The organism is Pseudomonas sp. PvP027 (genome assembly GCF_017833005.1).
GTDB lineage: Bacteria > Pseudomonadota > Gammaproteobacteria > Pseudomonadales > Pseudomonadaceae > Aquipseudomonas > Aquipseudomonas congelans.
Window position 1 is genome coordinate 5420001 of record NZ_JAFIBK010000001.1, and the last position, 114349, is coordinate 5534349.

101 protein-coding genes, 1 tRNA gene, 2 rRNA genes and 2 pseudogenes (2 of these 106 only partly in view) are annotated in these 114349 nt (G+C 59.1%); 51 read left to right on the plus strand and 55 right to left on the minus strand.

The window, feature by feature from the left end; translation table 11 throughout:
* Nucleotides 1–1650 (plus strand): 23S ribosomal RNA (locus tag JOE33_RS23630) (it extends 1244 nt beyond the left edge of the window).
* Between the two features lie 158 nt (nt 1651–1808).
* Nucleotides 1809–1924: ribosomal RNA gene (rrf, locus tag JOE33_RS23635) — 5S ribosomal RNA — on the plus strand.
* Between the two features lie 154 nt (nt 1925–2078).
* Here the strand turns inward: rrf and queD are convergent.
* Entirely contained in the window at nt 2079–2435 is a 357-nt protein-coding gene (gene queD / locus JOE33_RS23640; RefSeq protein WP_003317991.1) for a 6-carboxytetrahydropterin synthase QueD, read from the minus strand.
* A gap of 210 nt (nt 2436–2645) precedes the next feature.
* Between queD and JOE33_RS23645 the strand changes: the two genes are divergently transcribed.
* The 6 genes from JOE33_RS23645 (at nt 2646) to JOE33_RS23670 (ending at nt 8265) form a co-directional block, all read left to right on the plus strand.
* Nucleotides 2646–2954 carry a PepSY domain-containing protein gene (locus tag JOE33_RS23645; protein WP_187625942.1) on the plus strand — a complete coding sequence of 103 codons (309 nt, stop codon included), beginning with the start codon at nt 2646–2648 and terminating at the stop codon, nt 2952–2954.
* Complete coding sequence (locus JOE33_RS23650) at nt 2954–3262, plus strand: PepSY domain-containing protein (protein ID WP_010427037.1); 309 nt, start codon at nt 2954–2956, stop codon at nt 3260–3262. Before JOE33_RS23645 ends, JOE33_RS23650 begins: the two co-directional genes overlap by 1 nt.
* A complete protein-coding gene (locus JOE33_RS23655; protein WP_010427035.1) occupies nt 3262–3930 on the plus strand; it encodes a response regulator transcription factor in 669 nt (222 codons plus the stop codon). Before JOE33_RS23650 ends, JOE33_RS23655 begins: the two co-directional genes overlap by 1 nt.
* Complete coding sequence (locus JOE33_RS23660) at nt 3927–5246, plus strand: sensor histidine kinase (protein WP_010427033.1); 1320 nt, start codon at nt 3927–3929, stop codon at nt 5244–5246. Before JOE33_RS23655 ends, JOE33_RS23660 begins: the two co-directional genes overlap by 4 nt.
* A gap of 126 nt (nt 5247–5372) precedes the next feature.
* Nucleotides 5373–7052 (plus strand): methyl-accepting chemotaxis protein, encoded by a 1680-nt coding sequence (locus tag JOE33_RS23665; protein ID WP_096140611.1) that lies wholly within the window; start codon nt 5373–5375, stop codon nt 7050–7052.
* 148 nt (nt 7053–7200) lie between these two features.
* Nucleotides 7201–8265 (plus strand): AI-2E family transporter, encoded by a 1065-nt coding sequence (locus JOE33_RS23670; RefSeq protein ID WP_010427029.1) that lies wholly within the window; start codon nt 7201–7203, stop codon nt 8263–8265.
* A 107-nt stretch (nt 8266–8372) separates the two neighbouring features.
* Here the strand turns inward: JOE33_RS23670 and JOE33_RS23675 are convergent.
* Nucleotides 8373–9319, minus strand: a pseudogene (locus JOE33_RS23675) (alpha/beta hydrolase).
* Nucleotides 9320–9439: 120 nt separating this feature from the next.
* Between JOE33_RS23675 and JOE33_RS23680 the strand changes: the two are divergent.
* Entirely contained in the window at nt 9440–10393 is a 954-nt protein-coding gene (locus JOE33_RS23680; RefSeq protein ID WP_187625941.1) for an AraC family transcriptional regulator, read from the plus strand.
* A 65-nt stretch (nt 10394–10458) separates the two neighbouring features.
* Here JOE33_RS23680 and nuoN read toward each other — a convergent pair whose 3' ends face one another.
* The 23 genes from nuoN to JOE33_RS23795 form a co-directional block, all read right to left on the minus strand.
* Nucleotides 10459–11928 (minus strand): NADH-quinone oxidoreductase subunit NuoN, encoded by a 1470-nt coding sequence (nuoN, locus tag JOE33_RS23685; RefSeq protein WP_010427024.1) that lies wholly within the window; start codon nt 11926–11928, stop codon nt 10459–10461.
* Between the two features lie 7 nt (nt 11929–11935).
* Nucleotides 11936–13468: an NADH-quinone oxidoreductase subunit M gene (nuoM, locus tag JOE33_RS23690; protein ID WP_002554022.1), complete on the minus strand. Its 1533-nt coding sequence runs from the start codon at nt 13466–13468 to the stop codon at nt 11936–11938.
* 39 nt (nt 13469–13507) lie between these two features.
* Complete coding sequence (nuoL, locus tag JOE33_RS23695; RefSeq protein ID WP_010427021.1) at nt 13508–15361, minus strand: NADH-quinone oxidoreductase subunit L; 1854 nt, start codon at nt 15359–15361, stop codon at nt 13508–13510.
* Entirely contained in the window at nt 15358–15666 is a 309-nt protein-coding gene (gene nuoK, locus JOE33_RS23700) for an NADH-quinone oxidoreductase subunit NuoK (RefSeq protein WP_003317980.1), read from the minus strand. Before nuoK ends, nuoL begins: the two co-directional genes overlap by 4 nt.
* Entirely contained in the window at nt 15663–16172 is a 510-nt protein-coding gene (gene nuoJ / locus JOE33_RS23705) for an NADH-quinone oxidoreductase subunit J (protein ID WP_003317979.1), read from the minus strand. Before nuoJ ends, nuoK begins: the two co-directional genes overlap by 4 nt.
* 10 nt (nt 16173–16182) lie before the next feature.
* Nucleotides 16183–16731 carry an NADH-quinone oxidoreductase subunit NuoI gene (nuoI, locus tag JOE33_RS23710; protein WP_002554018.1) on the minus strand — a complete coding sequence of 183 codons (549 nt, stop codon included), beginning with the start codon at nt 16729–16731 and terminating at the stop codon, nt 16183–16185.
* An 11-nt stretch (nt 16732–16742) separates the two neighbouring features.
* Complete coding sequence (gene nuoH / locus JOE33_RS23715) at nt 16743–17750, minus strand: NADH-quinone oxidoreductase subunit NuoH (RefSeq protein WP_003371726.1); 1008 nt, start codon at nt 17748–17750, stop codon at nt 16743–16745.
* Nucleotides 17747–20464 carry an NADH-quinone oxidoreductase subunit NuoG gene (gene nuoG / locus JOE33_RS23720; protein WP_010427017.1) on the minus strand — a complete coding sequence of 906 codons (2718 nt, stop codon included), beginning with the start codon at nt 20462–20464 and terminating at the stop codon, nt 17747–17749. The genes nuoH and nuoG overlap by 4 nt, the downstream gene beginning before the upstream one ends.
* A gap of 135 nt (nt 20465–20599) precedes the next feature.
* Entirely contained in the window at nt 20600–21958 is a 1359-nt protein-coding gene (gene nuoF / locus JOE33_RS23725) for an NADH-quinone oxidoreductase subunit NuoF (RefSeq protein ID WP_010427015.1), read from the minus strand.
* Entirely contained in the window at nt 21955–22452 is a 498-nt protein-coding gene (gene nuoE / locus JOE33_RS23730) for an NADH-quinone oxidoreductase subunit NuoE (RefSeq protein WP_187625939.1), read from the minus strand. Before nuoE ends, nuoF begins: the two co-directional genes overlap by 4 nt.
* A gap of 2 nt (nt 22453–22454) precedes the next feature.
* On the minus strand, nt 22455–24236 hold the full coding sequence (gene nuoC, locus JOE33_RS23735) for an NADH-quinone oxidoreductase subunit C/D (protein WP_054993985.1): 1782 nt from the start codon (nt 24234–24236) through the stop codon (nt 22455–22457).
* Between the two features lie 74 nt (nt 24237–24310).
* Nucleotides 24311–24985, minus strand: a complete 675-nt coding sequence (locus JOE33_RS23740; protein WP_002554012.1) for an NADH-quinone oxidoreductase subunit B — start codon at nt 24983–24985, stop codon at nt 24311–24313.
* Nucleotides 24986–24995: 10 nt separating this feature from the next.
* On the minus strand, nt 24996–25409 hold the full coding sequence (locus JOE33_RS23745) for an NADH-quinone oxidoreductase subunit A (protein ID WP_002554011.1): 414 nt from the start codon (nt 25407–25409) through the stop codon (nt 24996–24998).
* A 463-nt stretch (nt 25410–25872) separates the two neighbouring features.
* Nucleotides 25873–27198 (minus strand): isocitrate lyase, encoded by a 1326-nt coding sequence (aceA, locus tag JOE33_RS23750; RefSeq protein WP_003411659.1) that lies wholly within the window; start codon nt 27196–27198, stop codon nt 25873–25875.
* 528 nt (nt 27199–27726) lie between these two features.
* Nucleotides 27727–28470: a secretin N-terminal domain-containing protein gene (locus JOE33_RS23755; protein WP_010427009.1), complete on the minus strand. Its 744-nt coding sequence runs from the start codon at nt 28468–28470 to the stop codon at nt 27727–27729.
* A 186-nt stretch (nt 28471–28656) separates the two neighbouring features.
* Nucleotides 28657–29079 (minus strand): GNAT family N-acetyltransferase, encoded by a 423-nt coding sequence (locus tag JOE33_RS23760; RefSeq protein ID WP_003317965.1) that lies wholly within the window; start codon nt 29077–29079, stop codon nt 28657–28659.
* A complete protein-coding gene (locus JOE33_RS23765; RefSeq protein WP_003405098.1) occupies nt 29072–30238 on the minus strand; it encodes a cupin domain-containing protein in 1167 nt (388 codons plus the stop codon). Before JOE33_RS23765 ends, JOE33_RS23760 begins: the two co-directional genes overlap by 8 nt.
* Nucleotides 30239–30298: 60 nt before the next feature.
* Complete coding sequence (gene purB, locus JOE33_RS23770; RefSeq protein WP_010427007.1) at nt 30299–31669, minus strand: adenylosuccinate lyase; 1371 nt, start codon at nt 31667–31669, stop codon at nt 30299–30301.
* 131 nt (nt 31670–31800) lie between these two features.
* On the minus strand, nt 31801–32421 hold the full coding sequence (gene hflD / locus JOE33_RS23775; protein ID WP_054993984.1) for a high frequency lysogenization protein HflD: 621 nt from the start codon (nt 32419–32421) through the stop codon (nt 31801–31803).
* Nucleotides 32421–33551 (minus strand): tRNA 2-thiouridine(34) synthase MnmA, encoded by a 1131-nt coding sequence (gene mnmA, locus JOE33_RS23780; protein WP_032612496.1) that lies wholly within the window; start codon nt 33549–33551, stop codon nt 32421–32423. Before mnmA ends, hflD begins: the two co-directional genes overlap by 1 nt.
* Nucleotides 33552–33611: 60 nt before the next feature.
* Complete coding sequence (locus tag JOE33_RS23785; protein ID WP_187625938.1) at nt 33612–34058, minus strand: NUDIX hydrolase; 447 nt, start codon at nt 34056–34058, stop codon at nt 33612–33614.
* 42 nt (nt 34059–34100) lie between these two features.
* Nucleotides 34101–35006, minus strand: coding sequence for a LysR family transcriptional regulator (locus tag JOE33_RS23790; RefSeq protein ID WP_054993782.1), 906 nt, complete (start codon nt 35004–35006; stop codon nt 34101–34103).
* A gap of 119 nt (nt 35007–35125) precedes the next feature.
* A complete protein-coding gene (locus JOE33_RS23795) occupies nt 35126–35317 on the minus strand; it encodes a hypothetical protein (protein WP_187625937.1) in 192 nt (63 codons plus the stop codon).
* Here JOE33_RS23795 and JOE33_RS23800 point away from each other — a divergent pair.
* Entirely contained in the window at nt 35310–36191 is an 882-nt protein-coding gene (locus JOE33_RS23800) for an alpha/beta hydrolase (RefSeq protein WP_187625936.1), read from the plus strand. The two genes, JOE33_RS23795 and JOE33_RS23800, sit on opposite strands and share 8 nt — an antisense overlap.
* Before the next feature lie 151 nt (nt 36192–36342).
* On the opposite strand, the gene JOE33_RS23805 is transcribed toward JOE33_RS23800, so the two are convergent.
* Nucleotides 36343–38565 carry an NADP-dependent isocitrate dehydrogenase gene (locus JOE33_RS23805; protein WP_187625935.1) on the minus strand — a complete coding sequence of 741 codons (2223 nt, stop codon included), beginning with the start codon at nt 38563–38565 and terminating at the stop codon, nt 36343–36345.
* A 613-nt stretch (nt 38566–39178) separates the two neighbouring features.
* Complete coding sequence (locus JOE33_RS23810; protein ID WP_025990784.1) at nt 39179–39463, minus strand: cold shock domain-containing protein; 285 nt, start codon at nt 39461–39463, stop codon at nt 39179–39181.
* Nucleotides 39464–39681: 218 nt separating this feature from the next.
* Between JOE33_RS23810 and clpS the strand changes: the two genes are divergently transcribed.
* Together clpS and clpA are read left to right on the plus strand one after the other, a co-directional pair.
* The gene (gene clpS, locus JOE33_RS23815; protein WP_003405085.1) at nt 39682–40044 is read left to right on the plus strand and encodes an ATP-dependent Clp protease adapter ClpS; all 363 of its coding nucleotides are present in this window, start codon (nt 39682–39684) and stop codon (nt 40042–40044) included.
* Between the two features lie 30 nt (nt 40045–40074).
* Entirely contained in the window at nt 40075–42348 is a 2274-nt protein-coding gene (gene clpA / locus JOE33_RS23820) for an ATP-dependent Clp protease ATP-binding subunit ClpA (RefSeq protein WP_003371759.1), read from the plus strand.
* 115 nt (nt 42349–42463) lie between these two features.
* Here the strand turns inward: clpA and infA are convergent, their stop codons facing one another.
* The 3 genes from infA to aat form a co-directional block, all read right to left on the minus strand.
* On the minus strand, nt 42464–42682 hold the full coding sequence (infA, locus tag JOE33_RS23825) for a translation initiation factor IF-1 (RefSeq protein WP_002553999.1): 219 nt from the start codon (nt 42680–42682) through the stop codon (nt 42464–42466).
* Nucleotides 42683–42783: 101 nt separating this feature from the next.
* The gene (locus JOE33_RS23830) at nt 42784–43491 is read right to left on the minus strand and encodes an arginyltransferase (protein WP_065349574.1); all 708 of its coding nucleotides are present in this window, start codon (nt 43489–43491) and stop codon (nt 42784–42786) included.
* Nucleotides 43492–43539: 48 nt separating this feature from the next.
* Nucleotides 43540–44229 (minus strand): leucyl/phenylalanyl-tRNA--protein transferase, encoded by a 690-nt coding sequence (gene aat, locus JOE33_RS23835; RefSeq protein ID WP_122694306.1) that lies wholly within the window; start codon nt 44227–44229, stop codon nt 43540–43542.
* A 468-nt stretch (nt 44230–44697) separates the two neighbouring features.
* On the opposite strand from aat, the gene ftsK reads away from it, so the two are divergent.
* From ftsK to cysG, 6 genes are all read left to right on the plus strand, one after another.
* A complete protein-coding gene (ftsK, locus tag JOE33_RS23840; RefSeq protein ID WP_010426991.1) occupies nt 44698–47103 on the plus strand; it encodes a DNA translocase FtsK in 2406 nt (801 codons plus the stop codon).
* A gap of 76 nt (nt 47104–47179) precedes the next feature.
* Complete coding sequence (lolA, locus tag JOE33_RS23845) at nt 47180–47803, plus strand: outer membrane lipoprotein chaperone LolA (protein ID WP_003371767.1); 624 nt, start codon at nt 47180–47182, stop codon at nt 47801–47803.
* Between the two features lie 18 nt (nt 47804–47821).
* Nucleotides 47822–49144 carry a replication-associated recombination protein A gene (locus tag JOE33_RS23850; RefSeq protein ID WP_010426987.1) on the plus strand — a complete coding sequence of 441 codons (1323 nt, stop codon included), beginning with the start codon at nt 47822–47824 and terminating at the stop codon, nt 49142–49144.
* Nucleotides 49144–49518: a fluoride efflux transporter CrcB gene (gene crcB, locus JOE33_RS23855; RefSeq protein WP_010426985.1), complete on the plus strand. Its 375-nt coding sequence runs from the start codon at nt 49144–49146 to the stop codon at nt 49516–49518. The genes JOE33_RS23850 and crcB overlap by 1 nt, the downstream gene beginning before the upstream one ends.
* 16 nt (nt 49519–49534) lie before the next feature.
* Nucleotides 49535–50815 (plus strand): serine--tRNA ligase, encoded by a 1281-nt coding sequence (gene serS / locus JOE33_RS23860; RefSeq protein ID WP_010426984.1) that lies wholly within the window; start codon nt 49535–49537, stop codon nt 50813–50815.
* On the plus strand, nt 50816–52210 hold the full coding sequence (cysG, locus tag JOE33_RS23865) for a siroheme synthase CysG (RefSeq protein ID WP_010426982.1): 1395 nt from the start codon (nt 50816–50818) through the stop codon (nt 52208–52210).
* Between the two features lie 50 nt (nt 52211–52260).
* Here cysG and JOE33_RS23870 read toward each other — a convergent pair whose 3' ends face one another.
* From JOE33_RS23870 to tusD, 6 genes are all read right to left on the minus strand, one after another.
* Nucleotides 52261–53259: a glutathione S-transferase family protein gene (locus JOE33_RS23870; RefSeq protein WP_187625934.1), complete on the minus strand. Its 999-nt coding sequence runs from the start codon at nt 53257–53259 to the stop codon at nt 52261–52263.
* Nucleotides 53260–53355: 96 nt separating this feature from the next.
* Nucleotides 53356–54357, minus strand: a complete 1002-nt coding sequence (locus JOE33_RS23875) for a glycosyl transferase family protein (RefSeq protein ID WP_122591417.1) — start codon at nt 54355–54357, stop codon at nt 53356–53358.
* A complete protein-coding gene (locus JOE33_RS23880; protein WP_003317943.1) occupies nt 54354–54689 on the minus strand; it encodes a TusE/DsrC/DsvC family sulfur relay protein in 336 nt (111 codons plus the stop codon). Before JOE33_RS23880 ends, JOE33_RS23875 begins: the two co-directional genes overlap by 4 nt.
* A complete protein-coding gene (gene tusB / locus JOE33_RS23885) occupies nt 54686–54985 on the minus strand; it encodes a sulfurtransferase complex subunit TusB (protein ID WP_096102652.1) in 300 nt (99 codons plus the stop codon). The genes JOE33_RS23880 and tusB overlap by 4 nt, the downstream gene beginning before the upstream one ends.
* On the minus strand, nt 54985–55347 hold the full coding sequence (gene tusC, locus JOE33_RS23890) for a sulfurtransferase complex subunit TusC (protein WP_096125484.1): 363 nt from the start codon (nt 55345–55347) through the stop codon (nt 54985–54987). The genes tusB and tusC overlap by 1 nt, the downstream gene beginning before the upstream one ends.
* A gap of 1 nt (nt 55348) precedes the next feature.
* Entirely contained in the window at nt 55349–55741 is a 393-nt protein-coding gene (gene tusD, locus JOE33_RS23895) for a sulfurtransferase complex subunit TusD (protein WP_010426971.1), read from the minus strand.
* A 234-nt stretch (nt 55742–55975) separates the two neighbouring features.
* Here tusD and JOE33_RS23900 point away from each other — a divergent pair, with 234 nt between their 5' ends.
* Nucleotides 55976–57277 (plus strand): MFS transporter, encoded by a 1302-nt coding sequence (locus JOE33_RS23900; protein WP_096102654.1) that lies wholly within the window; start codon nt 55976–55978, stop codon nt 57275–57277.
* A gap of 15 nt (nt 57278–57292) precedes the next feature.
* Nucleotides 57293–58072, plus strand: a complete 780-nt coding sequence (locus JOE33_RS23905; RefSeq protein ID WP_010426968.1) for a substrate-binding domain-containing protein — start codon at nt 57293–57295, stop codon at nt 58070–58072.
* Here the strand turns inward: JOE33_RS23905 and JOE33_RS23910 are convergent.
* Together JOE33_RS23910 and JOE33_RS23915 are read right to left on the minus strand one after the other, a co-directional pair.
* Nucleotides 58058–58966 (minus strand): LysR family transcriptional regulator, encoded by a 909-nt coding sequence (locus tag JOE33_RS23910; RefSeq protein WP_010426967.1) that lies wholly within the window; start codon nt 58964–58966, stop codon nt 58058–58060. The two genes, JOE33_RS23905 and JOE33_RS23910, sit on opposite strands and share 15 nt — an antisense overlap.
* Before the next feature lie 143 nt (nt 58967–59109).
* A tRNA-Ser gene (locus JOE33_RS23915) sits at nt 59110–59197 on the minus strand.
* 121 nt (nt 59198–59318) lie between these two features.
* On the opposite strand from JOE33_RS23915, the gene JOE33_RS23920 reads away from it, so the two are divergent.
* The 6 genes from JOE33_RS23920 (at nt 59319) to JOE33_RS23945 (ending at nt 66901) form a co-directional block, all read left to right on the plus strand.
* Nucleotides 59319–59990 (plus strand): Bax inhibitor-1/YccA family protein, encoded by a 672-nt coding sequence (locus JOE33_RS23920; RefSeq protein WP_002553978.1) that lies wholly within the window; start codon nt 59319–59321, stop codon nt 59988–59990.
* A gap of 479 nt (nt 59991–60469) precedes the next feature.
* The gene (locus tag JOE33_RS23925) at nt 60470–61900 is read left to right on the plus strand and encodes a serralysin family metalloprotease (RefSeq protein ID WP_032612522.1); all 1431 of its coding nucleotides are present in this window, start codon (nt 60470–60472) and stop codon (nt 61898–61900) included.
* A 57-nt stretch (nt 61901–61957) separates the two neighbouring features.
* The gene (locus JOE33_RS23930) at nt 61958–62341 is read left to right on the plus strand and encodes a protease inhibitor Inh/omp19 family protein (RefSeq protein ID WP_010426963.1); all 384 of its coding nucleotides are present in this window, start codon (nt 61958–61960) and stop codon (nt 62339–62341) included.
* Between the two features lie 81 nt (nt 62342–62422).
* Nucleotides 62423–64216, plus strand: a complete 1794-nt coding sequence (locus JOE33_RS23935; protein WP_010426961.1) for a type I secretion system permease/ATPase — start codon at nt 62423–62425, stop codon at nt 64214–64216.
* Nucleotides 64213–65550 (plus strand): HlyD family type I secretion periplasmic adaptor subunit, encoded by a 1338-nt coding sequence (locus tag JOE33_RS23940; RefSeq protein WP_003371807.1) that lies wholly within the window; start codon nt 64213–64215, stop codon nt 65548–65550. Before JOE33_RS23935 ends, JOE33_RS23940 begins: the two co-directional genes overlap by 4 nt.
* A 1-nt stretch (nt 65551) precedes the next feature.
* Entirely contained in the window at nt 65552–66901 is a 1350-nt protein-coding gene (locus JOE33_RS23945) for a TolC family outer membrane protein (RefSeq protein ID WP_187625933.1), read from the plus strand.
* Here JOE33_RS23945 and solA read toward each other — a convergent pair whose 3' ends face one another.
* The 3 genes from solA to JOE33_RS23960 form a co-directional block, all read right to left on the minus strand.
* Nucleotides 66902–68077, minus strand: a complete 1176-nt coding sequence (gene solA / locus JOE33_RS23950; RefSeq protein ID WP_187625932.1) for an N-methyl-L-tryptophan oxidase — start codon at nt 68075–68077, stop codon at nt 66902–66904.
* A gap of 429 nt (nt 68078–68506) precedes the next feature.
* The gene (locus JOE33_RS23955; RefSeq protein WP_010426953.1) at nt 68507–70090 is read right to left on the minus strand and encodes an aldehyde dehydrogenase (NADP(+)); all 1584 of its coding nucleotides are present in this window, start codon (nt 70088–70090) and stop codon (nt 68507–68509) included.
* Between the two features lie 262 nt (nt 70091–70352).
* Complete coding sequence (locus JOE33_RS23960; protein ID WP_187625931.1) at nt 70353–71243, minus strand: LysR family transcriptional regulator; 891 nt, start codon at nt 71241–71243, stop codon at nt 70353–70355.
* A 104-nt stretch (nt 71244–71347) separates the two neighbouring features.
* Here JOE33_RS23960 and JOE33_RS23965 point away from each other — a divergent pair, with 104 nt between their 5' ends.
* Entirely contained in the window at nt 71348–71887 is a 540-nt protein-coding gene (locus JOE33_RS23965; RefSeq protein WP_010426949.1) for a GNAT family N-acetyltransferase, read from the plus strand.
* 113 nt (nt 71888–72000) lie between these two features.
* Nucleotides 72001–72645 carry a TetR/AcrR family transcriptional regulator gene (locus JOE33_RS23970; protein WP_010426948.1) on the plus strand — a complete coding sequence of 215 codons (645 nt, stop codon included), beginning with the start codon at nt 72001–72003 and terminating at the stop codon, nt 72643–72645.
* Between the two features lie 38 nt (nt 72646–72683).
* Here JOE33_RS23970 and JOE33_RS23975 read toward each other — a convergent pair whose 3' ends face one another.
* Nucleotides 72684–75425 (minus strand): glycoside hydrolase family 3 C-terminal domain-containing protein, encoded by a 2742-nt coding sequence (locus tag JOE33_RS23975; RefSeq protein ID WP_010426946.1) that lies wholly within the window; start codon nt 75423–75425, stop codon nt 72684–72686.
* A 494-nt stretch (nt 75426–75919) separates the two neighbouring features.
* Between JOE33_RS23975 and JOE33_RS23980 the strand changes: the two genes are divergently transcribed.
* From JOE33_RS23980 to JOE33_RS24040, 13 genes are all read left to right on the plus strand, one after another.
* Nucleotides 75920–76144 (plus strand): hypothetical protein, encoded by a 225-nt coding sequence (locus JOE33_RS23980; protein ID WP_010426945.1) that lies wholly within the window; start codon nt 75920–75922, stop codon nt 76142–76144.
* Between the two features lie 83 nt (nt 76145–76227).
* Nucleotides 76228–77952: a type II secretion system ATPase GspE gene (gspE, locus tag JOE33_RS23985; RefSeq protein ID WP_025990782.1), complete on the plus strand. Its 1725-nt coding sequence runs from the start codon at nt 76228–76230 to the stop codon at nt 77950–77952.
* A complete protein-coding gene (gspF, locus tag JOE33_RS23990) occupies nt 77949–79151 on the plus strand; it encodes a type II secretion system inner membrane protein GspF (RefSeq protein ID WP_003417566.1) in 1203 nt (400 codons plus the stop codon). The genes gspE and gspF overlap by 4 nt, the downstream gene beginning before the upstream one ends.
* A gap of 25 nt (nt 79152–79176) precedes the next feature.
* Complete coding sequence (gspG, locus tag JOE33_RS23995; RefSeq protein WP_003317918.1) at nt 79177–79608, plus strand: type II secretion system major pseudopilin GspG; 432 nt, start codon at nt 79177–79179, stop codon at nt 79606–79608.
* Nucleotides 79609–79616: 8 nt separating this feature from the next.
* Complete coding sequence (locus JOE33_RS24000) at nt 79617–80051, plus strand: prepilin-type N-terminal cleavage/methylation domain-containing protein (protein WP_074594479.1); 435 nt, start codon at nt 79617–79619, stop codon at nt 80049–80051.
* Nucleotides 80051–80422: a type II secretion system protein gene (locus JOE33_RS24005; protein WP_096126354.1), complete on the plus strand. Its 372-nt coding sequence runs from the start codon at nt 80051–80053 to the stop codon at nt 80420–80422. Before JOE33_RS24000 ends, JOE33_RS24005 begins: the two co-directional genes overlap by 1 nt.
* Nucleotides 80419–81051, plus strand: a complete 633-nt coding sequence (locus tag JOE33_RS24010; RefSeq protein WP_010426934.1) for a prepilin-type N-terminal cleavage/methylation domain-containing protein — start codon at nt 80419–80421, stop codon at nt 81049–81051. The genes JOE33_RS24005 and JOE33_RS24010 overlap by 4 nt, the downstream gene beginning before the upstream one ends.
* The gene (locus JOE33_RS24015; protein ID WP_187625930.1) at nt 81048–81782 is read left to right on the plus strand and encodes a general secretion pathway protein GspK; all 735 of its coding nucleotides are present in this window, start codon (nt 81048–81050) and stop codon (nt 81780–81782) included. Before JOE33_RS24010 ends, JOE33_RS24015 begins: the two co-directional genes overlap by 4 nt.
* On the plus strand, nt 81779–82873 hold the full coding sequence (locus JOE33_RS24020; protein ID WP_187625929.1) for a type II secretion system protein GspL: 1095 nt from the start codon (nt 81779–81781) through the stop codon (nt 82871–82873). The genes JOE33_RS24015 and JOE33_RS24020 overlap by 4 nt, the downstream gene beginning before the upstream one ends.
* On the plus strand, nt 82848–83459 hold the full coding sequence (gene gspM / locus JOE33_RS24025) for a type II secretion system protein GspM (protein ID WP_003343405.1): 612 nt from the start codon (nt 82848–82850) through the stop codon (nt 83457–83459). Before JOE33_RS24020 ends, gspM begins: the two co-directional genes overlap by 26 nt.
* Nucleotides 83456–83986 (plus strand): general secretion pathway protein GspN, encoded by a 531-nt coding sequence (locus JOE33_RS24030; RefSeq protein ID WP_003417561.1) that lies wholly within the window; start codon nt 83456–83458, stop codon nt 83984–83986. Before gspM ends, JOE33_RS24030 begins: the two co-directional genes overlap by 4 nt.
* Nucleotides 83986–86313, plus strand: coding sequence for a type II secretion system secretin GspD (gspD, locus tag JOE33_RS24035; protein WP_187625928.1), 2328 nt, complete (start codon nt 83986–83988; stop codon nt 86311–86313). Before JOE33_RS24030 ends, gspD begins: the two co-directional genes overlap by 1 nt.
* Nucleotides 86314–86386: 73 nt before the next feature.
* Entirely contained in the window at nt 86387–87106 is a 720-nt protein-coding gene (locus JOE33_RS24040; RefSeq protein WP_025990781.1) for a dienelactone hydrolase family protein, read from the plus strand.
* A 7-nt stretch (nt 87107–87113) separates the two neighbouring features.
* Here JOE33_RS24040 and JOE33_RS24045 read toward each other — a convergent pair whose 3' ends face one another.
* On the minus strand, nt 87114–88313 hold the full coding sequence (locus JOE33_RS24045) for an MFS transporter (RefSeq protein ID WP_187625927.1): 1200 nt from the start codon (nt 88311–88313) through the stop codon (nt 87114–87116).
* Between the two features lie 244 nt (nt 88314–88557).
* Between JOE33_RS24045 and JOE33_RS24050 the strand changes: the two genes are divergently transcribed.
* The 5 genes from JOE33_RS24050 (at nt 88558) to JOE33_RS24070 (ending at nt 93649) form a co-directional block, all read left to right on the plus strand.
* Nucleotides 88558–89916: an AAA family ATPase gene (locus JOE33_RS24050; protein WP_187625926.1), complete on the plus strand. Its 1359-nt coding sequence runs from the start codon at nt 88558–88560 to the stop codon at nt 89914–89916.
* Nucleotides 89903–90553: a hypothetical protein gene (locus JOE33_RS24055; RefSeq protein WP_032612541.1), complete on the plus strand. Its 651-nt coding sequence runs from the start codon at nt 89903–89905 to the stop codon at nt 90551–90553. Before JOE33_RS24050 ends, JOE33_RS24055 begins: the two co-directional genes overlap by 14 nt.
* A 125-nt stretch (nt 90554–90678) precedes the next feature.
* Entirely contained in the window at nt 90679–91410 is a 732-nt protein-coding gene (locus JOE33_RS24060; RefSeq protein WP_096139431.1) for a GntR family transcriptional regulator, read from the plus strand.
* Nucleotides 91411–91461: 51 nt separating this feature from the next.
* The gene (locus JOE33_RS24065; RefSeq protein ID WP_010426917.1) at nt 91462–92748 is read left to right on the plus strand and encodes an MFS transporter; all 1287 of its coding nucleotides are present in this window, start codon (nt 91462–91464) and stop codon (nt 92746–92748) included.
* A 55-nt stretch (nt 92749–92803) separates the two neighbouring features.
* Nucleotides 92804–93649: an amidohydrolase family protein gene (locus tag JOE33_RS24070; protein WP_025990779.1), complete on the plus strand. Its 846-nt coding sequence runs from the start codon at nt 92804–92806 to the stop codon at nt 93647–93649.
* Nucleotides 93650–93653: 4 nt separating this feature from the next.
* Here JOE33_RS24070 and JOE33_RS24075 read toward each other — a convergent pair.
* From JOE33_RS24075 to pncA, 6 genes and pseudogenes are all read right to left on the minus strand, one after another.
* Nucleotides 93654–94046, minus strand: a pseudogene (locus JOE33_RS24075) (efflux RND transporter permease subunit); the annotation flags it as partial.
* Nucleotides 94047–94181: 135 nt separating this feature from the next.
* On the minus strand, nt 94182–95045 hold the full coding sequence (locus JOE33_RS24080) for an alpha/beta hydrolase (protein ID WP_096101718.1): 864 nt from the start codon (nt 95043–95045) through the stop codon (nt 94182–94184).
* Nucleotides 95046–95541: 496 nt separating this feature from the next.
* Nucleotides 95542–96939, minus strand: coding sequence for a HAMP domain-containing sensor histidine kinase (locus tag JOE33_RS24085; RefSeq protein WP_187625925.1), 1398 nt, complete (start codon nt 96937–96939; stop codon nt 95542–95544).
* Complete coding sequence (locus JOE33_RS24090) at nt 96917–97600, minus strand: response regulator transcription factor (protein ID WP_003371891.1); 684 nt, start codon at nt 97598–97600, stop codon at nt 96917–96919. Before JOE33_RS24090 ends, JOE33_RS24085 begins: the two co-directional genes overlap by 23 nt.
* 86 nt (nt 97601–97686) lie before the next feature.
* On the minus strand, nt 97687–98622 hold the full coding sequence (locus JOE33_RS24095; RefSeq protein WP_032612551.1) for a formate/nitrite transporter family protein: 936 nt from the start codon (nt 98620–98622) through the stop codon (nt 97687–97689).
* A 140-nt stretch (nt 98623–98762) separates the two neighbouring features.
* Nucleotides 98763–99407 (minus strand): bifunctional nicotinamidase/pyrazinamidase, encoded by a 645-nt coding sequence (gene pncA, locus JOE33_RS24100; protein ID WP_010426904.1) that lies wholly within the window; start codon nt 99405–99407, stop codon nt 98763–98765.
* Between the two features lie 192 nt (nt 99408–99599).
* On the opposite strand from pncA, the gene JOE33_RS24105 reads away from it, so the two are divergent.
* Complete coding sequence (locus JOE33_RS24105) at nt 99600–101726, plus strand: TonB-dependent receptor (protein ID WP_187626204.1); 2127 nt, start codon at nt 99600–99602, stop codon at nt 101724–101726.
* A gap of 105 nt (nt 101727–101831) precedes the next feature.
* Here the strand turns inward: JOE33_RS24105 and JOE33_RS24110 are convergent, their stop codons facing one another.
* From JOE33_RS24110 to JOE33_RS24130, 5 genes are all read right to left on the minus strand, one after another.
* Nucleotides 101832–103079: a cellulase family glycosylhydrolase gene (locus JOE33_RS24110; RefSeq protein WP_096130411.1), complete on the minus strand. Its 1248-nt coding sequence runs from the start codon at nt 103077–103079 to the stop codon at nt 101832–101834.
* Nucleotides 103080–103500: 421 nt separating this feature from the next.
* Nucleotides 103501–104457 (minus strand): D-2-hydroxyacid dehydrogenase family protein, encoded by a 957-nt coding sequence (locus tag JOE33_RS24115; RefSeq protein WP_096130410.1) that lies wholly within the window; start codon nt 104455–104457, stop codon nt 103501–103503.
* Between the two features lie 41 nt (nt 104458–104498).
* A complete protein-coding gene (locus JOE33_RS24120) occupies nt 104499–105152 on the minus strand; it encodes a DUF1345 domain-containing protein (protein WP_010426896.1) in 654 nt (217 codons plus the stop codon).
* A gap of 152 nt (nt 105153–105304) precedes the next feature.
* Nucleotides 105305–106657 (minus strand): glucarate dehydratase, encoded by a 1353-nt coding sequence (gudD, locus tag JOE33_RS24125; RefSeq protein ID WP_010426894.1) that lies wholly within the window; start codon nt 106655–106657, stop codon nt 105305–105307.
* 63 nt (nt 106658–106720) lie between these two features.
* Entirely contained in the window at nt 106721–108046 is a 1326-nt protein-coding gene (locus JOE33_RS24130) for an MFS transporter (protein WP_032612562.1), read from the minus strand.
* Nucleotides 108047–108506: 460 nt separating this feature from the next.
* On the opposite strand from JOE33_RS24130, the gene JOE33_RS24135 reads away from it, so the two are divergent.
* Nucleotides 108507–109220, plus strand: a complete 714-nt coding sequence (locus JOE33_RS24135) for a FadR/GntR family transcriptional regulator (protein ID WP_032612564.1) — start codon at nt 108507–108509, stop codon at nt 109218–109220.
* Between the two features lie 257 nt (nt 109221–109477).
* On the opposite strand, the gene JOE33_RS24140 is transcribed toward JOE33_RS24135, so the two are convergent.
* Nucleotides 109478–110569: an alpha/beta fold hydrolase gene (locus JOE33_RS24140; RefSeq protein ID WP_187626205.1), complete on the minus strand. Its 1092-nt coding sequence runs from the start codon at nt 110567–110569 to the stop codon at nt 109478–109480.
* A 230-nt stretch (nt 110570–110799) separates the two neighbouring features.
* Here JOE33_RS24140 and JOE33_RS24145 point away from each other — a divergent pair, with 230 nt between their 5' ends.
* The 3 genes from JOE33_RS24145 to JOE33_RS24155 all read left to right on the plus strand — a co-directional run.
* Entirely contained in the window at nt 110800–111891 is a 1092-nt protein-coding gene (locus JOE33_RS24145; RefSeq protein WP_187626203.1) for a sugar diacid recognition domain-containing protein, read from the plus strand.
* A gap of 111 nt (nt 111892–112002) precedes the next feature.
* Complete coding sequence (locus JOE33_RS24150; protein WP_187626202.1) at nt 112003–113142, plus strand: glycerate kinase; 1140 nt, start codon at nt 112003–112005, stop codon at nt 113140–113142.
* Nucleotides 113143–113314: 172 nt separating this feature from the next.
* Nucleotides 113315–114349: the 5' portion of a methyl-accepting chemotaxis protein gene (locus JOE33_RS24155; protein WP_122529569.1), read on the plus strand. Its footprint extends 591 nt past the window's final position; 1035 of the gene's 1626 nt are visible here — the first part of the coding sequence; the start codon lies at nt 113315–113317; its stop codon lies off the right edge, out of view.

Genomic DNA, 114349 nt, shown 5'->3' on the forward strand with positions numbered 1-114349 from the left:
TGCTGACATGAGTAACGACAATGGGTGTGAAAAACACCCACGCCGAAAGACCAAGGTTTCCTGCGCAACGTTAATCGACGCAGGGTTAGTCGGTCCCTAAGGCGAGGCTGAAAAGCGTAGTCGATGGAAAACAGGTTAATATTCCTGTACTTCTGGTTATTGCGATGGAGGGACGGAGAAGGCTAGGCCAGCCTGGCGTTGGTTGTCCAGGTTTAAGGTGGTAGGCTGAGATCTTAGGTAAATCCGGGATCTTAAGGCCGAGAGCTGATGACGAGTGTTCTTTTAGAACACGAAGTGGTTGATGCCATGCTTCCAAGAAAAGCTTCTAAGCTTCAGGTAACCAGGAACCGTACCCCAAACCGACACAGGTGGTTGGGTAGAGAATACCAAGGCGCTTGAGAGAACTCGGGTGAAGGAACTAGGCAAAATGGCACCGTAACTTCGGGAGAAGGTGCGCCGGTGGAGGTGAAGCATTTACTGCGTAAGCCCCTGCCGGTCGAAGATACCAGGCCGCTGCGACTGTTTATTAAAAACACAGCACTCTGCAAACACGAAAGTGGACGTATAGGGTGTGACGCCTGCCCGGTGCCGGAAGGTTAATTGATGGGGTTAGCGCAAGCGAAGCTCTTGATCGAAGCCCCGGTAAACGGCGGCCGTAACTATAACGGTCCTAAGGTAGCGAAATTCCTTGTCGGGTAAGTTCCGACCTGCACGAATGGCGTAACGATGGCGGCGCTGTCTCCACCCGAGACTCAGTGAAATTGAAATCGCTGTGAAGATGCAGTGTATCCGCGGCTAGACGGAAAGACCCCGTGAACCTTTACTATAGCTTTGCACTGGACTTTGAATTTGCTTGTGTAGGATAGGTGGGAGGCTTTGAAGCGTGGACGCCAGTCTGCGTGGAGCCAACCTTGAAATACCACCCTGGCAACTTTGAGGTTCTAACTCAGGTCCGTTATCCGGATCGAGGACAGTGTATGGTGGGTAGTTTGACTGGGGCGGTCTCCTCCTAAAGAGTAACGGAGGAGTACGAAGGTGCGCTCAGACCGGTCGGAAATCGGTCGTAGAGTATAAAGGCAAAAGCGCGCTTGACTGCGAGACAGACACGTCGAGCAGGTACGAAAGTAGGTCTTAGTGATCCGGTGGTTCTGTATGGAAGGGCCATCGCTCAACGGATAAAAGGTACTCCGGGGATAACAGGCTGATACCGCCCAAGAGTTCATATCGACGGCGGTGTTTGGCACCTCGATGTCGGCTCATCACATCCTGGGGCTGAAGCCGGTCCCAAGGGTATGGCTGTTCGCCATTTAAAGTGGTACGCGAGCTGGGTTTAGAACGTCGTGAGACAGTTCGGTCCCTATCTGCCGTGGACGTTTGAGATTTGAGAGGGGCTGCTCCTAGTACGAGAGGACCGGAGTGGACGAACCTCTGGTGTTCCGGTTGTCACGCCAGTGGCATTGCCGGGTAGCTATGTTCGGAAAAGATAACCGCTGAAAGCATCTAAGCGGGAAACTTGCCTCAAGATGAGATCTCACTGGAACCTTGAGTTCCCTGAAGGGCCGTCGAAGACTACGACGTTGATAGGTTGGGTGTGTAAGCGCTGTGAGGCGTTGAGCTAACCAATACTAATTGCCCGTGAGGCTTGACCATATAACACCCAAGCAATTTGCGTCGAATGACCAGATTGCGGTGACTGTGGAGACGACACGAACCGAAAGTTTGCGTCACGAACGACACCTGAAACAGCTTGATATCACATACCCGATTTGCTGAAGCGCGCCGCACGGCACGATTCGGTACCCGAATTTCTTGACGACCATAGAGCATTGGAACCACCTGATCCCATCCCGAACTCAGTAGTGAAACGATGTATCGCCGATGGTAGTGTGGGGTTTCCCCATGTGAGAGTAGGTCATCGTCAAGATTGAATTCCAGAAACCCTCTTCGCTCACGCGTCGAGGGTTTTTGTTTTTTCGGTTGGCAGAAATCCAGAATGTTGATTGCCTTGTTCAACACGTGCTGCCGATCGACAGGCACAAAAAAACCACCGTTAAGGTGGTTTTTTATTGTCAGGGCATTCAATCCCCGCGGTATTCACATCCGCTGGTGCACGTTTCGTGAATACGGACGGCCGACAGCTCCGGCAGCAGAGGCTTCAACTCATTCCAGATCCATTTCGCCAGGTTTTCGCTGGTTGGATTCTCAAGGCCCGGGATGTCATTCAAGTAGTTATGATCGAGGCGTTCATACAACGGTTTAAAGATCGCCTTGATTTCCGAAAAGTCCCGGATCCAGCCGGTATGGGGATCAACCTTTCCGGCCAGATGAATGCCGACACGAAACGAATGCCCATGCAGACGTCCACACTTGTGTCCCTCTGGAACGTGAGGGAGGCGGTGTGCTGACTCGAAGGTAAACTCTTTGAAAATTTCCACTGTGTATTGGCCCCGGAAAAATGGCGATCGCTGACGCGATAAATGCAATCGACGAGTTTAACAGCAATGGCCTGAAACTCCATGCAAGGGTTAGCCGCGATGACCCCACCAGTAACGTTTGATGGCACTCGGCCAGGTCTATTCAGTTTGAGTTAAGTTGTCCCGGTTAAGGTGGTCACCATAGAAGCACTGACCGCTATGGATACCCCTATGAAAACGCTGACTACCTTGCTGGCGGCCCTTACATTTGTTTTTACGTCCTGTTTCATTCAGGCGCGCGGCGTCGACCCGCAGGAAGTGCTGCGCCTCAGTGATGCAGGTACGCTTCAGTCGGCTGAAAAGCTCGATGCCAAAGCGCTGAGCAAGCACCCCGATGCCAGTATCATCGGCACGCAGTTCAAGAACATATACGGCAGGTACGTTTACAATGTCGAGCTGCGTGACAAACAGGGTATTGAGTGGGTTCTCGAATTAGACGCCGCCACAGGCCAGGTCTACAGGAATCATCAGGATAACTAATGAATGTCGACAAGCGTCTCTGTGTCATCCTTGGTTTGAGCCTGACCTGCTCCTTTGTGTATGCCAGAGATCTGAATCAGGATGAAGCGCTCAGTTTGCGGCAGCGCGGGGTCATTCTGCCGCTCGAACAGTTCATCGAGCGTGCGATGAGCCTTCATCCGGGCTCTCGCCTGCTGGAGGCCGAGCTTGAGGAGAAGAATAATGTGTACGTATATGAATTTGAATTGCTCACCCCTGAGGGCGTTGTCCGCGAGCTCAAGTTCGATGCGCGTGATAACCGATTGTTGAAAGACGAGGATGATGACTGATGCGCCTGCTACTGGTTGAAGACCATGTTCCCCTTGCCGATGAGCTGCTTGCTGCGCTGGGGCGTCAAGGTTATGCGGTCGACTGGCTGGCTGACGGGCGCGATGCGGTTCATCAAGGGGCAAGCGAGCCGTATGACTTGATTGTTCTGGATCTGGGGCTGCCCGGCATGCCAGGGCTCGAGGTTCTCCAGCAATGGCGTAGCAAAGGTCTGGCGACCCCCGTATTGATTCTGACAGCGCGGGGTTCCTGGTCTGAGCGTATAGAAGGCTTGAAGGCAGGTGCCGATGATTACCTGACCAAGCCTTTTCATCCTGAAGAGCTGCAGTTGCGTATTCAGGCGCTGTTGCGACGTTCGCACGGGCTGGCCAACCAGCCCACGCTGGAATCCGCCGGCCTTAATCTGGATGAAAGTCGTCAATGCGTCAGCCGGGATGGCGTGGATATCCAGCTAACTTCTGCAGAGTTTCGTCTGCTGCGTTATTTCATGCTTCATCCGGGACAGATTCTCTCTAAAAGCCATCTGTCAGAGCATTTGTACGATGGCGAAAACGAGCGTGATTCCAATGTCATCGAAGTCCATGTCAATCACCTGAGGCGCAAGCTGGGCCGTGCAGTCGTCGAGACACGCCGTGGCCAGGGTTATCTGTACGGCGGAGCCGGCGGTTGAAATCCATACAGCGACGTCTGAGTCTGGGTCTGATCGCCGTCATGGTCGTTGTCGGTCTGGTGATGGCGCAGACCAGTCTCTGGCTGTTCGAAGTGGGCTTGCAGCGCTACCTGGAGTCAGGTCTGCGCAACGAGAGTGAAAACCTGCTGGTAGCACTGGTGCGAGGTCCTGCCGGGCTACAGCTGGATGACCATCGCCTGTCAGGTGCCTACCAGCGCCCGTTGTCCGGCCATTATTTCCGCATGGACTTGCCGCAGGGGCACTGGCGCTCCCGCTCCTTGTGGGATTTCGAGCTGCCCCAGCCTGGGGTAGGTTTGCATGCCAATCTTGAACTCGGCAAAACCGGGCAATCACTGTTGATGCTGACCAGCGAATACCGCAAGTTCGGCAAGCAGGTATCAATCACCGTCGCACAGGATTACACACCGGTCCGGGCGAGTTTTCGCCTCATGCAGCAGATCGGCCTCGGGCTCGGGCTTGCCGCGCTGATTCTGGTGCTGGTGTTGCAACGCATCACCGTGCGCAGAGCGCTTCGCCCGCTAGAAACCGTGCGCGAGCAGATTTTTCAGCTCCAGCAGGGCCAGCGTTCACAACTGGACAATCAGGTTCCCCTCGAACTCGAGCCGCTGGTGGCGCAGATCAACCACTTGCTCGCGCATACCGAAGACAGTCTGAAACGCTCACGCAATGCACTGGGTAATCTGGGACATGCCTTGAAGACACCGCTTGCGGTCTTGCTCAGCCTGGCCCTCAGCGGACAACTGGACGCCAACCCGGCATTGCGCAGGACCCTGCAGGAGCAACTGGAAAATATCCGTCTGCGGCTGGAGCGCGAGCTCAATCGCGCACGCCTCTCCGGCGACGCTCTACCGGGAGCCCGCTTCGACTGTGACGCCGAACTGCCCGGGCTTTTCTCCACGCTGGGCATGATCCACGGTGCCCACCTGCAGTTGATCAACGATGTGGAGGCGGGTATGTATCTGCCGTGGGATCGAGAGGACATTCTCGAACTGCTCGGCAATCTGCTGGACAATGCCTGTAAGTGGGCCGACAGCGAAGTGCGTCTGAACATCCTGAGTCAGGCTCAGGGCTTCTGCCTGTTGGTGGATGACGATGGACCTGGTATTCCCGAGGCGCAACGCGCGGAAGTATTCAGTCGTGGCGCTCGTCTCGATGAGCAGATTACCGGTCATGGGCTGGGGCTGGGTATCGTGCGTGACATCGTCGAGGCGTGGGGCGGTCAACTGCAACTGCAGGAGAGCCCGGCAGGGGGATTGCGGGTACGCATCGATCTGCCAGAGCGGACTGCCCCTTAGGAAATCAACCAGCATCTTTCAGAGCATTCTTACAAAAAGGCAGGACAGGTCTTAATGTCCATCGGAGGGTGCCGATAACCTGATCGGGCACCTCTGACTTATAAAAATAACCATAAGGCCAATCCTATGCGTCTCAGTCTGAAAGCCAAGGTTCTGTCGCTGGCAGTCTTGCCGGTTCTGATATTTGCGCTGGTGATCAGCGCCACGACCGTATTCATGCTGCACCGGCAGGCCGAGCGAGAGGTCAGCGACACGCGAGAGCGCTTGCTCAACGAAGCCAAGGCCACGCTGCAAAATTACGTCGCGATCGCCATGACCGCCATCAAGCCACTCTACGATGCTGCCGCGCCCGGCGACGACGCTGCACGTGCCAACGCTATAAAGCTGCTTTCCTCGGTCAGTTACGGCAAGGATGGGTACATCTTTGGCTACGACTCTCAGGTGATCCGGATTTTCAGGAGCAACAGCCCTGACGGTGTGGGCAAGAGCTTCACTGACGCCCGTGATGCGAACGGCGTGTATATCAATCGCGAACTGGTGGCGGTCGGCAAGGCGGGTACTCACTATGTGATGTACTCGTCAGCCCTGCCTGGCAAGACCGAACCTGTCCCCAAGATCGGCTATACGGATTATCTGCCGAAATGGGATCTGGTCATCGGCTCTGCCGTCAATATCGATGGCATCGATGCTCAGGTTGCGGTGGTCAGGCAGAACGTCGAAGCACGCTTGAAGGAGATGCTCTACAGCATTCTCGGCATTACCGTTCTGGTACTGCTCGTGATAGGCATCATCGGAATAGTGCTGACAGGCACTCTGCTGCGCCCGCTCGGCCTGATGAAAAACAATCTGGATGACATCGCTGCAGGTGGAGGCGACCTGACTCGGCGTCTGGTCATTACCAGCAATGACGAGCTCGGTGATCTGGCGGGCTCGTTCAACCGGTTTGTCGACAAGATTCAGGGCATGGTTCGTCAGGTCAGTGAAATGACCGGACAGCTCAATGGCCTGGTCGGTGAAGTGAGCTCGCAGGCACAGCGCTCGGAAACGGCGATGGACCGTCAGCGCCACGAAACCGATCAGGTGGCTACTGCAATCAATCAGATGTCGGCTGCCGCTCAAGAGGTCGCCAAGAGTGCACAGGGTGCTTCCGTGGCTGCTCGGCAGACCGATGAACAAGGACGCGCCGCCAAGCGCGTGGTGGATGGCAGTATCCGGCAGATTCACACGCTGGTGGATGACATCCGCAAAAGTGGCTCGTCACTGGACGTCTTGCAGAAGGATGTTTCTTCGATCGTCAGCGTACTGGGCGTCATTCGCTCGATCGCAGAACAGACCAACCTGCTGGCACTCAATGCCGCCATCGAGGCCGCCAGGGCAGGGGAGGCAGGGCGCGGTTTTGCCGTGGTCGCCGACGAAGTCCGGGCACTGGCCAGCCGCACACAGCAGAGCACGCAGGAAATCCAGGGCATGATCGACCGCTTGCAGCAGGGCACTCAGGAGGCGGTGACAGCAATGCGCCGTTCCAGCGAAGCAGGCGACGGCACCTCGGCGCAGGCCAACGAAGCGGGTACATCGCTGGAGAGCATCGGCGAACTGATCGCGACCATCAATTCGATGAACGCGCAGATCGCCAGTGCCGCTGAGGAGCAGACGGCAGTTGCCGAAGAAATCAATCGCAGCGTTCATCAGATCGCGGGTGCAGTCGAGAGCGTCGCCGATGAAACCCGGCAAAGCGCCCAGACCTCACGCAGCCTGGCCGAACTGGGCGCGCGCCTGGACAGTCTGGTCGGTCAGTTTCGGGTCTGATGCCGCTCTGGCAGGGGCTTGAACCCCTGCCATCACCCGCGACTGGTGTCGCCGTCATATTGCCTTCATGGAGATGGCACTCGTGCGCTCGTGTGCTGACTAAGCTCTAGACCGGGCGCGATGCGCGGTCTAATGACATGGACAGGACATGAACGAAACCACGCTGCAATACAAAACCCTCATTCTGCTACTGGTACTGGTGACCATTGCCTTCATATGGATTCTGCTGCCGTTCTATGGCGCAGTGTTCTGGGCGGTCATCCTCGGAATCATCTTCGCGCCTGTGCAGCGCAAGTTGCAGATCAAGTTCAACTGGTCACGCAATCTCACCTCCCTGTGCACCCTGATGATCTGTCTGGTTATCGCGATTCTGCCGGTGATCGTGATCAGCGCCTTGCTGGTTCAGGAGGGGACCATGCTGTACAAGAACGTCGAGACCGGGCAACTGGATATCGCCGGCTACCTGGCCGAGTTCAAGGACCTGCTGCCGCACTCCGTGCAGGCGCTGCTCGATCGTCTGGGCATGGGAGACCTGGAAGGGTTGCGCGATAAGATCGCCAAGGGGGCGATGCAGGGCAGTCAGTACCTGGCGACGCAGGCATTCAGCTTTGGACAGGGCACGTTCGACTTTGTCGTGAGCGTCTTCATCATGCTCTACCTGCTGTACTTTTTCCTGCGCGACGGACAGGAACTGGTGCGCAAGATCCGCACAGCCTTCCCGTTGGGCGAACAGCAGAAGCGCCGTCTGCAGCTCAAGTTCACCCGTGTGGTACGTGCCACGGTCAAAGGCAACGTGGTGGTCGCGGTGACGCAAGGTGCGCTGGGCGGCTTCATCTTCTGGGTGCTGGACATCCCGAGTGCGCTGCTTTGGGCGGTGATCATGGCGTTCCTGTCGCTGTTGCCTGCGGTGGGAGCCGGGATTGTCTGGGCGCCGGTGGCCGTCTACTTCCTGCTCAGCGGCATGATCTGGCAAGGTGTGGTGCTGGGCTTGTTTGGCGTCTTCGTGATCGGTCTGGTGGATAACGTACTGCGCCCGATCCTGGTGGGCAAGGACACCAAGATGCCGGACTACCTGATCCTTATTTCCACGCTGGGCGGCATGTCGGTCTTTGGTCTGAACGGCTTTGTGATCGGGCCTCTGGTGGCGGCGCTGTTCATGTCCAGTTGGGGATTGTTCAGCGGCGCCAAGAAGCCCGTGAGGCTGCCAGGCTGACATTGCCAGGACGCTTAGCCGACACAGACCCGCGCATGCTCTCTGCCATTTATCAGGCAGAGGGCATGCGCCGGTTGTTCATCAGGACAAGATGTCTGGAGCAGGGCTCATTCTGAGCCCTTTGCCGCGATGGCCGCGATGGCCGCGATAGCCGCGGAGTCCATGAAGGCTGCCAGATCAGTATTGAAGCGCGATGCTTCTTCCAGAAATGGCGCGTGGCCTGAATTCTCGTACACCTTCGATTGAATCCGCGCATTGAGTTGCCGGGCGCGTGCGATGCTGGGCTGAACGTTGACCAGATCATCCTTGCCGCCATACAGCATCAATACCGGCACCTTTGCCTTGGGCAAGCCTTCGGCAACATCGACAGTCATTGCAGGCGTAGCGCGGGTCATCGTCCACGATGCCATCGCGGCGCTCGACAACAGTCGCTCGAAGGTCGGTGCATCCGGCTTTATCTGGAAGCACAGTCCGAGAAAAGTACGTAGTGCATCAAGGTGGGTCTTCAGGTCATCTGAGCTCAGGCCGGCATACACATGGGGATGGGCTGTAATCAGCGCTGCGTTAAGCTCGATCACAGCATCGACATACACAATCCCGCCGATCTTCGCGTCACCATAGGCGGCGAGGTAGTTGGACATGACCACGCCTCCCAATGACCAGCCGACCAGCCGACCAGCACTGGACGCTTGCCTGCCGTGGCTTCAAGTACAGTCGCCAGATCGTCCGCGTAACGACGTCCATTGCGGTACGCCTCGATATTCTCGGGCTTGTCGGAAAGACCATGACCGCGCAGGTCATAGGTGATCATCCGGTAGCGCTGCAGTTGAGGACTATTGATCTGCTTTTCCCAGTTCAGACGGCTGCCCAGCAGGCCGTGGATGAAAATTACCGCCTGGCCGTTCGGATCTCCTGATTCCTGCACAGCGAGTCTGACGCCGTCAGGGGCGGTGACGGTATAGCTTTTTTCTACTGCCAAGGCCATCGACGACAAGGTCAACAGCGCGACAAGCCAGGTATTACGCAGTCGGCGAACAAAGCGAGTGTGATTCATAAGGCTATTTCCATGCGGAAGACGTGATGGGCGAACTGTAGGTCGACGGCGCAGGACGGTCTATGACGTGAAATCCTGATAAATTGATTTATCGTCCTGAATTCGCGGTGGCCTCTCTCCATGCAATCCTCAAACGACCCCATCAGCGAACTGCTGCTCGGTATGCGTCTTTTCGGCGTCCAATTCCGCAGGCTGGAAGTCGCCCCGCCCCTTGGTGTTGGCTTCAGTAACGCAATCGGACGAGCACAATTTCATTTCGTCGGACGTGGGCCAGTGTGGCTACGCAGCGCCGAGAACGTTCTATACAGGCTGGATACCGGGGATGCGGTTCTGATTCCGCGCGGTGGGCACCACGTCATTTTGACGGCCGAAGACACGGCTGCAAGCGATGTACAGCTGTTTGACCCGTCTACCGGCATCATCGCTGGCGTTCACGATCCTGCAGGCGACGAGGAGGGCGGAGCTGTTGATCACGCGATCATCTTCAGCTGTTGCATGGCGTTGGAACTGGGCGGCATGCAGCCGCTTGTTGCCGCCATGCCGGATGTCATGCAGGTCAGTACTCTGCTGGATACATGTCCCGAGCTGCGGCCCATGCTCGTGGCGATGGAGCGTGAGGCCTTGATGCAGCAGGCTGGGCACGCAGGGATTCTGGCACGTCTTGCTGAAGTCGTTGCCGCGCTGCTGGTACGCGGCTGGGTCGCGGGCGGCTGTGGAAATGCCACGGGCTGGCTCGGCGCCTTGCAAGACCCTCGGCTGAGCCGCGCTATCGTCATGATGCACCAGCATCCAGGCAGAAACTGGACGGTGGCCACGCTTGCCCATGAGGCCAGGCATTCCCGCTCTGTGTTCGCACAGCGCTTTCTTGCAGCAACGGGTCTTCCGCCATTGCAATACCTGACTGAGCTGAGAATGCGCCTGGCATTGCACAGCCTGAGCCGCGACCACTGTTCTCTGGAGGCCGTCGCCAGTCAACTGGGTTACGGTTCATTGGCTGCCTTCAGCCGCGCATTCAAAAGATCGACGGGCGTATCCCCAGGCGCTGTGCGGGCCGCGAAAAGCGTAGCCGGGTAGCCTTGGACCGTTTCGGAGACAAAAAAAAACCCTGCTCGAGAGCAGGGCTTTTTGTTTATGCAGGATCAGCCTGCTACGTGCAGACCTGCGTTGACCACCAGATCGAGCAGCGGTTGTGGGTATACGCCCAGCACGAAGGTCAGGATCGCAACGGCCAGCAGCATCACGCCGCCCGTGCGCTGTGCCCAGTTGATGGCTGCGTCGTGGCGAGGGAGTTTGTTGTCGACCAGATACATGGTAACCATCACGCGCAGGTAATAGAACACGCCGATGGCGCTACCGATGACCAGAGCCCCGATCAGCCACCACAGCTGCGATTCGACACCGGTGGCGATGATATAGAACTTGCCGATGAAACCTGCGGTGAGCGGGATACCTGCCAGCGACAGCATCATCAGAGTCATGACTGCCGTCAGGTAAGGGCGACGCCAGAACAGACCACGGTATTCGAACATCGCGTCGGCATCACGTCCGCTGTAAGGCGAAGACATCATGGTGATCACACCGAAGCTGCCCAGCGAGGTGAGGACGTAAGTCGCCAGGTAGACGCCAATCGCCTCGACCGCCATGCCTTTGCTGGCCACCAGCGCAATCATCAGGTAACCGAAGTGGGCGATGGAGGAGTAGCCCAGCAGACGCTTGAGGTTGGTCTGAGTCAGCGCCAGCAGGTTGCCGACGAGGATCGACGCGACGGCGATGACTGCCAGTACGTCATGCAGGACACCGCTGCTGGCGGCCGGTGAAATCTGGAACAGACGCACCAGTACCGCAAACACCGCCACCTTGCTGGCGGTCGCCAGGAAAGCCGCGACCGGCGCAGGGGCGCCTTCGTAAACGTCCGGGGTCCACAGGTGGAAAGGCACCAGTGACAGTTTGAATGCCAGGCCGACGACCATCATGCCCAGACCGAGGCTGGCAATCGGGCTCGGCATGCCGGTCGCCGCGATCGCCTTGCCGATACCGTCGAAGCTCAGCGAGCCTGCCTCTGCGTACAGCAGCGCCATACCGAACAGCAGGAACGCCGAACCTGCGGCGGACAGGACCATGTACTTGATGCCACCTTCCAGCGAGCGCTTGTTGAAGAAAGCATAAGCCACCAGTCCGTAGACCGGCACCGAGAGCAGTTCCAGACCGATGAACAGGCCTGCCAGATGCTGGGCACTGACCAGAACCAGCCCGCCGGCAGCAGCCAGCAGGATCAGCAGGTAAAGCTCTTCGCGATTGCCCGGATAACCGGCCTTGCCGTCACCCAGATAGGCGTGCGCCATGGTCACGCAAGCGAGGGTAGAGGCGAGGATGATCGCCATGTACAGGCAGGCAAAGTTGTCGATATGCAGCAGTGGCGTCACGACCAGAGGGGCAACTTGCAATGCCGGATAGATCGACAGCAGGGCCAGGTTGAGGCCTGCTACCGAAAGCAGGAACGTTTGCGAGTGATTGCGGCGCCATGCGATCGCCAGCATCACCACGACAATGGTGAGGCTGGTAATCAGCAGTGGCGCAAGCGCAATAAAGTGTTGAATCGTCAGGTCCATAGCGCTCTTACCGGGCCGAAGCGAGTTGAGTGAAGGCAGTGCCTAGCCATTGCTGCACGCCGTGCATGGTCGCCGCCGATGTGTCGAGGAACGGCTGCGGGAACACCCCGAGCACGACCAGCAACACGGCAAGGCCCAGCACCATGATCATTTCCCGTCCGTCCATGCCCTTCAGAACCTCGTCGGACTTCGACGGGCCGAAGTAGGCGCGGTGGATCATGATCAGCGAGTAGACAGAACCGAATACCAGACCGGAGGTGGCGATCGCCGTGATCCAGGGTGAGCTGGCGAAGCTGCCCAGCAGAATCAGGAACTCGCCGACAAAGTTGCCGGTGCCCGGCAGACCCAGAGAGGCGGCGGCAAAGAACAGGCTGATGGCCGGGATGTAGGCGATGCGTGACCACAGACCGCCCATCTCACGCATGTCCCGAGTGTGCAGGCGCTCGTACAACTGGCCACTGAGAATGAACAGTGCCGCAGCCGACAGGCCGTGGGCGATCATCTGGATCAGTACGCCTTGCAGCGCTTGCTGACTGCCCGAGTAGATACCGATCAGTACGAAGCCCATGTGCGAAACACTGGAGAACGCGATCAGGCGCTTGATGTCGGTCTGGGCAAATGCCAGGAATGCGCCGTAGAAGATACCGACCAGGCCCAGCGTCATTGCAATCGGTGCGAACTCGGCCGATGCGTTGGGGAACAGCGGCAGGGCAAAGCGCAGCAGGCCGTAAGCCGCAGTCTTCAGCAGGATACCCGCCAGGTCGACGGAGCCTGCAGTCGGTGCCTGGGCGTGCGCATCCGGCAGCCAGGAGTGCAACGGCACCACCGGCAGCTTGACGGCGAAGGCAATGAAGAAGCCCAGCATCAGGATGTACTCGGTGCCCGGTGCCAGTTTGGTCTTCAGCAGGTCGGCGTAGGCAAAGGTGATCACGCCGGTCTGATTGAAATGCACCAGCACCAGGCCCAGGATCGCCACCAGCATGATCAGGCCACTGGCCTGAGTGAAGATGAAGAACTTGGTGGCCGCATAGATACGGGTTTTCTTGCCGTCCGAAGAGCTGTGACCCCAGAGCGCGATGAGGAAATACATCGGCACCAGCATCATTTCCCAGAAGAAGAAGAACATGAACAGGTCGATGGCCAGGAACACGCCGACGACACCGCCCAGGATCCACATCAGGTTAAGGTGGAAGAAACCGACCTTGCGCTGGATTTCCTTCCACGAGCACAGCACCGACAGCACACCCAGCAGGCCGGTCAGCAGGATCATCAGCAGCGACAGGCCATCGAGTGCCAGATGCACGTCGATGCCGAAGCGGGTGATCCACGGGTGGTGGAATTCCAGGGTCCAGGTTGGATCGGCACCCGGCACCGGCGCGTAGCCGAAGTTGCCGGTAGCCCACAGCCAGAGGCCGAGAACCAGTTCCAGGGTCATTGTCAGCAACGCAATCCAGCGCGGCAGGGTAGAGCCGAAGCGCTCACCCAGCCAGCACAGCAGGCCGCCGATGAAGGGGATCAGGATTAGCCAGGGCAGAATCATGACGGGCTCAATTCCTTTCGCAAATTCGCAAGGTTCATATCAGATCGCAACCAGAACGACGGCACCGAGTACCAGAACGGCACCCACGGCGATCGAGGCAGCATACCAACGCAACTGGCCGGTCTCGGTGCGGCTCATGGTGTCATGACCGCCTTTGACCAGACGTGGGATCAAGCCGATAGTGCGGTCGAACGGATCACTACGCAGTACATGGCTGATTGCCAGGTACGGCTTGACGAACAGCTTGTCGTAGATCCAGTCGAAGCCCCAGGCCGCGAACCACCAGGCTGAAAGGAAACGGCCCGGAGCGCTGTTGGCGATAGCCGTCGCCAAGCGGCGCTTGCCGAGGAACAGCAGCGCTGCCAGCAGGATACCGGCCAGCGCGATGGCGCCGGAAGCGATCTCCAGACTGTGCTTGGCTTCGCCACCGGCATGGCCGACGCTCTGCGGCAGCACACCGGCCAGGGGCGGAGTGATCAGCGCGCCGATGAATGTCGACAGCACGATCAGCACCGACAGTGGCAGCCAGTGAGCGATACCGTGACCTGCGTGTGCTTCGGTCTTGGCTTCACCGTGGAACGCGATGAAGATCAGACGGAAGGTGTACAATGACGTCATGAACGCGCCCACCAGACCGGCATACAGCAAGCCGTTGTTACCGCTGGCAAATGCTTCCCAGAGAATTTCGTCCTTGGAGTAGAAGCCCGCCGTCAGCAGCGGCAGGGCGGAAAGAGCAGCGCCACCGACGATGAAGCTGGCGTAGGCCAATGGCAGTTTCTTCCACAGGCCGCCCATCTTGAAGATGTTCTGCTCGTGGTGGCAGGCAACGATCACCGCACCGGAAGCAAGGAACAGCAGCGCCTTGAAGAAGGCGTGGGTCATCAGGTGGAAGATCGCGCCTTCCCAGGCGCCAACCCCCAGTGCCAGGAACATGTAGCCGATCTGGCTCATGGTCGAGTAGGCGAGGATACGCTTGATGTCGGTCTGTACCAGAGCGGCGAAACCCGCCAGAACCAGCGTGACGCCGCCGACAATGCCGACCAGATGCAGGATGTCAGGTGCCAGTGCGAACAGGCCGTGAGTCCGCGCAATCAGGTAGACGCCCGCCGTGACCATGGTCGCTGCGTGGATCAGCGCCGAAACCGGAGTAGGACCGGCCATAGCGTCAGCCAGCCAGGTTTGCAGTGGCAACTGGGCGGATTTACCGACCGCACCGCCCAGCAGCATCAACGTCGCCAGCACGATCCAGAAATCGCCGACCTTGAAGTGTTCCGGCGCCCTGACCAGCAGTTCCTGCACATTGAGCGTGCCCAATTGCTGGAACAGGATGAACAGACCGATAGCCATGAACACGTCACCGATACGGGTGACGATGAACGCTTTGAGCGCTGCGTTGCCATTGTTGCGGTTGCTGTAATAGAAACCGATCAACAGGTAACTGCACAGGCCCACACCTTCCCAACCAAAGTAGATGAACAGCAGGTTGTCGCCCAGGATCAGGAACAGCATGCTGGCGATGAACAGGTTGGTGTAGGAGAAGAAGCGCGAGTAGCCCGCTTCACCGCGCATGTACCAGGACGCGAACAGATGGATCAGGAAGCCGACGCCAACCACTACGCCCAGCATCGTGACGGACAGCCCGTCCAGATACAGTGCGAAGTTGGGCTGGAAGCCATCGACATCCATCCAGCGCCACAGCACCTGGGTGTAGTGACCGCCTTCGGGTGGTGCGACGTTGAACTGCCAGATGACCCAGGCCGTGACAATGGCTGAGAGGCCGATAGAGCCGACGCCGATCAGCGCAGCGAGGTTTTCCGAGATGCGTCCACGGGAGAACGACAGCAGCAGAAAGCCGATGAGGGGGAATACGAAAGTCAGAAAGAGAAGATTCATCCGCGCATCTCGCTGGCAGCATCGATATCGAGAGTGTGGAAGCGGCGATACAGTTGCATCAGGATCGCCAGGCCGATACTGGCCTCGGCTGCCGCAAGGCTGATCACCAGGATGAACATCACCTGCCCGTCCGGTTGCCCCCAACGGCTGCCGGCAACGACGAATGCCAGTGCAGCGGCATTCATCATGATTTCCAGGCTCATCAACACGAAGAGAATGTTACGGCGCACCATCAGGCCGACCAGACCCAGACAGAACAGAACCCCGGCGACCGCCAGGCCGTGCTCAAGAGGGATAGCATTCATTGGCTTGGCTCCTTGGCCTCGTTGCGGCCCAGATGGAAGGCCGTGATGGCTGCTGCAAGCAACAGCATCGAGGCGAGTTCCACCACCAGCAGATAGGGCCCGAACAGGCTGATGCCGACTGCCTTGGCGTCGACCGTGGTGTGACCGACACCAGCGCCGGTCGGATTGGCGAACAGCACGTACAGCAACTCGGCCAGCAACAGCGCGCCGAGGATGACCGGACCGATCCAGATGCCGGGTTTGAGCCAGGCACGTTCCTGCTGAACCGAGGCCGGGCCGAGGTTCAGCATCATCACCACAAACACGAACAGGACCATGATCGCGCCCGCATAGGCAATGACTTCCAGCACACCGGCGAACGGCGCGCCGAGGCTGAAGAACGTCATTGCTACAGCGATCAGCGAGATGATCAGGTAGAGCAGGGCGTGCACCGGATTCGTGTTGGTGATCACCCGCAGGGTGGACACAACAGCGATACCGGATGCGAAGTAGAAAGCGAATTCCATCTTTACTTCCTTAAGGCAGCAAGCTCTTGACGTTGATCGGCTCGGCTTCGTTCTGTGCGGAGCCCTTGGGCTTGCCGCCGATGGCCATACCGGCAACGCGATAGAAGTTGTAGTCAGGGTTCTTGCCGGGTCCGGAGATCAGCAGGTCTTCCTTCTCGTACACCAGATCCTGACGCTTGAAGTCGGCCATCTCGAAGTCCGGCGTAAGCTGGATCGCGGTCGTCGGGCAGGCTTCTTCGCACAGGCCGCAGAAGATGCAGCGCGAAAAGTTGATGCGGAAGAAGTCGGGATACCAGCGTCCGTCCTCTGTCTCGGCCTTCTGCAGAGAAATGCAACCGACCGGGCAGGCTACTGCACAAAGGTTGCACGCCACGCAGCGCTCTTCGCCATCGGGGTCGCGGGTCAGAACGATGCGGCCACGGTAGCGGGGCGGAAGATAAACCTGCTCTTCAGGGTATTGCAGGGTGTCGCGCTTGCGGAAGCCGTGGCCGAAGACCATGACCAGGCTGCGCAACTGGGTACCCGTACCCTTAACGATGTCACCAATATATTTGAACATGGGTCAAATCCTCACTGAACCGAGCCTGCCGGTGTGTTCAACAACACAATCGCAGCAGTCACCAGCAAATTGATCAGGGTCAGCGGCAGACAGAACTTCCAGCTGAAATCCATGACCTGGTCATAACGCGGGCGCGGAATGGAGGCGCGCAGCAGAATGAACAGCATGATGAAAAACGCGGTTTTCAAGGCGAACCAGAAGAATGCCAGCGATGGCAGAATGTCGAACGGGCCGTGCCAGCCACCGAAGAACAGCGTCACCAGCAGCGCCGAGATCAAAATGATCCCGATGTACTCGCCCACGAAGAACATGCCCCATTTCATGCCGGCATATTCAATGTGGTAGCCGTCAGCCAGTTCCTGCTCGGCTTCCGGTTGGTCGAACGGGTGGCGGTGAGTCACCGCGACGCCTGCAATGAAGAACGTACAGAAGCCGAAGAACTGCGGAATGATGAACCACAGGTTCTGCGCCTGATATTCAACGATGTCGCGCATGTTGAACGAGCCGACCTGAACCACGATGCCCATCAGCGCAAGGCCCATGAACACTTCGTAGGACACGGTCTGCGCCGAAGCACGCAGGCTGCCCAGCAGAGCGAACTTGTTGTTGCTCGACCAGCCGGCGAACAGCACCGCATACACGGATAGCCCCGCCATGGCGAAGAAGAACAACAGACCGATGTTCAGATCCGCGACGCCCCACGTCGGGGTGATCGGGATGACCGCAAAGGCGATCAGCAAGGCGCTCATGGCAACCACAGGTGCCAGGGTGAAGATCACCTTGTCGGCGAACGGCGGTGTCCAGTCTTCCTTGAAGAACATCTTCAACATGTCGGCTGCGATCTGGAACATGCCGAACGGTCCGACGCGGTTAGGACCATAACGGTCCTGCCACCAGCCCAGCAGACGACGCTCGATGAAGCTCAGCAGGGCACCACAAACCACGACCGCCAGCAACACCACAATGGCTTTGACCACTGCAATGATTGCGTCGATCACATCAGGGGTAAACCAGGTCATTGCGCTGCCTCCTGCAGACCGTCGACGGATTTGCCGAAGATTGCCGGCGGAATGCCAGGCAGTCCTGCCGGCAATGCCACAAGACCCGCGCCCAGTTCTTCGCTGATGCGCAACGGCAAGGTCAGCGATTCACCGCCGATGCTCAAGGAGAGCAGGGCGCCTTCGTTGACGCCAAGGCGATCGGCTTCGGATTTGGCCAGGGCGACGTAGGCCTGCGGGATGCGTTCCTGAACCGGCGCGGCCAGAGACGAGGTTTCATCGCTGCCGAACAGGTGAAAGAACGGCACGATCTGCCAGGTGCCGCGCTCTGGAGAGAACGCACGTGGCACGCTGGAGAACCATGACAGACCATCGCCCTGGCTTTCGATCAGGCGAGTGCCCGGGTCGCCAGCACGCAAGTGACCACCGACTTCGTCCTGAAACTTGTTCCAGGCCTGCGGCGAGTTCCAGCCCGGCGACCAGGCGAATGGCACTTGCTGACGAGGCTCGGCCGAGCCCGAGTAGCCTTCCATGGAGAAGGAGAAGGCTGTGTCGATGTCTTGCGAAGTGCGTGGCTCATGCACGCTGATGTTGGCTCGCATCGCGGTACGGCCGCTGTAACGCAGCGGTTCGCGAGCCAGTTTCAGGCCCTTGATGCGGAACGACGCAGAAGGCGCAGCGTTGACGATACCCGCCAGTTGCGGCGTGCTGCCGGCGCAGGCTTCGGTGACGTGGTCGAGTTGCGTCCAGTCAACCGGCTTGTTCAGCAAGGTGGCGCGCAGGGCGTGCAACCAGCGCCAGCCTTCGTGGACCAGAATGCTGGCATCCAGATAGGTCGGATCGAAGACCTGGAAGAAGCGCTGGGCGCGGCCTTCCTGGCTGACCAGTGTGCCGTCGCCTTCGGCGAAGCTGGCAGCTGGCAGGATCAGATGGGCACGGTCGCTGGTCGGGGTTTTCTGATGGTCAGCAACGATCACGACTTTCGCAGCGCTAAGCGCGGCGTCGACGATTTTAGCGTCCGCACGACGATACAAATCGTTTTCCAGCACCACGATGGCGTCGGCCTTGCCGGAGATCACGGCTTGTAGCGCGGCATCGACGGAGTCGCCGCCGAACATCGCCAGGCCCATGCTGTTGGCTTCGGGGACGATCAGGCTGATGGAGCCCTGCTTGTCGCGCAGCTTCAAGGCCTTGGCGATGTTCGCAGCAGCTTCGATCAGTGCTGTCGAACCCAGCGAACTGCCGGAAATGATCAGCGGTCGTTTGGCGGCCAGCAGTGCGTCGGCAATACGTTGCGCCAGCTCCAGCGCCTCGCTGTCCAGACCTTCGACGGCCGGTGCGCTGGCGTCCAGGGCATGGGCCACGGCAAAACCGATACGCGCCAGGTCGTCAGGCGCTGCATGTACGCATTCTTCTGCAACGTCGTCGAGACGGGTCTCGGCGAGGCTGGCGATGAACAGCGGATTCAGTTCGTGCTGACCGATGTTCTTCACGGCTGCGTCGAGCCACGGCTGGACTTTCATCGCCGCGGCCATGTCTTCAGCCTTGCCTTTGACGGCCTGGCGCAAGCCCAGGGCCATACGTGCCGCTGTCTGGGTCAGGTCTTCACCGAGGACGAAGATGGCATCGTGATCTTCGATGTCACGCAGGGTCGGGATCGGCAGCGGACTGTCGTTCAGGACCTTGAGGATAAGCCTGACACGCTCCAGTTCACCGGCTTCGATACCGCTGTAGAAATGCTCGGCACCCACCAGCTCACGCAGCGCGTAGTTGCTTTCGAGGCTGGCGCGAGGAGAGCCGATACCGACGATGTTACGGCCACGCAGCAGGTCTGCCGCCTTGTCCAGCGCCTCGTCCAGGCTCAGTTTGACCTGGCCGTCGACGAGCAATGGCTGACGCGGGCGATCCTTGCGATTGACGTAACCGTAGCCGAAACGTCCGCGGTCGCAGAGGAAGTACTGGTTGACCGAGCCGTTGTAACGGTTTTCGATGCGGCGCAATTCACCGTAGCGTTCGCCCGGGCTGATGTTGCAGCCGCTGGAGCAGCCGTGGCAGATGCTCGGAGAGAACTGCATGTCCCATTTGCGGTTGTAGCGCTCGGAGTGGGTCTTGTCCGTGAACACACCGGTCGGGCAAACCTCGGTGAGGTTGCCGGAGAACTCGCTTTCCAGCGTACCGTCTTCAACGCGACCGAAGTACACGTTGTCATGGGCGCCGTAGACGCCCAGGTCGGTGCCGCCCGCATAGTCTTTATAGAAGCGCACACAGCGATAACAGGCGATGCAGCGGTTCATCTCGTGCGCGATGAAGGGCCCCAGCTCCTGATTCTGGTGAGTACGCTTGGTGAAGCGATAACGGCGCTCGTTGTGACCGGTCATTACGGTCATGTCCTGCAGGTGGCAGTGACCGCCTTCCTCGCAGACCGGGCAGTCATGCGGGTGGTTGGTCATCAGCCATTCGACGACACTGGCCCGGAAGGCCTTGGATTCATCGTCTTCGATGGAGATCCAGGTGTTGTCGGTGGCTGGTGTCATGCAGGACATGACGATACGACCGCGAGTGTCGTTCTCGTCCGTGTACTGCTTGACCGCGCACTGGCGACAGGCGCCAACGCTGCCAAGGGCGGGGTGCCAGCAGAAATAAGGGATGTCGAGGCCCAGCGACAGACATGCCTGTAACAGGTTGTCTGCACCATCGACTTCGAGCGCTTTGCCGTCTACGTGAATAGTAGCCATGGTTCAAAGGTCTTCGTTGGCCCGTTGTCAGCGGGCGTGGCTAATGGAATCTCGGTAGTACCCGTATCGTTCAGCCCGGAGGCGTCAGCAGGTACGAGGACGGCAGCCCGAACAGCCGCCGACCGTTGTGTCTTGTTATGCGCCGACCACTGTCGGACTTTTGCCCGGAACGAGCGTGGTTGCGCTGGCTGGCGCGATACCGGCTTCGAACTCGGAACGGAAATACTTGATCGCACTGCCCAATGGTTCAACGGCGCCCGGTGCATGGGCACAGAAGGTCTTGCCTGGGCCGAGGAAATTGACCAGACCCAGCAGGGTTTCGATATCCCCCGGCTGCCCCTGACCGTTCTCGATGGCGCGAAGCATTTTCACGCTCCATGGCAGACCGTCGCGACATGGCGTGCAGAAGCCGCAGGACTCCTGAGCGAAAAACTCTTCCATGTTGCGCAGCAGCGAGACCATGTTGACCGAATCGTCGACCGCCATTGCCAGGCCTGTACCCATCCGCGTGCCGACCTTGGCGATACCGCCTGCATACATCTGGGCATCCAGATGCTCTGGCAGCAGGAAGCCCGTGCCGGCGCCTCCGGGTTGCCAGCACTTGAGCTTGAAGCCATCGCGCATGCCGCCGGCGTAGTCTTCGAACAGTTCGCGAGCCTGCACACCGAAGGGCAGTTCCCACAAACCTGGGTTTTTGACCTTGCCGGAGAAACCCATCAGCTTGGTGCCGTGGTCTTCACTGCCTTCGCGAGCCAGCGACTTGTACCAGTCGTTGCCGTTGTTGACGATGGCGGGCACGTTGCACAGGGTCTCGACGTTGTTCACACAGGTCGGCTTGCCCCACACGCCCACCGCAGCAGGGAAGGGCGGCTTGGAGCGCGGGTTGGCGCGGCGGCCCTCCAGCGAGTTGATCAGTGCGGTTTCTTCACCGCAGATGTAGCGACCGGCACCGGTGTGCACGAACAGTTCGAAATCGAAGCCGGTGCCGAGAATGTTCTTGCCCAGCAAGCCGGCGGCCTTGGCTTCCGCCACTGCGCGATTGAGGTGCTTGGCCGCGGTGACGTATTCGCCGCGCAGGAAGATATAGCCGCGATAGGCTTTCAGCGCGCGGGCACTGATCAGCATGCCCTCGACCAGCAAATGGGGCAGTTGCTCCATCAGCATGCGGTCTTTCCAGGTGTTCGGCTCCATCTCGTCCGCGTTGCACAGCAGGTAGCGGATGTTCATGGATTCGTCTTTGGGCATCAGGCCCCACTTCACACCCGTGGGGAAGCCTGCGCCACCGCGGCCCTTGAGGCCGGAATCCTTGACCGACTGGACGATATCGTCGGGCGCCTGCTGCGTCAGAGCCTTGCGCGCTGCGGCGTAGCCGTCCTTGGTCTGGTACTCGTCGAGCCAGACCGGTTCGCCGTCGTCGCGCAGACGCCAGGTCAGCGGATGGGTTTCTGCCGTGCGCGCAATGCGGTTGGCAGGGCCGAAGGAAGTGATGGTCATAGGTAACCCCCCAGCATCTTGGCAACGCCAGCAGGCTGTACATCGCCGAAAGTGTCGTCGTCGACCATCACGGCCGGCGCCTTGTCACAGTTGCCGAGGCAGCAGACCGGCAGCAGTGTGAAACGACCGTCGGCGGTGGTCTGACCCAGGCCGATTCCCAGTGAGCTCTTTATCTCGTCGACCACGTTTTCGTGGCCGCCGATGAAGCACACCATGCTGTTGCAGACGCGAATGATGTGACGCCCGACCGGCTGGCGAAAGATCTGGCTGTAGAAGGTGGCAACGCCTTCGACGTCGCTGGCGGGAATGCCCAGCAGATCGCCGATCGCGTAAATGGCGCCGTCGGGCACCCAGCCGCGTTCCTTCTGAACAATCTTCAGGGCTTCGATGGACGCCGCGCGCGGGTCCTCGTAGTGATGCATCTCATGCTCGATGGCCGAGCGCTCGGTTTCGCTCAGGGCGAAACGGTCTGTCTGGATTAGCGGGCTATTCATGCTTAGCGGTCCACGTCGGCCATAACGAAATCGATACTACCCAGGTACGCGATCAAGTCCGCGACCATGCTGCCTTTGATCACCGAAGGGATCTGCTGCAGGTGCGGGTAACTCGGGGTGCGGATCCGGGTACGGTAGCTCATGGTGCCGCCGTCGCTCGTCAGGTAATAGCTGTTGATACCCTTGGTCGCTTCGATCATCTGGAAGGATTCGTTGGCCGGCATGACCGGGCCCCACGAAACCTGCAGGAAGTGCGTGATCAGGGTTTCGATGTGCTGCAGGGTGCGCTCTTTAGGCGGCGGCGTGGTCAGCGGGTGATCCGCCTTGTACGGGCCTTCCGGCATGTTGCGCATGCACTGGTCGATGATCTTGATGCTCTGGCGCATCTCTTCGACGCGGACCATGCAGCGGTCATAGGCATCGCCATTGGCGGCCAGCGGCACTTCGAATTCGAAGTTCTCGTAGCCCGAGTAAGGGCGAGCCTTGCGCAGGTCGAAGTCGCAACCGGTGGAGCGCAGGCCTGCACCGGTGACGCCCCATTCGAGAGCTTCCTTGGTGTTGTAGGCGGCGACGCCGACGGTACGACCCTTGAGGATGCTGTTCTGCAGAGCAGCCTTGGTGTATTCGTCGAGGCGCTTGGGCAGCCAGTCGACGAAGTCCTTGACCAGTTTTTCCCAGCCGCGCGGCAGGTCGTGAGCGACCCCGCCGATGCGGTACCAGGCCGGGTGCAGACGGAAGCCGGTAATCGCTTCGATCACGGTGTAGGCTTTCTGGCGGTCGGTGAACGTGAAGAACACCGGCGTCATGGCGCCCACGTCCTGAATGTAGGTACCCAGGAACAGCAGGTGACTGGTGATACGGAAGAACTCGGCCATCATGATGCGGATGACGTCGACCTTTTCCGGCACCTTGATGCCTGCCAGCTTCTCGACCGAGAGCACGTAAGGCAGGTTGTTCATCACCCCGCCCAGGTAGTCGATACGGTCGGTGTAGGGGATGAAGCTGTGCCAGGACTGGCGCTCGGCCATTTTCTCGGCACCACGGTGGTGGTAGCCGATGTCCGGAACGCAGTCGACGATTTCTTCGCCGTCCAGCTGCAGAATGATACGGAACGCACCGTGAGCAGAAGGGTGGTTCGGCCCCAGATTGAGGAACATGTAGTCCTCATTGGTGCCAGAACGTTTCATGCCCCAGTCTTCCGGACGGAAGCGGGCGGCTTCCTCTTCCAGTTGCTGTTTGGCGAGGGTCAGGCTGTACGGGTCGAATTCCGTTGCGCGGGCAGGGAAGTCCTTGCGCAACGGGTGGCCTTCCCAGGTCGGCGGCATCATGATGCGGCTCAGGTGCGGGTGCCCTGGGAAGTCGATGCCGAACATGTCCCAGACTTCGCGCTCGTACCAGTTGGCATTGGGCCAGATGCTGGTAATGGTTGGTACGCTCAGGTCGCTTTCGGAAAGCGCGACCTTGATCATCACATCGCTGTTTCGCTCGATCGACAGCAGGTGATAGAACACGGTGAAGTCTGCGCCGGGCAGACCACGACGGTTTGTGCGCAGACGCTCGTCCACACCATGCAGGTCATAGAGCATGGAGTAGGGCTTGGGCACATTGCGCAGGAACGTCAGAATTTCGAACAGTCTGGCGCGCTCGATCCACAGCACGGGCATGCCGGTGCGGGTTGGCTGGGCAGTGAAAGCCTCGGCACCAAAACGGTTATTCAGTTCAACGACGACATCTTGGTCGTCAGCCTTGTAAGGCGGGATGTACAGAGCGTTGTCTGCAGTCATAGGTCTCAATCACTTCGGTCAACGTACAGAATCAACCCCGGTTCTTGTCTTTTTTATAAGAAGAACGGGCTGGATCAGACTTCGTCGGGGCTGCGCAGGTTGGTCACCTGAATACGCTGTTCGCGGCGCTGTTCCTTTTGCGATGGCATCTCGGCGCGATACACGCCTTGATCGCCAACGACCCAGGAAAGAGGGCGACGCTCCTTGCCGATGGATTCCTGCAGCAGCATCAAGCCTTGCAGAAACGCCTCGGGGCGGGGCGGGCAGCCGGGCACGTAGACATCCACGGGAAGGAATTTGTCCACCCCCTGGACCACTGAGTAGATGTCGTACATGCCACCGGAGTTGGCACACGAACCCATGGAGATAACCCACTTGGGCTCGAGCATTTGCTCGTAGAGACGCTGAATGATCGGCGCCATCTTGATGAAGCAGGTACCGGCAATAACCATGAAATCCGCCTGCCGTGGCGACGCCCGTATGACTTCAGCGCCAAAGCGCGCGATGTCGTGGGGTGCCGTGAAGGCGGTGGTCATTTCCACATAGCAGCACGACAGGCCGAAGTTGTAGGGCCACAGGGAGTTTTTACGTCCCCAGTTGACCGCACCATTCAGCACGTCTTCCAGCTTGCCCATGTAGATGTTTTTGTGGACTTGATCTTCTAACGGATCGGAAACGGTTTCCCGTTTGCCGATGGGGTACTGCTCGTTAGGAGCGTCCGGGTCGATCCTGGTGAGATTATATTGCATCGCCAAAGCCTCATTGTTTCAGCTTCGCTTGCCGATTACGGCGACCTTCAGGAGCCCAGTCAAGAGCGCCAACCCGCCATAGGTAGACAAGACCTGCCAACAGAATTGCTATGAAAACGAGAGCTTCGACGAATCCGGTCCAGCCGCTTTCGCGGACGGACACAGACCAGGCAAAGAGAAAAAGGGCTTCAATGTCAAAGATCACGAAGAGCATCGCGACCAGATAGAATTTTGCGGAGAGACGCAGGCGCGCACTGCCGGTAGGCAGCATGCCGGATTCGAAAGGTTCGTTCTTGCTGCGGCCCCAAGCCTTGCTTCCGAGCAGGCTTGAAAGACCGAGCATGAAGGCGCAAAGGCCGACAACACCCAAAAGGAAAATGGCGAAGCCCCAGTTATGGGCAATCAGACCTGTCGATTCGGGCATGCTGTCAGTCCTTGTTAGAGAGCAAAGGTCTCTGTGCTTGATAAAGAGTCGAGGCAGTGACGAAATGTCGCAGTGCGGTCAACGGATTGATTTTATGTGCAAACAGTTGGCAAGTAAATTTTCTACATCAAATTTATTTACGGAATTAATTGCCCAAGGCCTTTCAGGAGGGCTGCAGTGCCTGCCAGGCGGGCATCAGCGGGGATTTCGTTAATTATGTTTCTTGACTGAGAAAAGTAAGAAAAGGCAATTTGAATGATAATTAATATCATTTGAAGGGGCGTTGATAGTTCAGATTACGGTAGTCGGCGCATAGTGGGTAACGGTACGGCTTATAAAGTGCGCCTTTTGTAGCATTTGCACGGCAACTGCCTATTGTCCGGGATCAATACCGGCACCCTCTGACACAAAAGACAGACCGCCCTTACGGACGGCCTGTCTTTTCAACGTGTTGCGCTGGGTATCAGTGGAATTGCTCTTCTTCGGTCGAGCCGGTCAGTGCGGTTACCGACGATACGCCGCCCTGGATCACGGTCGTCATGTCATCGAAATAGCCGGTGCCCACTTCCTGCTGGTGGGCCACGAAGGTGTAGCCCTTGGCGGCGTCGGCGAACTCCTGTTCCTGCAGCTTCACGTAGGCGGTCATGTCATTGCGGGCGTAGTCGTGCGCCAGATTGAACATGCTGTGCCACATGTTGTGAATGCCTGCCAGGGTGATGAACTGGTGCTTGTAACCCATGGCCGACAGCTCGCGCTGAAATCTGGCGATGGTTGCGTCGTCGAGGTTTTTCTTCCAGTTGAAGGACGGCGAGCAGTTGTAGGACAGCAACTGATCCGGGTATTCCTTTTTGATCGCTTCGGCGAAGCGGCGTGCCTCGTCCAGATCCGGTCTGGCTGTTTCGCACCAGATCAGATCGGCGTAGGGCGCGTACGCCAGGCCACGCGAGATCGCCTGATCGAGGCCGGCGCGAACCTTGTAGAACCCCTCGTGGGTCCGCTCGCCAGTTACGAATGGCTTGTCGTACGGGTCGCAATCGGATGTCAGCAAGTCGGCAGCGTTGGCGTCAGTCCGCGCCAGAATGATAGTCGGTACACCGGCCACATCGGCCGCCAGGCGTGCAGCGACCAGTTTCTGTATGGCTTCCTGAGTCGGAACCAGTACCTTGCCGCCCATGTGGCCACATTTCTTCACCGAAGCCAGTTGATCTTCGAAGTGCACCCCGGCGGCACCGGCTTCGATCATGCTTTTCATTAGTTCATAGGCATTGAGCACGCCGCCGAATCCGGCTTCCGCGTCTGCCACGATCGGGGCGAAGTAGTCGATGTAGCCTTCGTCGCCCGGTGCCTTGCCGGCTTTCCACTGGATCTGGTCGGCACGGCGGAACGAGTTGTTGATGCGCTTGACCACGGTCGGCACCGAGTCGACCGGGTACAGCGACTGATCCGGGTACATCGACTCGGCAGAGTTGTTGTCAGCAGCGACCTGCCAGCCGGACAGGTAGATGGCCTGAATGCCAGCCTTGACCTGCTGCACGGCCTGGCCGCCGGTGAGGGCGCCCATGCAATTGACGAAATCCTTGTCCGGCCGGAAGGACGGTTTGGCACCCTGGGTTACCAGATTCCACAGCTTGTCTGCACCCAGTCGTGCAAAGGTGTGTTCGGGTTGAACCGAGCCGCGCAGGCGGACCACATCTGCAGCGGAGTAAGTACGGGTCACGTTTTTCCAGCGCGGATTTTCAGCCCAGTCTTTCTCGAGAGCCGCTATTTGTTGTTCGCGTGTCAGTGCCATGGTGATAAACCTCTAGAAGTAGGTCTCGTTGGAAAGTCCTGCTCCGCCAAAACGCCTCGTTTATCGAAGGCACGGTAGATGGCTGCTCGCTGATCCGGGGTTTTGCTTGAAGCCGCACGTTACGTGGGTCGCGACAGGTGAACGATGTGCTCGAGGGGAGAGCGGGCGTCCGGACATGAGGCTGTCAGGTGGACAGTCGGGCCTGCAGTGGCGTTGTGCATCACCGTCGGCCTTGCCGGGTTACCGTTTACGCTTCCGTCCCTCGGGACAACTTCGTTCCAGTCGCAACCTCGTCAAACTGCCTTGTGGGCGGTGCGGACACGAATCGGCTCTGCGGGTGTGTGAGAGCGGCGACTCGAAGGCTTTTTGCAAAGCCTCTGATTAGCGGGAGCGAGGCAATCATGCCTCGCACTTCTAGGGGGCGTCAAACGTTTTGTAGTGCTTTTTTTAAATCACTACATATTTGTGAGAAGTCGACCGGCCAGTCATCAAAAGGCCCGCAAGTATTGGGTTTTCAGCCCGCACAGACTATTCGATGGTTTCGACCTTTACGCGCAAAATCATATCGTCACGACCCTGGGTGGAATAGCGTTGCGCCAGGCCGTTCTGATCGGCGACGGATTCATTGCTATTGCTCGCCAGCGTGATCCATTCTCCCAGCCTGCCACTCACCTGGCTGTCGGTACTCTGCACCTTGACGGCATCAGGGCGTTCCTGGCTCATGCGGTCATGATTGGTGCTGATGCTCAGGTGAACCGTGTCGCCGGTCACGCTGGCCGTGACGTAAAACCCCTGGGTTACATTGCGGTACTCGGTGTCGCTTCGGGAGTATCCGTACGCATCTGTGGATGAGGAGGTCAACGGCACGCTCTGACCAACCTGGATGAGCGCAGGGGTCCCTTCGCTGGTCTGTACTTGTTGCACGCCGCCTTCGCGGCTGGCAGTACCGTACTCGATTACTCGCGAGCCGCCGCTGCTGCGCGTCGCGCTGTCGCTGGTGTCGACGCTGATCAGCAAGCGTTTCGGTGCGGTGTCGAGTTGCGAGATCAAGGTGCGAAGTTCTTCGATCTTGCGTGACTCTGCATTCACAATCAGTTGATTGCCGTAGGCGCTGACAGTGCCTTCATTGCCCAGAAATGATTTGGCGACCGGCAGCAGATCGGCACTGGTGCGGTAGTTGAGCGGGACGACTTCAGTCGCCGCAATGGTCTGAGCGCTGAAGATGATCAGCATCGAGGTGAGCGCTGCATTGAGCAAGTTGCGTACTGACATGTTCATTCTCCGCGGTAAGCGCGTAAAGCATGATTGTGCCACTGTGTCGGCCGCAGGCAATCAAGCTGAATGGTCGGGCATAAAAATGCCCCGCCGATTTTCGGGTCGACCTTGAGTGTGTCGAGCGAAAAAGGGCAGGGCGATCATTATGTAGTGCCGCGGTGAGCGCCTACATAATGGTGTTGATTACGCTTCGCGGAGCATATCCACGTGTGGGAGACCGGCTTCGAGAAACTCGTCGCTGATAACCGAAAAACCGAAGCGCTGGTAAAACTCGACGGCCTGCACCTGAGCGCTCAGCTTGAGCGGCTTGAGCCCACGCTGTTCGGCTTCATGGATCACTGCACCCAGCAGAGCCTCCCCGACCTTCAGGCCACGCCAGTCCCTCAGGACTGACAGGCGACCGATCTCGCCATCGGGCAGCAGTCGGGCAGTGCCCACCGCATATTCACCTTCGTACGCGAGAAAGTGCACGGCACCTGCGTCTTCGGCATCCCACTCCAGTTCCGGCGGCACCGATTGTTCGGCAATGAATACCGAGTCGCGTATGCGCCGGATATCGGCGTTGTTCTTCTGCCATTGGGCGACAGCTACAGTGACTTTATTCATCGGCAAATCCCAGGCTTCCTTGTTTTACGAGTTCGCAAAGCAAATTGCGCCCCTCGTCATCGGCCAACCATTGGCCAAGGTTTTCGCTGTGCAATGCATCGGCGGCACAGATCAGTTTGAGCAGGTCACGCAGGCTGCCCGGCAGCAGGCGGCTCTGGCCACTGGCAAACAGTAGCAGATCGTCATCGACTTCAGACCAGGCCAGCCGTGCGCTCGGGTTGCGGATCAGCACCGCACCCTGCTCGAGGCTGTCGAGCAGATCCTGTTCGTCCAGCTCGGGGCCGGTCACCAGTTCCGGGTAGCGCGGTTCGGTCATGAACTGGCCGAACCAGGTCAGCAGCAGGCGTTCGTCGCTCATGTGTTCGGCCAGCAGCGTTTTAAGGCGATCAAGCGCGTCATGCTGGATCTGATGCGGATCGCTGACCGGCTGGGCGTCGGCATCGGTATAGCGCTCTTCGTCCGGGATGAACTGGCTGAGGAAGTCGGTGAAGTGGGTCAGGACTTCGGCAGCGCTTGGCGCACGGAAACCGACCGAGTAGGTCAGGCAGTCGTCGACGGCGACGCCGCAGTGCGCCAGGCGCGGCGGCAGGTAAAGCATGTCGCCCGGTTCCAGAGTCCACTCTTCGGTTTTCTCGAATTCGGCAAGGATGCGCAGGTCGGCATGCTGCAGCAGCGGGCTTTCCGCATCGCACATCTGGCCGATCTGCCAGTGGCGTTTGCCATGTCCCTGAAGCAGGAACACATCATAGTTGTCGAAATGCGGACCGACGCTGCCGCCAGGCGCAGCGTAGCTGATCATCACATCGTCAATCCGCCAGCTGGGCAGAAAACGGAAGTTTTCCAGCAGCTCACTGACCTCCGGAACGAACTGGTCCACGGCCTGGACCAGCAGCGTCCAGTCGCGCTCGGGCAGTTTGCTGAACTCGTCTTCAGCGAACGGGCCGCGACGCAGCTCCCACGGACGCTCGCCGTTTTCGATGACCAGCCGCGACTCCACTTCTTCTTCCAGGGCGAGGCCGGCAAGCTCGTCCGCGTCGATCGGGCTTTGAAAGTCCGGCAGAGCCTGGCGGATCAGCAGCGGTTTTTTCTGCCAGTAGTCACGCAGGAAAACGCGAGCACTGATGCCGCCCAGAAGTTGTAGAGGAATATCAGGATTCATGTGTAAGCCCTTGAAATGAAAACGCCCGGCACAGCCGGGCGTGTGCAAGTTTTTTGCGTGTCAGATGCGCTTGGCCTGAGCGGCCGCGTTACCGATGTAATTGGCAGGCGTGAGCTTCTTGAGCTCGGCCCTGGCTTCGGCAGGCATGTCCAGACCGTCGATGAAAGTCTGCAACGCTTCAGGACCGATGCCCTTGCCGCGTGTCAGTTCTTTCAGTTTTTCGTACGGATTTTCGATGTTGTAACGACGCATGACCGTCTGAATCGGCTCTGCTAGAACTTCCCAGCATGCATCCAGATCGGCGGCAATGCGCTGCTCGTTCAGTTCCAGTTTGCTGATGCCCTTGAGGCTGGCTTCATAGGCAATAACGCTGTGGGCAAAGCCGACGCCCAGGTTGCGCAGCACGGTGGAGTCGGTCAGGTCACGCTGCCAGCGAGAGACAGGCAGCTTGCTCGCCAGATGCTGGAACAGTGCGTTGGCAATGCCCAGGTTGCCTTCGGAGTTTTCGAAGTCGATCGGGTTGACCTTGTGCGGCATGGTCGAGGAGCCGATTTCGCCAGCAATGGTGCGCTGCTTGAAATAGCCCAGCGAGATGTAGCCCCAGATGTCGCGGTCGAAGTCGATCAGGATCGTGTTGAAGCGGGCAATGGCATCGAACAGCTCGGCAATATAGTCGTGCGGTTCGATCTGCGTGGTGTAGGGGTTGAAGCCCAGGCCCAGCTCGTCTTCGATGAAGGCGCGCGCGTTGGCTTCCCAGTCGATGTCTGCGTAGGCAGAGAGGTGGGCGTTGTAGTTGCCGACTGCGCCGTTGATCTTGCCGAGCAACGGGACTGCCGCAATCTGGCTGATCTGGCGCTCAAGGCGGTAGACGACGTTGGCCAGTTCCTTGCCCAGTGTGGTCGGGGAGGCTGGCTGGCCGTGGGTGCGGGACAGCATCGGCACGTCTGCAAAGCGAATCGCCAGCTCGCGGATGGCGTCGGCGATCTGGCGCATCAGCGGCAGCACGACCGTGTCGCGGCCTTCGCGCAGCATCAATGCGTGCGACAGATTGTTGATGTCTTCGCTGGTGCAGGCGAAGTGGATGAACTCGCTGACCTTTTCCAGCTCTGGCAATTTGGCAGCCTGCTCCTTGAGCAGATACTCCACAGCCTTCACGTCATGATTGGTGGTGCGCTCGATTTCCTTGACGCGCTCGGCATGCTCCACGGAGAAGTCTTCAGCCAGAGCATCCAGGATGGCGTTGGCTTGCGCGGAGAAGGCCGGGACTTCGGTGATCTGCGGGTGAGCCGCGAGACGCTGGAGCCAGCGAACTTCAACCATCACGCGGAAACGGATCAGGCCGTATTCGCTGAAAATAGGGCGCAAGGCCTGGGTTTTGCCGGCGTAGCGGCCATCAACAGGGGAAACCGCAGTGAGCGAAGAAAGCTGCATGGGATGCTCTCGGACAGTCGGGCGACGAAAAGGGCGCATATCATACATGAAAAGTCAGTCGGACCGGAGCCCGCTGACCAGCGTAGACAGCGTCGTGCCTGGGGTGGTGAAGGTCATTGGCGCGCGGCGCGTCAGCCGTGCAGCAATGGGTAGAGTTCTTTCAACAGCTTGCGACGGCTGAACACCAGCTGCCAGCGATGACCGCCAACTTGCCGCCACAGGCGGGCACAGCGAATACCGGCCAGCAGAATGCCGCGAATCTTCGAGGCATTGTTCGGCTGCTGCAGGTTGCGCATGTCGCCTTGTACCTGAATCCGTTGGCGCAAGGTGCTCAGGGTGTCCTGATAGAGCGCGCCGGTCGCGGCAATCACGTTCTCGTGGGCGATGCCAAAATGCTCGACCTGAGACTGAATCACCGGAATGCGTTTGCCGATCACTTCAAGCAGGTCATCGCGCTTGGCCAGCTGGCGCTCGAGGCCAAGCATCGACAGGGCATAGCGCAACGGTTCGCGCTGCAACGTTGCCGGGTCACGCTCCAGAGCGCTGGCCATGGCGCGATAGCCTTCGTGCAGGTTGAGGTCGTCGCCGCCGAAGACGTCCAGCGTATCCTTGGGGTCGACCACCAGCAGGCTGCCGAGCATGCAGCTCAGGGCCGCTTCGCTGATCTGACCGGTCTTGGCGATCCGGTCGACCAGCACGGCGGCCTGGAATACACCACCCAGAGCGATCAGTTGTTCCTGAGTCGGGCTCATCAACGCTTGTCCTTGCTGGTCCAGGGTTCGGCAATTTCGATCACGCCGCCGCCCAGACAGATTTCGCCGTCGTAGAAAACCACGGACTGGCCGGGAGTGACGGCGCGTTGCGGGTCGTCGAATGTGGCGCGGTAACCGTCAGCGGTTTTTTCCAGCGTGCATGGCTGGTCGCCCTGACGGTAACGGACCTTCGCGGTAAGGCTGCGCGGGGTGCTCAGATCGATCGGGTTGACCCAATAGATTTCCGAAGAAACCAGCGCACGGGAAAACAGCCAGGGGTGATCGTTGCCTTGGCCGACGATCAGTTCATTGTTGTCCAGGTCCTTGACCAGCACGTACCACGGATCATCGCTGGCGTCCTTGAGGCCGCCGATGCCCAGCCCCTGGCGCTGGCCGATGGTGTGGTACATCAAGCCGCTGTGACGACCGATGACTTCACCTTCGGTGGTCTTGATTTCGCCGGGCTGGGCGGGCAGGTACTGGCGCAGAAAATCAGTGAAGCGGCGCTCGCCAATGAAGCAGATTCCGGTGGAATCCTTCTTTTTGGCAGTGGCCAGGCCATGTTTTTCGGCAATGGCACGCACTTCCGGCTTTTCCAGCTCGCCAACCGGGAACAGCGTCCGGGCAATCTGCTCGCCGCCAACGGCGTGCAGGAAGTAGCTCTGGTCCTTGTTCGGGTCCAGGCCCTTGAGCAGCTCGGTACGTCCATCGATGTCGCGGCGGCGTACGTAATGGCCTGTCGCAATAAGGTCGGCGCCCAGCATCAGTGCGTAGTCGAGAAACGCCTTGAACTTGATTTCCCGGTTACACAGGATGTCCGGGTTCGGGGTGCGCCCGGCCTTGTACTCTTCGAGGAAGTGCTCGAAAACGTTATCCCAGTACTCGGCCGCGAAGTTCGCTGTGTGCAGCTTGATGCCTATCTTGTCGCACACGGCCTGGGCATCTGCCAGGTCTTCGCGGGCGGTGCAGTATTCCGTTCCGTCGTCTTCTTCCCAGTTCTTCATGAACAAGCCTTCCACCTGATAACCCTGCTCCATGAGCAGTACGGCGGAAACGGAAGAGTCCACGCCGCCGGACATGCCGACTATGACGCGCTTCATTTCTGAGTTCGAGGGGGCTGGATCACGCATGGGGATTCAACGGCTGACCTGTAAAAGGACGCGATTCTATCAGGCTGAGGGCGTCGAGTCTCACGCCTTGTCGCGCAGCAGGTCGAGACTGAAATGTTCGGCATCGAGGTAGTCGTCCAGGCAACGCAATACCAGCTCGCTGCGCCAGCGCTCCTGCTGGGCCAGCAATTCATCGCGGGTCAGCCAGACTGCGCCGACGATGCCTTCGTCGAGTTGATACTCGGGGTGGTGGCGCAAAGCCCTGGCGGCAAAGCAGATTCGCTGGTAGGTCACGCCATTGCTCGGCGCGGTGTATAGATAGATGCCCACCACGCTGGTCAATTCGACGTCCCAGCCGGTTTCTTCCAGGGTTTCACGCACGGCGGCGCGTTGCAGGCTCTCATTCGGGTCGAGGTGCCCGGCGGGTTGGTTGAGTACGGCGCGTCCGCCTTTGATTTCTTCGACGAACAGAAAGCGGCCTTGATCTTCGACGATGGTGGCGACGGTAACGTGGGCTTGCCAGGTCATGATAATGGTCTCTTTGCAGGGGATTGAGTCAGCCGTAACCGCTTATTGTTGCTCGAACTGCAGATCATGCCTCAGGGCGCTGACGCAGAAGTCCACAAAGGCTCGCACTTTGGATGAGCGACGACGGCCCTCCAGGTAAACAACGTGAACCGGTTCCGGCATTATTTCGAACCTGTCCAGAACACATTTGAGCCTGCCTTCCTGCAGGTGCTCGCGTATCTGATAGTACGGCACCTGGGTCAGCCCCCAGCCCTGTAACGCAGCGCTGATCGCCGCCTGATAAGACGTCAGGCTGAGTCTCGAACCGACGTCTACTGAATAATTATTGTCATCGATCCGGAAAAGCCAGTGAGGCGAGCGTTCCGCGGTGCTGGTCGAGACTGTCGAATGCTGTCGCAAATCGTCGGGATGCTGCGGTGTTCCATGCTGTTCGAGATAGGCAGGAGATGCGCAAACCATGCGCCGCACGCTACCTGTCGGGATTGCGGTAAGGGACGAGTCGGGCAGGGTACCGATCCTGACGGCCACGTCGACGCCCTCATCGAGCATGGACACGACCCGGTCGACCAGAATGGCACGGATGTCCACTGCCGGAAACCGCTCGAGAAAGCTCGTCATTACGGGCACGACATGCAGCGCGCCGAACATCTGAGGTGCGGTGACCGTCAATAGGCCGCCTGGCAGCGCATGCAAGCCGCCTGCCGCGCTTTCTGCCTCATCAAGGTCGGCAAGCAGTCGGCGGCAATCAGCGGCGAAGCGCTGGCCCGCCTCGGTGAGCCGCATGTTGCGAGTCGTGCGCACCACCAGCAGGATGCCCAGGCGACTTTCCAGACTCGCTATAGCCCGGGTTACCGTAGCGGTCGACAGGCCAAAGTGGCGGGCTACCCCGGCAAAACTGGTTTGCTCGGCAAGTCCGGCGAAAAGCGTCATTTCCTGAATACGGTCCATAGGCAGCCTGCTTGCCATGAGAGATGCGAAATCGTATCAGCATTTCAGAAATTGAAATGGTGAATTGATTTTTGCGGTGATTCTGCAGTTCAGGCGCAATGATTAGGATGGCCACACATTCATCCAGCCCGGTCAGACTCTTCTATGAAAAATTTCGGTTCAGTCGACGCTGAAAATGCCGCATCCGGTGTCAGTCGGCGCAAGGTTTTACAAGCATCAGCATTAGGCGCTGCTTCTGCTCTCGGGGTTTCGTTGGTGAGCGCCGCTTCTGTGAGCAATAAACCTCTATCCAGGGAAAATGCAATGAACATTGATGATGCCTTCCGCGTGACGTTTCACACTCAGCAGGTAGGGGACGTGAATGTGTTCTATCGCGAAGTCGGTCCCAAGGACGCCCCGGTGCTGCTGTTGCTTCATGGTTTTCCGAGTTCCAGCCACATGTTTCGTGACCTGATGCCATTGTTGGCGAGTCGGTACCGACTGATCGCTCCCGATCTGCCCGGATTCGGTAATACCAAAGCACCACCGCGCGGGCAGTTCGATTACACATTCGCAAACCTTTACACGGTGATCGAGGGCTTTACCGAAGCGCTGGGCCTGAAGAAGTACGCGTTATACATATTCGACTATGGCGCACCGACAGGTTTGCGGCTCGCAGCGGCGAACCCGGAGAAGGTTACTGCAATCATCAGTCAGAATGGCAACGCCTATCTGGAAGGATTCAGCGATCAATGGGGCCCGTGGCAAGCCTACTGGCGCGAGCCTTCGGCAGCCAATCGCGAAGCCTGCCGCGCCTCGTTGTCACCGCAAGTCATCCGTGACTGGCAATACGGTACGGGAGCCGATCCTGAAAAGCTTTCTCCCGATGGCTACAACCTCGACATTCTGTATATGGCGCGGCCGGGCGCAGAAGAGATCCAGCTTGACCTGATTCTCGACTACCGCAGCAACGTAGCGGCTTACCCCTCGTTTCAGGAATACCTGCGCAAACATCAGCCTCCCTTGCTGGCGGTCTGGGGCAAGCACGATCCTGCGTTCATACCGCCTGGCGCACATGCTTATCGCAAGGACGTCCCGGCTGCTGAAGTGCATCTGCTGAATGCCGGTCACTTTGCATTGGAAACGCACGCGCCGGAGATCGCCGAATACATTCGCGACTTTCTTTCGCGCACGCTGAAAAGCTGAAGGGGGCGATCATGTTCTTGAGCCGGGATCTCCCGGATGCCCGGGACTACACAGCTAACTGAAATTTTCATGGGTAAAAAAAATCCCCGGCAACAGGCCGGGGATTTTTTGCGATGCGGTGCATTTTTTATGCACCGCTCCGGATTGCCTCTTACAGCGCAGCGATAGCCGCGTTGAGCGTGGCGCTCGGGCGCATGGCCTTGCTGGTGACTTCCGGGTTAGGGAAGTAGTAGCCGCCAATGTCCACTGGCTTGCCCTGAACAGCGTTCAGCTCGGCAACGATTTTTTCTTCGTTGTCGGTCAGGGTCTTGGCCAGCGGCGCGAACTGCGCCTTGAGGTCTGCGTCGTCGTTCTGAGCAGCCAGTGCCTGTGCCCAGAACAGGGTCAGGTAGAAGTGGCTGCCGCGGTTATCGATACCACCGACCTTGCGCGAAGGCGACTTGTTGCGGTCCAGGAACTCGCCAGTGGCCTGATCGAGGGTCTTGGACAGCACCAGCGCTTTCGGATTGTTGTAGGCATGGCCCAGATGCTCGAGGGATGCCGCCAGAGCCAGGAACTCGCCCAGCGAATCCCAGCGCAGGAAGTTTTCCTCGACGAACTGCTGCACATGCTTCGGAGCCGAACCGCCAGCGCCGGTTTCAAACAGACCACCGCCGTTCATCAGCGGAACGATCGACAGCATCTTCGCGCTGGTGCCCAGCTCCATGATCGGGAACAGGTCGGTCAGGTAGTCGCGCAGCACGTTACCGGTCACCGAGATGGTGTCCTTGCCAGCGCGCGTGCGTTCCAGGGTCAGCTTCATCGCGTCGACAGGCGACAGGATCTGGATGTCCAGGCCCGAGGTGTCGTGATCGGCCAGGTACTTGCGTACTTTCTCGATCATTACGCTGTCGTGGGCGCGGGACGAGTCCAGCCAGAAGATCGCCGGGGTGTCGCTGGCGCGGGCACGGTTGACGGCCAGTTTCACCCAGTCCTGGATCGGTGCGTCCTTGGCCTGGCACATGCGCCAGATATCGCCGGCTTCGACGTTCTGTTCCATCAGCAGGTTGCCCTGGCTGTCGGTTACGCGAACCACGCCGTTGGTCTGAATGTGGAACGTCTTGTCGTGTGAGCCATACTCTTCGGCCTTCTGAGCCATCAGGCCAACGTTCGGTACGCTGCCCATGGTAGTCGGGTCGAATGCGCCATTTTTCTTGCAGTCTTCGATGACCGCTTGATAAATGGTGGCGTAGCAACGATCCGGAATGACAGCCTTGGCATCGTGCAACTGACCGTCCGTGCCCCACATCTTGCCGGAGTCACGAATCATTGCCGGCATCGAGGCGTCGACGATGACGTCGCTCGGCACGTGCAGGTTGGTGATGCCCTTGTCGGAATTGACCATCGCCAGTTGTGGGCGAACGGCATAGACCGCTTCGATGTCAGCCTTGATTTCTGCCTGCTTGTCAGCGGGCAGGGCAGTGATGCGCTCGTACAGATCGCCAATGCCGTTGTTCAGGCTGAAGTCGATCTGCTTGAGCGTATCGGCGTGCTTGGTCAGCGCATCCTTGTAGAACTCGTCGACGATCTGGCCGAACATGATCGGGTCGGAGATCTTCATCATGGTGGCTTTCAAGTGCACCGAAAACAGCACGCCCTGCTTGCGGGCGTCTTCGATTTCGGCAGCAATGAAGCTGCGCAGGGCCTTGGCGCTCATGACCGAGCAGTCGACCACTTCGCCCGCCTTGACGGAGGTTTTTTCCTTCAGAACGGTGGTGGTGCCGTCCTGGGCGACGAGTTCGATCTTGACGGTGTTGTCGGCTGCGATCTCGGCGGCTTTTTCGCTGCCGTAGAAATCGCCATTGCTCATGTGCGCAACGTGAGCCTTGGAGTCAGCTGACCAGGCGCCCATCTTGTGCGGGTGCTTGCGCGCGTAGTTCTTGACCGACAGCGGGGCGCGGCGATCGGAGTTGCCTTCGCGCAGAACCGGGTTCACGGCGCTGCCCTTGGTCTTGTCGTAACGTGCGCGGGTTTCTTTTTCCGCGTCAGTGGCAGGATTTTCAGGATAGTCAGGAATGTTGTACCCCTGATTCTGAAGCTCCTTGATGGTCGCCTTCAATTGCGGGACCGAGGCGCTGATGTTAGGCAGCTTGATGATGTTGGCCTCTGGCGTGGTGGCCAGTTTGCCCAGCTCGGCGAGATGATCCGGCACTTTTTTGTCGGCAAGCAATTCCGGGAAGCTGGAAAGAACACGGCCCGCCAGAGAGATATCGCGTGTCTCCACGTCGATATCGGAGGTTGCCGTGAAGGCTTCGATAATAGGCAGCAGGGAGTAGGTGGCGAGGGCCGGAGCTTCGTCGGTGAAGGTGTAGATGATCTTCGAGCGGTTGGACATTCGTATTAACTCTCTTTTGCTGAGCATGCACAAAATCTCGATACGCGCATTCTAAGCGCGCTTGCCCACGGTTCGGCCATGAGCCAGGTCGAGGTTTATTCGCGGTGATGTTGGGTGCATCAGTCGAGCGTCAAGCTGTCGGGTCAGGTAGCAGCCCGACGCATAAGGAAGGCCGAGGGTCAGAATTCGGACGGGTCGGCCTTGATGACTCTGCGGTCACGGCGCGAGTATATCAAACCATTGGCACCAAGCATTAATGCTATGCGAGCTATCGAAAAATGAATATCCGCCGTTGGTCGAACGTACGATCTTCCAGACAGGCGTCTGGTGGTTGGCATGTCGGGCCTGGGAGATCTGGAGGCGGGGATCAGATGGGGAGGAGTGGACTTTCTTTGTGCAGGATGGTTTGGCGTAGACGAGCTGAATGTCTCGGAGTCTGGGCATCCGCGGTGCAATAACCGCTAATTCGATACCTTGTGGAGCGCGACGGATATAAAGCAGACCAATGTCTATGTCTCTTTATGTGTCCGGCAAAGCTCATTGCATGCTGCTGGAAATTCGGCGGGCTCTGATGGCTGCCGTTATACGTCAACTGACTTTTTCAACACGAGCATCAGGCGTCCGCGTGAGCGTGGTCCTGCTGAAGTTGCGGCTGCGTGTCCTTTGCCGGATCCTGCTTTGGTACGTCCGAGCCATTGATTTTTATCGCCTGCAGCCCCTTTGGACCGTGAGCGACTTCAAATCTGACTTTCTGGCCAGCCTTGAGGGTTTTGTAACCGTCCATTTCGATAGCCGAAAAATGGACGAACAGATCCTCGTCACTCTTGCCTTCAGCGTTTATGAATCCAAACCCTTTTGCATTGTTGAACCACTTGACTTTTCCTTCAATCATCACCATCTCCCTCTGCAAAGGACTCCGTCAGGAGTATCATCCACTTTCATCCGCTGCCCACCCAAAAAATTTTGGTTGACTGCGCGGACCCTTTTTACCCAATGTGGGCTCTATTGTTTGTAACACCGTTTAGCTGATAGTCAAGGTCATGTGGCAGCCCTTTTAAAAACCGTCCAGACTGCGACTAAATCGCTCAATCCGCCCTCAAACGAACATTTCTTTCCATGCATGCATTCAGCAAGATTCGACTAACATTCAATCAGGATGATCCGCAGTCGCACGAGGACGACTCGGCGGGCATTGCGGTGCAGGACGCCAAGCCGACCCTGCAGGCGCCACCGATGTACAAGGTGGTTTTATTCAACGATGACTACACCCCGATGGATTTCGTCGTAGAAGTGCTCGAGGTGTTTTTTAACCTGAATCGTGAGCTGGCCACCAAAGTCATGCTGGCCGTCCATACAGAGGGACGGGCAGTCTGCGGATTGTTTACCCGTGACATCGCCGAGACCAAGGCAATGCAGGTCAATCAATACGCCAGGGAGAGCCAGCATCCGCTACTCTGTGAGATCGAGAAGGACGGTTAAACGCCGACCACTTGGGTATGAGGTGAAGCTATGTTAAACCGTGAGCTCGAAGTCACCCTCAATCTTGCCTTCAAGGAGGCTCGTTCGAAGCGTCATGAGTTCATGACGGTCGAGCATCTCCTGCTGGCTCTATTGGATAATGAGGCTGCAGCCACTGTCCTGCGTGCCTGCGGCGCAAACCTCGATAAACTCAAGCATGATCTGCAGGAGTTCATCGACTCCACCACTCCGCTGATCCCCGTCCATGACGAGGACCGCGAGACACAACCGACGCTCGGGTTCCAGCGCGTGCTGCAACGGGCAGTCTTCCACGTGCAGAGCTCAGGCAAGCGCGAAGTGACCGGCGCCAACGTGCTGGTTGCGATTTTCAGTGAGCAGGAAAGCCAGGCCGTATTTCTGCTCAAACAGCAGAGCGTGGCCCGGATCGATGTCGTCAACTACATCGCCCACGGTATCTCCAAGGTTCCAGGGCATGGCGAACACTCTTCTGAAGGTGAACAGGATATGCAGGACGACGAGGGCGGTGAAGCATCTTCCTCAGGCAATCCTCTGGATGCCTATGCCAGCAACCTGAACGAGTTGGCACGTCAGGGGCGCATCGATCCACTGGTCGGCCGCGAAAGCGAAGTCGAGCGGGTGGCACAGATTCTGGCTCGTCGTCGCAAGAACAATCCTTTGCTGGTCGGTGAAGCGGGTGTCGGTAAAACGGCCATCGCCGAAGGTCTGGCCAAGCGCATCGTCGACAACCAGGTGCCTGACCTGCTTGCCAACAGCGTCGTCTACTCGCTCGACCTGGGCGCGTTGCTGGCCGGGACGAAATACCGCGGCGATTTCGAGAAGCGCTTCAAAGCGTTGCTCAACGAGCTGCGCAAGCGTCCTCAGGCGATCCTGTTCATCGACGAGATCCACACGATCATCGGTGCCGGCGCAGCTTCCGGCGGGGTAATGGATGCTTCCAACCTGCTCAAGCCGCTGCTGTCTTCCGGCGAGATCCGTTGCATCGGCTCGACCACCTTCCAGGAGTTTCGCGGGATTTTCGAGAAGGATCGTGCCCTGGCGCGTCGCTTCCAGAAAGTCGATGTGTCCGAGCCTTCGGTCGAGGACACCATCGGTATCCTGCGTGGCCTGAAAAGCCGTTTCGAGCAGCATCACAGCATCGAATACAGCGACGAAGCCCTGCGCGCCGCCGCCGAGCTTGCATCGCGCTACATCAACGACCGTCATATGCCTGACAAGGCCATTGACGTGATCGATGAGGCCGGTGCCTATCAGCGTCTGCAGCCTGTCGAACAACGCGTCAAGCGTATCGACGTGCCTCAGGTCGAAGACATCGTCGCCAAGATCGCGCGCATTCCGCCAAAACACGTCAACAGCTCCGACAAGGAACTGCTGCGTAATCTGGAGCGTGATCTCAAGCTCACTGTGTTCGGACAGGATGCGGCCATCGACTCGTTGTCGACTGCGATCAAACTGTCTCGTGCCGGTCTCAAGTCGCCTGACAAGCCGGTCGGTTCGTTCCTGTTCGCCGGTCCTACGGGCGTCGGCAAGACCGAGGCGGCTCGTCAGCTGGCCAAGGCACTGGGCGTCGAGTTGATCCGTTTCGACATGTCCGAGTACATGGAGCGGCATACCGTTTCCCGTCTGATCGGCGCGCCTCCGGGCTATGTCGGTTTCGATCAGGGCGGTCTGCTGACCGAGGCCATTACCCGTCAGCCGCATTGCGTGCTGCTGCTCGATGAAATCGAAAAGGCTCACCCGGAAGTCTTCAATCTGCTTCTGCAGGTGATGGACCACGGTACGCTGACCGACAACAACGGGCGCAAGGCGGACTTCCGCAATGTGATCGTGATCATGACCACCAACGCCGGGGCCGAGTCTGCTGCGCGTGCTTCGATCGGTTTCACGCATCAGGACCACTCGTCTGACGCGATGGAAGTGATCAAGAAGAGCTTCACGCCGGAGTTCCGCAACCGTCTGGATACCATCATTCAGTTCGGTCGCCTCAGTCACGAAGTCATCAAGAGCGTGGTCGACAAGTTCCTCACCGAGCTTCAGGCCCAGCTGGAAGACAAGCGCGTACTGCTCGAAGTGTCCGAGGCGGCGAGAAGCTGGCTGGCGCAGGGTGGTTACGATGCGGCAATGGGTGCCAGACCGATGGCTCGCTTGATTCAGGACAAGATCAAACGGCCACTCGCCGAAGAGATCCTGTTCGGCGAACTGTCGGAACATGGCGGCGTGGTTCACATCGACATCAAGGATGGCGAGATCACCTTCGATTTCGAAACCACGGCAGAAATGGCCTGATAACCGACGCCTCGCCTCGCATCATTATGATGCGAGGCAGGTCGAGGACATCGACTGTAAAAAACAGGCATACAAAAACGCCCGGCTTATGCCGGGCGTTTTCGTTAATGCCTGTTTAGCGAGCGCGGTAGGTGATGCGCCCTTTGCTCAGGTCGTAGGGCGTCAGCTCTACACGCACTTTGTCACCGGTCAGAATACGGATGTAATTCTTGCGCATCTTGCCGGAGATATGCGCGGTTACGACGTGCCCGTTTTCCAACTCCACGCGAAACATGGTGTTGGGCAGGGTGTCGACGACAGTGCCTTCCATTTCGAAGCTGTCTTCTTTCGACATGCAGTAAAGCCCTCGGTATACAAATGAGTGGCCCGGTGCAAGTGGCGCCAGGCAAAAGCGGCGTGCATTGTGCCCGAAAAAACCAGTTTAAGCCAAGGGGTTCAATACAGAGTGACCCATCTTTGATTGGTGAGCAGCTCGATTGGGCGATATTGGGTCTTGTAATTCATCTTTTTGCAGTTCTTGATCCAGTAACCGAGGTACACCGCCTGCAGTTGCAGTCTGGCCGCTTCGGCGATCTGCCACAAAATGGCGTAACGGCCCAGACTGCGGCGTTCTTCATCGGGTTCATAGAACGTATAGACCGCTGAAAGACCATTGGGCAGCAGGTCGGTGACGGCAACTGCCAGCAGGCGTTGATCGACACGAAATTCGTAAAAGCGCGAAAAGGGCAGGTCGCGAACCAGAAAGGTCGAAAATTGCTCGCGGCTCGGCGGGAACATGTCGCCGTCAGCATGCCGTTGTTCAATATAACGCTGATAAAGATCGAAATATTCCTGAGTGAATACCGGTTTGGCGCTTTGCACCTGAATGTCGGCATTGCGTTTCAGAATGCGTTTTTGCTGACGATCGGGTACGAAGAGGTTCACCGGAATGCGCGCGGGTACACACGCACTGCAGTTCTGGCAGTGGGGGCGGTAGAGGTGATCACCGCTGCGGCGAAAACCCATGTCCGACAGGTCGGCATAGACCTGTACATCCATCGGCTGGCTGGGGTCCAGAAACAGGGTAGTCGCCTGCTCTTCGGGCAGGTAACTGCAAGTGTGCGGTTGAGTGGCATAAAACTTCAGCCTCGCCAGCTCTGTCATGGTCGTCGCCTAATGGTGAATCCTTACCCCTGAGTGTATGCCAGCCTGTCAAACTCGCCTAGCTGACCAGTCGGCGTCGGTCGGCTGATCCAGATGGCGGGATAGGTAATCGGCGAAAGTCTGTCGAGGAATTGAACGGGCGCCAAAGCTGTGCAGATGGTGAGTGGGCATCTGACAGTCGATCAGCACAAATCCCCAGTCAGTCAGATGCTCTACCAGGGTGGCAAAGCCGACTTTCGAGGCGTTGTCTGCCCGGCTGAACATCGACTCGCCGAAAAACAGTTGGCCCATTGCCAGGCCATACAGCCCGCCGACCAGCTCATCCTGATCCCAGACCTCGACGCTGTGTGCGTGGCCGCGGCGGTGCAGTTCGACGTAGGCCTCCTGCATCGAGCCGGTTATCCAGGTTTCATTGGCGTAGCTGCGAGGCGCAGCGCAGGCCTGGATCACGCGGGCAAAATCCTCATCAAAGGTTACCCGATAGCGCGACTGGCGCAGAACCTTGCCAAGGCTGCGCGAAACGTGCAGTTCTTCGGGAAACAGCACGGTGCGCGGGTCGGGAGACCACCAGAGAATCGGCTGGCCATCCTGAAACCAGGGAAAGCAGCCGTGTCGATAAGCGCTGATCAGACGATCGGCCGACAAGTCTCCGCCTGCGGCAAGCAAACCGTTGGGTTCACGGAGGGCTTTTTCCAGTGGGGGAAAATCGAGGCTGTTGCGGTTCAACCAGGTCAGCATGGCATCACAACTTTGCGGAAGGGGAGGGCGCACCTGTCTGTGAGTGCAACTCTGTGCGACAGGCGTGGTCACAAGCGGTTGTCATTATGGCGCGTAGCTTGTGCATGCGGTAGGCCGCGAGCGGCGCAGCGGTCATGTGGTCGTTCAAGTTGCGGGCTGTTGATAGAAACACGCCATAAGCCTTTGTCACAAAACGTAATGCATGCTCAAATTGAACATCGTCAGTGAAGTTGAAAGCACGTTCCGTCCTGCGGAATCGTCTGAAGTGGATCTGGTGTGTTTTCGTACAGACTCAAGTGGCTGTAAAACCGTACAATGCCTGTTTTGGGCGTTATCATTCAAGCGTCTGTCGACAGGCTTTCCCGCTGTCTGCCCTCCCTGTCCACGCGGGAGCAGTCAGTGCCGTACGACAGCCGTTTCTGGTCAATCAACGAGATGTTCGCGCTACCGCGCAGGAAATAAAGCGTTTTGAAGAAATCCACCCCAGCACCCAGCGCTGTCCCGCTTTGGCGACAGCAATTGCACTACCGGCTCAAGGAAGGGGCCCTGATCGCCTTTGGCGCACTGTGCCTGTATCTGATGATGGCCTTGTTGACCTACGATCAGAGTGATCCCGGCTGGAGCCACACCAGCAGCAATGCGGCACAGGTCCAGAATGCCGCAGGGCGTGCAGGTGCGTTCTGTGCCGATATTCTGTTCATGGTTCTGGGCTATTTCGCCTACATTTTCCCGCTGTTGCTGGCGATCAAGGCCTGGCAGGTCTTTCGTCATCGTCATGAGCCATGGCAGTGGAGCGGCTGGCTGTTTTCCTGGCGCCTCATCGGGTTGGTGTTTCTGATCCTGGCGGGCGCTGCGCTGGCTCACATCCACTTCCATTTCTCGGCGGGCTTTCCGGGCTCGGCAGGCGGTGTGCTGGGTGAAGTGCTGGGTGATCTCGCCAAAAAAGCGTTGAATATTCAAGGCAGCACACTGCTGTTCATTGCCCTGTTCCTGTTCGGCCTGACCGTGTTTACCGACCTGTCATGGTTCAAGGTGATGGATGTCACTGGCAAGATCACTCTCGACCTGTTCGAGCTGTTTCAAAGCGCTGCGAACCGCTGGTGGACCGCTCGTGCCGAACGCAAGCAGATGGTTGCACAGTTGCGTGAGGTGGACATGCGTGTCAACGATGTGGTGGCGCCTGTGGCTCCCGATCGTCGCGAGCAGGCCAAGGCCAGAGAACGACTGGTGGAGCGTGAAGCGTCGTTGAGCAAACACATGACCGAGCGCGAAAAGCACGTGCCTGCGGTGATCGCGCCGGCGCCTTCAAAGCCTGTAGAGCCCAGCAAGCGCGTCATGAAGGAAAAGCAGGCCCCGCTGTTCGTGGACAGCGCAGTGGAAGGCACGCTGCCGCCGATTTCGATCCTCGACCCGGCAGAGAAGAAGCAGCTCAACTATTCGCCGGAGTCTCTGGCTGCCGTCGGTCACTTGCTGGAAATCAAGCTCAAGGAATTTGGTGTGGAGGTGTCGGTAGACTCCATCCATCCCGGTCCGGTCATCACCCGCTACGAGATCCAGCCGGCCGCCGGCGTCAAGGTCAGCCGCATTTCCAACCTTGCCAAGGACCTTGCGCGCTCGCTCGCCGTGACCAGTGTGCGTGTGGTCGAAGTGATTCCGGGCAAGACCACCGTCGGTATCGAAATCCCCAACGAAGACCGCCAGATCGTGCGCTTCTCCGAGGTGTTGTCGACCCCCGAATACGATAACGCCAAGTCGCCTGTCACCCTGGCGCTGGGCCACGACATCGGCGGCAAGCCGGTGATTACCGATCTGGCCAAGATGCCCCACCTGCTGGTAGCCGGTACGACCGGTTCCGGTAAGTCGGTGGGTGTGAACGCCATGATCTTGTCGATCCTGTTCAAGTCAGGCCCTGAAGACGCCAAACTGATCATGATCGACCCGAAGATGCTTGAGCTGTCCATCTACGAAGGTATTCCGCATCTGTTGTGTCCGGTGGTCACCGACATGAAGGACGCCGCCAACGCATTGCGTTGGAGCGTTGCCGAGATGGAGCGGCGCTACAAGCTGATGGCGAAGATGGGTGTACGTAACCTGTCCGGCTTCAATCAGAAGGTCAAGGAAGCCCAGGATGCCGGCGAGCCGCTTGCCGATCCGCTGTACAAGCGCGAAAGCATTCATGACGAAGCACCGCTGCTGAGCAAGCTGCCGACCATCGTCGTGGTGGTGGACGAGTTCGCCGACATGATGATGATCGTCGGCAAGAAGGTCGAAGAGCTGATCGCGCGTATTGCCCAGAAAGCGCGTGCTGCGGGTATCCACCTGATCCTCGCGACTCAGCGTCCGTCGGTGGATGTGATCACCGGTCTGATCAAGGCCAACATTCCGACGCGTATGGCGTTCCAGGTGTCGAGCAAGATCGATTCGCGGACCATTATCGACCAGGGTGGCGCCGAACAACTGTTGGGCCACGGCGACATGCTGTACATGCCGCCAGGCACCAGCCTGCCGATTCGTGTGCATGGTGCGTTCGTTTCCGACGAAGAAGTGCATCGTGTGGTAGAAGCCTGGAAGCTGCGAGGTTCCCCGGATTACAACGACGATATTCTCGCTGGCGTCGAAGAGCCCGGCAGCGGCTTTGATGGCGGTGGCGGCGAAGGCAGTGAAGACAGCGAAAGCGACGCGCTTTACGATGAGGCCGTCAAGTTCGTGCTGGAAAGCCGTCGCGCGTCGATTTCTGCTGTACAGCGCAAGTTGAAGATCGGCTATAACCGCGCAGCGCGCATGATTGAAGCTATGGAAATGGCAGGTGTCGTAACCTCCATGAATACCAACGGTTCACGTGAAGTCCTGGCCCCCGGGCCGGTGCGCGACTGATTCTAATCACCCCGTATTGCGGCGACGGCGTGCACGCCACGCTGTCGCATCATCATCGACTTCAAAGAGGAATCCAATGCGCCTTATCCGCATGCTGTTGGCCACCGCACTGACCTTCTCCATGATCCCCGCCCATGCCGACAGCAAGGATGTGGCGCGCCTGACTCAGTTGCTGGAAAAATCCCAGACCCTGACCGCCCGCTTCTCGCAGTTGACGCTGGACGGTGGCGGCACCCAGTTGCAGGAAACCACCGGCGAAATGGCCCTGCAGCGCCCAGGCCTGTTCAACTGGCACACCGATGCGCCGCAGGAGCAGTTGATGGTCTCGGACGGCAAGAAAGTTTCGCTGTGGGACCCTGATCTGGAGCAGGTCACGATCAAGAAGCTCGATCAGCGCCTGACCCAGACCCCAGCCTTGCTGCTCTCCGGCGACGTATCGAAGATCAGCGAAAGCTTCGACATCACCGCGAAAGAAGCGGGTGGCGTGATCGATTTCGTGCTCAAGCCCAAGACCAAGGACACGCTGTTCGACAGCCTGCGCCTGTCGTTTCGCAACGGCATCATCAACGACATGCAGTTGATCGACAGTGTGGGTCAGCGCACCAACATCCTGTTCACCGGGGTCAAGGCCAACGAGTCGATCGCAGCCAGCAAGTTTCAGTTCCAGATTCCCAAGGGCGCTGATGTCATTCAAGAGTAAAAGGGCCAATTTCTGATCATGGACCTGTTCAGCCGCGAACCGATAGCTCAGCCTCTGGCTGCACGTTTGCGTGCTACCAACCTGGATGAGTATGTCGGTCAGGAACACGTGCTTGCCCATGGCAAGCCGCTGCGTGAGGCGCTGGAGCAAGGCGCACTGCACTCGATGATTTTCTGGGGCCCGCCTGGGGTGGGCAAGACCACCCTGGCGAAGCTGCTGGCCAAAGTGTCGGACGCGCACTTCGAGACGGTTTCGGCGGTGCTCGCCGGGGTCAAGGAAATCCGTCAGGCCGTCGAAGTCGCCAGGCAGCAGGCCGGACAGTACGGCAAGCGCACCATCCTGTTCGTCGACGAAGTGCACCGCTTCAACAAGTCGCAACAGGATGCCTTCCTGCCTTACGTCGAGGACGGCACGCTGATCTTTATCGGCGCGACTACCGAAAACCCGTCGTTCGAACTCAATAACGCCTTGTTGTCCCGGGCGCGTGTCTACGTGCTCAAAAGCCTCGACGAGGCAGCGCTGCGCAAGCTGGTCAATCGTGCCCTGACCGAAGAGCGCGGATTGGGCACGCGGCAACTGACCCTCAGCGATGAGGGCTTCGCGATGCTGATGGCCGCTGCCGATGGCGACGGCCGGCGCATGCTTAATCTGCTGGAGAACGCCTCCGATCTGGCCGAAGACGGCAGCGAAATCGATATCGGGTTGCTGCAGAGCCTGTTGGGTGACAGCCGACGCCGCTTCGACAAGGGCGGCGAGGCGTTCTACGACCAGATATCGGCGTTGCACAAGTCGATTCGCGGTTCCAATCCCGACGCCGCCCTGTACTGGTTTGCGCGGATGATCGACGGTGGCTGTGACCCACTGTATCTGGCGCGCCGCGTAGTGCGCATGGCCAGTGAGGATATCGGCAATGCCGATCCTCGTGCGCTGCCGTTGTGCATGTCCGCCTGGGATGTACAGGAACGCCTTGGCAGTCCCGAGGGCGAATTGGCGGTTGCACAAGCCATCGTCTATCTCGCCTGCGCGCCGAAAAGCAACGCGGTCTACATGGCGTTCAAGGCGGCTATGCGTGAAGCGGGCGAGCATGGTTCGCTGGAGGTTCCGCTGCACTTGCGCAATGCGCCTACCAAGCTGATGAAGCAGCTCGGTTATGGTGAAGAATATCGCTATGCCCATGATGAGCCCGATGCTTATGCGGCTGGCGAAGACTACTTTCCGGACGACCTGGAGCCACGGCAGTATTACCAGCCTGTGCCTCGCGGTCTGGAGCTCAAGATCGGTGAAAAGCTCAGGCATCTGAACGCATTGGACGATGCCAGCTCTCGCAAGCGGAGAAAGTGATGATTCAGACTATTCTTGCGGTGTCGATTGCCGGTATCGCTGGTACATTATTGCGCTTTGCGACAGGCACCTGGGTCAGCGCCAACTGGCCACGTTATTTTTACGCGGCGACGCTGGCGGTCAACATCGTCGGATGCCTGATCATCGGTGTACTGTACGGACTGTTCCTGCTGCGCCCGGAAGTGCCCATCGAAATTCGTGCCGGCTTGCTTGTCGGTTTTGTAGGCGGTCTGACGACCTTTTCATCCTTTTCACTGGATACGCTGCGCCTGCTGGAAAGCGGGCAAGTACCGCTGGCCCTCGGCTATGCCGGTATCAGCGTATTCGGCGGGCTGCTCGCAACCTGGGTTGGCCTGTCCCTGACCAGACTTTGATAGACGAGAGAACGATATGCTCGATTCCAAACTGTTACGTACTCAACTTCAGGACGTAGCGGATCGCCTGGCTTCCCGTGGTTTCACACTGGATGTGGCGCGCATTGAATCGCTGGAAGCCCAGCGCAAGGTAGTGCAGACCCGCACCGAACAGCTGCAGGCAGAGCGTAATGCACGTTCCAAATCCATTGGTCAGGCCAAGCAGCGCGGCGAAGACATTGCGCCGTTGATGGCTGATGTCGAGCGCATGGGCAACGAACTGAGCGAAGGCAAGGTCGAGCTGGATGCCATTCAGGCCGAACTGGATGCTCTGGTGCTGAGCATTCCGAACCTGCCTCACGAGTCCGTGCCCATCGGTGCCGACGAAGAAGGCAACGTTGAAGTACGTCGCTGGGGTACGCCGGCGCAATTCGATTTCGAGGTCAAGGATCACGTCGCGCTGGGCGAGAAGTTCGGCTGGCTGGATTTCGAAACTGCCGCCAAACTGTCCGGCGCACGCTTTGCGCTGCTGCGTGGCCCCATCGCGCGTCTGCACCGTGCCCTGGCACAGTTCATGATCAATCTGCACATCAACGAGCACGGCTACGAAGAGACCTACACGCCTTATCTGGTGCAGGCTCCAGCGTTGCAGGGCACAGGTCAGTTGCCCAAGTTCGAGGAAGACCTGTTCAAGATCTCCCGCGAAGGCGAGGCCGACCTGTACCTGATCCCGACTGCCGAAGTGTCGCTGACCAATATCGTGTCGGGTGAAATTCTCGATGCCAAACAGCTGCCTCTCAAGTTTGTCGCCCATACCCCTTGCTTCCGCAGTGAAGCGGGCGCGTCCGGGCGTGATACCCGGGGCATGATTCGCCAGCACCAGTTCGACAAGGTCGAAATGGTCCAGATCGTTGCGCCTGACGACTCCATGGCCGCGCTCGAGTCGCTGACTGGCAACGCCGAACGCGTGCTGCAATTGCTTGAACTGCCTTACCGCACGCTGGCGCTGTGCACCGGCGACATGGGTTTCAGCGCGGTGAAGACCTACGACCTGGAAGTGTGGATTCCGAGCCAGGACAAATATCGCGAAATCTCTTCCTGCTCCAACTGCGGTGATTTCCAGGCGCGTCGCATGCAGGCCCGCTGGCGCAACCCGGAAACCGGCAAGCCGGAGCTGGTCCACACCCTTAACGGGTCGGGCCTGGCGGTAGGCCGCACACTGGTGGCGGTGCTGGAAAACTATCAGCAGGCGGACGGTTCGATTCGTGTGCCTGAGGTGCTCAAGCCGTATATGGGCGGCCTTGAGGTCATCGGTTAAATGGAATTTCTGCCGCTGTTCCATAACCTGCGTGGCAGCCGGGTGCTGGTGGTTGGCGGCGGTGAAATTGCCCTGCGCAAATCACGCCTGATTGCCGACGCCGGGGCAGTGCTGCGCGTGGTTGCTCCGGAAATCGAGGCGCAACTGAGCGAGCTGGTTGTCCAGAGCGGCGGTGAGATGATCCTGCGCGGCTACAGCGAATGCGACCTCGATGGTTGCGTGCTGATTATTGCTGCGACGGATGACGAGCCGCTCAATGCTCAGGTTTCCCGCGATGCCCGCTTGCGTTGCGTTCCGGTCAACGTGGTCGACGCCCCGGCGTTGTGTACGGTGATCTTTCCGGCCATCGTCGACCGCTCGCCTCTGGTGATCGCAGTGTCCAGTGGCGGCGATGCGCCGGTGCTCGCGCGTCTGATTCGCGCCAAGCTGGAAACCTGGATTCCCTCCACCTACGGGCAGCTCGCCGGACTGGCTGCGCGCTTTCGCAATCAGGTCAAAGGCCTGTTTCCGAACGTGCAGCAGCGCCGGGCGTTCTGGGAGGATGTTTTTCAGGGCGCCATTGCCGACCGCCAACTGGCCGGGCAGGGTGCCGAGGCTGAACGTATGCTCATCGCCAAGATTGCCGGCGAGCCGCCTCCGGAGACCGGTGAGGTCTATCTGGTCGGTGCGGGTCCCGGTGATCCGGATTTGCTGACGTTTCGGGCCTTGCGCCTGATGCAACAGGCCGATGTGGTGCTGTATGACCGCCTCGTCGCCCCAACGATCCTTGACCTGTGCCGTCGTGATGCCGAGCGTGTGTACGTTGGCAAGCGCCGTGCGGAGCATGCTGTTCCGCAGGAGCAGATCAACCAGCAACTGGTTGCGTTGGCAAAACAGGGCAAGCGGGTGGTGCGTCTGAAGGGCGGTGATCCGTTCATCTTCGGCCGTGGCGGCGAGGAAATCGAAGAGTTGGCGGCGCATGGCATTCCGTTTCAGGTGGTGCCTGGCATCACTGCTGCCAGCGGTTGCGCGGCCTATGCGGGTATACCGTTGACGCACCGTGATCATGCGCAATCGGTGCGTTTCATCACCGGGCACTTGAAAAACGGCACGACGGATCTGCCCTGGTCGGACCTGGTAGCGCCTGCGCAAACACTGGTGTTTTACATGGGGCTGATCGGTTTGCCGGTCATCTGTGAGCAGTTGATCCGGCACGGTCGCTCTGCTGACACGCCTGCTGCACTGGTCGAGCAGGGCACCACCGTCAATCAGCGTGTGTTCACGGGTACCCTGGCAAACCTGCCGCAACTGGTCGCCGAGCATGATGTTCATGCGCCGACGCTGGTGATCATCGGTGAGGTGGTCAAGTTGCGTGAAAAGCTGGCCTGGTTCGAGGGCGCTCAGGCGACTCTCTGATGCCAATGGTGGGTAGCCCGTCCAGGCTATCCACCACTCCTTCCCATACCTCAGTTGTTCCAGACACCTTCACCGGACAGTCGCTCACGGTCGTGATCTGCGTGCAGATCAAGCGCTGGCCCCTTCGGTATGATTCCGGTCGGGTTGATGGTGCGATGGCTGCCGTAATAATGCCCTTTGATGTGCTCGAAACTCACCGTCTCTGCGATACCCGGCCACTGGTACAGCTCGCGTAGCCAGTTGCTGAGATTGGGGTAGTCCGCGATGCGGCGCAGGTTGCATTTGAAGTGACTGTAATACACCGCATCGAAGCGCACGATGCTGGTGAACAGGCGTATATCGGCTTCGGTGAGGTGCGTACCTGTCAGGTAGCGCTTTTCGCCGAGCAGGTTTTCCAGCACATCCAGTTCAGCGAACACATCATCGAACGCCTCCTCGTACGCGCCCTGCGAGGTTGCGAAACCAGCCCGATACACGCCGTTGTTGACGTTCGGATAGATCTGCTCGTTAAGCTCGTCGATGCTCGGGCGTAACGCTTGCGGGTAAAGATCCAGCGTATTACCGGTCAACTCGTCGAATGCGGAATTGAACATGCGGATGATTTCCGCAGATTCATTACTGACGATGCACTGCTGCTGTTTGTCCCACAGCACCGGAACGGTGACGCGGCCGGTGTATCGAGGGTCGTCGGCGGTATAGCGCTGGTGAAGAAACTGCAGGTCATCCAGGGCATCGCCGCTGGAGCCTTTCTGCTGATCGAAGGTCCAGCCGTTTTCCAGCATCAGCCAACTGACCACCGAGACATCGATCAGGCTTTCCAGGCCCTTGAGCTTGCGCAAAATCAGGGTGCGGTGTGCCCACGGGCAAGCCAGAGACACGTACAGGTGATAGCGGCCCGCCTGCGCAGCAAACCCGCCTGCACCGGACGGTCCCGGTTTTCCGTCGGGCGTGACCCAACTGCGTCGCTGAGCATTTTCGCGCTGAAATGCGCCATCTTTGCTGCTTTCGTACCACTGGTCTTGCCAGTGTCCCTCGACCAGAAGGCCCATGTCTGACTCCCATTTCCATGTTATAGGGCTTGGAGGTCAGCGCAGGCATATCGGTTCGACTGGATTATGGCCTTTCATTGTCGAAAGGCCGTCGTATCACAGATTGATGTCGCGGCGATCCCAGAATACCTGAGCCTGGGCGAAGGCCTCGTCACGATCGACACCCAGGCCGCGCAGGGCGAGCGCCATGGTCGATATCAATGCCAGTTGCGGGTAACTGTCTTCGATCTCTCCTCGCCACAAGGCCAGCAGTTGTTGCGGGTCGAGCGTCGCCGGTTTTACATGGCGGCGTGGTGACAGCGCTGGCCATTCTTCATCCCACGGCTGGCCGCCGGTGGTGCCGTACAGGTGGCTGATGGTGTCGGGGTTGATCTCGATTTCGCCGCCATCACCTTTGACCACGATGGCGTTGTCGCCGAGCAGGCTGCTGGCATCGCGATGCACACTCTGGTAGCCCGGGTGAAAAATGCTTTGCAGGCCGCAACGCGCCTGCAGCGGATTGAGGATGCGTGCCAGCGAATGAATGGGCGAGCGTAGCCCCAGCGTGTTGCGCAGATCGATCATGCGCTGCAACTGCGGTGCCCAGTCGGCGAGCGGAATGAACGCCAGACGGTCTTGCTCGAGCGAGGTTTTGACCGCTGACCAGTTGCGGCACAGAGGTATCTTCAGCAGGTCCAGCAGTTGTTCGGTGTACAAACGCCCTGCGGTATGCGCGCCGCCGCCGTGCAGGAGGATCCTGACGCCGTTTTGTGCCAGGCATTTGGCTGCCAGCAAATACCACGGCAGGTGACGCTTTTTCCCGGCGTAGGTCGGCCAGTCGATATCGACCTGCATGGCAGGGGCGTTGAGACGCTCACGCACCGCTTCGGTAAACCCTGCGAGCTCCTCGGGACTTTCTTCCTTGTGGCGCAGCAACATCAGAAAAGCGCCGAGCTGGGTGTCCTCGACTTTTTCATCGAGCAGCATGCCCATGGCTTCCCGTGCTTCCTCGCGAGTCAGGTTGCGCGCGCCACGTTTGCCTTTGCCCAGAATGCGAACGAAGGTCGCAAAGGGGTGCTCTTCAGGTGTTTCAGTGACAAGCGCAGGGTAATCATTCATATGCAATTGGTCGGTTTGGGCAGGCCCGCCAGCTTGGCGGCGAGTTTGGCGGGAGTGCCGTTGAACAGGCGGTTGAGGTGCATGCTGTTGCCTTTTTCTGCACCCAGCTTCAACGCGGTGTATTTGATCAGCGGCCGTGTGGCGGGCGAAAGCTGGAACTCGGCGTAAAAACCTCGCAGCAGTTCGAGGATTTCAAGGTGCTCGGCGCTCAGCTCGATGCCTTCCTCGGCGGACAGGGCGTGAGCGACGTCCAGTGACCAGTCGCTGAGGTCTTGCAGAAAACCATCCTTGTCCAGTTCGATGCTGCGCCCGTCAATGTTCAACTGTTTCATAGCCAGGTATTGACCTTGTCGAAGCGCAGCGACAGCTCCACGAAGGCCGGGTAGTCGATGCGGTTGACTCCGGCAGGGAGGGTCAGATTGCGTGCGCTGATGTCTTCGTCGAGGGCGAACAGGTGCGACGAGTCGATCAGAGGCTGAAGGGCCTTCAACTGCGCACTGGACGGCATCAACGCATAGGCGGCATCGCCGCAGAGCAGCAAGCCATCAGCACTGCCCAGCAAGCGCAGGCAACTGTCCAGCCGGGTGTCGGAAAACGGCGAGTGAGAGAGAACGTGCAAAGTAGCCATCAGATGGTAATCACCTCGTCGTACCGGTCAAAAAGTGCTGACAATTCCGCGCGCGTGGTCAACTGACTCATCTCTTCGCTCAATGCGCCAGGGGAGATGCCACGCTCGGTCAGGCTCTGCCCGCAGACGTAAAGGTCTTCGACACCGAACATCGGCAGGGCTTTCAGATTCGCGGTCAGGTCTTTCTGTTGCAGGGCGTCGGGCGACTGCTGTGGCGACAACTGAAACACCCCGTCGTCCAGAAACAGCAGGCCTATCGACAGGTCGAATGCCCCGCCCGCCAGCACGATATCCAGCGCTTCCCGGGCGCCGGGACCGGACCACGGCGACTGACGGCTGACAACCAATAGTGATCTGGGCATCTCATGGCCCTCCGAAGCAGATCAGGCGATCAGCCGATTGCACGGCATCGTGCAACTGGCCCAGCCCGGACAATTCCCACGGCTCGCGCAGGTTTGCCGCCGGCCGCTGGTAACGCTCGGCCTCTTGCGTGTCGAGCACACCGCGCCGCAACGCGGCGGCAATGCACACCACGCCGTCCAGATCGTGCTCGACGATGAAGTCACGCCATTGCAACGCCATATCCTGTTCATCCTGAGGCGTCACGACGTTGGCCGACGCGCTGTGTACGCCGTCCTGATAGAAGAACAAACGGACGATTTCATGCCCGCCTGCCAGTACCGCCCTGGCGAACTGCAAGGCTCGCCGAGAGGAGGGCGCATGAGCGGCGGAAAAAAGGGAGATGGCGAATTTCATGATCGGCTCTGCCAACAAAACGTGCGCAATGATAAAGAATTCAAGGGCAGGCGTGTGAGTTTGGCGCGTGTTGACCGGCAAGCGACGGGGCAGAACACGGCTGCATGGGCTTCTATTGATGTTCATTAGACATCAATCGATGAAAACATAGCACTTATCGTTTCAAAGTGTGTCCGGCAGACTCCTCCGCAACAAGCGCTTACAACACTCTAATAAGATCGCTGGAGAACATTGATGCACGGCTCATCCTCATTACAAAAAGAATCCTCCCGGTCGAAGGCAGGCGCGGTATTTCGCGTGACCTCCGGTAATTTCCTCGAGCAATTCGACTTCTTCCTGTTCGGCTTTTACGCCACCCAGATCGCCTCCGCCTTTTTCCCGGCCAGCAGTGAGTTTGCTTCGCTGATGATGACCTTCGCGGTCTTCGGTGCGGGCTTCCTGATGCGTCCGTTGGGTGCCGTGATTCTGGGTGCTTACATCGATGACGTGGGGCGGCGCAAGGGCTTGATCGTGACCCTGTCGATCATGGCCAGTGGCACGTTGCTGATTGTCCTGGTGCCCGGTTACGCGAGCATCGGCTTGTGGGCACCTGCATTGGTATTGGTCGGCCGCTTGCTGCAAGGTTTCTCTGCCGGCGCGGAATTGGGTGGGGTGTCAGTGTATCTGGCGGAAATGGCGACACCTGGCCGCAAGGGCTTCTACACCAGTTGGCAGTCAGGTAGTCAGCAGGTGGCAATCGTCGTCGCCGCTGCACTGGGTTATGGCTTGAACCAATGGATGGCGCCTGCTGCTGTCGCCGACTGGGGCTGGAGAATTCCGTTCGCCATCGGTTGCCTGATCATTCCGTTCATTTTCCTGTTGCGCCGCAGCCTCCAGGAAACCGAAGAGTTCGCTACTCGCTCTCACCGTCCGACCATGCGACAGGTGTTCGCAACGCTGCTGCAAAACTGGCGCGTAGTGATTGCCGGAATGCTCATGGTGGCGATGACCACTACCACGTTTTATCTGATCACCATCTATGCACCGACGTTCGGCAAAACCGTACTCAACCTGAGTACCGCCGATGCGCTTCTGGTGACACTGCTGGTTGGTGTCTCCAACTTTATCTGGCTGCCGGTCGGCGGCATGCTGAGCGACCGCTTCGGGCGCAAACCACTGTTGGTCGCGATGACGCTGCTGACCATCATCAGTGCTTACCCGGCGCTGTCGTTCCTCGCCTTGGCGCCCAGCTTCGGCCATATGCTGGAAGTGCTGTTGTGGTTCTCGTTCCTCTACGGCTTGTATAACGGCGCGATGATCCCGGCGCTGACGGAAATCATGCCGGTAGAGGTGCGCGTTGCCGGTTTCTCGCTGGCCTACAGCCTGGCGACGGCGGTTTTCGGTGGTTTCACTCCGGCGATCTCGACCTGGTTGATCCACCTGACCGGCGACAAGGCGGCGCCTGCTTACTGGATGACGTTCGCTGCAGCCTGCGCGCTGGGCGCCACACTGGTGCTCTACCGGCACATCTCGACCCGCCCGCAACTGGCTGTTTAATCAAGGAAAATAACTATGAAATCGTTATACAAAACTCAATTGGCCGCGCTTTTTCTCGGCTGTATCGCGGTCAGTGCGGCGGCGCAGGCTGAACAGCTCAAAGTCATGACCTCCGGCGGCTTTACGGCTGCGTACAAACTGCTCGGACCGCAATACGCGGCGTCTTCCGGGGACTCGCTGGACACCATTCTCGGCCCTTCTATGGGCAAGGCGCCCGAGGCCATTCCGAATCGTCTGGCCCGTGGCGAGCACGCCGATGTGGTGATCATGGTTGGCTATGCGCTGGATGATCTGATCAAGCAAGGCAAGGTAGACCCTGCATCGCGGGTCGAACTGGCTGACTCGCGGATCGGGATGGTGGTGAAGGAGGGTGCGGCCAAGCCGGCGATCGGCACCGACAGTGAGCTCAAGGCTACCTTGCTCAAGGCCAAGTCGGTTGCTTACTCCGACAGCGCCAGTGGCGTGTACATCGAAAAAGAGCTTTTCAAAAAGCTCGGTATCGAGAAGGAGCTCGCGCCGAAAGGCAAGATGATCGAGCGCATCCCGGTTGCTTCGGTGGTTGCCAAGGGCGACTACGAAGTGGGCTTTCAACAGGTTGCCGAGCTGCTGCCGATTCCCGGCGTGACGTTCGTGGCGAAGATTCCTGAAGACGTGCAGTCGGTTACCCGTTATGCCGCTGGCATCCCGGTCAATGCCGAGCACCCGAAAGAGGCGAAGGCCTTGCTGGATTACCTGGCATCGCCGAAAGCCCAGGCCACGGTGCAGTCTACCGGGCTGGATTCAGTGCCCCGCTGAGGGTGACGGCATTTTCCTGACCAGTTGTTCCAGCTCGAGGGCTGCCGGTGTCAAGGTCCTGCCACGACGCTTGATCAGCCCTACGTTGCGAATCACCTCGGGCGCAACCAATGGCACGCTCACCAGAAACGGGTGAGCGGTCATCGGCATGGCGATCGAAGGCACCGCAGCCACACCAAGCCCGGCCTCCACCAGGCCGATCATGGTCGTGACATGACGGGTTTCGCAGATGCTTTCCTTGTGCGGGCGGGACGGTGCCAGCGCCTGATCCAGCACCAGACGATTACCCGAGGTGATATCCAGCGCGATGTAGTCGTGGCGGTACATCTCCTCCCAACTGACGCTGTCGCACGTGGCCAGCGGGTGATCCCGCCTGCAGGCCATCACGTAGCGTTCCTGCAGCAGCAGTTCGAAGTCCACTTCCGGCGCCAGATTGCCGCTGAAACTCACCCCGAAATCGGCTTCGCCCAGGGCAACCGCGCTGTTGACCTCATTGGCGCTGGCGTCCATTACCCGAATTCTGATTTTCGGAAACAGCCGGTGGAAGGCGCTGATGACCTGAGGCATGAAGTAGTAGGCGGCTGAAGGCACGCAGGCAATCGTCACGCTGCCCATTCGCGTGGAGCCGACGCCTTCGATGGTCATCAATGCGCTGTCCAGATCGTCCAGAATGCGCTCGACCTGAGGCAGAAATGCGCGGCCGACCGTGGTCAGGCTGACTCTGCGGGTGGTCCGCTCGAAGAGCTTAACGTTCAGCGCAGATTCGAGCTTTTCTATTCGCCGACTGAGCGCAGGCTGAGTGATCTGCACGGTTTCAGCGGCCTTGCGGAAGCTGCCATTCTCGACCACGGCACGAAATGCCTGGAGGTCGTTTAGGTCGAAATTGATGGGCATTGCGTGACCAGGATGATTGATTCGGTATGAGCATCAATATATCAGGTTGCGCACGGCAGCTCGCAGGGCGGGGAGGACGCAGGGTTTCGTGGGGGCCAGAAACGACAAAGCCCTGAATAATCAGGGCTTTGCGCTGCCAAATATGGCGGAGGCATAGAGATTCGAACTCTAGGACCTGTTACAGTCGGCAGTTTTCAAGACTGCTGCCTTAAACCACTCGGCCATACCTCCACTTCGTTGCGGGCGCCATAATACCGGAATGAAACAAGCTGTCAAACTCTGTGACTAGCCAGTTGCAGCGCCTCTGTTATGATCTTTGCAACTCAACATTTCAACAGCAAGGAGTTTCGCCATGCGCGAACAGGATTACAGCCTTAAAACCGGCATGCAGGCCGACCAGCTCGAGGTTAGTCGTGTCCTGCGCAATACTTACGGTCTTCTCGCCCTGACACTGGCTTTCAGCGGTGTCATGGCATTCGTCGCTCAGCAGATGCGTGTCGGCTACCCGAACATTTTCGTGGTGCTGATCGGCTTCTATGGTCTGTTCTTTCTGACCAACAAGCTGCGTGATTCGGTCTGGGGTCTGGTGTCGACCTTCGCCCTGACAGGTTTCATGGGTTTCCTGCTGGGCCCGATCCTCAACCGTTACCTGGGCATGGCCGGTGGTGCTGAAGTGGTCAGCTCTGCCTTCGCGATGACGGCTCTGGTATTCGGCGGCCTTTCAGCCTATGTACTGATTACCCGCAAGGACATGAGCTTCCTGGGTGGTTTCATCACCGCAGGTTTCTTCGTCCTGCTGGGTGCGGTAGTGGCCAGCATGTTCTTCCAGATCAGCGGTCTGCAGCTGGCTATCAGCGCGGGCTTCGTGCTGTTCTCGTCGGTCTGCATTCTGTTCCAGACCAGCGCGATCATTCAGGGTGGTGAGCGTAACTACATCATGGCGACGGTCAGCCTGTATGTATCGATCTACAACCTGTTCATCAGCCTGCTGCAGATCTTCGGCATCATGAGCCGCGACGACTGATCAACCAGGCCTGAATATTCAGGCCGCTGCACTTCAAAAAAAGCCCCGACTCGTCGGGGCTTTTTGCGTTTCTGCGACGAGGAAAAAGGTCGGCGTCGGCCCCTCGCACTGCTGGCGGTATGCCGTTCCTGGTAGCTGAGTAGGCCGGTTCATTACTCAGGGCATTCGTGGTCCGTCGAACCCGAAAAATTCCTGACCTATCAGTCATATTTATCAAGCTTGTTGCAGTCTGTTCAAGCGCTTATCGGCTATCTCGTCATCACAAAAAATAATATCAGGCGATTCTCCAAGGCCTGTAGGCGCTTTCCCGTTTTGGGCCATTTGGCATCATCGAACAGTGCTGGACACAAGATTTCAAGATGTGTCAGTTTTGTTACGCAACACGATTTTACGCTTCACAAAGCGAGTGACCGGACTCTCTCGCTACAGGGGAGAGTCCTGTCGTACCTAACCTGTCAATCAGCAAACAAGGAAGTGTCATGACGAAAGTCAAAGAAAATGCTGCAATTCAACTCTCCGCTGCTACCAGCACCTCTTTCGACCAAATCAATGCGTTCGCCCACCAGTATGATCGTGGCGGCAATCTCACGATCAATGGCAAGCCCTCGTATTCGGTCGATCAAGCCGCTGATTATCTTCTTCGCGACGACGCCTCCTGGACGGATCGCGATGGCAACGGCACCATCAACCTCACTTACACGTTCCTGACGGCCAAGCCTGCCGGGTTCGACAATTCGCTGGGGACTTTCAGTGCGTTCAACGCGCAGCAGAAAGCCCAGGCGGTGTTGTCGATGCAATCCTGGGCAGACGTTGCCAAGGTCAGTTTTACCCAGGCGGCTTCCGGCGGCGATGGGCATATGACCTTCGGCAACTACAGCAACGGCAGCGCAGGCGGGGCAGCTTTCGCTTACCTGCCCAGCGGCAACAGCCGTACCGACGGCCAGTCCTGGTACCTTGTCGATAACAGCTACAAGGTCAACACCACCCCGGACAATGGCAACTACGGTCGTCAGACCCTGACCCATGAAATCGGCCATACCCTGGGCCTGTCTCACCCGGGTGACTACAACGCGGGCGAGGGCAATCCAAGCTACAAGGACGCCACTTACGCAGAAGACACCCGTGGCTACAGCGTCATGAGTTACTGGAGTGAGTCCAACACTGACCAGAACTTCGTCAAGGGCGGTGCTCCGTCGTACTCGTCGGCACCGTTGCTGGATGATATCGCCGCCGTTCAGCAGCTCTATGGCGCGAACATGAGTACCCGTGCCGGTGATACGGTCTATGGATTCAACTCCACCGCCGGGCGCGATTTCTACAGCGCCACGTCCGCCTCTTCCAAGGTGGTGTTCTCGGTGTGGGATGGCGGGGGTAAGGATACTCTCGACTTTTCCGGCTTCACCCAGAATCAGAAGATCAACCTCAATGCCGCCTCGTTCTCGGATGTCGGTGGCATGGTCGGCAACGTTTCGATCGCCAAGGGTGTGGTGGTTGAAAACGCGGTGGGCGGTTCGGGCAATGACCTGTTGATCGGCAATGCTGCCGCCAACGACCTCAAGGGTGGTGCCGGCAACGACATCATCTACGGCGGTGGCGGTGCCGACAGCCTGACCGGTGGTGCGGGTGCCGACATCTTCGTGTTTGGCGCCAGCTCCGACTCCAATCGTGCGGGCCAGGATACGATTCGTGATTTCGTCAGCGGTCAGGACAAGATCGACGTATCGGCGATTTCCACGCTGAGCGCGCTGCAGTTCGTCAACGCATTCAGCGGCCACGCCGGCGAGGCGATCCTCAACTATAACCAGAGCAGCAATCTGGGCAGTCTGGCGATCGACTTCACAGGTCAGGGTTTGGGGGACTTCCTCGTGGGGACCGTTGGTCAAGCGTTGGCCACTGATATCGTGGTTTAATCTGTAACAATTATGGACGACCCTGCGGTCGTCCATAATCTGGAAAGTACCCCCGTAATGAAGATCAATCACGTTGTTCGAATCGTGCCAGCGGCCTTTGCGTTGCTGGTGGGTATTTCTGGAGCAAGCATGGCCATGAGTTTGAAACTGCCCGATCCTGCTGAACTCAGTGGCAAGTGGCGACTTTCTGTTCAGGGAAAGACGAATGAAGCCTGTGAACTGCACCTTAATACCGATGTACCGCAACTGACGGGCGATCTCGCCTGCGCAGTAAAGTGGTTGCACGAAGCACCCACTGGCTGGTTTCCGACACCGGATGGCCTGGCGTTCACCGACAAGGAAGGCAATCGCCTGATTCACCTCAATAATATGGGGGAGCAGGTCTATGAGGCGCGTCTGCCCGGCGGTGAAGTGCTGGTCCTTGGGCGTCTCGCCGATTAAGCGTTTCACGGACCTGCGCGAGTTGTTTGTCAAAACCCAGGGATGTCACTCCGTCATAAGCAAGACCATCAAGGAACAACCATGAGTGCGTTGCCCCAAAGCGCCCGGCCGCCGCTTTATAAAGCGCTGGCTGACTACAAGAGCGCGTTGATTGGTGTCGGTTGTTTTACCGCGCTGATCAACGTGCTGATGCTCGCCCCATCGATTTACATGCTGCAAGTCTATGACCGCGTACTGACGTCGCAGAACCAGACCACTCTGGCCATGCTGACGCTGATGGTGGTCGGGTTCTTTGCGTTCATCGGCTTGCTGGAGATGGTCCGCAGCTTTGTGGTGATCCGCATCGGTAGCGAGCTGGAAAAGCGTTTCAATCTGCGCGTCTATCAGGCTGCGTTCGAGAGCAACCTGCACGCCGGACAGCGTCAGGCTGGGCAAGCGCTGGGTGATCTGACCTTCATCCGCCAGTTTCTCACCGGACCGGCGTTGTTCGCGTTCTTCGACGCCCCCTGGTTCCCCATCTACCTGGCGGTGATCTTCCTTTTCGACCCCTGGCTAGGCGTGCTCGCCAGCGTGGGGACGGTGTTGCTGGTCGGACTGGCCTGCCTCAACGAATGGCTGACCCGCAAACCGCTGGCCGAAGCCAGCGGCTACTCGCAGCAGTCTGCGCAATTGGCGACCCGACACCTGCAACAGGCCGAGGCGATCCAGGCAATGGGCATGCTCGAGGTGCTGCGGCGTCGCTGGTTTCATGTGCACGGGCGCTTTCTGGCCCTGCAAAACCGTGCCAGTGATACTGGAGCGGTGATCAGTTCGATCAGCAAGGCCCTGCGCCTGTGCCTGCAGTCGCTCGTGCTTGGCCTGGGCGCACTGCTGGTGATAAATGGAGACATGACCGCAGGCATGATGATCGCCGGCTCGATCCTTATGGGGCGGGTCCTCAGCCCCATCGACCAACTGATCGCAGTCTGGAAGCAATGGAGCTCTGCACGCCTGGCTTACGGGCGCCTGGACCAGCTACTCAAGACCTATGCCGAGCCCGCGCCGCGCATGCCACTGCCGGCACCGCGCGGTCAGATCAGTGCGGAACAGGTCAGCGCTGCGCCTCCCGGCAAAACGTCGCCCACGATTCAGCAAGTGAGCTTTCAACTGCAAGCCGGTGAAGTACTCGGCGTACTGGGTGCATCCGGTTCCGGCAAGTCGACCCTGGCACGCGTGCTGGTCGGTGTCTGGCCAGCGCTGGGCGGAACGGTACGTCTGGACGGGGCCGACATGCATCGCTGGGACCGAGAGGCGCTGGGACCCTATATTGGTTATCTGCCGCAAGACATCGAGCTGTTCGGTGGCACCGTGGCAGAAAATATCGCGCGCTTTCGCGAGGGCGACGCGAGCGCTGTGGTCGCTGCCGCGCAACTGGCGGGCGTACACGAATTGATTCTGCGCCTGCCGCAAGGCTACGACACGCGGCTGGGTGATGATGGCGCTGGCTTGTCCGGCGGTCAGAAACAGCGCGTCGCGTTGGCCCGTGCGCTGTACGGCGACCCGCGACTGGTGGTGCTCGATGAGCCCAACTCCAATCTGGATGCTGCGGGTGAGGCGGCCCTGACTCAGGCGATTGCCGAACTCAAGAGCCGCGGCTGCACCGTTGTGCTCGTCACCCACCGTACGCAGTCGCTGAACCAGACCGATCGCCTGCTGGTGCTGAGCGAAGGTCGCATGCAGGCATTTGGCGCTACGGCTCAGGTGCTGCAGGCCTTGTCCGGACAGCCATCGTCGGCGCAGGCAGCGCAAGCGCACCCTCAATCGCAATCTCGCCCGGCAGCCGGGCTTTCCATGAGCCGTCAATACGGCACGCAGAACAGGCAGTCCGACGTATGAACAGCCCTATCGACACTCATTACGCCGTGCCGGGCAAGGAGCGTGGCGTGCAGTTCTTCGTTCGCGCGGGCTGGATTCTCATGCTGGCGGGGGCGGGCAGTTTTTTTCTGTGGGCCAGTCTTGCCCCTCTGGATCAGGGCATTGCCGTGCAGGGGACGGTGGTGGTCTCTGGCAAACGCAAGGCCGTGCAATCGCTGGATGGCGGCGTGGTCAGCAAAATTCTGGTCAGTGAAGGTCAACTGGTCAAAGAGGGCGAACCGCTGTTTCGCCTTGATCAGACTCAGGTCGAAGCCGACGTGCAATCGTTGCGAGCCCAGTATCGAATGGCCTGGGCCAGCCTGGCGCGCTGGCAAAGCGAGCGCGACAACCTGGACGAGGTGCGTTTTCCCGCAGAACTGATTGCGGCCGGACAGGGGCAAGACCCCGACCCACGGCTGGCGCTGGTGCTTGAAGGGCAGCGGCAGTTGTTCAGCAGCCGACGCCAGGCCCTGGCGCGCGAGCAGTCCGGCCTGCAGGCGAGCATCGAGGGTGCCGGGCTGCAGCTCGCCGGCATGCGCCGTGCCCGTTCGGACCTGCTGGCTCAGGCCGACTCGTTACGCAAGCAACTGAGTAACCTGGAGCCCTTGGCGCAGAACGGATTCATTCCTGGCAATCGCCTGCTGGAGTTCCAGCGCCAGCTTTCTCAGGTGCAACAGAGCCTGGCGCAAAATGCGGGCGAAACCGGACGTATAGAGCAAGGTATCGTCGAATCGCGTTTGCGCCTTCAACAGCAGCGTGAGGAGTACCAGAAAGAGGTGCGCAGCCAATGGGCCGATGCCCAGGTCAAGGCGCTTACCCTTGAGCAGCAGCTGGCCTCGGCCGGTTTCAGTCTGCAACACAGCGCAATTCTTGCGCCTGCCGATGGCATCGCCGTCAATCTGGGCGTGCACACCGAAGGTGCGGTAGTGCGTGCCGGTGAAACGCTGCTGGAAATCGTTCCGCAAGGTACGCGGCTGGAAGTCGAAGGGCGGCTGCCGGTGCAACTGATCGACAAGGTCGCCAGCCATCTGCCGGTCGACATTCTCTTCACCGCGTTCAATCAAAGCCGCACGCCGCGGGTTTCCGGTGAGGTGAGCCTGATTTCCGCCGACCAGATGCAGGATGAAAAAACCGGCCAGCCGTATTACGTGCTGCGTACCTCGGTGGGCGACGCGGCGCTTGAAAAACTCAACGGGCTGGTGATCAAACCCGGCATGCCCGCTGAAATGTTCGTGCGCACGGGTGAACGCTCGCTGCTCAATTATCTGTTCAAACCTTTGCTGGACCGTGCCGGCTCCGCGTTGACGGAGGAATAGGATGTTTCGTCATCCCCTTAAAGCCGCTTTGCTGACGGCCATCCTGCTGGGCGTTGCGCCTTTGAGTCAGGCTATGGGCCCGTTTGAGGTCTATGAACTGGCGCTGCGCAATGACCCCGTTTATCTGGGCGCACTCAAGGAGCGCGACGCGGGCCTGGAAAACCGGGTGATCGGTCGTGCCGGCTTGTTGCCTCGTGTGTCGTACAGCTACAACAAAGGACGCAACGATTCCAAGGCGACCCTCAAGGGCAGCGCTCAAGACAGCACTGACCACCGCCATTACAACAGCTTTGGTTCAAGCCTGACGGTCCAGCAGCCATTGATCGATTACGAAGCGTACGCCAATTACCGCAAGGGGCTGGCCCAGGCGCTGTTTGCCGACGAGACCTTCCGCAGCAAGAGCCAGGAATTACTGGTGCGGGTGTTGACCCTGTACACCCAGGCACTCTTCGCCCAGGACCAGATCAATATCGCCCGTGCCAAGCAGCAGGCGTTCGAGCGCCAGTTCGCACAGAACCGGCAGATGTTCGAGCGGGGAGAGGGCACACGCACCGATATTCTCGAAGCGGAGTCGCGCAACGAACTGGCGATTGCCGAGCAGATCGAAGCCAGCGATGAGCAGGACGCGTCGTTGCGCGAGCTGGCCGCATTGCTGGGCACGCCGAGTATCGATATTGCGCAGCTGGAGCCGTTGAGGGACAGCTTTCAGGCGTTGGTCCTGGCACCCTCCAGCTTTACCGAGTGGCATGCGCTGGCCATGGCCAACAGCCCGATCCTGGCCTCGCAACGGCAGTCCCTGGAAGTGGCGCGATACGAGGTGGAGCGCAACCGAGCAGGGCATCTGCCGACGGTGAATGCCTATGCAAGTATCCGCCAGAATGAATCGGACAGCGGCAACACCTACAATCAGCGTTACGACACCAATACGATAGGCATCGAACTCAGCCTTCCGCTTTACGCCGGTGGTGGCACCAGCGCCTCGGTGCGCCAGGCCAACAGCAAGCGCGAGCAGGCTGAATACGAGCTGGACGGCAAGACCCGCGAAACCCTGATCGAGCTGCGTCGCCAGTTCAACGCCTGCGCGTCAGGGGTGAGCAAGTTGCGCGCCTACCAGAAAGCACTGATCTCGGCGCAGTCACTGGTCGAATCGACCCGCCAGAGCATTCTGGGTGGCGAGCGCATCAGCCTGGATGCCCTCAATGCCGAGCAGCAGCTTTACAGTACTCGTCGCGATCTGGCGAAAGCCCGTTACGACTATTTGATGGCCTGGATCAAACTGCATTACTACGCGGGCACCTTGCGCGACACCGATCTGGCGCGCATCGACGAGGCTTTCGTGGTGGCGCGCTGATCAACCCTGCCTGGCGAAACGTTGCAGTGAAAAGGCCGAGAGATCTGCCTCGCTCTCGCCGTCAATACAGCGTTGCGCCAGCGCCAGTCCGAGCCCGGCCGAATGCTTGAAACCGTGGCCGGAACAGGCCGAGACCACCGTCACGTTTTTCAGGTGCGGGTGTTCATCGATGATGAAGTGGCTGTCCGGCGTGACGGTGTAGGCGCAGACTGACGACTTGACCACCTTCGGCGTCATTCCCGCAATCCTGCCCTGCACCTGGGTGCGGAACATTTCCTGCTCTTCCCTCGCGGTAATGGTGCGGTCCAGTTGCTCAGCCGCTGACGTCTCGGTGTATTGCTCGGTGGCGACCTTCATGCTGTTTTCGCCGGGCATCGGCGGGAAGCCGTAATTGACATCGGCCTCGCCGGGCCCGTGACTCAGGATGAAGCTTGGCGAAGGCGCAGCAAAGGCAGCCTCGCGCTGCAACTCGAACCAGAACAGCTTTTGCCGGCACACCCGCAGCAGGTCGCTGAACGGTGCGCCGAGCAACCCGGACGACCACATGCCCGCGCTGACCACGACCTTGTCGGCGATGATCGAGCCCTTGTCGGTGGTGATTCGTACCTGATCGCCATGCGCCTTTAGCTGCGTGACCGTTTCATGGGTCAGCAAACGCGCGCCGTGTTGCCTTGCCAGCTTGAGCTGTACGGCGATGCAGCGCTCGGGCCGAACGAATCCGCCCTCTGGTTCGAAATAGCCGATGGCGCTATCCAGCACAGGAGCGAACTGAGGAAAGCGCTCGCGAATTGCTGCGGCCGCCAATACCTCGTGCTTCACCCCATAAGTGCGGGCCAGTGCGATGGTCTGGTGGGTGAAGTCGTTGACGTCTGCTGCGTCGTAGGACGGGCTTGAGGTCATCACCAGCACACCACACTGCTCGAACAGCGACTCGCCGCTCAATGCTTCAAGTTCGCGCCAGATGCGCTGCGAGCTGCGCACCAGTGGCAGGTATTGCGGACCTTCACCGGCCGACAGCCGCGTGATGCGTGTATCGCCGTGACTGGAGCCTTGTGTGTGCGGAGGGTCGTAGCGGTCGACGCCAATCACATCGACTCCGGCCTTTGCCAACTGATAGGCAGTGGCCGCACCCATGGCACCTAGGCCGAGTACGGCCACTTTACAACGCTGTTGCATGATTGGCGCCTCGATAAATCGTCTATTTCACGCTGCATAGTCTTACGAATCAACCGCCATATATGCATAAGGTTATGTCAGGCGGCCTCGTAGGCCATTACAGCTGCCATCACTCCGGGATTCCAGGCGCCCGTCAAAAATTTACGCTTGCACTGCTCAGGGTTTTTAAGGTCCGAAATCGATGAAAAGTTGTCCACGGAAATCGTGGGTATGTCTGTGGGTAACTTTTTGAAACCCTTGTTACACATGGCTTACAGCTGTGTGGTTATTTTATGAACAGCCCATGTTTTGCACTTCTATGGTGCTGCCGTCAGGGTATAAAACCGGTCCGCTATAAGCGACTTCGGGCACAAAAAAGAAATATTTTCCAAAAAAAAGCGCGACCCTCATCAGGTCGCGCTGCTGTGTTGCGGTTCCGGCCGATGGCGATTACGCGACAGGCTGGTCGCTCCATTCACCATTGACCAGACGACGCAGACCCAACGGGTTGGCGTTCTGCAACGCAGGTGGCAACTGACTGTCCGCCAGGTTTTGATAGCACACAGGGCGCAGGAAACGATCGATGGCGAGTGTGCCCACCGAGGTACCGCGTGCGTCCGAGGTTGCCGGGTATGGGCCGCCGTGAACCATGGCCTCGCAGACCTCGACACCGGTCGGGTAGCCGTTGAACAGAATGCGTCCGACCTTCTCTTCGAGAATCGGCTGCAGCCAGCTGTACTGGCTCAAGTCCGCAGGCTCGCCGATCACGGTCGCAGTCAGCTGACCACGCAAGGCTTGCAGCGCGTCTTTCAGCTGCGCATCGTCAGCGACTTCGATCAGCAGCGTGGTCGGGCCGAAGACTTCCTCTTGCAGCAACTGATCACCGTTCAGCAGCAGGCTCACGTCAGCCTTGAACAACTGCGCCTGAGCCTGCTTGCCTTCCTGTGGCTTGCCGGCCAGATGCGTCACGCCAGGATGCGAGAGCAGGTGTTCCACACCCTTGCTGTAACTGCGCAGGCCACCTGCGTTAAGCATGGTCTGTGGAGCCTGACTGCCCATCTGTTCGGTCAGTTGCTCGATGAAAGCCGAGAACGCCGGAGAGCGCAGGCCGATAACTACGCCGGGATTGGTGCAGAACTGACCGGCACCCATGACCACCGAGCCGGCAAGCTCCTTGGCTACGGTTTCACCACGTGCCTGCAAGGCGCCTGGCAGCAGCACGACCGGGTTGATACTGGACATCTCGGCAAAGACCGGAATGGGCTGTGGACGCTCGGCAGCCATTTTGCACAGGGCGTTGCCACCGTTCAGCGAGCCGGTGAAACCGACCGCCTGGATAGCCGGGTGCTTGACCAGACCTTCACCGACGCCGTTGCCGAAGATCATGTTGAACACGCCTTTGGGCATCTGCGTGCGCTCGGCAGCGCGAATGATTGCGCTGGCCACCAGATCGGCAGTCGCCATGTGGCCGCTGTGCGCCTTGAACACTACCGGGCAACCGGCGGCCAGTGCTGCTGCGGTATCACCGCCCGCAGTGGAAAACGCCAGCGGGAAATTGCTCGCTCCGAACACGGCAACCGGGCCCACCCCGATGCGGTACTGACGCAGGTCGACGCGTGGCAGCGGCTTGCGATCCGGCAGCGCCAGGTCGATACGTGCACCGACGAAATCACCGCGACGCAAAACCTTGGAAAACAGACGCATCTGGCCACTGGTACGACCGCGCTCACCTTGAATACGCGCTTGGGGCAGGGCGGTTTCCTGGCAGACGATGGCGACGAAGTCATCGCCCAGTCCGTCGAGCTCATCAGCAATGGCGTCGAGGAAATCGGCGCGACGGGCCGGGCTCAGTTGACGAAATTCCGGGAATGCGGCTTTGGCAGCCAGTGCTGCGGCGTCGATTTCGCCATCGGTGGCCTGATGAAAGCTGTAAGGCAGCTCTTCACCGGTGGTGGCATCCAGGCTTTTTTGCAGGCTCTGGCCCAAAGCGCTGCGGCCGCCAGCGATGAAGTTCTGGCCGAGAATGTTAGGCATCGGTATCTCCTGTTGTTTTGAGGTTGGAGGTCGGCAGGGAGGGTATCCAGACCGGCGCTCCTTATGGGTTGCCGAGTTGCTTTACAGATTGTCAGTGATGGGGCGTCTAAAAGCAGGCCGGCCATCATTTTTCGGTTATCAGTGGGCAGTCATCGTACAACCTGATTCGCTGCCTGTGCAACTGTCGACCTGATTTGCCATGCCGAGTGCCGTTGCTCTTTATAGTGCATGGGCACAGTCGAGCCTCTAGGGTGGCGCGCCTTCATGACCTTTTGAGGTCTTGCAGCGCATCCAGCACCTGACGCAGGGCCTTGCTGACTGGTTTGTCCTGGCGCAAGGCAATTCCCAATGTGCGACTCAGCGCTGTTGCCAGCGGCAGCATTTGCAAGCCGCGGCGATGGTGGAGCGCAGCGACGGCCATTCGCGGCACGATACTGTAGCCCAGGCCTGCAGCGACCATTTCCTTGATTGCCTCGATGCTGCCCAGCTCCATGACCGGTTTGACGCGGATCCCTGCCCGCAGGAACCATTCATCGATCAGCAGACGCGTGCTGCTGCCAGCTTCAAATACCACCAGCGGCTGTCCGCTGAGGCGCTCCGGGGTCATGTGGGCCGGCATCGGTCGCTGGCTGCTGGCGAAAATCGCGACGAACTCATCCTCAATCAGTGGCGTGATGTGCAGGCTTCGACCGGAAGCGGGCAGGGTGACCAGTGCCAGATCCAGAAGATTTTCTTCCACCGCCTTGAGGATGCCGTCGGTGTTGCCGGTACTGACGCGCACATCCAGTTCGGGGAAGCGCCGCCGCAGCGCCTGCAACATGGGCGGCAGCAGGTGGATACAGGCTGTCGCGCCGGTGCCGATTGCGATTTTTCCGGCAATGCCGCTGGCATGGCTGGACAGCTCCTGAAGGGCGTCTTCGACCACCGCATCGATGCGCGCGATATGTTCCAGCAGTACATTGCCAGCCGAGGTAGGTTTGAGGCGCTTGCCGACCCGTTCGATCAGTTGCAGCTTCAGTTGATCTTCCAGCTGTCGCACCTGCAGGCTGACCGCTGGCTGGGTCAGGTGCAGACGCTCTGCCGCCGCAGAAAAACTGCCATGGGCAATGACCAGCGCAAACGTGTGCAGGTGATTGAGGTTCAACCGGCGCATGACAAAGTATTTCTTATGCTGAGGATGACAAATCATAGCTTTTTTAATGGCGTGGCGAGCGGCATGATTGCGGCCATTCACAGACATTCGTACAGAGCCTGGACATGACTTCAACCTTTGACCTGCGTGACGCCCGCGACGATGACATGCCCGCTGTACAGGCGATTTACGCTGACCACGTGCTGCACGGTATTTCCAGTTTCGAGCTGGAGCCGCCCGATCTTGCCGAATTGCTGCAGCGTCGCTGCACGGTCCTCGCCAAAGGCTTGCCGTATCTGGTCGCCGAGCGCGCCGGAGAAATTCTCGGCTATGGCTATGTCACGCCGTACAGGCCACGTCCAGGCTACCGCTTCACGGTGGAGGATTCTGTGTATGTGCGCGATGGGCTTGGTGGTCAGGGGATCGGCCATGCGCTGTTGAATGCCCTGGTGAAGCACTGCGAAGCGGGTGGCTGGCGGCAGATGATTGCGGTTATCGGCAATAGCCAGAACATCGCTTCGTTGCGCCTGCATGAGCGTCTTGGCTTTCGCCGGGTCGGGGTGTTTGAATCGGTCGGCTTCAAGCATGGCCGTTGGGTAGATACGGTGCTGATGCAGCGCATGCTCGGCGAAGGCTGGGGCAGTGTTCCGGTGGAACGCACCTGAGCCTGTCACGGCACTGCTGTACGAGATGAAATTGTCGAACAATCCGGCTCAACAGCGTTGCCAGCGCTTGCCTGAATCGTTAGGGTACGCGGCTGTTCAAGAAGGAGCCTGATATGACTCGGCATGACCCCACGGAAACGGGCACTGCAGTCACCCGACAGCGGCGCGCGCCAAAGGGCGAAAAGCGCCGCGAAGAACTGCTCGCTGCGGCCCTGCAAGTGTTTTCCCTTGAAGGCTATACCGGTGCTTCAGTGGCCAAGGTAGCAGCCATCGTCGGTATTTCCGTCGCCGGATTGCTGCACCATTTTCCGAGCAAGATCTCGCTGCTGATGGGCGTGCTGGAGCGACGCGACGAGGTCAACGGCCGAATTGCTGCCGAAGTCCGTACCGATAACACCTTGACCGGTCTGCTCGGTGGCTTGCGTGCGATTAACCGCTCCAACGCCACGGCACCTGGTGTAGTGCGTGCGTTTTCGATCCTCAATGCTGAAAGCCTGTTGGAAAACCAGCCTGCCTATGAATGGTTCCAGACGCGCTACGAGCGTATTCACGCGCACTTGCTGGGACAGTTTTCGGCCTTGGTGGAGCGCGGGGAGGTACGTGCGGATGTGGATCTGGACAATATCGTCCGGCAGCTTCTGGCGATGATGGATGGTTTGCAGATTCAGTGGTTACGCTTTCCCGATCAGGTGGACCTGGTCGAGTGTTTCGATACCTACATTGCGCAGGTCGATGCAGCGGTAAGGGCTCGTCCCTGAGCCTTTATTTGTCCGTTTACCCTTCAGTCAGCTAACGCTTACTCAACGGTCTGCTTGAATACACCGCCGGTCTTGACCGGTGGTTTCTCGACCAGAACCGAGTTCAGAGCGGAGCGTGGCAGCGGGTTGCTGGTGGTGGTCGACAGTTCCTGACGGAACGAGTTGACCAGCTTGGCGTTCAGGCGGATGTCCTGCGACGACGAACCGAGCGAGATGTTGAAGGTGTCGGCATCGACTACCCACTGCTTGCTCTTCTCGTCGAAGTAGGCCAGCGAGCGATCATTCAGCTCGATGGTCACACGCTTGCTTTCACCCGGCTTGAGGAACACCTTCTTGTAGCCTTTGAGTTCCTTGATCGGACGCTCGACTTTCGGGTTCTGCTGGCCCACGTACAGCTGAGCGACTTCCGAACCACCGACCTTGCCTGTGTTGCTCAGGTCGAAGGACACCTTGATCGGCGTATTGCCGACCGCGACGCCCGGCGTGACCTTGATGTTGCTGTAGCCGAACGTGGTGTACGACATACCGTAACCGAACGGGTAGAGCGGCTTGATGCCTTTCTTCTCGTATCCGCGATAACCCAGCAGCAGGTCATCCTTGTAGTCCATGTCGGTCAGAGTGTTCTGATTGTCGAATTTCGGGAAGGAAGCGTAAGCCGGGTTGTCTTCGATGTTGCGTTCGATACTGATCGGCAGCTTGCCCGACGGGTTGACCTTGCCGAACAGGATCTCGGCGAGGGCCTGACCACCGTTCTGACCTGGGTAGAAGGCGTGCAGCGCTGCTGGAACCTGTTCGATCCAGTCGCTCATCTTCAGACCTGTACCGCCATACATGGTCACCACGGTATTAGGGTTGACCTTGGCGATGTTCTGGATCAGCTCGTTCTGGAACTCGGGCAGATCGAAGCTGTGGTCGAAACCTTCACCTTCGTATTCGTTGCTGTTACCCACGGCAACCACGACGGCGTCATAGCCGGACAGGTCCTGAGGAGCGTTCAGTGAGGCGGAGCTCAACTGCACACCTACCAGGCCGCCCATGGTCGACAGGTAGCCGGCACGACGCGAGTACTCGAGCTTCACGTCGTAAGACTGGCCCGCTTCCAGATTGATCTTGGCGAACTCTGGAATGGTTGGCGGAATGCTGTTGCCCGGAAGCGGCTTGCCGTCACCGTTGTCGATGATTTTCTTGCCGTTGACCCACAGACGCACGGCGCCGTCGGCACGCACCTTGAACACCTGCTCGCCGCTCTGGGTCGGGGTGACCTTACCGGTGTAGCGAATCGAAGTAGACGACGTATCGCCATTCAACTGGCCAGCGGTCGAACCTTTGGTGGCGTACGGATCGGACGTCGAAGTGTTGCTTTCGAACGGCAGATTCTTGTCGTTGGCCCAGTCCAGGTCAACATGCTTCTCGGTACGGGTGACAGCTGCATCACCGGACCAGTTGGTGTTGCTGAAGTACTCGACCTTCATGCCCTGGACTTCATTGCCAGTTGCGTCGGTGGTGGTCCAGGCACTGGTGCTTGGGTCCAGCGACAGGCCTTCAATGAAGTCGACCTTGGCGTTAGGCGCGATTTGCTGCAGGCCGCTCAGTTCGCTGACGTAATGGCTGGCCATGACGTTGGCGCTGCCGAAACCGGTCGGTGGCGAGTACTTGGCCAGGGTGCCGACAACGGCGATTTTCTTGACTTTCTGCTTGTCCAGCGGCAGCAGATTGTCCTGGTTTTTCAGCAGTACGATACCTTCACGCGCAGCGTTCAGAGCGACCTTGTTGCTGGTCGAGCTGTTCATGTTGTGCGTGGTCAGCGGCGTCTTGCTGTCGAACTTGTACAGGTAGATCTGCTTGAGAATACGACGGACCTTGTCGTCGATGGTCGCAGCGCTCAGGTCGCCGGCGTCCAGATGCGGCTTCAGCACGGAGCTGTTCATCTGGTAGCCCATCATGTCCAGGTCGGTACCGGCGCGGGCAGCGTTGAAACCGTGAACGACAGCGTTGTAGTCGCTCTGTACGAAGCCTTTGAAGCCCCATTCCTTCTTCAGGATCTGAGCGATCAGGTGCTCGCTTTCGCAGGCGAATTCACCGTTCACTTTCTGGAAGGCACACATCATCATCGCCACGTTGCCGTTTTTCGACGACGACTCGAACGCAGGCAGCGACATTTCGCGCAGTACGCGCTCGCTCATCTTCTGGTCGAGGTTGAAGCGGTTGCTTTCCTGATCGTTGGCCGCGTAGTGCTTGGCGTTGGCCCATACACCACGAGACTGGATACCGTTGATGACGCCTGGTGCCAGGCTGGCGCCGAGGAACGGGTCTTCACCGGAGAGGTATTCGAACGCACGGCCGCCGAACGGCATGCGATACAGGTTGACGCCGGGGCCAGTGATGAACTGGTAGCCGCCGACGGCAGTGTCATAACCCAGCGCGCGACCGAGGTCGATGGCACGACGAGGGTTGAAGGTCGCGGCCAGGTTAGGGCCGGACGGGTAGACAACACCCTGATCGTTGCCTTCGCTGGTGTAACGCACGCCCACACCACCGTCAGCGCCGTGGATCTGCGGGATGCCGTAGTTGTTCAGCGGCTTGACGTCCCAGCCGCCGGTGCCGCCAATGTAGGCCAGCTTTTCTTCCATGGTCATCTTGGCCAGGGTTTTCTGTGCGGCTTTTTCGGCGCGATCTTCACGCCCTTGTTGCACGGTAGGGTCAGCGGCGTGCACCTGGGATACTGCCAATGCCAGCAAGGCCAGCGCCGAGTGCGCGCCTATCATCTTTCGCTTGTTCATATTGCTCTCCAACTGCGTTTCAAATAACTGTCTGCCTGCGCACGTGCACAGGATAAATGCGTTCTTATTTACTGCTTTCGGCCAACTTTTCTGTGGGCAACAGTTTCCCGTCGTCGCGTTTATTCCCTGTTGTAAGGGCGCGAGGTAGGACTCCTTAGTTACCGTATTAGTTTTGTTTGGCGGTTCTTTTTTTACTTGCCGCGTGCCATCATTTCGACATCTCATGATGGCCTTTCGAATCTACAAAACGATACAATTAAGTATAAAACAAGGCATAAATGTCAAATAAAAGCGTATTTTTCTTCGATTTCGTATTTTTTCTTTACAATTGAGGAACTCTTGTTAAACCTACTGGTCGATGGGTTTAAGATTTTTCAGGACGAAGAAAGACAGCTCGCAAGTTGCGAAGTGTGCTGTGCGCTAATTCTTGGCCGGTTTCTATAACTGCCCCGCTTTTTTGCGGGGCTCTTTTTGTTTTTCGAGGAGTTAATACGATGAAGTTTTCCATGATGAGTGCCGGTGTGGTTCTAGGTCTTGCCCTGAGTGGTGCAGTCTTTGCTGACGACGCGACCGATGCAGACGCAACTTCCGGCGCCAGCGACGAGACCGTGATGACCCAGACCCAGGACACCAAGGCGGCGCAGAAGGCGCAAAACCAGAAGACCGAAACAAAAGGTGGTCGCCCGCAGAACGCAACCCCTCAAAAGCAGTCAAACTGATCGTTTGAAGCCTTTGAGCGCAGCACTCTCCAGGCGGAGAGTGCTGTAATATGTCCCTCCGAAGTAGCAAAATGCCCTCATTCATGCCGTCAGCTCCCGTCGATGTTTCCCGTCTGCTCATTCCGGATGCCCAGCAGGTCTGTGCCTGGCTGATAGAAAATGCCGGTCTGAAAACGGCCGATCTGGAGCGCGCGCAGCGTTTGCAGCAGGAGTCTGAAGGCACTGAGTTGCTCGGGCTGCTGACGCGTCTGGGCCTGGTTTCCGAATTCGAGCTGGCCCGCGCATGGGCAGCATTGCTGCAGGCACCGTTATTGCTCGCCGACGCCGTGCCACCGCTGCTGGATCCTTTGCCGCCGCTGACCGAACGCTTCATGCGCCACTATCAAGTCGTGCCGGTAGGCTGGAGCGATCATGGCCTGCAAGTGCTCAGCGCCAACCCCGGCACGCTGTACCCGTTTCAGGCCATTGCCTATGCCTGCGAGGTGCCGGTGCGACTGTCCATCGGTCCGCGCAATGAGGTCGAGACCCTTATCGAGCGCTACTACGGCCAGGGCCGTTCGGCGATGGGCACCCTGATCGAGAACCTGGATGAGGAGGGCGGCTCGCTGGAAGATATCGAGCACCTCAAGGATCTGGCCTCCGAAGCGCCGGTCATTCGTCTGGTCAACCTGATCCTGCAGCGCGCGGTCGAGCAGCGTGCGTCAGACATTCATATCGAGCCCTTCGAGAGCCAGTTGAAGGTGCGCTATCGCATAGACGGTGTCTTGCACGAAGCCGAAGCACCGCCGTCCAGCTCCTCGGCGGCGGTGATTTCCAGGGTGAAGATCATGGCGCGGCTGGACATCGCCGAGCGTCGTCTGCCGCAGGACGGCCGGATCATGCTGCGCATCCAGGGCAAGGAGCTGGACCTGCGGGTATCGACAGTGCCCACCAGCTTTGGCGAATCGGTGGTCATGCGTCTGCTGGACCGACAGACCATCAACTTCGATTTCCCGAGCCTGGGTTTCGATGGCGAACGGCTGGACGAATTTCTCGACGTGCTGGAGCGTCCGCACGGCATTCTGCTGGTCACCGGGCCGACCGGTTCCGGCAAGACCACCACGCTGTATACCGCGCTGTCACGGCTCAATACTGCCGAGCGCAAGATCATTACCGTTGAAGACCCGGTCGAGTATCAGCTCGAAGGCATCAACCAGATTCAGGTCAAGCCTTCCATCGGCCTGGATTTCGCCGGGGCGCTACGCTCCATCGTGCGTCAGGACCCGGATGTCATCATGATCGGTGAGATGCGCGACCTGGAAACCTGCCGTATTGCCATCCAGTCCTCGTTGACCGGTCACCTGGTGCTCTCGACGCTGCACACCAACAGCGCAGCGGCGAGTATTACCCGCTTGCTGGACATGGGCGTCGAAAGCTACCTGATCGCTTCGACGGTCAACGGAATTCTGGCTCAGCGCCTGGTCCGTCGCCTCGATCCGGCGACCCGTGAAGCCTTCGATGCGCCGCCTGAGCTGATCGCCGAACACGGGCTGGAGCGTTTCACTGACGAGCGGCCCATCCGTCTGTATCGCCCGCGTGCCGATGCGCCCGGCGGCGGCTATCGCGGGCGCAGTGCAATCACCGAACTGCTGGTGATGAACGAAGAGCTGCGCAGTCTTTTGATGCGCCACGCCGATGCCTCGACGCTGGAAGAGGCGGCCCGACGCGGCGGCTTGCGCACGCTGCATGAAGAAGGCCTGCGTCAGGCCGTGGCCGGGGTGACTTCGCTGGAAGAAGTGCTGCGCGTCACCCGTGGTGAAGGCACATGAGTCTGTTCAAATACCGCGCGCTGGATGCTCAGGGCGCGCCGCAGAATGGCACCCTGGAGGCCCGCGATCAGGATGCCGCCATTGCCGCATTGCAGAAGCGTGGCCTGATGGTCCTGCAGGTCGATGCTGCCGGTCTGGGCGGTTTGCGCCGTGCGCTGGGCAGCGGCCTGCTCAATGGCGCGGCGCTGGTCAGCTTTACCCAGCAGCTCGCAACGTTGCTCGGTGCAGGGCAACCGTTGGAACGATCGCTTGGAATTCTGCTCAAACAGCCTGGACAACCGCAGACCAAAGCGTTGATCGAGCGCATTCGTGAGCAGGTCAAGGCCGGCAAGCCGCTGTCCGTGGCGCTCGAAGAAGAGGGCAGTCAGTTCTCGCCCCTCTATATAAGCATGGTCCGCGCCGGTGAAGCCGGTGGCGCACTGGAAAGCACGCTGCGCCAGCTGAGCGATTACCTGGAGCGCAGCCAGTTGCTGCGTGGCGAGGTGATCAACGCGCTGATCTATCCGGCCTTTCTGGTGGTGGGTGTGTTGGGCTCTCTGGCCCTGTTGCTGGCCTATGTCGTGCCGCAATTCGTACCGATCTTCAAGGATCTGGGCGTGCCGATTCCGTTGATCACCGAGGTCATTCTCAACCTCGGAGAGTTTTTGAGCGACTACGGGCTGGCGGTGCTGGCGGGCCTGATCGCGTTGATCTGGGGTATGGCCATTCGCATGCGCGACCCGCAGCGTCGCGAGCGCCGTGACCGCCGTTTGCTGGGCATTCGGGTGATCGGTCCTTTACTGCAGCGCATCGAGGCAGCACGCCTGACGCGAACCCTCGGTACGCTTTTGACCAATGGAGTGGCGTTGTTGCAGGCGCTGGTGATCGCTCGCCAGGTCTGCACCAATCGTGCCCTGCAGGCGCAGGTCGAGCAGGCGGCCGAGTCAGTCAAGGGCGGCGGTACGCTGGCCAGCGCGTTCGGCGCGCAGCCGTTGTTGCCGGATCTGGCGCTGCAAATGATCGAGGTCGGCGAACAGGCTGGCGAACTGGACACCATGCTGATGAAGGTCGCCGATGTGTTCGACGTCGAGGCCAAGCGCGGTATCGACCGCATGCTGGCGGCACTCGTACCGGCGCTGACAGTGGTGATGGCGGGCATGGTCGCGGTGATCATGCTGGCCATCATGCTGCCGCTGATGAGCCTGACCAGCAATATCTGAATTCATGAAATAGGAAACCATTCCGATGACTTTTAGCCGTACACGTTTCAAACCCGCACGTCGACAGGGCGGTTTCACTTTGCTGGAAATGCTCGCCGTTATCGTATTGCTGGGCATCGTTGCGACCATCGTCGTGCGTCAGGTGGGCGGCAACGTCGACAAGGGCAAATACGGCGCAGGCAAGGCTCAGTTGGCCAGCCTGGGCATGAAGATCGAAAGCTACGCGCTGGACGTCGGTTCGCCACCCAAGACCTTGCAGCAATTGACCGAGAAACCGGGCAATGCGTCTAACTGGAACGGCCCTTATGCGAAGCCTTCGGACCTCAAAGACCCGTTCGGCCATGCATTCGGCTACCGCTTCCCGGGCCAGCACGGCAGCTTCGACCTGATCTTCTACGGCCAGGATGGTCAGCCGGGCGGCGAAGGGTACAGCGCCGACCTGGGCAACTGGGAGTAACGCTCGGCATGAGAACGCCTGTCGCAAGCCGGGGTTTTACCCTCATGGAAATGCTGGTGGTGCTGGTGTTGATGAGCATCGCCGTCGGTCTGGTGGGTTTCGGTCTGCAACAGGGTTTGAGTACCGCCAGTGAACGGCGCGCGGTCGGCGACATGGTCGAAGCGCTACGGGCAACCAGAGTGCGCGCGATTGTCACCGGTCAGCCGGCGCGCACCGAGTTCAATCTGCGCAAGGCGACCTTCAAGGCGCCCGGCAAGCGCGAGATGCACTGGCCGGAAAGTCTGCGCGTGACCATGCAGACTTCGTCCGATCTTGGCTCCGCTGTGGAGTTCTACCCGGACGGCGGCTCCAGTGGTGGCAACGTGGTGGTCGCTGACGGCGACCGACGCTGGCGTATTGATATTGGCTGGCTGACCGGCAGCGTCCAGGTCCGGACGCTTTAATGAAAACATCGCAGTCGGGGTTCACCCTGCTGGAAATGCTTGCTGCATTAACCGTCATGGCGGTGTGCAGCGGTGTTCTGCTGGTGGCGTTCGGGCAAAGTGCGCGCTCCTTGCAGCAGGTGTCGCGCAGTGACCGGCTTAGCCATGCGGCACGCACGATAATGGATCAGGAAAGCGCCGGTGCGCTGGAAAACGGCACGCGGCGGGGAAAGCTCGCGGGCATCGACTGGACACTGGATATCCGTCAATTGCCGGGTGCCAATGGTCAGGCGAGGATGTTTCGCCTCGATCTGCTGCTCAGTGAGCATCAGCGCAAGGCGCAGTTCAGCACGTTTAAGTTGCGCGGCGCTGTCAGCGGGGCGGGTTCATGAGGCGCACCCAGCGTGGCTTCACGCTGCTGGAAGTGTTGCTGGTGATCAGCCTGCTCGGCGTGCTGCTGGTGCTGGTTGCCGGGGCGTTGCTGGGTGCCAATCGTGCGGTGCTCAAGGCTGAGCGCTACACGGTTAACCTGGATGAAATCCGCGCCGCGCAGGCGTTCCTGCGCAGCTCGATCGCTCAGGCGCTGCCGCTGGACACGTCTGGCGAAGATGACGTCAACAGCGGTTTTTTCGAAGGCTCGGCGCAGCAGTTGCGGTTTGTCGCAACGCTGCCGGGTGAGCTGGGCGGCGGTATCCAGGTTCACAGCCTGGAGCTCAAAGGGCCGCAAGACCATCGGTCTTTGCAAGTCTCGTTCGCTCAGGTTCAGTCCAGTGCGAATGGCATTGCCCTGAAACCCTGGGGTGAGCCTCAGGTATTGCTGCAAAACGTCGAGTCGCTGACGTTCAGTTATCGCGGGCTGACACCCAAAGGCAAGCCGACTGGCTGGATGGCAGAATGGCCCTGGCCGAATCGTTTGCCGGGTGCGGTGCGCATCGATATGCAGACCCATGGCGCGGTGAAATGGGTCTCTGAAGTGGTGGCCTTGCGTCTGGACCTGTCCGGCGGGGCGGGCGGCGAATGAGCGTGACCGGCCAATCGCAGCGCGGGGTTGCGCTGCTGGTGGTGCTCTGGGTGCTGGCACTGCTGAGCCTGCTGCTTGGCGGTCTGGCCGGATGGGTGCAACTGGAGAGCCGGCAATCGCTCTGGTTACGGCAAAATACCCAGGCGCTGATGGCGGCCGAAGCTGGCATGAATATGGCTGTACAGGGCTTGCTCGATCCTGAGCAGCGCAAACGCTGGATTGCCGACGGGCGTGTGGTCTCGTTGCGGATGGATGATACGCAGCTGCTGGTCAGCATCAGAAGCGAGCGCGGCAAGCTGGACCTCAACAGCGCGCCGGTTGCGGATATATCGCGTCTGCTGCAGGCCTGCGGCGCGGCTAAAAATCAGGCCAGCGGTATCGCCCAGGTGCTGGAGTCGCAGCGCAACGGCGGTCAGTCACCGCTGCGGGTGGTAGAGGAAGTTCGCCAGCTGGCGGGCATGAACCAGGCGCTGTATGCCCGGTTGCTGCCGGAAATAACATTGTGGAGCGGCCTGGATCGGCCCGACCCGGCGTTCGCTTCGGCGGTGCTGCGTCGGGCCTTGAACCTGCCGAACCAGAGCGCGGTCGGGGCCGACCCCGGTGAGGTGCTGGCCATCGACACGCGCGCAGAACGACCGGGCGGCGTGACCGCCCTGTTACAGACCACTGTTTTATTGAGCCCATCGGAGGGAGGCGCACAACCCTACAGGGTGTTGCGTTGGCAAGAATGAATTCATCAGTTTCTGCACGTCTGGCGCCTGTTTACGCGTTACGCGAACAGGTCGCCCGGCAGTGGCGTGGCAGTCCGGCGCAACACGCCTGGCAATGGTGGGTGGCGGAGCTTCGCGCCTGCCTGCCGCCGCGTGTGCGTCGATGGCTGGGCCGCGAGACCGTGGAGCAGGCGCTTGTCTGGCCATTGGTCGAGCGGCTGCCCGATGCATCGCCTCAGGTGCGGCGGGTTCTGCTGTTGCCGCCGTCGGCTGTGCTGTTGCAGACCTTGCAGCTTCCTGCGGCTGCGGCGCGCAATCTGTCGACCGTGGTCGGCTACGAGCTTGACCGTTTCACGCCATTTGACGCTGGCCAGTTGTACTTCGTGGCCCGTCAGGACAGTCGCAGCGCCAGCTTTGTGCAGGTCACGCTGGTGGCAATCCTGCGCGAGCGGCTGGACGCGATACTCAGTGAGTGCGCCGAGCTTGGCTTGCGTCCCGATGCCGTCGACGTCGGCACGGATGTGGGCGTTGACAACCTGGCTGCAGCACAGCGCATGGGTATCGATCTGCTGCCGATGCCACTGCGCCCGCAACAGTCGCGTTCCGGCCATCGCTTGCAGCGCGGGCTGATCTGGCTGTGTGCCGGTCTGTTGCTGAGCGTCATGTTGCTGTGGCTGAACGACCGCCAGAGCCTGCTTGATGACATGCAGGCCAGCGTCAAGGCGCAGAAGGCTCAGGTGGGCGAGGTCCAGCAACTGCGCCAGCAATTGACCAACACCCTGGGCGCCGCCAACTACCTGTTGCGCCGCAAGGCTGCGCAACCGCCGCTCTCGGCGCTGCTCAGCGAGCTGACCGCCTGCCTGCCTTCGGACACCTGGATCGAGCATCTGGAAATCAGCGACAGTGCCGAGGTGGCATTTTCCGGACAGAGCGCCAAGGCCAGTGCCTTGATCGGCCGCGTCAAGGACTGCCGAAGTCTGGATAATGCGCAGTTTCAGGGGGTGATCCAGCCCGACACCAAAACCGGCAAGGATCAGTATTCCCTGCGCGCGCATTTGCACCAGAACCAGCAGCAGGAGAACGCCGATGCGCCGTCCACTGACAAGCCGTGAGCGGCGGGGCGCTGCCCTGATGATTCTGGCCCTGGTGCTGTGTCTGGCTTACTGGTTGTTGATCGACAGCTGGTTCGCCGGACCCTTGCGCGATATCAACGAGCAGACCGACCAGTTGCGCGAACAGCAGCAGCGCTACGCTGGCCTTCTGCAGCAGGGTGATTCGTTGCGCGAACAACTTGAGCAGGCCCGCCGTGATCCGGCCAGCAGCACCAGTCTGCTGCCGGGCGAAGATCCCAGTGCCGTGGCCGCTGATCTGATGCAGCGCATTGCCGACCTGATTAGCAGCCAGGCCAGCACCGGCGGTGGCTGTGAGTTGACCCAGCGCATGCCGATCACCCCGGAGCAGGACAGCGCCGAGCCGTATCGTCAGGTCAAGGTCAGCCTTACCCTGAACTGCGCCATCGAACCATTGACTGCGATCCTGCATGCGCTGGAGTATCAGCGCCCGTTTCTGTTCATTGACGAGATGAGTATGCGTCGCGACGCCAACGCTCCGGCCAGCGGTGCTGCCGGCAAACTGGTGGTGCACCTGCTGGTGCGCGGCTACCTGCAACCGGCCAGCGCCGGGGAGGGTGAGCAATGATCGGTTCACTACGTCCGCTGGAGTGGGCACTGCTGGCTTTCGCCGCCGTGCTCGCGGCCTTGATCGCACTGGTCTTCAGTGGCGCTGCGCACTCACCGGACTGGCTGCCCGAGCAGGCACCGCGCAACCCGGTCGATCAGAGGGCGCAGGTCCACAGCGCGCCGTCGGCGACACTCGACAGCCTCGCCAATACCTGGAAAACCCCATTGTTCAGCCCTGATCGCAGCCCTGATGTGGCGGTTCGCAAAGCCGATGCGCAAGCCACCAATCTGGCTGGCCTGACCCTGACCGGGGTGATCATGGACGGCTCGCTGCGGGTGGCATTGCTCAAGCAGGCCAGTGGTCCGGCATTGAAAGTCCGTCAGGGTGATCGCTTGCCCAACGGCTGGACGCTGGACCGTCTGGAGCCCACCCAGGCCACGTTCAAACTCGATGACCGCACGCAAGTCCTGCGCCTGCCCGCGCTGCGTCTGCCGCCGCCGTCGAATACACCGCCGATTACCTTAACCAACGATTCCACCCTGTGATGGGTACCTTTTCTGGAGTTCCTGCCATCGCTACCTTGCGCACACCCTTGCTTTGCCTGGCCACCGCCGTCGCCCTTGGCGGCTGCGCGTCACAGTCAGACACACTCGATCCCGACAATGGCATGCTGCAGGAAGCGCTCCAGGGAACCGGTTCACAACGCCCGCCGGTAGACCCGCGCAGCGAAAGACCGCCCGTCGAGCCACCTTCCCAGCAGACGACGAGCTCGCCGCAGCGGCAGATCATCAAAGGCAACCAGCGTTTCATCCGTCAGCCTGCCGCCGCTCCCGCAGCGCGCCAGGGCGAGACCGGTGACATCGTCTTCAACTTCACCAATCAGCCGATTCAGGCGGTGATCAACAGCATCATGGGCGATCTGCTGCACGAGAATTACAGCATTGCCCAGGGTGTGAAGGGCGATGTGAGCTTCTCGACGTCCAAGCCGGTCAACAAGCAGCAGGCGCTGTCGATTCTGGAGACGCTGCTGTCCTGGACCGACAACGCCATGATCAAGCAGGGCAACCGCTATGTGATCCTGCCGTCGAACCAGGCGGTGGCGGGCAAGCTGGTTCCGGAAATGCGTGTGGCGCAACCTTCGGCAGGCATGTCGGCGCGGCTGTTTCCCTTGCGCTATATCTCGGCGACCGAGATGCAGAAGCTGCTCAAGCCGTTCGCCCGCGAAAATGCCTTCCTGCTGGTCGACCCGGCGCGCAACGTGCTCAGCCTGGCGGGCACGCCCGAAGAGCTGGCCAACTATCAGGACACCATCGACACCTTCGATGTGGACTGGCTCAAAGGCATGTCGGTCGGGGTTTTCGGCCTGCAACGTGCCTCGGTCGGCGAGCTGATGCCCGAGCTGCAGAAAATGTTCGGCCCGGAAAGCGGCATGCCGCTGGCGGGCATGGTGCGTTTCCTGCCGATCGAGCGGACCAATTCGGTGGTGGCGATTTCCTCGCAGCCCGAGTACCTGCACGAAGTCGGCGAGTGGATTCACACCATCGACGAAGGCGGCGGCAACGAACCGCAGATGTACGTGTATGACGTGCGCAACATGAAGGCCACCGATCTGGCCAAATACCTGCGGCAGATCTACGGTAACGGTGCCATCAAGGAAGACGCTGCGGCCAAGGTTGCACCAGGCCTGCGCACCACCACCTTGTCGTCGCTCAACTCCAGCGGCGGCAGCGGTGTCGGCGGCATGAGCAGCTCCAACGGGCTGGGCGGTACCGGCAGCGGCCTGAGCAATGGTGGGGGTTTTGGCAACAGTCAGGGCATGAATAACAGCCAGAACAACGGCGACAGCGAATCGGAAGGCGACGATCAGAGTGGCGGCGATTCGGATTCGGCCAGCCAGGAAGGCGGCGAGTCTGGCGGCAACAACAAGTCTCTGGACGCCAGCACGCGCATCACTGCGCAGAAGAGCAGCAACCAGTTGCTGGTGCGCACCCGTCCAGCGCAGTGGAAGGAGATCGAGTCGGCCATCAAACGCCTTGATAATCCGCCGCTGCAAGTGCAGATCGAGACGCGCATCCTGGAAGTCCAGCTCACGGGCGAACTGGACATGGGCGTGCAGTGGTACCTGGGGCGTCTGGCGGGCAACTCGGGTACAACCGGCAACGTTACCAACACTGCGGGCAGCCAGGGTGCGATTGGTACTGGCGGGGCCGCGCTGGCCTCTACTGACGCATTCTTCTACTCCTTCGTCAGCAACAACCTGCAGGTCGCCTTGCGGGCGCTGGAAACCAACGGCCGCACCCAGGTCCTGTCGGCACCGTCGCTGGTGGTGATGAACAACCAGCAGGCGCAGATTCAGGTCGGCGACAACATCCCGATCAGCCAGACCTCGATCAACACCAACACCAATGCCGGCACCACCTTGAGCAGCGTCGAGTATGTGCAGACTGGTGTGATTCTCGACGTCGTACCGCGCATCAATCCGGGCGGGCTGGTGTACATGGACATTCAGCAGCAGGTCAGCAGTGCCGACACCACCAATGGCACAACTGACGCCAACGGCAATCCGCGTATCTCCACCCGCTCGGTCGCCACGCAGGTGGCCGCGCAGAGCGGTCAGACCGTGCTGCTGGGCGGTTTGATCAAGCAGGATAACGCCGAGACGGTCAGCGCCGTACCTTACCTGGGACGCATCCCGGGCCTGAGATGGCTGTTCGGCAATACCAGCAAATCCAAGGGTCGTACCGAACTGATCGTGCTGATTACGCCGCGGGTCATTACCAGCAGCAGCCAGGCGCGTCAGGTGACGGATGATTACCGTCAGCAGATGCAGCTGATCAAGCCGGAGGTTTCGCGGACCAGCATGCAGAACTGAGGCTGTGTTAGTTTCTGCCACCACGCCCACTCACGACGCTGCCTTTGGGCGGCGTCAAACAGAGGTCATGAACATGCTGAAATTCTTCGCTGTCTTGCTGTTTGCCTTCGTCGGAATGGCACAGGCGCAGGACACCTTGCACACCGATCTGCCACTCGATTATCTGGCGCAGACCAATGTCGACAAGCCTGACCAGCCGCTGGTGATTTTCATCCACGGTTACGGCAGCAATGCGGCCGACCTGTTCGGTCTCAAGGAACATCTTCCGGCCGACTACAACTACGTCTCGGTGCAGGCCCCTGTGGCGCTGCGCGCCGACAGCTTCAAATGGTTCACCCAGAAGCCCGGCGTCGCGGATTACGACGGTGTGACCGAGGACCTGAAAAGCAGCGGTACCCAGCTGGCTGCGTTCATTGGCAAAGCCACTGAGAAGTTTCACACGCAGCCAGGCAAGGTCTTCCTGATCGGGTTCAGCCAGGGCGCAATGATGAGTTACGAAGTCGCCCTGCGACAGCCCAAACTGGTTGGCGGCTTCGCGGCATTGAGCGGACGGCTGCTGCCGGTCGTGAAGTCCGAGGTCAAGGCCTCTGACGATCTCAAGGCCCTGAGCGTATTCATAGGTCACGGCACACAGGATCGCCAAGTGGCCTATGCCAGCGCCCCGCAAGCCGAAGCGACCTTGAAATCGCTCGGCCTGACGCCGCAGTCCCATGCATATGAAGGCATGGGACACAGCATCAACGAGGCTGAAGTGATGGATCTGGCGGATTGGTTGAAGCAGTCGACCCGTTAAGGGTCGATTAGCCTTCGCCTTGCTTGGAGCGATCCCTGAGAAACGCCAGCAGCGCAATCAGCGGCAGCGTGGTGCCGGCGATCAGCACCCAGCTCCAGCCGCCGTGATCAAACAGAGGGCTGGCGATGGCCGAGCCAATGGCGCCACCGATAAAAATACTGGTCATGTACAGCGCGTTGAGCCGGCTGCGGCTGGCGGCATCCAGCGCGTAGACCGTGCGCTGGCCCAGCACCATGCTGGTCTGCACGCAGAAATCCAGGACTACGCCCGTTATGGCCAGGCCAATCAAACTATAGGCAGGGTGAACCAGGCCCGGAAGAAAACTCAGTGCGCCGAACAGCAGCGCGCCCAGTGAGGCTATGCGTGTGTAGCCGGCGTCTGCCAGGCGGCCGCTGATGGGTGCGGCAATGGCTCCGATCGCGCCGATCAGGGCGAAGATCGCGATCTGGGTTTGCGACAGCCCGTGATTACGTGACAGCTCCAGCGGGACGGCAGTCCAGAACAGACTGAAGGTCGCGAACATGCAGGCCTGATAAAAGGCACGCTGGCGCAGCACCGGCTGAGTACGCAAGAGAGTCCATAGCGAGAACAGCAACTGGCCGTAGGACGCACGATGATCCGGGAGGCGTTTTGGCATGGTGGTCGCCAGTACCACGCTGATGCCGATCATCACCACGGCCGCCGAGCCGAACACCGCCCGCCAGCCGAAGTGGTCAGCCACCAGACTGGCAATCGGCCGCGCCAGCAGAATCCCCAAAAGCAGCCCGCCCATGATCCCGCCAACAACCCGCCCACGCGACTCCTCCGGGGCCAGATGCGCCGCCAGCGGAATGAGCATCTGCACCGACACCGAACTGAAGCCGACCAGCAGCGAGACCAGCAAAAACACATTCGGCTGCTCGGCAAAGGCGGCACCCAGCAGACTGAGCACCGCAACCGCCGTGGTGATCAGCATCAGCCTGCGGTTCTCCAGCAAATCACCCAGTGGCACCAGAAAGAACAGCCCCAGCGCGTAACCGATCTGCGTCAACGAAACGATCAGACTGGCCGCCGTACTCGACAGCCCGATGTCCGGTGCAATCAGCTCGATGATCGGCTGGGCGTAGTAGATGTTGGCGACAATCGCGCCGCAGCAGAATGCAAACAGCATGACCATGGCCGGGGTCATGGTCGCAGTGTTATGTGAGGATTGGGACGAGTGGGGCATGAAAGTCTCGCTTGAGCATGGACTGTCAGACGCTGGATGCGTGTCTGTCAGACGGTTTTTGATCGATGCAGCGCAGGCTAACGGGTTTGTCGGCCATTAAGTAGGTGCGGCGAGTTGATACAGGATATTTCCGGGAATGATGATTTGATGTAAGTCGTTTTATGGCGAGCTCTTCACGGAGCGTGCAGGAGTGCCATAATGCCGATCGTCATCGTATTCTGGACCAATCCCTTCAGGGACCTTCATGGAAATCAAAAGCTTCAGGCTCATTAACGTGGGGCGGTTCAGTGATCTGGACGTCGCTCTGGCACCTACCGAAAAGCGTGCGTCGAAGGTGACCGTGCTGGTCGGGAACAATGGTGCTGGGAAGACGACGTTGCTCAAGTCCGTGGCCACATCGTTAAGCTGGTTGGTGGCAAGGGTAAAAAGCCCGAGCGGTATTGGCAGGCGGATAGATGAGGATGCGATTCAGAACGGTGCTGCAACGTCTTCGATCCTTATTCGTGTACAAGATGTGCTGATTTCGGATTTCTTGGTTGACTCGCTTGAGTTTCAATGGGGAATTGCAGCTAACCGGAGAGGGCGTCACTCTGCCTCTACCATAGGCTTAGGTGAACTCACAAAACTGGCGGGAGGCTACCGCTCAGAACTCACGGAAAAGGCTGATTTTTCACTTCCTCTTCTGGCTTTCTATCCTGTCGAGCGGTCTGTCATTGAGATACCGCTCAAAGTCCACTCCAAACACACTTTTGATCAGTTGGACGGCTACGACAACGCGTTGGGTCGGGGCGTAGATTTTCGCCGTTTTTTTGAGTGGTTCCGGGAGCGTGAAGACAGCGAGAATGAAACGGGTATCTCGACAGAGCTGCTTAATGAGCTGTCTCAAAAAATAGCACCCGGCACGCCAGTATGGGAATTGCTTGCCAAAGAGCATGCCTCGTCGCGTGATCGTCAGCTGACAGCGGTCAGAACTGCGATTGAAGCTTTCATGCCGGGCTTTACAAAGCTGCGTGTCAAACGTAAGCCGCGCTTGCATATGGCTATTGATAAAGACGGCAAGACGCTAAATGTATCCCAGTTGTCCCAGGGCGAAAAATCGATGATGGCACTCGTCGGCGACATCGCCAGACGCCTCGCCATGATGAACCCCGCGCTTGAAAACCCATTGCAAGGCAATGGCATCGTTCTGATCGACGAAGTTGATCTGCACCTGCACCCCAAATGGCAGCGCAGCCTGATTGCCCAGCTCACTACGACATTCCCCAATTGCCAGTTTCTCCTGACCACCCATTCGCCGCTGGTTATCAGCGATAGCAAAGATGTGCTGGTGTACGTCATGGACGATGGTGAGTTACGCGAGCAGGACAGTCTTTATGGCCTTGATGCCAATCAGGTTCTGTCGAGTGTCATGGACACCGGCATTCGCAACGAGGCAGTTCAGAACTGCCTGGACGAAATGCAGCACTTCTTGATGAGGGGCGAGCTTGATGAGGCTCGTACTCTCTACGGAGTGCTGGCCGACCAGTTACCTGCAGATCACATTGAACTGGCTAGGGCTTCGTTACTGATTCGCAAGCTGGAAATACGTCGTGAGAAAGATTGAAAAGGGAACTCTCGCGGTGCTGGAGAAATGGAAGCGCGCGAACAAGGGAAAGAAATACGCGGACCTCGTGGGGCACGACAATCTCAAGGATGCCATTCGTCATGCCTGTGTTACTGAGCAGCATGGTTTGTGCGCCTATTGCTGTTGCAGAATCACCGTCGAGAAGGGCAGTGCCCGCAATGAACATGTCGAAGCACAATATCTTGCTCCGCACCGCACGCTGGACTTCAACAATATTGTTGCGAGCTGCACCAAGGCCGGACGGTGTGACGATGCCCATGGTCGTCAGCCTCTACCGCTTACACCGTTGATGATCGAATGTGAAAGCGAGCTGCAGTTTGAGCTGTCGGGTCTGGTGGCAGGCCTAACGCCTCGGGCATGCGTCAGTATCAAGACACTTAATCTGGGTGATACTCATGCCTCGAACCGAGGCCTCGTAGGTGAGCGCAAGAGGATGATTGATGCGCTGTTGTTCTCCTGCAGCATGAATCCTGGCGAACTGTTGGCCGAAGAAGATGATGTTCTTGACCTGTTAAAGGATGAACTCCTTGAATCAGACGCTCAGCGCTTGCTTCAGGCATTCTCTCCAGTGTTGGTCAATGTGATTCGTAGCATCCAGGCCGCTCGTCATTCCTGAATCAGCTCTTCAAACGCGATTCATACCTCGATAGCCGGCTGACTGCCGGTTCTTGACGCCCTATGGCATCCCCTCAATAATCAATCTGCTTGAAAATTCATATAGATGACTGGACGAATAAAATAATGAACAAGCTTTCCAGCGACGAACGTCTACCACTTTATCAGCGTCTGCGCGACAGCCTGGCGGAGCAGATTGCCAACAATCGCTGGCGTCCGGGCGAGGCGATTCCTACCGAGGCGACTTTGTCCGCGGAGTATTGCCTGTCTACCGGCACAGTGCGCAAGGCCATTGATCTGCTGGTCAGCGACAACATTCTGGAGCGTCAGCAGGGGCGTGGCACGTTCATTCGGCGTGCACAGTTTCAGTCATCGCTGTTTCGTTTTTTCCGTTTTCAAACCGAAGCGGGTGAGCGCCGAGTGCCGGAAAGCCGGATTTTGTCCGTCGAACCTGTGGCTGCGCCTTCCTCGGTCGCTCAGGCGTTGGGGCTTGGTGCCGGTGCGCCGGTGATTCGCATGGTCCGCTTGCGGTTGCTGGATGGCGAGCCGGTGCTGGCTGAAGAAATCTGGTTGCCACGGGTGCGGTTTCAGGCATTGCTGGAGCTGGACCTCGATACGCAGGGGCCATTGCTTTATCCGATCTACGAAGACGTCTGCGGTCAGGTGGTCGCCTACGCGCAAGAAAGCCTGACGGCCGAGACGGTCAACGACGTGTACGGCCGCTTGCTGCAGATTCCGGTTGGCAGTGCGGTAGTGGTCATCGAACGTGTGGCTCGCGATTACGCCGGTGAGCCACTGGAGTGGCGTCGTTCGCGAGGGCACGCCAGCCATTTCCGCTACAGCGTGGAAATTCGCTGACAGCGCTGCAGTCTGCCAGAGCCGCTCAACGCTCATTAAGGATAAAAAGCCATGTTCAACTGGTATCGCGACGTCACTCCCAAGGAACGCAAGACCTTCTGGGCCTGTTTTGGCGGCTGGTCGCTGGACGCTCTGGAGGTGCAGATGTTCGGTCTGGCCATTCCGGCCCTGATTGCTGCCTTTGCCCTGACCAAGGGCGATGCCGGGCTGATCAGCGCGGTAACGCTGGTGACATCTGCGTTGGGTGGTTGGGTGGGCGGGACGCTGTCGGACCGCTATGGTCGGGTGCGCACGCTGCAGTGGATGATCCTGTGGTTTTCCTTCTTTACCTTTTTGTCTGCGTTCGTGACCGGTTTCAACCAGTTGCTGATCGTCAAGGCACTGCAGGGCTTTGGCATCGGTGGTGAGTGGGCGGCAGGCGCGGTGCTGATGGCCGAGACGATCCAGTCCCGTTACCGCGGCAAGGTCATGGCCACCGTGCAAAGTGCGTGGGCCGTCGGCTGGGGCTTGGCGGTGGTGCTGTTCACCCTGATTTATTCGTTTGTGCCGGAGGATATCGCCTGGCGGGTGATGTTCTTTGTCGGCCTGCTGCCCGCCCTGATGATCATCTGGGTGCGACGCAATGTCGAAGAGCCGGACAGCTTCCTGCGCATGCAGAAAAGCGCCGCGCCGAAGGTCAACTTCTTCAAGTCGATGGCCGGGATTTTTCGCCCCGAGCTGTTGCGCGTTACCTTGCTCGGTGGCTTGCTGGGGCTTGGTGCGCATGGCGGTTATCACGCGGTCATGACCTGGTTGCCGACCTTTCTCAAAACCGAGCGCAACCTGTCAGTGCTCAGCTCCGGCGGCTATCTGGCGGTCATTATCGTTGCGTTCTGGTGTGGCTGCGTGTGCAGCGGTCTGTTGATCGATCGCATTGGTCGACGCAGGAACATCATGCTGTTCGCCTTGTGTTGCGTGGTTACCGTGCAGTGCTACCTGATGCTGCCGTTGAGCAACACACAGATGCTGTTTCTCGGTTTTCCGCTGGGCTTTTTCGCAGCAGGCATTCCGGCCAGCCTCGGCTCGTTTTTCAATGAGCTGTACCCGGCAGAGGTACGTGGTGCCGGGGTGGGCTTCTGCTACAACTTCGGGCGCGTGCTGTCGGCGGTGTTTCCGTTTCTGGTAGGGCATATGAGCCAGTCAATGTCGCTTGGCAGCGCCATCGGCATCGACGCCGGCATTGCCTACGGCGTGGCAATGATTGCCGCTTTCTGCCTGCCGGAAACCCGTGGACGCAACCTCGAAGCCACGCTGCCGGTTGCCGAGCCACTGGACAAGGGCGCAGCGCAGCAAGCTTGAAAATCCTTTCATCCGCGGTGTTGCGGCACCGCGTCGACTTCTTATAGACGAACCCATGACTGATTCCTGTACCACGCCAATGCTGGGCATCGATGCCCACGCACATGTCTTCAGCAAGGATTTGAGCCTGGCGTCAGGGCGACGTTACAGCCCTGACTACGACGCAACGGTGCAGGCCTATCTGGCCAACCTGAGTGAACATGGCCTGAGCCACGGCGTACTGGTCCAGCCCAGTTTTCTGGGGACCGATAACCGGTTTCTGCTCGACGCTCTGGCGCAGGCTCCGGACCGGTTGCGCGGCGTGGCGGTGGTCGACACGGACATCAGTCGCGGTGCGTTGCAGCATATGGCCAGGCTGGGTATTGTCGGCATCCGCCTGAACCTGATCGGCAAGCCGCTGCCGGACTTCGCCGCGCCGGAATGGAAGATGCTGTTCAAACACATCTGGACGCTCGGCTGGCATGTCGAACTGCACCGCGAGATAGCTGACCTGCCGGGGCTGATCCGTCAGTTGCTACCGTTTGGTTGCAAGCTCGTGATTGATCATTTCGGGCGGCCCGATGCGCGTCTCGGTGTTGATGATCCGGCGTTCCAAGCCCTGCTGGAATTGGGGCTGAGCGGGCAACTGTGGATGAAGGTTTCGGCAATCTACCGTCTGCGCGGCAGTGTCGAGCAGAACGCGGCGTTTGCTCGCGCGGCATTGCCATTGCTGCTGCAGAGCTTTGGTCCACGCCGACTGGTATGGGGCAGCGACTGGCCGCACACCCAGCATGAGCACGTGGTCAGCTACCCCCGTGTGGTCGAGCAGTTCCGCGCGCTTGAATGCCCGGATCCGCTCAAGCGCATTATGTTGGTCGAGGCACCGCAGGCGCTGTTCGATTTTCTGCCTGTCGAAATCTGACCTTCTAAGCAGCAGGTGGCTTGATCCGATAGCTGACCATATACAGTGCCGGCAGGAAAAACAGGGTCAGCAAGGTGGCGATGGCCATCGGGCCCCAGAACACCTCGCGGGCAATCGGGATCATGCCCAGGCTCGCGGCCGCTAAGGTGAGCGTAATCGGTCGGCAGCGATGTTCGGTGGCCTTGACCACCGATGTCCAGGCGCTTTCCCCGGCGGCAATGAATTCATCGATCTGCGTCATCAGAATCACCGAGTTGCGGATGCTGATGCCGATCAGCACCAGCACGCCAGGAATCGCCACGAACCCCAGCGGATGCCCGGAAATCAACAAGGCCGCGACCACGCCGATCAGACCCAGGGGCACCACACTGACCACCAGCAGAAGTTTTTTCACAGCCGCACGAACGCAGGAGCGTTGCAAAGGGAAAAGTCATCAACGAATAGCACTGCCCGATCAACGAAACCAACACCCATCCATCACAGCGTCACGCCGGAAAAGCACCAAGGCTTTCCGGGCGCAGGCGAGCGAGCTTCAGGCCATCGCGGTGACGCTGGGCCAAATCTCCTGGGTGGCTTCAGTACCCAGGAATGTCAGTGCGGTTCTTTGCGAGTGGTGCCACGCCGCCTTGCTTTCCAGGTCCAGAAAGTGCCCGGTGTCCGGAACTACATTGAAAGTGCTTTTGGCGATGTAGTTGGAAAACATGCGCGCATCTTCAACGGTGGTGTATTCATCTTTTTCACCATTGATGAACAGCACCGGAATGTTGATCGAGGAGAAACGCTCGACGTAGTTACTGGCGCTTAGTTGGCGAATCTGGCTGATATGAAAGTCGATCTGGCGATATTCGTGCTCGGCCAGACTGATCAGGTGCTTGTAGTTATAGAGTTTGAACAGGCGCGGCAGGTACTTGCCCACGGTGTCGTTGAGCAGTGAGCCGATCTTGCGTTTCTCGCGTGCGGCGAGATAGACCTGAGCGTTGTCGATGTAGTCGAGCATGGCCTCGTTGAGGACCGGCGAGAACGAGCTGATGATTGCCTTTTCCACGGATGGAGGGCATTCGGAAAGGGCTAGCAGGGCCGACACACCGCCCCAGGAGACCGACAGTAGGTGGTTTACCTGATAAAGATCAATCAGTTGCAGGAGAATGTTTACTTCATCTTCCTTGCTGACAATCATGTCGTCCGGGTTGTGCGCTCGGGATTGCCCCGAAAACGGCAGATCGAACAGCACCAGGTTGTAGTGCGGTTGCAAGTATTTGACTGTCTGCCCGAAAGAGCCAGTGGTCGACAGTGCGCCGTTGACCAGCAGAATGGTCTTGGCGTCGCTGCCTTTCCAGTAAGTCTCGGCGTAAACCTTGTACTTACCGATCGTTAGAATCTTCGATTGTGCGCCCATAACAGCCTCCCAGCTAAATTTTATCCAGCAATTAGTGCAGCGTTCTCTGCTTCGGCAGCCATGCCAAAGCCTCGCCTGGTAAGTGGCGAAATCCGGTGAGTTATTATTCTGGGTGCAGCGGAAACGTTACCGCAGGAACTGTGTTTGCCTGGACATAGATAACGCAGTGCCAGCATGGCGACAAGTCACTGACGTCACAAAAATGTCTATTCGCTCACATTGTGCTTTGGCGTTTAGCCATCATCTTTCGAGCGACAGGTGGATTTAATCGGGGAAAAACGCCGTATCGAGCCTGAAAAGCGTATTTATTGAGAGGAAACTGTGCGTGCTGAAACGGTCAACCCAGGCGCACATATGAAACATATAGTTACACATGAGCACTTGGCAGAACGCGCCAGATTAATATCGAAATAGCTGAAACCACCGGGCCAGACGCTTTAATCTCGTCAAAAAGCAGGCACGGTCATGCAGTCATGGGCTTGAAGGTGCCTGAGTTTCAGGCCAGCGTATTCACTGTGCGGCATTCCAGCAGCAAACTTGCGCCGCCGTATTCGCTGGTGCCTATCTGCAGCGTAAAACCGTGCAGATTGACGATTGCGGCTACTACCGAGAGACCGAGACCGAAGCCGCTTTGCTCGGTGCCGGCCTCACTGCGATAAAAGCGCTGGAACACAGCGGCGCGCTCGGCGACGGGGATGCCAGGCCCGGAATCCTGTACTTCGATGCACGGCGTGGTGCCGCCAGGGGCAGGGTAGGCACTGATTTTGACGATTCCACCGCCAGGGGTGAACTTGATGGCATTGCCCAGCAGGTTGGTCAGTGCTTCGAACAGCAGGGCGCGGTCGCCTACCAGAGTAGGTAACGTTTCATGCAGGTCGAGTATCAGGGTGATCTGGTCTTCTTCAGCCAGCGGCAGATAGAAATCATGCAGCTCCTGCAGCAATGGGCGCAGTTCCAGTTCAACGAATGCCGAGCGTCGCTGGCGGTCTTCCAGTTCGGAAATGCGCAGCAGCCCGCGGAAGCGTGCCATCAGCGTGTCAGCTTCGCTGATGACCTGGGCTATCTGGGTGGCATGGCTCGAATCGTGCGCTGACTGCTGCTGAATACGGTAAAGCTGCGCACGCAGGCGGGTCAGCGGTGTGCGCAGGTCATGGGCGATGTTGTCGCAGACGCCCTTGACCTCGTTCATGAGCTTTTCGATACGGTCGAGCATGGCGTTGACGATCACCGCCAGCATGTCCAGCTCATCTCGCCTGTTGGAAACCGGCAGACGGCCGGCCATGTCGCCGGCGATGATTGATTCGGCGCTGGCCTGGATCGCGCGGATACGCCGCAACGGCCGACGGCGCAGCAAATGCCAGCCGGCAACTCCGGGAATAATGGTCAGCGAGATGCCCCACAGCAAGGCATGCAGGATCAGCGTGCTCACGGCGAACAGCGAACCGTTCTCGCGAACCAGAACCAGCCAGCGGCCGTCCGGCGTACGATTGACGATCGCATCGCAGCTGCCTTGCGGCATGCCTGGATCGTCCGATTCGATGCAGTCGTTCAGTACGTGAATCTGGCCGTCGATGGGCAGGTTTTTCGGGATGCTGGTGATGGGCCCGGCAACCGGGCGGAAGTTCTCGTCGAACAGACCGTAGGCATCCACCGAGCGGGTATCGAAGGTCATGCTGGTGGCCAGAGCGTCCACCAGTCCCTGCCCCTCGAAGCGCGAAAACAGTTGCTGGCGATGGGTCAGCGACTGGCGCGCGAGGGTGTCCAGATAGGACGTCACCTCCCAATACAGCACGCCTAGCAGAATCACGCTCCAGGCTACGAACAGCGAGCTGTACAGTGCCAGTAATCGACTTGTGGATGATCGCCAGCCGTTAGACGGGTTCGGCAATGACATAGCCGGATCCTCGCACGGTCTGAATGAGCTGTGCGGTACCGGGTTGGTCGATCTTCTTGCGCAAACGGCCGATGTGAACGTCGATCAGGTTGGTGCCCGGATCGAAGTGGTAGCCCCAGACTTCCTGAAAAATCATCATTCGGGTGATGATCTGTCCGCTGTTGCGCATCAGGAACTCGAGCAGCTTGAATTCGGTGGGCAGCAGGGTCAGCGGCTCGCCGCCGCGACAGGCTTCCCGGGTAATCAGGTTCAGTTCCAGGTCGGCAACCTGCAATACCGTCTTGGCGGCACTGACCGGGTTGCTGCGCCGTAACAGCACCTCGACGCGCGCGGCCATCTCATCCGACGCGAAGGGCTTTGGCAGATAGTCATCCCCACCGGCACGCAGACCCCGAACGCGTTCGTCCACGTCGGAGAGGGCGCTGATCATCAGGATCGGCGTGGAAATGCCCTGGGCACGCAAGTGGGTGACGATGGTCAGACCATCCATCTCCGGCAACATGCGGTCCAGGGTAATAAGGTCATAATCGCCACTCACTGCACGCGCCAGACCGTCACGGCCATTGTCGACCCAGTCCACTTCCAGTCCGTGGCTACTGAGTTCGGTCACGATTTCCTTTGCAGTGATGGCATCATCTTCGATTGCCAGAATTCGGGTCATGGTCCCTGCCTGAATAAGTGCGTTCAAAGATTCATTCTGCCTTTAAAACCCGCCGCGTTTCCTGAAAGAAAGTTTAATGATAGGGATCATATTTCCTGCTTTGCTGCGGAATCCGCTTCCTTGAGCTTTTGCGCTTTATCAAGGCGAAGTTTTTCTTCCTTGTTTTTGCGATCACGCTCCATTTTCTCTGTGGTGTCTTTTTCACTGCGGATCTGCGCATGGCTGATCAAAGCGAAAATAAAACTGCCACCGATAATGTTGCCCGCCAGGGTGGGCCCTGCGAAAGCGAACCAGAAATCTTTCCAGCCCAGCTCACCTGCGAATACAAGATAGGATACTTCGGCCGAACCCACCACGATGTGCGTGAAGTCGCCGAGCGCCATCAGGTAAGTGATAAGCACAATGATCGCTATCTTGGCGTTTTCCATCGACGCGATCATCCAGACCATGGTCGCAATCATCCAGCCCGAGACGATGCCCTTGGAAAACATCTGGGCCATGTCGTTTTCCATGACCTTGTGGCCGATTTCCAGAAACGCCTTGTCAGTGCTGGCGTCGAAAATCGGCAGGTTGAGCATGACGTAGGCGACCAGCAGTGTGCCGACCAGATTGCCGGTCAGAACCACACCCCACAAGCGCAACAGCCGCCAGATGTTGGCCAGGTTCAGCTTGCTCATGACCGGCAGCACAGCCGTGATGGTGTTTTCCGTGAACAGTTGCTGGCGCGCCAGGATCACCGCCAGAAACCCTGCCGAATAGCCAAGGCTGCTGATCACATGGCTGCCGGGGATGCCTTCGAGGCGCGAGTTCAACAAACCCATCGCCATCAGCGACAGGCCCATGGTCAGCCCTGCGGCCAATGCCGACCACCACAGCGCGGCAACACTGCGCTCCAGTTCGTGGTCGCCCTGCATGCGAATGGTTTCGTGCAACACCGCCGCGCGGGGCGGCTGATTCTCATCAATCTCGCGCTCTTCCTCGGCTGACAGGCCGGGGGTCTTGCCATCTACTTCGTGATCCATACAACGTCCTCAGCGCCAGTGATGAAATGGACCGACCTGGGCAATGCCGGTCCGATGCTTCAGACAGGCGCCGCGCGCCGTCGTTCGCCAGCCGCAGAGCCTATCGAGAATTGTTTGAGCCAGTGCGCAGATGTGTCGGTCTAGCCCAGCAGATCCGCACTCTGTACGCGTTCGATACCCATGCCCAGCATGGTCTTCCAGGCGTTCTCCAGCGAGCCGTTCATGTCGATGGCGCGACAGGCGTCTTCGATCACAAAGGTGTTGAAACCGGCACCGCGTGCATCCTGAGCCGACCAGGCGACACAGAAGTCCAGCGCCAGGCCCACCACGAATACCGTATCGATGCCACGCTCCGTCAGGTAGCCGGCCAGCCCTGTGCGGGTCGTGCGGTCTGCCTCCAGAAATGCCGAGTAACTGTCGATTTGCGCGTTGCAGCCCTTGCGCAGGATCAGTTGCGCGTGAGGCAGATCAAGGTCGGCATGCAACTGCGCACCGTGGCTGCCTTGTACGCAATGATCCGGCCACAGCGTCTGCGGACCGTAGGGCAGGGTGATGCTCTCGAACGGCAGGCGTTGGGCGTGGCTTGAAGCAAAGGAAATGTGCCCGGCAGGATGCCAGTCCTGAGTGATGACCACCTGGGAAAAGCGCGCCCCGAGACGGTTGATCAGTGGCAGCAGCGCATCGCCGTCAGCCACCGCCAGTTGCCCGCCGGGCATGAAATCGTACTGCATGTCGATCACCAGCAAGGCGCAATGAGGATCGGCAGGCTTGTGGGAAAGAGGCATCGGGGGTTCTCTCGTGAGGCGCAATAAGCGCAGTTTGCCTGTTTATCGCCACATTGGCTAAGCGACATAAAGACACTGGCCAAGAACATTTTTGGGAATTTGTATCAGGCGTTAATACGAATCTGTACTATTCGCAAAAAAATCCTGCCAGGTCCCAAGAGGTCTGGCTTTCTTGCCAAGGGCTGCACGTCGATGCGTCGTACTCTCGTTTCACTTTGCGTTATCCAGGCTATCTCTCAAGCGGCCTGGGCTGATCAGGTGGCTGGTGTCCAACCTGCCATGGAATTGCAGAATATCGATATCCAGGGCGCCGCCAATGCCGAAACGGCACAAGGGCCGGTCGATGGTTATCGGGCCACACGCTCTGCCAGTGCCACGCGTACCGATACCTCGTTGCACGAAACCCCGCAATCGGTCAGCGTCGTAACCCGCGAAGCGGTCGAGGATATCGGTTCCACACGTTTGCAGGATGCTCTCGACTACGCGGGCGGCGTCGGGCGAGCCAACAACTTCGGTGGTCAAGGGCTGACCACGTTTACGGTGCGCGGCTTCACCACCGGCGAGTTCTACCGCAATGGCTTCCCGATCAATCGCGGTTATCCGAACATGCCGGACGCCAACACCATCGAGCGTCTTGAGGTGCTGCGCGGTCCGGCCACCACACTTTATGGCCGCGGCGATCCGGGCGGCACCTTCAACGTGGTTTCCAAACAGCCGTTGGCCGAGCCTTCCGTGACGCTGGGCAGTCAGCTCAATGATCAGGGCATGAAGCGCGGAACGCTGGATGCCTCGGGGCCACTGGATGACCAAGGCCGTTTTGCCTATCGCCTGAATGTGGTCGGTGAGGGCGGCGATACGTTCCGTGACCATGTCGAAACCGAGCGCTATGGTGTGGCGCCGGTATTGAGCTGGCAGGTCGACGACGCCACGCGGATCACCTTCGAAGGTGACTTCATGCGCAACAACGCGCCGCTGGATCGTGGCCTGACGCGGTATGCCAACCAGGTGGGCACTGCTTCCCGCGACACGTTCTTCGGCGAGAAGAGTGTGGGCAAGCTGCATAACGACAACAACATGGCACAACTGCGCTTCGAGCATGACCTCAACGCGGACTGGACGCTGGGCGGCGGCGTGCAGATCCTTGATGGCTCCCTGCAAGGCGATGCCATCGAGGCCAACGGGCTGGCGGCGGACGGTCGCACGCTCGGGCGCAACTTCAACTATCGCAAGCTGGAGTGGACCGATCGCGATGTGCAACTGAACCTGACCGGGCATTTTTCGGCTGGCGGTTTCGAGCACACGCTGCTGACCGGTGTCGAGTATGAAGATTATGATTACAAGTCGATCATTCGACGCTCAAGCGGTGCAGCAGGCGCCTACCCGATCGACATCTTCGATCCGGTCTACGGCCAGGCTCGTCCGGCACTGACTCGAACGACCACCCACGACAAGGAAAACCTCAAGACCTGGGCTGCCTTCGTGCAGGACCAGGTGACCCTGACCGAGCGCCTGAAGCTGCTGGGCGGTGTGCGTCTGGAGCGTTTCGAACACGATTACGATTCTTTCCTGCCCGGTACCAGCAGCTGGACTGCCAGCGATAACGCCGTCACACCGCGCCTCGGCCTGAGCTACAACCTGACCGACGACCTTGCCGTCTACGCCACGACCGCTCGCTCGTTCAAGCCCAACAGCGGTGCCAGCCGACTGGGTGGCGGGTTCAAGCCGGAGGAGGGCAAATCCTATGAGATCGGAACCAAGTGGGAGGCGCTGGACGGGCAACTGAGTGTCGACACGGCGATCTATCAGATCGAGAAGCGTAACGTGCTGACCACCGACCCGGTCGATTCAACGTTCAGTGTGGCGGCCGGCGAGGTGCGCAGTCGCGGCCTGGACCTGAACGTGGTCGGCAACCTGACGCCCGAGTGGCGGGTGATGGGCAGCTACGCCTACGTAGACGCCGAGGTCACCAAGGACAACACGCTGCGGTCCGGTACACGGCTGATGAACATTCCCGAGCAAACGTTCAGCCTGCTCAATGTCTACGAGTTTCAGGACGGCGCCCTGCGTGGTCTGGGTCTGGGCGGCGGCGGTCGCTATGTCGACCAGCGCGCCGGGCGTACGGCCAACACCTCTTTCTCGATGGACAGCTATACGGTGTTCGACTTGCTGGCCTATTACAAGGTCAATCCGCACGTGAAGCTCAATCTGGACCTGAAGAATGTGTTCAACACCGAGTATGAAGAAGGCTCGTTCGGCAACGTCTACGCCTATCCGGGCGCTCCGCGAACGGTGCAGGTGGGGATTGCTTATACGTTGTAATGCTGCAGGTATCGGGTTCTGACAGAGAAAGCCTGAGCCTTCAGGGGCAGCTTCAGCCGCGTGTGTCATGGGCTCCGGCCCTTGTTCACACGCAGCATGGCCTCATCAGTACTGATCGGCCTTTGAAAAACCGGTATGGCGGCGAAGTTTGCCATCCTGAAACTGGTCCTTGCCGGGTAAAATGTCCGCGCCGGCGGCTTTGAGCGCGCTCATATTGTCCTGCAGGGCTTTAGTGGCGGCGTCCTTTTGCTGGAAGGTATTGCCTGCCGTCAGGTTGGCATTACCCACTTCACCAATCTGGAATTTATAGCCGGCCTCTTTCAATGCCTTGATCTGGTTGGCAAGTCGCGAAGAGGCTTCGCTTTCCCTGGCATACACATGAAAACTTCCAATCAGGGCTGGGTTGTCTTCGCCATTGGCGGCCTTTAATTGATCGGCGAACTTGACCAGGCCGCTTTGCGGACCTGCAGTCAGTCCGCCCCCCCAGTTGCTATCCTCGACAACAATACTTCCTTTATAACCGGCATTGCGCGCAGATTTAATTAACGTGGTCTGCATGTCAGCCCATTCCTGATTTGCGCTTTTACCACCCTGATGGAAAGTATCCAGCACGAAACCGGGAAGACTGCCAAACCTTTTGAGCACGCCACTGATATCAGCCGAGGCCTGCTTCAATTTGTCTCCCGTCAGCACGTTTCCGCTACCCTGATTCGCGTTGTCGCGAAACGTGAACTGAACTTTGACACCCTGTTTGCCCCCTTCACTCAGCAATGCCCTGAGTTTATCCAACTGCCTGCCATCCTGAATCTGGTCGTGCGTCATCTGAAAGCGCAAGGTTCCGCCTCCAATCGCTTTGAGGTCCTGAATCATCTTCGTGGCCGCGGCAGGTGTGGCGATATCATCAGGATTGACGTTGGCTCCCCCGCGCAAGACAGGCTCGGCAGTTTTGACGGGCTCTGCAGAGGACACCTTGTCTTTGTCTTTGACTTTATTATCTGGCTCGGCAGGGGGCGTGTTGTCTTTGACAGTGGCCACGTCATTGAGCACGGCCTTGATATCGTCCTGACTGGCAAGCGCTTTTTGACTGGCAAGTAACGCCGTGTCCGACGGGGATGCTCCGTTCTCCAGCGCTTGAGCACTTCGTTTGAACATTGCTCTGGTATAGACCGGAGAGGTTTCCGCTGTTTCAGCGGAGCGCCTGTCGGAGGGGGTGTAGGTATCGAGTTTTGCCTGCGTATCCGAAGTTGCACCCGTCGCGCCAGCGCTCGCCGGCTGTGGGGTCCTGTCTGCCATGACAGGTTTCTCATTAGCGGCCATGAGGCTGTCATGTGGCCTGGCGGAGCGGATATTCATCGGATGTCTCAATGGTCTGTGCGAAAAGTGACTGCGCCTGGTAAAGCAGGAGAATTAATCTCGAGTCAGGCGATGACTTATTGAATGTCAGTGTTCATATAAACAAGTCGGAAACTTGATATGACGAGTGTGCGACTGTTTTTCTTTTTTCTGTTGTTTATTGATACTCGGGCTCAGGGCGCAAGTATATTCCGGACATTGTCCATCGGACGAGAAGTTTCGCATAGAACTGATTTCCATTGCAGCAAACGTCTGCACGGTTAATTCGGTTCTGTCCTTTTTTGTCCGAAGCGCCGGTCGTTTACTGGCCTGGAAGCGGGGGCCGGCAGCGAGCCCCCTGATCAGGCTTTACGGGTGCTCATATACAATGCCCGGACGTAGCGTGGCATCCATAGGTGACAGCCTGATGTTTCACGACTCGTCAGCCAAACACCCGAATCGGCGATCCCGCATGCCACGCCTGGATATCTTCGATCATCTGCCCGTAGAAAGTCCGGTAGTTGTTCTCGGTGACGTAACCGATGTGCGGGGTCGCCAGCACGTTGTCCAGTGTTCGGAACGGGTGGTCGGCCGGCAGCGGTTCGATGTCGAAGACGTCCAGCGCAGCGCCGGCGATTCTGCGCTGGCGCAATGTTTCGATCAGCGCGGCCTGATCAATGATCGGGCCGCGTGACGAGTTGATCAGATAAGCGGCGGGCTTCATCCAGCTCAGTGCTTCTGCGTCCACCAGGCCACGGCTGCGGTCGCTGAGCACCAGGTGCACCGACAGCACATCGGCCTGTTCGAACAGTTGCTGTTTGCTGACATGGGTGACGCCTGACTCGGCAGCAGCTTCTGGTGTCAGGTTCTGGCTCCAGGCAATGACTTTCATGCCGAAGGCCTGCCCGTAACGGGCGATCCACTTACCGATACTGCCCAGGCCGAGAATACCCAGGGTTTTGCCATGCAGGTCGCTGCCCAGTCCGACCTGCCAGTTGCCGGCGCGCAACGAGTTGGCCTCGGCCACCAGGTTACGGGTGATGCCCATGATCAGCGCCCAGGTCAGCTCCGGTGCCGCATGCTTATAGCTTTCAGTTCCGCACACTACAACGCCCTGACGCTTCGCCGCAGCAGTATCGATCGCTGCATTGCGCATGCCACCGGTGACCAGCAGTTTCAGCGCCGGCAACTGGCTGAGCAGCGCCGCATCGAACAGGGTTCGCTCGCGCATCACGCAAATGATGTCGAAATCTCGCAAGCGCTGCGCCATGGTCGATGTATCAGCAGGGTAGTCATGCAGAAAACTGACCTTGCCCACTGAGCCGAGCACTGACCAGTCCACCACATCGCTGGCTACGTTTTGCCAGTCGTCGAGTACCGCGATTTTCAATGGGGTCATTGTCTGAAGGCCTCTTGATGGGATTGTTTTCAAGGCAAACGCTAATTGAACAGGCTGGCGGCGATGTTGATCGAAAAGCCCAGAATCGCGGTGTTGAACACAAAGCAGATCAACGACTGGCCGAGCACGACCTTGCGCATTTCTCGCGTCGCTACGCCAACGTCGGAGGTTTGCACTGCGACGCTGAGGGTGAACGAAAAGTACAGAAAGTCCCAGTAATCGGGGTTCTTTTCGCCACCCACAAACGCCAGTGCGGGCTCCTTGCCTTTCCAGGTGTAGAACATGCGTGCGTAATGCAGGCTGAAGATCACGCCGATCATCAGCCATGAACCGATGACCGTCAGCCCTGTGAAGGCGTGGTGAAGCATCTTGGCGTCGTTGGAAAGGCCTTTGCTGCTGGCGATTTCAAAAATGATTGCGGCCAGACTGGCCAGCGCCGCAACGCAGACCGTGACCAGAATGACCCCCGCGTTTTCGTCTTCCCTCATCGCGACGCGCCGCACATCGTCAGCATCGCTGCGCAACGTGCGGATGAAAATCATGATCAGATAAAGCCATACTCCCGTGTCCCAGCCAGTCAGCAGGCTCTGGGTCAGTGTCGATTGAGGGATGAGCCAGGACCAGGCGATGCCTGCGGTCAGGCCGACCAGAGCGGCAAGGGTGAGGCGAGGGCGTGTGCGGGCGAGATGGCGCATGCGGTCTAATCGTTACTGGACATTACCAGACAGTAGCATGCCGCTTCGGCAAGCCGAATTCGATTAAAAAAAACGGCGCGCAAGGGGGTTGCGCGCCGTGTGCCAGCCGGAGAATGAACAGGCGGCGAGTCAACTGCGAATTTCGGACCGATTCAACGCACCAGACAAGGCTGCTTGTTGTTGAATTTCCAGTCCGGGATCAGAAACTGCATGGCCACCGCGTCATTCCGAGCGCCCAGGCCCATGCCTTTGTACAGTTCATGAGCCTTGGCCAACTGGTCCATGTCCAGCTCGACACCGAGCCCCGGTTTCTTCGGGACCTCGACCTTGCCACCGACGATTTGCAGCGGTGCCTTGGTCAGACGCTGACCGTCCTGCCAGATCCAGTGCGTATCGATGGCGGTGATATTGCCCGGCGCTGCAGCCGCTACGTGGGTGAACATCGCCAGGGAAATATCGAAATGGTTGTTGGAGTGCGAGCCCCAGGTCAGGCCCCACTCGTTGCACATCTGCGCTACCCGTACCGAGCCCTGCATGGTCCAGAAGTGCGGGTCGGCCAGTGGAATGTCCACTGACTGCAGCTGAATGGCGTGACCCATTTCCCGCCAGTCGGTGGCGATCATGTTGGTGGCCGTCCTGAGGCCGGTAGCGCGGCGGAATTCGGCCATCACTTCACGACCGGAATAACCGTTTTCCGCGCCGCACGGGTCTTCGGCGTAGGCCAGCACGTGATGCTGATCGCGGCACAGGCGGATCGCTTCCTTGAGCGACCAGGCACCGTTCGGGTCCAGCGTAATGCGCGCATCGGGAAAGCGTTCGGCGAGCGCAGTCACCGCTTCGATTTCCTGGTCGCCGCTCAACACGCCGCCCTTGAGCTTGAAGTCCTGAAAACCGTAACGCTGATGCGCGGCTTCGGCCAGGCGCACCACGGCCTCCGGGGTCAGTGCTTCTTCGTGACGGATACGGAACCAGTCATTATCGGCCTCGGGTTCGCTGCGGTACGCCAGATCGGTCTTGCGCTGGTCGCCGACATAAAACAGGTAACCCAGCATCTCGACCTGATCGCGTTGCTGACCTTCGCCCAGCAGTGCCGCAACCGGTACCTCCAGATGCTGGCCGAGCAGGTCGAGGAGCGCCGCTTCCAGCGCGGTGACCGCATGAATGGCAATGCGCAGGTCGAACGTCTGCAAGCCACGGCCACCGGAGTCCCGATCGGCAAACGCCTTGCGTGCCTCGTTGAGGATCTTCTGATAAGTGCCGATGCTGCTGCCGACTACCAGCGATCGCGCGTCTTCCAGCGTCTGGCGAATCAGCTCGCCGCCAGGCACTTCGCCCACGCCGACATGCCCGGCGTTGTCCTTGAGAATGACCACGTTGCGGGTGAAGTAGGGGCCATGTGCACCGCTCAGGTTGAGCAGCATGTCGTCATGGCCAGCCACGGGCACTACCTGCATTTCGGTAATGACGGGGGCCTTGCTGGTGATGTTGGATTGCTGAATGTTCATGACGGGTCCTTTAAACGTAAGGCCTTGAAAATATGACCGATGAAAAGCGGCTGCGCACGTGCATCAGTGGGTCGCCGGCGTCTGAATGGCGGCGACCGGCGTCGCACCGGGCTTGGGGGTATTGCGCGCGGCGAAAACAATGATCGCGGCGATGATCGAGGTGGCTGTCAGACCGTACAGTCCGCCCTGGATCGAGCCGGTGTGTTCTTCCAGCAGGCCGAATGTGGTGGGTGCCACGAAGCCGCCGAGGTTGCCCACCGAATTGATCAGTGCGATGACCGCAGCGGCGATCCGCGCGTCCAGATAAGCCTGCGGGATCGGCCAGAACAACGAAGAAGCCGATTTGAAGCCCAGTGCTGCGAAGCAGATGGCAACGAAGGCGAAAATAGGGCTGCCAGTGGTCGACATGAACATCCCGGCAGCGGCAATCAGCAACGCAATGGCTACCCAGGCTTGCTGGCGTTTCCACTTGGCGGACAGCGTGGCGAACGCGTACATGCCGATGATCGACAGCAGCCACGGAATGGAGTTGAACATGCCGACTTCGAAGTCAGTCAGGTCGCCCATTTTGCGGATGATGCTCGGCAGCCAGAACGTCGCTGCATAAATCGTCAGTTGGATGAAGAAGTAGATCAGGCAGAACAGAATGATCTGACCGTCCTTGAGCAGTTTGCCGATGGAGGCTTTGACTGGCGTCGCGGCTTCACGCGCAGCCTGTTCGGCATCGATGGCGTTGACCAGTGCATCCTGTTCCTCGCGGGTCAGCCACTTGGCATCGTGCGGTTTGGAGTCCAGCCAGAACCAGACGAAGAAGCACAGGCCGACCGAGAACATGCCTTCGATGAAGTACATCCACTGCCAGCCTTTCAGGCCGAAACCGGTGATTTGCAGCAACAGGCCGGACAACGGGCCCGAGATCAGCGAGGCAATGGCCGAGCCGCTGAGGAAGATGGCAATCGCCTTGCCACGCTCGACACCGGGCAGCCAGCGGGTGAAGTAGTAGATCACACCCGGAAAGAAACCGGCTTCGGCCACGCCGAGCAGAAAGCGCAGGATATAGAAGTGGGTTTCGTTCTGAATGAAGGCCATGCAGGCCGCAACGATGCCCCAGGTCAGCATGATTCGCGTCAGCCAGATACGCGCGCCGACTTTCTGCAGGAGGATGTTGGAAGGGACTTCGAAGAGGGCATAGCCGATGAAGAACAGGCCGGCACCCAGGCCATAGGCTGCAGCGCCGATACCCAGGTCATGCTCCATGTGCGAACGCACGAAGCCGATGTTGACCCGGTCGATGTAATTGACGATGAACATGATGACGAAAAGCGGCAGGACGTGACGTTTGACCTTCGATACGGCTGAATTCAGAACCGAACCTGTGCCGTCGGCCATCCCGGAGTTGGATGTGCTCACAGTTGAATCTCCCACTCGTTGTTTTTATGCGGGTATGTGCGAAGTGTGTCCTTCGCATTGTCGGTCATCATACAAGTAAAAAGTGGTTGTGCAATCCCCCGACGGTGACGATCTGCAAGATTTTTAGCGCCTTGTAATCTGCCCCTGTGCAGGCGTATTGGGTCTGTATGACGGTAATAATTTAAAATTTATACCCAGTAAATGCTGGGGTTTTCCATTGTGTGCATCAGCTGAGTATGGCCGTTGACAGCAACGCGATGGCTGATGGGAGGTAGGGTGGATTGAAACGGGAGCTTTGACAGTCTGGAATGAGTTGTAATACAAGTAAGACAACTGTGCAGGGCTTTCAGACCCGGCATTCGAACGTACCCAGCTCCTTATTTGCGCGTCCATGGCCGTCATAAGGCAGCGTAAACAGACAAGTCAGGATTCATTCAGTATGCAAGAGCCTGCCAGCACCGCGCCAAAACGCCGTCAGCACAGTCTGGCCACCGATCTGGTGACCGAACTGAGCCAGCGCATTCTGCTTGGCAAGATCGCGCCTGGTCAGAAGCTGCCGTCCGAGAACCAGATCGTCCGCGAACATGGCGTCAGCCGCACCGTGGTACGTGAAGCGATTTCCAAGTTGCAGGCGTCCGGGCTGGTGGTGACCCATCACGGCATCGGCACATTCGTGCTCGAGCGCAGTGACCAGACCGGGCTGCGCCTCAAGGTCGAGACCGTTTCCAGGGTGCGCGATATCATCGAACTGCGTATCGGCCTGGAAACCCAGGCCGTGGCGCTGGCAGCTGTGCGCCGTACCGACGAGCAACTGGCGGCCATGCGTCAGGCGCTGGATGATTATCAGGACCTGCTGGCCAACGACGACAGCTGCGTCGAGGCTGACAAACGCTTCCACATGCTGATCGCCGAAGCCACCGGCAACCCGTATTTTCTGGAGATCATGCAACACCTGGGCAGTGCGATCATCCCGCGCAGCCGCATTGCATCGAGCGAGCGGGCAGGCAACAACCTCGCGCATCAGGGCTATCTGGCCAACCTGGAACACGAGGCATTGCTCAGTGCCATTCGCCGCAAGGACCCGGATGCAGCGCGCGCGGCGATGTGGACGCACCTGAGCAACAGCCGTGAGCGGCTGGTTCCGCTGGAGTAGGCGCAAGTGTGTTTGCGAAACAGGTCGTGGATCCGCAAAAATCGTGGCGTCTGAAACAACGCCTTCGCGAACAAGTTCGCTCCTACAGAAGCCCTTATTCTCAAGCCTACGGCACAAACGTAGGAGCGAACTTGTTCGCGAAAGGGCCCGTACAGCCGCAGAAGATCTGGCGTTCAAAACGAAGTATTCGCGAACAGGTTCGCTCCCGCAGATGCCTCGCTTCCCGGTCTCGACGATACAAGGTCCGCGGTTGCGTACTACGGTGTTGCGTTCAGCACGCCGAGCAGCACTTGGCTCTGCCACTCGAAATACGGGTTGAAGGTCAGTCGCGCGTGGATCTTGCCCGGCTCGGTGTAGCCCCAGTCCGAATACCACACCGGCTCGCCTGCCATGCATTTGGCAGTGTCCGCCTTGCTCTGGCCGTTCCAGCAGATACGCTGGCTGCCGGATACGCCGTAAAGTGGATTGTCCGCTGAAAAAAGCAGGCCCATGTGTGAAAAGCGGCTGATGCGGTATTCCGGCAGGTAGTCCTTGCGCACCTCGACGCGCGGCGTATCGGCAGCCCGGGCGGGCAGGTCGCCGTACCAGATCAGGCGACTGGCGGGGCTGCTGAAGCGCTGGCTGAAATTATCCAGCACATAATCAGTATCAAGGACCGAGTCATGCTCGGCGATGGCGATGAACACCGGCTTGTCATAGCGACGCTGATGCAGGCGGTCCTGGGCCAGCGCGCTGCTGCGATAGAACTGGGCAAAACCATTGGTGGGCATGTTCATGTAGCGAACCGGCGTCTGCATTGGGCGCAGGCCTTCGTTCGGCGCGGCAAGCCAGGGTCGCGCCCAGCCGATCCACGGCGTCAGCCAGGCATAGCCGCTGTTGGAGCGAAATGCCGGCGAAAACAGGAGCAGCCCGGCGATTTCGTCATGACCATAGGCGTAATCGAGTACCAGATTGGCACCGGTCGAAAAGCCGCCCAGATAGACATTTGGCACTTCGCGACCGAGCAGTTGCGCCTGTTCGCGCACCACCTGCTGCCACTGTTCGAGGCGCACGTCGAGCATGTCTTCTGGTTTGGTGCCATGCCCCGGCAACAACACAGTTCGGACCAGATAGCCCTGCGCGGCGAGCATCTGTGCCACGTCGTGAAACGACCACGCCGAATCACCCAGGCCGTGCACCAGCAGCACGCCGCCTTTGGGCGTACCGCTCGGGGTCCACTGGCGCGGCGCGTTCCAGCCCAGCTCGGCCTGGTGGTCGGCGGTCTGGAAGTTACGCTGGTTGCGGATCAGCTCAAGGGTCTGCTGACGGTAGTCTTCAAAGCGCTGTTTCGGCTCTTCGCTTTCCGCCATTGACGTGCAGGCTTGCAGGGTCAGCAGCGACAGCAGGCTGGCGAGTCGGAATTTGATCACAAGGGGGCCTGTACACGCATATTCGAGGGTTCAAAAGGTCGACGCGGGCACTCTGCCATGTACGTCGCGCCCGTGACTACTTTCAGGCACACTCGGGCGTTCTATAACTTCAACAAAATGTATCCATATGCCCGACCATTGCAAGCCTCGCCACGTGTCTGGAGTCGTCCATGTTCGCCCTTGATCGAGCGCTGGCCCAGGACATCGTCGACCGGGCCATGACCATCCTGCCGTACAACGTCAATGTCATGGACTACCTGGGCATCATCATCGGCAGCGGTGATGCCGAGCGATTATGTACCCGTCATGAGGGCGCGCAGCAGGTGCTGGCCAACCGGCAGGTGGTGGAAATCGATTCTCTGGCAGCGTTGCAGCTCGGCGGTGTCAGGCCGGGTGTCAATCTGCCGCTGATGCTCGACCATCAACTGGTGGGCGTGCTCGGCATCACCGGCGAGCCGGACGAGGTCCGGGTGTATGGCGAGCTGGTGAAGATGACTGCCGAGATGCTCATGGAACAGCGCCGTCAGCAGGCTGACCTTCAGTGGCGGGCGCAGCGCAGTGAAGACCTGCTGGCGCGCCTGCTGTTGCCGGATTGTCCCGACAGCCTGGTGGATGAAGCGCGACAACTGGGTTTGCAGCCGCACATGGCGCGTCAGGTGGTATTACTTCAGTTTGGTGATGAGGGGCTGGCTGGCAGCCAGGCTGCCAAATGGCTTGGCACACGCTACGCCGACAGCTGGTGCGTGCTGCGTGAGCCCACCTTGCTGTACTGGTGCCGCGCGACGGGCAAGGAGCGTGACGATGCGCTGCTGCTCAAGCAGTTCGATGAGCAGCATTGGCCAGTGCTGCGTATGGCCACCGTGGCGCAATCGGCGGACCTGCCCACCCTGCGTCAGGCCTGTGCGGCAGCGCGGGATCTGCTCGACTACGCCAGTCAGGCAAGGCCGGCGCCGCGCCTGCTGCGGCTTGAAGCCTATCGGTTGCCGGTGCTGTTCTGGCGTTATCGTCATGACTGGCTGGCCGAAAACGTCACCGAGCCGATGGAGCGTCTGCACACGCATGCGCAACTGTTCGACACCTTATGCAAATGGTTCGAGTACAGCGGCGAAAGTCAGGCCTGCGCCGATGCACTGGGTATCCATCGCAACAGCCTGCGCTACCGGCTGGAGAAGGTTGGCGAGCTGACGGGCTGCGATCCCTACAAGACCGATGACCTGCTGCGGTTGTACGTGGGCGCGCAGATGATCACTCGCCACAACTAAAGCCGGGTTTTGTTCAAACGCCCCATAACGACGGCAGATCATTGTGCGATCGGCAGGCGGAAACCCCGGTGTTGAATGAGAGCATGCGAGTACCGGATCTGGAGAACAACAATGAAAATAGTCATCGCCCCCGACTCGTTCAAGGACAGCCTCAGCGCCCAGGCAGTTGCCGACGCGATCGCCAGCGGTCTGGCCGAGGTCTGGCCGCACGCCGAGCTGATCAAATGCCCGATGGCAGACGGCGGGGAGGGCACCATCGAGGCGCTGCTGGCTGCTTGCAATGGCGAACTGATGAGCGCCAGCGTCAGCGGCCCGCTTGGCGCCCCGGTCAACGCCCATTGGGGCTGGCTGGCGGAGAGCAGGACCGCAATCATCGAAATGGCCATGGCCAGCGGTTTGCAGCTACTGACTCTGGCACAGCGCGACGCCTGTGTGACCAGTACTGAGGGCACCGGCCAGTTGATCTCGGCGGCACTGGATGCAGGAGCCCGTCGGGTGATCCTGGCCATCGGCGGCAGCGCAACCAATGACGGCGGCAGCGGCATGCTTTCAGCCTTGGGCGCGCGCTTTCTGGACGCCAACGATCAGCCGCTGGCGCCGGGTGGGCTTGCGCTTGCCGACCTGGCGCGTATCGATCTGAGCGGTTTCGATCCACGCTTGTCTGACGTGCGCGTCGAGATCGCCGCCGACGTCGATAATCCACTCTGCGGGCCGAATGGCGCCTCAGCTATCTTCGGCCCGCAAAAAGGCGCATCGCCGGATCAGGTCATGGCGCTGGACGCCGCACTTGGCTGTTTTGCCGAGCATACCGCGCAGGCGCTCGGCCAGGATTTGCGCAACAGCCCTGGCAGCGGAGCAGCGGGGGGCATGGGCTTTGCCGCCAAGGCCTATATGAAGGCTTCGTTTCGTGCCGGCGTGGAGGTGGTGGCCGAGCTGACCGGGCTGGAGCAGGCGCTGATCGGTGCCGATCTGGTCATCACCGGTGAAGGCCGTTTCGACGCGCAAACCCTGCGCGGCAAGACGCCGCTTGGCGTTGCACGAGTCGCCCAGCGTCGGCAAGTGCCGGTGGTTGTGCTGGCTGGAACCCTGGGCGAAGGCTACGAGCAGCTGTATGCGCACGGCATCGGCGCAGCCTTTGCTTTGGTCAGCGGACCGATGAGCCTTGAGCAGGCCTGCCGCGATACGCCCCGCCTGTTGCACGAGCGTGCGCGCGACGTGGCGCGGCTCTGGCAGATGGCTTCGGGCGGTTGATGACTGCGCTGTGAGCAACGACAGCAGCCTGGCAACAACCGTTATTTTTCATTAACTCTATGAATCATCGCTGGCTGTCCTAAAGAATTGCCTGATCAGGGCGATACGCTGTCGGTTGTCTGACAACTTCGCGTCGGACACTGCCCTCCAAAAAATATAAAGAGCCCTGGTCATGAATCTACGCAAACTCTCTATCGCTCGTCGCGCCGGTCTGGGTTTTACCCTCATTTCCCTGTTGGTGGCTTTGCTGGGGTGGTTTGCGCTGGCGCAGATGTCGACCATTCGCCAGAGTGAAGTGGCGGTGGAGACCAATTGGCTGCCCAGCATGCGAGTGGTCAACGATATCCGCGAAATCATGCTGCGCATTCGCACCATTTCCTTGCGCATGGCGCTGGATACCGATCCTGCGAGCATTCCGACCTACCGCGGCCAGCTGGACGTACGTCTGGGTGATCTGGACAAGAAGCTGGCGGTCCTCAAGACCTTTGTCGACACCCCGGAAGAGAAGTCGCTGACCGACCAGTTCATGGTGACCATGGGCCAATACCGCAGTGCGCTGGACCGCTCCTTTGTACTGGCTGGCCAGGGCGATAGCGTCGGGCTGAACAAACTGCTGCTGGTCGACATGAAGCAGATCGTCGACGGCTCCGGCAAGCAACTCGGTGACCTGGCGGACTTTTATGTCACCAAGGTCGATGCGGAAGGCAAGTCGGCCGAGGCCCAGTACGACAAGTCGCGCGACATCGTGATTATCTTCGTGGTGATTGCCGCGCTGTGCACCATCGGCCTGGCACTCTGGCTGACCCGCAGCATCGTCGGCCCGCTGCAGCGTGCGGTAACCGCTGCCGAGCAGGTTGCCAACGGCGACCTGACCCATAGCATCGAAGTCGATGGTGAAGACGAAGTCACCCGACTGTTGCGTGCCCTGGCGATGATGCAGGTCAATCTGCGCGAAGCCATGCGCCACATCGGTAGCTCGGCCACTCAATTGGCGTCGGCCGCCACTGAACTCAACTCGGTCACCGAAGACAGCTACCGTGGCTTGAACCAACAGAATGCGGAGATCGATCAGGCCGCCACGGCAATCAACGAAATGACCTCGGCAGTAGAAGAAGTCGCGCGTAACGCCGTTTCTACTTCGGACGCCTCCAACCAGTCCAGCACTTCGGCGCTGGCGGGCCAGACTCGGGTGATCGAGACGGTGCAG

Excerpts from the sequence above, each read along its gene's own strand:
- JOE33_RS23645 (WP_187625942.1), top strand. The coding sequence starts at position 2,646 with ATGAAAACGCTGACTACCTTGCTGGCGGCCCTTACATTTGTTTTTACG.
- JOE33_RS23650 (WP_010427037.1), top strand. The coding sequence starts at position 2,954 with ATGAATGTCGACAAGCGTCTCTGTGTCATCCTTGGTTTGAGCCTGACC.
- JOE33_RS23655 (WP_010427035.1), top strand. The coding sequence starts at position 3,262 with ATGCGCCTGCTACTGGTTGAAGACCATGTTCCCCTTGCCGATGAGCTG.
- JOE33_RS23665 (WP_096140611.1), top strand. The coding sequence starts at position 5,373 with ATGCGTCTCAGTCTGAAAGCCAAGGTTCTGTCGCTGGCAGTCTTGCCG.
- JOE33_RS23670 (WP_010427029.1), top strand. The coding sequence starts at position 7,201 with ATGAACGAAACCACGCTGCAATACAAAACCCTCATTCTGCTACTGGTA.
- JOE33_RS23680 (WP_187625941.1), top strand. The coding sequence starts at position 9,440 with ATGCAATCCTCAAACGACCCCATCAGCGAACTGCTGCTCGGTATGCGT.
- nuoN (WP_010427024.1), bottom strand. The coding sequence starts at position 11,928 with ATGGACCTGACGATTCAACACTTTATTGCGCTTGCGCCACTGCTGATT.
- nuoM (WP_002554022.1), bottom strand. The coding sequence starts at position 13,468 with ATGATTCTGCCCTGGCTAATCCTGATCCCCTTCATCGGCGGCCTGCTG.
- nuoL (WP_010427021.1), bottom strand. The coding sequence starts at position 15,361 with ATGAATCTTCTCTTTCTGACTTTCGTATTCCCCCTCATCGGCTTTCTG.
- nuoK (WP_003317980.1), bottom strand. The coding sequence starts at position 15,666 with ATGAATGCTATCCCTCTTGAGCACGGCCTGGCGGTCGCCGGGGTTCTG.
- nuoJ (WP_003317979.1), bottom strand. The coding sequence starts at position 16,172 with ATGGAATTCGCTTTCTACTTCGCATCCGGTATCGCTGTTGTGTCCACC.
- nuoI (WP_002554018.1), bottom strand. The coding sequence starts at position 16,731 with ATGTTCAAATATATTGGTGACATCGTTAAGGGTACGGGTACCCAGTTG.
- nuoH (WP_003371726.1), bottom strand. The coding sequence starts at position 17,750 with ATGACCTGGTTTACCCCTGATGTGATCGACGCAATCATTGCAGTGGTC.
- nuoG (WP_010427017.1), bottom strand. The coding sequence starts at position 20,464 with ATGGCTACTATTCACGTAGACGGCAAAGCGCTCGAAGTCGATGGTGCA.
- nuoF (WP_010427015.1), bottom strand. The coding sequence starts at position 21,958 with ATGACCATCACTTCCTTCGGCCCTGCCAACCGCATTGCGCGCACGGCA.
- nuoE (WP_187625939.1), bottom strand. The coding sequence starts at position 22,452 with ATGAATAGCCCGCTAATCCAGACAGACCGTTTCGCCCTGAGCGAAACC.
- nuoC (WP_054993985.1), bottom strand. The coding sequence starts at position 24,236 with ATGACTGCAGACAACGCTCTGTACATCCCGCCTTACAAGGCTGACGAC.
- JOE33_RS23740 (WP_002554012.1), bottom strand. The coding sequence starts at position 24,985 with ATGCAATATAATCTCACCAGGATCGACCCGGACGCTCCTAACGAGCAG.
- JOE33_RS23745 (WP_002554011.1), bottom strand. The coding sequence starts at position 25,409 with ATGCCCGAATCGACAGGTCTGATTGCCCATAACTGGGGCTTCGCCATT.
- aceA (WP_003411659.1), bottom strand. The coding sequence starts at position 27,198 with ATGGCACTGACACGCGAACAACAAATAGCGGCTCTCGAGAAAGACTGG.
- JOE33_RS23755 (WP_010427009.1), bottom strand. The coding sequence starts at position 28,470 with ATGTCAGTACGCAACTTGCTCAATGCAGCGCTCACCTCGATGCTGATC.
- JOE33_RS23760 (WP_003317965.1), bottom strand. The coding sequence starts at position 29,079 with ATGAATAAAGTCACTGTAGCTGTCGCCCAATGGCAGAAGAACAACGCC.
- JOE33_RS23765 (WP_003405098.1), bottom strand. The coding sequence starts at position 30,238 with ATGAATCCTGATATTCCTCTACAACTTCTGGGCGGCATCAGTGCTCGC.
- purB (WP_010427007.1), bottom strand. The coding sequence starts at position 31,669 with ATGCAGCTTTCTTCGCTCACTGCGGTTTCCCCTGTTGATGGCCGCTAC.
- hflD (WP_054993984.1), bottom strand. The coding sequence starts at position 32,421 with ATGAGCCCGACTCAGGAACAACTGATCGCTCTGGGTGGTGTATTCCAG.
- mnmA (WP_032612496.1), bottom strand. The coding sequence starts at position 33,551 with ATGCGTGATCCAGCCCCCTCGAACTCAGAAATGAAGCGCGTCATAGTC.
- JOE33_RS23785 (WP_187625938.1), bottom strand. The coding sequence starts at position 34,058 with ATGACCTGGCAAGCCCACGTTACCGTCGCCACCATCGTCGAAGATCAA.
- JOE33_RS23790 (WP_054993782.1), bottom strand. The coding sequence starts at position 35,006 with ATGGACCGTATTCAGGAAATGACGCTTTTCGCCGGACTTGCCGAGCAA.
- JOE33_RS23800 (WP_187625936.1), top strand. The coding sequence starts at position 35,310 with ATGAACATTGATGATGCCTTCCGCGTGACGTTTCACACTCAGCAGGTA.
- JOE33_RS23795 (WP_187625937.1), bottom strand. The coding sequence starts at position 35,317 with ATGTTCATTGCATTTTCCCTGGATAGAGGTTTATTGCTCACAGAAGCG.
- JOE33_RS23805 (WP_187625935.1), bottom strand. The coding sequence starts at position 38,565 with ATGTCCAACCGCTCGAAGATCATCTACACCTTCACCGACGAAGCTCCG.
- JOE33_RS23810 (WP_025990784.1), bottom strand. The coding sequence starts at position 39,463 with ATGGTGATGATTGAAGGAAAAGTCAAGTGGTTCAACAATGCAAAAGGG.
- clpS (WP_003405085.1), top strand. The coding sequence starts at position 39,682 with ATGCATGCATTCAGCAAGATTCGACTAACATTCAATCAGGATGATCCG.
- clpA (WP_003371759.1), top strand. The coding sequence starts at position 40,075 with ATGTTAAACCGTGAGCTCGAAGTCACCCTCAATCTTGCCTTCAAGGAG.
- infA (WP_002553999.1), bottom strand. The coding sequence starts at position 42,682 with ATGTCGAAAGAAGACAGCTTCGAAATGGAAGGCACTGTCGTCGACACC.
- JOE33_RS23830 (WP_065349574.1), bottom strand. The coding sequence starts at position 43,491 with ATGACAGAGCTGGCGAGGCTGAAGTTTTATGCCACTCAACCGCACACT.
- aat (WP_122694306.1), bottom strand. The coding sequence starts at position 44,229 with ATGCTGACCTGGTTGAACCGCAACAGCCTCGATTTTCCCCCACTGGAA.
- lolA (WP_003371767.1), top strand. The coding sequence starts at position 47,180 with ATGCGCCTTATCCGCATGCTGTTGGCCACCGCACTGACCTTCTCCATG.
- JOE33_RS23850 (WP_010426987.1), top strand. The coding sequence starts at position 47,822 with ATGGACCTGTTCAGCCGCGAACCGATAGCTCAGCCTCTGGCTGCACGT.
- crcB (WP_010426985.1), top strand. The coding sequence starts at position 49,144 with ATGATTCAGACTATTCTTGCGGTGTCGATTGCCGGTATCGCTGGTACA.
- serS (WP_010426984.1), top strand. The coding sequence starts at position 49,535 with ATGCTCGATTCCAAACTGTTACGTACTCAACTTCAGGACGTAGCGGAT.
- cysG (WP_010426982.1), top strand. The coding sequence starts at position 50,816 with ATGGAATTTCTGCCGCTGTTCCATAACCTGCGTGGCAGCCGGGTGCTG.
- JOE33_RS23870 (WP_187625934.1), bottom strand. The coding sequence starts at position 53,259 with ATGGGCCTTCTGGTCGAGGGACACTGGCAAGACCAGTGGTACGAAAGC.
- JOE33_RS23875 (WP_122591417.1), bottom strand. The coding sequence starts at position 54,357 with ATGAATGATTACCCTGCGCTTGTCACTGAAACACCTGAAGAGCACCCC.
- JOE33_RS23880 (WP_003317943.1), bottom strand. The coding sequence starts at position 54,689 with ATGAAACAGTTGAACATTGACGGGCGCAGCATCGAACTGGACAAGGAT.
- tusB (WP_096102652.1), bottom strand. The coding sequence starts at position 54,985 with ATGGCTACTTTGCACGTTCTCTCTCACTCGCCGTTTTCCGACACCCGG.
- tusC (WP_096125484.1), bottom strand. The coding sequence starts at position 55,347 with ATGCCCAGATCACTATTGGTTGTCAGCCGTCAGTCGCCGTGGTCCGGT.
- tusD (WP_010426971.1), bottom strand. The coding sequence starts at position 55,741 with ATGAAATTCGCCATCTCCCTTTTTTCCGCCGCTCATGCGCCCTCCTCT.
- JOE33_RS23900 (WP_096102654.1), top strand. The coding sequence starts at position 55,976 with ATGCACGGCTCATCCTCATTACAAAAAGAATCCTCCCGGTCGAAGGCA.
- JOE33_RS23905 (WP_010426968.1), top strand. The coding sequence starts at position 57,293 with ATGAAATCGTTATACAAAACTCAATTGGCCGCGCTTTTTCTCGGCTGT.
- JOE33_RS23910 (WP_010426967.1), bottom strand. The coding sequence starts at position 58,966 with ATGCCCATCAATTTCGACCTAAACGACCTCCAGGCATTTCGTGCCGTG.
- JOE33_RS23920 (WP_002553978.1), top strand. The coding sequence starts at position 59,319 with ATGCGCGAACAGGATTACAGCCTTAAAACCGGCATGCAGGCCGACCAG.
- JOE33_RS23925 (WP_032612522.1), top strand. The coding sequence starts at position 60,470 with ATGACGAAAGTCAAAGAAAATGCTGCAATTCAACTCTCCGCTGCTACC.
- JOE33_RS23930 (WP_010426963.1), top strand. The coding sequence starts at position 61,958 with ATGAAGATCAATCACGTTGTTCGAATCGTGCCAGCGGCCTTTGCGTTG.
- JOE33_RS23935 (WP_010426961.1), top strand. The coding sequence starts at position 62,423 with ATGAGTGCGTTGCCCCAAAGCGCCCGGCCGCCGCTTTATAAAGCGCTG.
- JOE33_RS23940 (WP_003371807.1), top strand. The coding sequence starts at position 64,213 with ATGAACAGCCCTATCGACACTCATTACGCCGTGCCGGGCAAGGAGCGT.
- JOE33_RS23945 (WP_187625933.1), top strand. The coding sequence starts at position 65,552 with ATGTTTCGTCATCCCCTTAAAGCCGCTTTGCTGACGGCCATCCTGCTG.
- solA (WP_187625932.1), bottom strand. The coding sequence starts at position 68,077 with ATGCAACAGCGTTGTAAAGTGGCCGTACTCGGCCTAGGTGCCATGGGT.
- JOE33_RS23955 (WP_010426953.1), bottom strand. The coding sequence starts at position 70,090 with ATGCCTAACATTCTCGGCCAGAACTTCATCGCTGGCGGCCGCAGCGCT.
- JOE33_RS23960 (WP_187625931.1), bottom strand. The coding sequence starts at position 71,243 with ATGCGCCGGTTGAACCTCAATCACCTGCACACGTTTGCGCTGGTCATT.
- JOE33_RS23965 (WP_010426949.1), top strand. The coding sequence starts at position 71,348 with ATGACTTCAACCTTTGACCTGCGTGACGCCCGCGACGATGACATGCCC.
- JOE33_RS23970 (WP_010426948.1), top strand. The coding sequence starts at position 72,001 with ATGACTCGGCATGACCCCACGGAAACGGGCACTGCAGTCACCCGACAG.
- JOE33_RS23975 (WP_010426946.1), bottom strand. The coding sequence starts at position 75,425 with ATGAACAAGCGAAAGATGATAGGCGCGCACTCGGCGCTGGCCTTGCTG.
- JOE33_RS23980 (WP_010426945.1), top strand. The coding sequence starts at position 75,920 with ATGAAGTTTTCCATGATGAGTGCCGGTGTGGTTCTAGGTCTTGCCCTG.
- gspE (WP_025990782.1), top strand. The coding sequence starts at position 76,228 with ATGCCGTCAGCTCCCGTCGATGTTTCCCGTCTGCTCATTCCGGATGCC.
- gspF (WP_003417566.1), top strand. The coding sequence starts at position 77,949 with ATGAGTCTGTTCAAATACCGCGCGCTGGATGCTCAGGGCGCGCCGCAG.
- gspG (WP_003317918.1), top strand. The coding sequence starts at position 79,177 with ATGACTTTTAGCCGTACACGTTTCAAACCCGCACGTCGACAGGGCGGT.
- JOE33_RS24000 (WP_074594479.1), top strand. The coding sequence starts at position 79,617 with ATGAGAACGCCTGTCGCAAGCCGGGGTTTTACCCTCATGGAAATGCTG.
- JOE33_RS24005 (WP_096126354.1), top strand. The coding sequence starts at position 80,051 with ATGAAAACATCGCAGTCGGGGTTCACCCTGCTGGAAATGCTTGCTGCA.
- JOE33_RS24010 (WP_010426934.1), top strand. The coding sequence starts at position 80,419 with ATGAGGCGCACCCAGCGTGGCTTCACGCTGCTGGAAGTGTTGCTGGTG.
- JOE33_RS24015 (WP_187625930.1), top strand. The coding sequence starts at position 81,048 with ATGAGCGTGACCGGCCAATCGCAGCGCGGGGTTGCGCTGCTGGTGGTG.
- JOE33_RS24020 (WP_187625929.1), top strand. The coding sequence starts at position 81,779 with ATGAATTCATCAGTTTCTGCACGTCTGGCGCCTGTTTACGCGTTACGC.
- gspM (WP_003343405.1), top strand. The coding sequence starts at position 82,848 with ATGCGCCGTCCACTGACAAGCCGTGAGCGGCGGGGCGCTGCCCTGATG.
- JOE33_RS24030 (WP_003417561.1), top strand. The coding sequence starts at position 83,456 with ATGATCGGTTCACTACGTCCGCTGGAGTGGGCACTGCTGGCTTTCGCC.
- gspD (WP_187625928.1), top strand. The coding sequence starts at position 83,986 with ATGGGTACCTTTTCTGGAGTTCCTGCCATCGCTACCTTGCGCACACCC.
- JOE33_RS24040 (WP_025990781.1), top strand. The coding sequence starts at position 86,387 with ATGCTGAAATTCTTCGCTGTCTTGCTGTTTGCCTTCGTCGGAATGGCA.
- JOE33_RS24045 (WP_187625927.1), bottom strand. The coding sequence starts at position 88,313 with ATGCCCCACTCGTCCCAATCCTCACATAACACTGCGACCATGACCCCG.
- JOE33_RS24050 (WP_187625926.1), top strand. The coding sequence starts at position 88,558 with ATGGAAATCAAAAGCTTCAGGCTCATTAACGTGGGGCGGTTCAGTGAT.
- JOE33_RS24060 (WP_096139431.1), top strand. The coding sequence starts at position 90,679 with ATGAACAAGCTTTCCAGCGACGAACGTCTACCACTTTATCAGCGTCTG.
- JOE33_RS24065 (WP_010426917.1), top strand. The coding sequence starts at position 91,462 with ATGTTCAACTGGTATCGCGACGTCACTCCCAAGGAACGCAAGACCTTC.
- JOE33_RS24070 (WP_025990779.1), top strand. The coding sequence starts at position 92,804 with ATGACTGATTCCTGTACCACGCCAATGCTGGGCATCGATGCCCACGCA.
- JOE33_RS24080 (WP_096101718.1), bottom strand. The coding sequence starts at position 95,045 with ATGGGCGCACAATCGAAGATTCTAACGATCGGTAAGTACAAGGTTTAC.
- JOE33_RS24085 (WP_187625925.1), bottom strand. The coding sequence starts at position 96,939 with ATGTCATTGCCGAACCCGTCTAACGGCTGGCGATCATCCACAAGTCGA.
- JOE33_RS24090 (WP_003371891.1), bottom strand. The coding sequence starts at position 97,600 with ATGACCCGAATTCTGGCAATCGAAGATGATGCCATCACTGCAAAGGAA.
- JOE33_RS24095 (WP_032612551.1), bottom strand. The coding sequence starts at position 98,622 with ATGGATCACGAAGTAGATGGCAAGACCCCCGGCCTGTCAGCCGAGGAA.
- pncA (WP_010426904.1), bottom strand. The coding sequence starts at position 99,407 with ATGCCTCTTTCCCACAAGCCTGCCGATCCTCATTGCGCCTTGCTGGTG.
- JOE33_RS24105 (WP_187626204.1), top strand. The coding sequence starts at position 99,600 with ATGCGTCGTACTCTCGTTTCACTTTGCGTTATCCAGGCTATCTCTCAA.
- JOE33_RS24110 (WP_096130411.1), bottom strand. The coding sequence starts at position 103,079 with ATGAATATCCGCTCCGCCAGGCCACATGACAGCCTCATGGCCGCTAAT.
- JOE33_RS24115 (WP_096130410.1), bottom strand. The coding sequence starts at position 104,457 with ATGACCCCATTGAAAATCGCGGTACTCGACGACTGGCAAAACGTAGCC.
- JOE33_RS24120 (WP_010426896.1), bottom strand. The coding sequence starts at position 105,152 with ATGCGCCATCTCGCCCGCACACGCCCTCGCCTCACCCTTGCCGCTCTG.
- gudD (WP_010426894.1), bottom strand. The coding sequence starts at position 106,657 with ATGAACATTCAGCAATCCAACATCACCAGCAAGGCCCCCGTCATTACC.
- JOE33_RS24130 (WP_032612562.1), bottom strand. The coding sequence starts at position 108,046 with ATGGCCGACGGCACAGGTTCGGTTCTGAATTCAGCCGTATCGAAGGTC.
- JOE33_RS24135 (WP_032612564.1), top strand. The coding sequence starts at position 108,507 with ATGCAAGAGCCTGCCAGCACCGCGCCAAAACGCCGTCAGCACAGTCTG.
- JOE33_RS24140 (WP_187626205.1), bottom strand. The coding sequence starts at position 110,569 with ATGGCGGAAAGCGAAGAGCCGAAACAGCGCTTTGAAGACTACCGTCAG.
- JOE33_RS24145 (WP_187626203.1), top strand. The coding sequence starts at position 110,800 with ATGTTCGCCCTTGATCGAGCGCTGGCCCAGGACATCGTCGACCGGGCC.
- JOE33_RS24150 (WP_187626202.1), top strand. The coding sequence starts at position 112,003 with ATGAAAATAGTCATCGCCCCCGACTCGTTCAAGGACAGCCTCAGCGCC.